Raw genomic sequence first — 110,256 nt, 5'->3', positions numbered from 1 at the left:
CAGACCATCATCACCTTTCTCGGCATCACCAGCCTGGTGATCCCGGCGCTGGTTTTGATCATCGCGCCGATCGCGTTGATGATCGCGATCTCCCACACGCTGAACAAGCTCGCCACCGATTCTGAAATCATCGTGATGAACGCCGCCGGCTTCTCGCCTTTCCGGCTGTTCCGCCCATTTTTCTATGCCACCTGCGTAGTGGCGGCGATGGTTGCCTTCATCGGCTCCTATCTCGCGCCCGACGGCATGCGCCGGATCAAGCAATGGGATGCCGAAATCACTGCCGACGTCCTGACCAATATCCTGCAGCCCGGCCGCTTCGCCCAGCTCGACCAGAACCTGACGATTCGGATCCGCGAGCGCCAGCCGGGCGGCGTACTCGCCGGCATTTTCGTCGACGACCGCCGTGATCCCAAGGAGCGCGTCACCATCATCGCCGACCACGGCACGGTGCTGAAGAACGAGAACGGCTCCTATCTGGTGCTCGAAGACGGCAATCTCGAACGTTTCGAGACGGGAAAGCGCGATCCGGCCTTTGTGGCGTTCGTTCGTTACGCCTTCGACATGTCGAAATTCTCCAATCGCGGCCGCGACGTCGCACTGGGGATTCGCGAACGCTATCTCTGGGAGCTGATCTCGCCCTCGGAGAACGATCCGGTTTTCAAGCAATTATCCGGTCAGTTTCGCGCCGAGCTGCATGATCGTTTCCTGGCGCCGGTCTATCCCTTCGCCTTCGCGGTGCTGACGTTTGCTTTCCTCGGCACGCCGCGCACCACGCGCCAGAGCCGCAATTTTTCGATCGGCGGTTCGATCCTGGCGGTGTTTGGTCTGCGCATGGCGGGATTCGCCTGCTCGGTGATGACGGTGAAGACGCCAAGCATGGCTCTCGTGCAGTATTCAATGCTGTTCGGCGCGATCGGCGTCGGGCTGTGGATGATCATCCGCGGCATCGTGGTGGAGCCGCCGGCTGCACTGATGGAGGCCATCAACAGATCGAACGCACGCCTCGCTCGGCTCTTTGGACGGCCCGCCACCGCATGAGCATGGTAACCAACACGCTCGGACGATACTTCGCCGGCCGTTTCCTCGTCTCGGCGGTGGGCGTGTTCGCGAGCATTTTCGTGCTGCTCGTGCTGGTCGACTACATCGAAATGGTCCGCAAGACCTCCGGGCTGGTATCGGCATCGGCGATCACGGTGGCGCAGACGTCGCTGTACCGGGTGCCGCAATTGCTCGAAAAGCTGATGCCGTTCTGCGTGCTGATCGGCGCGATGACCTGCTATCTCGCGCTGTCGCGGCGGCTGGAGCTGGTGGTGGCGCGTGCGGCCGGCGTATCCGCCTGGCAGTTCATTTCGCCGGCGCTGGCAAGCTCGATCATCCTCGGCACCCTGGCAACGGTTGCCTACAACCCGATGTCGGCGAACCTGCGCGAACTATCCAAACGGATGGAGGCTGAACTGTTCGGCTCGGCGCCCGGCGGCGGCATTCAGGATGCATCCGGCTTCTGGCTCAACCAGGTCAACAGCGACGGCCAGTCGATCATCAATGCGGCCCGCAGCGAGCAGCAGGGCGTCCGGCTGACGGGGCTGACCGTGTTCCGATTCGATACCGATCTCCAATTCAAGGAGCGAATCGAGGCGCGCGAAGCCTACCTCGAAGAGGGCCGCTGGGCCTTCAAATCGGTACGTAGATACTCCCTGGATAAACCTCCGGTTGATCAGGAGAACTATTCCCTCTCGACCACCCTGACACCGGCCCAGGTTCGCAACAGTTTCTCCACCCCAGAAACCGTGTCTTTTTGGCAACTGCCCGGCTATATCCGCTCTTCCGAAAGCTCCGGCTTCGCGACCGCAGGCTACCGTCTGCAGTACCATAAGCTCATCGCACAGCCATTTTTGCTGGCTGCAATGGTGATGTTGGCGGCTTCCGTCAGCCTTCGCTTCTTCCGGATGGGCGGCGTGCAAAAGATGGTTTTAAGTGGCGTGGGCGCAGGGTTTCTGCTCTACGTTCTATCGAAAGTTACTGAGGATTTGAGCAAGGCTGAGTTGATGCATCCCATCGCTGCGGCGTGGTTGCCTGTCTGTGTGGGCGGCCTCACCGGCTTCTTAGCCTTGCTGTACCAGGAGGACGGGTAGTGGCCGTTGTCGCCGCCCGCCAGTTGAGGTCGCCTGCGTTCAGGCGGCGCACCACCGTGCGCCGCTATCGAGCCCGCTTGGCCGCCGTTGGCGTACCTATGTTTGCTCTGCTTGCCGGACTGGTTTTCGGCGGCACGATCGAGTTTGCCCTGACAGCTCCCGCCGCGGCGCAAAGCTTCACCTACAATCCGCGCCCGCCCAAGCCGCCGCCACGCCCTGCCAACAACGACGGCAGGATGCTCGTGCAAGCCGTCGAGGTGGACTACGACTACAACAACCAGCGCGTGTCGGCGGTCGGCAACGTGCAGATGTTCTACAACGGCACCAGCGTGGAGGCCGACAAGGTCATTTACGACCAGAAGACCAAGCGGCTGCATGCAGAAGGCAACATCCGCCTGACGGATGCGGATGGCAAAGTCACCTACGCCAACATCATGGATCTGAGCGACGACTACCGCGACGGTTTCGTCGATTCGCTGCGTGTCGATACGGCTGACGATACGCGCATGGCGGCGACGCGCGCCGACCGTTCTGCCGGCAATTACACGGTGTTCGAAAACGGCGTCTATACCGCCTGCGCGCCGTGCAAGGACAATCCGAAGAAGCCGCCGCTATGGCAGGTCAAGGGTGCACGCATCATCCACGACCAGACCGACAAGATGCTGTACTTCGAGAACGCGCAGCTCGAATTCTTCGGCGTGCCGATGGCGTATCTGCCGTATTTTTCGACGCCCGATCCGACCGTCAAGCGCAAGACGGGCTTCCTGATGCCGGCCTACAGCTCAAACTCGACCTATGGCTACGCCGTCGAGACCCCGTTCTACTGGGCGATCGCGCCGGACTATGACGCGACGTTCAATCCGCGCTTCACGACACGGCAAGGCGTGCTGTTCCAGGGCGAATTCCGCCAGCGGCTGATCAACGGCTCGTACCAGATCCGCGGCTACGGCATCAATCAGCTCGATCCCGGCGCGTTCGCCGGTCAGCCCGGCGATCGCGACTTCCGCGGCGGCATCGACACCAAGGGCCAGTTCGCCCTCAACGACAAATGGGTCTGGGGTTGGGACGGCGTCCTGCTGTCGGACTACTTCTTCTTCTCGGACTACAGGCTGGCCCAATACAGGGATCCGCTGGGCTCGTTCCTGACCCTGCCGACGGAAGCGATTTCGCAGCTCTATCTGACCGGTGTCGGCAATCGCAGCTTCTTCGATGCGCGCACGATCCATTACCTCTCCTTCTCCGGCAACCAGGACAAGGTGCCGGTGATCCATCCGGTCATCGACTATTCCAACGTGATCAACCACCCGATCCTCGGCGGTGAGGTCAGCTACAAGACGAACTTCACCAGCCTGTCGCGCACGACCGCGGCGTTCGACCCGATCACGACGCTGGCCAACACCAACGGCCTGTGCCTCACCGCATCGGCCGATCCGCTGGCCCGGATTCCCTCGCAGTGCCTGCTGCGCGGCATGCCCGGCACCTACACGCGGCTGACGGCCGAAGGGCAGTGGCGGCGCTCGTACACCGATCCGATCGGTCAGATCTGGACGCCTTTTGCAATCCTGCGCGCAGACGCCATCAACGCCTCGATCTCGAACCAGCCGGGCGTTTCGAACTTCCTGCCCGTGGGCGACACGCAGGCGGTCCGGCTGATGCCGACGGTCGGCCTCGAATATCGCTACCCCTTCATCAACGTTCAGCCGTGGGGCACCACCACGATCGAGCCGATTGCGCAGATCATCGCTCGTCCGAACGAGACCTTCGCCGGGCGGCTGCCGAACGAAGACGCGCAGAGCATGGTGTTCGACGCCAGCAACCTGTTCGCGATCGACAAGTTCTCCGGCTACGACCGCGTCGAGGGCGGCGGCCGCGCCAATGTCGGCGTGCAGGCGACCACGCAGTTCGATCGCGGCGGCAGCGTCAATGTGCTGTTCGGCCAATCCTACCAGTTGTTCGGCCTGAATTCGTATGCGGTGCAGGACCCGACCAATACCGGCCTCGAATCCGGCCTGCAGAACACCCGGTCCGACTATGTCGCCCGCGTCAATTACTCGCCGAACCGGACCTATACGTTCAGCGTGCGCTCGCGCATGGATGAAGCGACGATGAACGTCAATCGCTTCGAAGCCGAAGGACGCGCCTCGTTCGACCGCTGGTCGGTCAGCATGATGTACGGCAACTATGCCGCCCAGCCGGAACTCGGGTATCTGACCCGGCGCGAAGGCCTGCTCGGCAGCGCTTCCATCAAGGTGGCGTCGAACTGGGTCGTTTCGGGAGCCGCTCGTTGGGATCTTGAAGCCAACAAGCTGAACCAGTACATCATCGGCGCCGGCTATGTGGACGACTGCTTCGTGCTGGCCGCCAACTACGTCACGTCCTATACCTACTCCGCCGGGACGACGCCGCCGGTGCTCAATCACGCTTTCATGGTGCAGATCGGCCTACGGACCATTGCGAATTCGTCCTCGTCGTCCGGCACCAGCGGCCTTCAGTAGCGTGAGGCCCGACCTTGACGGAGAATACCCAGCACCGCGCGGTACGAATTGGTTGATACGACTGATATGACCATGACGACCATTACGCTCCTTCCTTGCCGATTTTGGTCCCTGATCGCCGGCGGCGCCGTTGCGCTTGCCGTTCTGGCCGGCGGCGCTTCACCGCTGCAAGCGCAGTCCGTAGCGGTGATGGTGAACGGTGAGCCCATCACCACTCTCGATATAGAGCAGCGCACCAAGCTCAACTTCCTGACCACGCGGAAGCAGATGCCGCGCAAGGAGGTGATCGAGGAACTGATCGACGAAAAGGTGAAGATCAAGGAAGCCAAGCGGTTCGGCGTCGACCCTTCGGCGAGCGATATCGACCAGGCCTTTGCCGGGATGAGCCAGCGGATGCGTATCTCGCCCGAACAGTTGACCAAGTCCCTGGAGAGCCAGGGGGTCCGGCCGGAAACGCTGAAGGCCCGCCTCAAGGCCGAGATGGTCTGGGGCAGCCTGGTGCGCGGCCGTTTCAAGGAGAGCCTCCAGGTCGGCGAGAAGGACGTTGCCGACGCCGCCCAGCAAAGCGGCGACGCGACCCAGGCGGATGCGTTCGAATACAGGCTGCAGCCAATCGTGCTGATCGTGCCGCGCGGTTCGGCGCAAAGCGCGATCGACTTGCGGCGCAAGGAGGCAGAGTCCTTGCGCGAGCGCGTGCAGAGCTGCGAGCAGGCCAACTCTTACTTCAAGTCGATGCAGAATGCCGCGATCCGCGGCATCGTCACCAAGACTTCGGCCGACATACCCGGCCCGCTTCGCGAGCTCCTGGACAAGACGCCGATCGGTCGCCTGACCCCGCCCGAAATCACCAAACAAGGCGTGGAGATGGTGGCGTTGTGCGACCGCAAGCCGACCAAGATCGATACGCCGAAGAAGCGGGAAATCCGGGAAAAGATGTACACGCAGAAGTACGAGGCAAAGTCGAAGGCTTACCTGGCCGACATCCGCAAAGCTGCGATGATCGAATATCGTTGATGCATGGCAAAGCCCCTCGCGCTGACATCGGGCGAACCTGCGGGCATCGGCCCCGACATCGCCCTTGAAGCGTGGCGGCGGCGCGGTGAACTGGACCTCCCGCCGTTCTACCTGCTCGGCGACCGCGCCTTCTTCGCCGAGCGGGCGAAGATCCTGGGGTTGTCGGTCGACCTCGCCGACGCCGTGCCCGAGGAAGCGAGCGCGGCATTTGCGAAGGCCCTGCCCGTGGTCGCAACCGGCGACATCGCGACCGCGCGCCCCGGACAGCCAGACCAGACCAGCGCGAGCGCGGCGCTTGCCTCGATTCGCCATGCGGTCGACCATGTCAGGGCCGGACGCGCCGGCGCCGTTGTCACCAACCCGATCGCCAAGAGCGTGCTCTACCGCGCCGGATTCCGCCATCCCGGCCACACCGAGTATCTCGCCGAGCTTGCCGCCGATGGCGGCCGCGTGCCGCAGCCGGTGATGATGCTGTGGTCGCCGGCGCTCGCCGTCGTTCCCGTGACCATCCATCTTTCGCTGCGCGAGGCGCTGGCCCAGCTCTCGGCCGAGCTGATCGTCACGACGGCCCGGATTGCGGTTGCGGATCTGAAAGCCCATTTCGGCCTCGCCCAACCGCGGCTTGCGATATCGGGCCTCAACCCGCATGCCGGCGAAGACGGCTCCCTCGGCAACGAAGACATCGACATCGTAGCACCCGCGGTCGAAATGCTGCGCAAGGAAGGCATCGACGCCAGGGGGCCCCTACCCGCAGACACCATGTTCCACGCCGCGGCGCGCAAGACCTATGACTGCGCGATCTGCATGTATCACGACCAGGCGCTGATCCCGATCAAGACGATTGCGTTCGACGACGCCGTCAACGTCACGCTGGGACTGCCGTTCATCCGGACGTCGCCGGACCACGGCACCGCCTTCGACATTGCCGGCACCGGCAAAGCCAACCCGTCGAGTCTCGCCGCGGCACTGCGGCTCGCCGCGCGCATGGCGGCGACGAAACCTTCATGAGCGCGATCGACGATCTGCCGCCGCTGCGCGAAGTCATCCGCGAACATTCGCTGTCGGCCCGCAAATCGCTCGGCCAGAATTTTCTGCTCGACCTCAACCTCACCGCGCGGATTGCGGGCGCCGCCGGCCCGCTCGAAGGCACAACGATTATCGAGGTCGGCCCCGGCCCCGGCGGCCTGACGCGCGCGCTGCTGGCGCTCGGCGCCAAACGCGTCATCGCGGTCGAGCGCGACGAGCGTGCGCTGGCCCCGCTCGATTACATCGCCAGGCGCTACCCTGGCCGGCTTGAGATCGTGCACGCTGACGCGCAGCGCTTCGATCCCCGCCCGATGCTGGGCGGCGAGCGCGCAAAAATCGTCGCCAACCTGCCCTACAATATCGCAACCGCGCTTCTCGTCGACTGGCTCTCGATCGAGCCATGGCCACCCTGGTACGACATGATGGTGCTGATGTTTCAGCGCGAGGTGGCCGAGCGGATCGTCGCCAAGGAGAACGACGAGGCCTACGGCCGGCTCGCGGTGCTCGCCAACTGGCGCTCGGAGACCAAAATCCTGTTCGACATTTCCCCTGCGGCGTTCGTGCCGCAGCCGAAAGTGACCTCCTCGGTAGTGCGGCTGGTGCCGCGTGAGGCACCCGAGCCGTGTGACCGCCGGGCTCTCGAACAGGTGGCGGCCGCGGCCTTCGGCCAGCGCCGCAAAATGCTGCGGCAGAGCCTGAAATCGCTCTCGGTCGATCCGGCCCGGCTGGCCGAGGCCGCGCATATCGACGCGACCAGGCGCGCCGAAACCATTCCAATCTCCGGCTTTGTTGCCATGGCCCGCGAATTAACCGATATACGAAGCATAAAAGCGTAAACGCCCTGAAGGAACTGCTCGAGGAGATGATGCCATGGCGCTGATGCGTCGCCAGTCCCTGGTCAAGTTCGATGCGCCGTTGTGCGAAACCATCGTCGACACGCCGAAGCCGCAAGGACGCGAAGTTCTCGTCCGCATCGAACGTTGTGGGCTCTGCCATTCCGACCTGCATATCCAGGACGGCTATGCCGATCTCGGCGGCGGCAAAAGGCTCGACACCACGCGCGGCATGACGCTGCCGTTCACGCTCGGGCACGAGATTGCCGGCGTCGTCGATGAAGTCGGTCCCGATGTGCCGAAAGACCTGATCGGAAAGAAACAGGCGGTATTTCCCTGGATCGGCTGCGGCCAGTGCCGCGACTGCGCCAATGGCGACGAAAACCTCTGCGTCAAGCAGCGCTTCCTCGGCGTGTCCATCGACGGCGGTTTTGCCACTCACGTGCTGGTGCCCGACGCCAAATATCTGCTGGATTACGATCCGCTGCCGGTCAATCAGGCGGCGACGCTGATGTGCTCGGGCGTCACCGCCTACGGCGCGCTGAAGCGGCTGGTCGACCGTCCGCGGCAGCGCAACCTTTTGTTGATCGGGCTCGGCGGCGTCGGCATGATGGGGCTTTCATTCGCGCAGGCGATGTTCAAGCAGAACATCACGGTCGCCGACCTATCTCCTGCCGCGCGCGAGACTGCGCTGCAGAACGGCGCAGCGGTTGCCTACGATCCGGCCGAGCCCGAAATCATAAGGCGCATCCTGAAAGAAACCGAGGGCGGCTTCGACGGCGTCGTCGATTTTGCCGGCAATGAGAAATCGATGGCGTTCGCCGTTGCGACGGTCGCACGCGGCGGCAAGATCGTGGTGTCCGGCCTGATGGGCGGCAATTTCAGCCTGCCGATGGTGCAATGGGTCTACAAGCGCATGACCATCGAGGGCTTCATGGTCGGTACCCTCGCCGAGGCCAAGGAATTGATGGCACTCGCACGCGCCGGCAAGATCAAGCCGACGCCGATGAAGGAAGAGCCGATGGCTGACGTCCAGAAATGGATCGACGAGCTGCGCGCCGGCAAGGTGGTGGGACGTATCGTGCTGAAGAACTGAGGGACCAAAGCTGCCGCAACGCCTCCGCCCGGCGTTAAGGTGCTCGCGCCAAAGTCTTATCAAAGAACGTAACGACTTCGCGTGCCACAGCATCGTGCGCGAGCCTGCGATCCACGCCTTTTGGGTCATCGCACAGCGGCAGACCCGCCAAGCGCGTGAGTATCGGGCCTATGAACGAGCGGCACTCGGGCACATAGGCGAAGTGCCCGACCGCGCGCACCACCTCCCGAGCGCCCGGGATCTGCCGGGCTAGATTGGTGGAATTCGACATGGGGTCCAGGATCTCGTCGAATTGCGCCGTATCGACCACAAACGGCACGCTGATCGAGTTGAGCGAGTCGGGCATGAAGCCCTGCCCCGGCCCCGAGCCCATGATGTAGAAGGCCTTGATCCGCGCGTCCTTGAACGATTCTCCCGCGTCCTGTGCCGGGACCCCCGCGATGTCGTCCTTGAGCGTGCCCTGGCAATAGAAGTCCTTGTTCTCGGCTGCCTGACAGAAGGCTCTTTGTTGAGCGGGGTCATACCTGCCACCGGCCAGGCTGACGCCCGTCCAACCGCCGAACGAGTGGCCCACGAAGCCGATACGATCGGCATCGACAAGCGCAGCCCATTTTTGGTTCTTGAAGACCTCGTCCAGGGCAAATGACACATCGCGCGAGCGGTCCCACAAGCGATAGCGGCCTGCGACGGTCTGATCGTCGCCGACCGTTCCCGGGTGCGAGGTGGAGAGGACCACGTAGCCGGCCTTGACCAGTTCAAGCGCGAGCCAGCCCTGCGAGAAGCGCGATCCCCAGTTGCCGTGCGAAATCACAATCAGCGAGCGCTTCTCTGGAGGCGGCTGTGGCTCCGCCTTGCGGGCGATCGGGATTGGACGCAGCGGCACGCGCGGGGAGAACCATTCGATCGTTGCGTCGGGACCGGCCTTGAACCAAAGCTCGGTAATGACCTGGCGGCCGGTTGCCGCGTCCTGCAGTTCGAGCGTCGCGGTTCCGACGATGCTGTCACCTGCAAGCCCAGTCGTTGCGTGAAGAGGCATGCCGAGGAGCAGCCCTGCACAAGCCATCGCGGCGGCCAGCAAAACAGTCTTCATGCCGTTGGACCTTTGTTCGATCGCGGTTTGCGCGGATACTGGCAGCAAAACGCACGCTTGATTAGATCAGCCGGGCTCCTATCATTGCTAACCAAAAGTTTGGGATTGGATTGGCTGATCGTGAAGAGCATCCGCGGTGTGGTCGGTTTCGTGCGGGCCGTCGAGGCAGGAAGCTTCGCCGGCGCGGCCAAGAAGTTGGGCGTTACGCCGGTTGCCGTAAGCAAGAACGTGCAGCGGCTGGAGCGGCAACTTGGCGTGCGTCTGCTGCAGCGATCCACGCGCAAGCTCTCGCTGACACAGGAAGGGCGGGCTTACTACGAGCGCTGCTGCGGCCCGCTGCGCGAATTGGAAAATGCGCAGTCGGTCATCACGGAACGAGGGAAATCTCCGACGGGCACTCTCAAAGTGACGTGCCTGTCGCCGTTCGGGCGAGTCTACGTGTTGCCCCTTATTCCCGACTTTAGTCGCCGCTACCCAAGCATCGAACTGGAGCTGCATCTCGACGATACGGTTACCGATATGATCGCGGGAGGCTACGATGTTGGCATCCGCGCCGGCGAGGCACGCGACGGCACCATGGTGATGCGCGAGGTCGCACCGCTGCACTTTGTCGTGTGCGGAGCACCCTCCTATCTTGCCGAGCGCGGCATTCCACTCTCGGTGCGCGAATTGTCGCGGCACAATTGTCTGCGGCTGCGCGGCCGGGACTCTCAATCTGTGCCCTGGAGACTAGGCCCGGGACACCCCTCTGAAGCGCCGCCCATCAGCGGCAACTTCCTGGCAAACGATATCCCCGCACTGGTCACGGCAGCCATCCACGGTCAGGGCCTGGTGTTCGCTCCGCTACCGTTTGTCCTTCCCTTGTTTCGTGCCGGGACCTTAAGGCCGGTGTTGCCGGAATCCGTGTCACAACCCGCGCGCATCTTCATTCACTATGTCAGCCGCAAACATCTTGCCGCTCGCGTGAAGGCTTTCGTGAATTTCATGCTCGAGCATCTACGCGGTCATCCCGACCTGATATCGGACCCGCAGACCCTGCTCGCGCCGTTCGTCAACCCCAGGGGATCGGCCGGCACGCCGGACAAGCGGATTGTGTAGGCGCCACCTATTGCGACTGATTACGGCAGCTAGCGTGAAGGCTTTCGGATGCCGGAGCCGATCAACGTTAGAAATGTGGCCTATTCCAAAGAGCCACTAAGCCAGCGATCATTTGCGCGATGCCACCGTTATGCCGACTTTGGCTTCGATAATTCCTGAACGGCCCGGTGCGCGACAACGTCCAGTCCGCCCAAGGTGGTGTTTCCCTCCTCTGCACTCTGCATCAGCTTTCGGGCGACGTATTTGCGGCTTTCATGATCGCCGCCGTTGGGAAAACGGCTGCAGGCCTTTTCCAACGCAACTTCCATGTTTGCAATCGTGCGGTCATCCAATTTAGCCACGACGTCACCTCCCCGGGGTGAACAAAGCCAACCGACATCCCTTGCGAGTACAACGATCATTGAATGATAGCACTTTCGGGAAAAAGCGGGAATAGAGGATGGCACCTCGCCGAGAGGCGACGTGCCATATCCTTGCAAACTTCCCGGGACGATCACGGCCATGGTATGCCTAATGCCTACTTTCCGAGCGCCGCCTGCGGTGTGTTCCGAAAGCTGATTGCCATGCGGTTGTAGGCGTTCATAAGGCCGATCGCGATCGTGAGGTCCACGAGTTCGCGCTCCTCGAACAGGGCGCGGGCGGCCTGATATGCTTGATCCGGCACGCCGGTATCGGCGACGCGCGTCACCGTCTCGGCCCATGCAAGCGCGGCGCGCTCGCGCTCGTCGAAGAGATTGCCGGCTTCCGCCCACGCCTGCACCACCGCGAGTTTTTCGATCTTCTCTCCCTTCTTGAGCAGGTCGCGCGTGTGCATGTCGAGGCAATAGGCGCAGTTGTTGATCTGGGAAATTCGCAGGTAAACCAGTTCGACCAGCGCAGGAGGAAGGCCGCTCTGCATGACGTAACCGTAGACGCCGCCCAATGCTTTCACGCCTGCCGGCGCGATCTGGTTGTAGTCGAGACGCTTACTCATTTTCTTGCGCCTTGATGACTGTTCTTGCTCAAACGGAAGTAGTCATTTTCTTTTCTCGGGATGACGACCGGCCGCTCACCTGCGAACCACCGCCTTCAGAGAGTCGACGAATACCCAGAAAGAGGCGGCGAACAGGCCGACATCCTTCAGGAGGAACTGACCCGGCGCGACCGTGATCGCGGGTACCCCGAGCTCCGGCACCACGACGCCTGGCGTCGAGATCATGAAGCTGACGGTGGTGACGAAGAGTCCGGCCGAGAGAACGCCGCCTGCTGCAGAAAAGATCGGGCTTGCCAGTCTGAGGATGATCAGCAGCCCGATGCTGAGTTCGACGAAGCCGAGGAAATTGGAGAAGCCGCGGACCGAAAGCAGAGCATAGAACCAGCTCACGAGCGGGCTGTTCTCCACCAGCGGCACCAGCCCCTGGGCCTCATAATCGGTGAACTTCATCCCGCCGAACCAGGCGTAGATGATCCCGAGCGACAAATAGAGGCCGGCTCGGCTGACCGGCTCAGCGTAGACGAGTAGGCGTTCGGCTTGATCGCGCCATCGGATGATGGAGTCCGGTGCGAGGATCGGCGCCGGGAGCTGGGTGATAATGCGTGACATGGTAATCTCCGTTTTCATGGCGTCAGGGTTTCAATCCGATATCCGGCTGCACGACTTGTCGTGCGTCGGCCGAGCGCTCACGCATCCACGCGCTTGCGCAAATTGTAGCGAGGGGCCGGGATGGCACTCGAAAGCCTGTCCGACATGGCTTGTCGCGCCGTCTCGTGGCGATCCCACTCTGCCTTGTCCGGCAGCGATGGAATGGTCACGGTCTCGCCGAGGTCGAGACCGGCGAGCGCAGCATCGACCAAGTCATCGGCCGACATCACGATCTGCGCTGGAAGCTGATGAACCGGCGTGCCGGCGACATCCCAGAATTCGGTGGCGGTGGCGCCCGGCAGCACCGCCTGCACGCGGATGCCCTTGTCCGCGAGTTCGTGAACGAGCGAGTGGCTGAATGCGAGCACGAACGCTTTGCTGCCGCCATAGACGCCATTGAGCACCTCCGGCGCGATCGCGACGACCGACGAGATGTTGATGATCGTGCCGTTGCCGCGCGCAACAAATCCCGGGACCGCCGCATAGGTCAGCCGCGTCAGTGCGGTGACATTCAGGCGGATCATGTCGTCCATCTTGTCGACGTCGGAAGCGAGCAGCGGGGCTGCCGCGCCGACGCCGGCGTTGTTGACCAGCAAGGAGATACCCGCATTGGCTTTGAGGATATTTTCAACGCGCTGCAGGTCCGCCGGGGATGTGAGATCGGCTTCGACCGTCTCCACCTTCCGGCCGGTCTCGTTGGCGAGCCGGCGCGCCAGCGATGCGAGCCGCTGCTTGTTGCGCGCAACGAGAATGAGGTCGTGGCCGCGCTTCGCCAGGCGATCGGCGTAGATCGCGCCGATGCCGGATGATGCGCCGGTAATAAGAGCAGTGCCTTTGGTCTGGGTCATGTCCATCTCCGTTGGTTGGGGTTCGTTGCTCGCGCTGATGGATAGACCCTTCCGGAATTGATGGGTATCTGGCAAAATCGAGATATATCCTTCCAAAAAATGGAAGCATCCGATGGACCGTCTCGAAGGCATGTCGATTGTGTTGGCGGTCGCGGAGGCCGGGAGTCTGTCGGCTGCGGCGCGCCGGCACAGAATGCCGCTGGCCACCGTGAGCCGAAAAGTATCCGAGCTCGAAGCGCACCTGCGCACCAAGCTGTTCAACCGGTCGAGCCGCGTGCTCGTGCCGACGGAGGCAGGCCGCTCCTACATCGCGGCGGCAAAAAGGATCATCGCCGACGTGGCGGAAGCCGAACGCGCCGCGTCCGGCGAGTACGCGACGCCGCGCGGCGAGCTGAGCGTGTCGGCGCCCTTTGCGTTCGGCCGGCTACATTTGGTGCCGGTGCTGGCCGAATTAGCGACGACATTTCCGGAGGTGGACGTTCGCCTCGACCTGCTGGACCGGCCGGTCAATCTTATGGAGGAGCATGTCGATGTCGCGCTTCGGATCGGAACGCTGGCCGACAGCAGCCTGATCGCCATCCGGATCGGCGAAATCCGCCGCATGCTGTGCGCGAGCCCGGCCTATCTGAAATCGCGCGGGACGCCGAGATCCCTTGACGACCTCTCCAGGCACGACTGCATCAGTTTCGTGCCGTTGCAGTCACCAACCGAATGGACGTTCAAGAAAGACCAGACCGATTACGTCGTGCCGGTGCGGTCGCGGCTGGTGTTGAACCATCTTGAATCGACGTGCGACGCCGCGCGCTGCGGCATGGGCATCGCAACGGTGTTTTCCTATCAAATAGCAGAATCGGTCAAATCCGGAGAGCTCGCGCTGCTGCTGCGGGATTTCGAGCCGCCGCCGATACCCGTCAGCCTCGTCTATCCGCCCAATCGCTTCATGCCGGTCAAGTTGCGCGCCTTCCTGGACTTCGCGCTGCCACGCCTCAAGGCACGCATCGCCGATCTGCCGAAACGCGCCGCGCCGCGAGGGCGAGCTGGGCCTCCACGATCACCGTAACGCCTAAAAGTCCCGGGCTCTAATTTCCCGAAACGACACCAAACGGCGCTGCGCCTCGTCCCACAATACAAGTCGTACACACCGAAAGCTCTGCAGGAGCGTTATGTGCCCGACATCGCGCAGCTCCGGATGGTCACGCAGCACGTGCGGCAGCCGGTAATAGGGAATCCGACTGGAGAGGTGATGCACGTGGTGAATACCGATGTTGGCTGTGAACCAGCGCAGCAGCGCCGGCAGTTCGTAATGCGAGCTGCCGTACAGAGCGGCTTGATGCAGGTTCCAGCTCTCGTCCCGATCCCACGTCGTGTGCTCAAATTGATGCTGCACGTAGAACAGCCAAACGCCGGCCGTGGCGGCCAGCAGCGTAATCGGAAGATGCACGAGCAGGAACGCCTTGATCCCGATAAACCACGTGAGCGCAGCGACGATGACGGCAATTGCGAGATTGGTTGCCATTGTACTGGCCCAAGGCTGCCAACCATTGCGCATGAGGCCGACCGGAATCCTCTGTTGCAAAAGAAACAGATAGGCCGGTCCGAGCCCGAACATGATCAGCGGGTGACGATAAAGACGGTATTTCAGACGGCCCCACCAGGAAAGGGCCCGGTATTCGCGCACGGTCAGCGTATCGACATCGCCAATGCCGCGGCGATCGATGTTGCCGGTGGTGGCATGATGAATCGCATGCGTGCGGCGCCAATAGTCGTAAGGCGTGAGCGTGAGCACGCCAATGGCGCGGCCGACCCAGTCATTCGCCAGGCGGCCCGCAAAAAAGGTGCCATGGCCGCAATCGTGCTGAATCATGAACAGACGTAAGAGAAAGCCAGCGGCAGGAACCGCGATAAGCAATGAAGCCCAGGCATAGCCAAGGGAGAACATGAACCAGGCTGCGGTCCACAGCATGACGAGCGGCAAAGCCGTGATCGCCAACTCGGTCAGGCTCCGCAGCCGAATTGGGGTGCTGTAGTTGCCCAAAATGCGCTTCCAACGCCGTGCGTTGAGGACGTCATCGCTGCCAATGGGAGTCTGAATGAAGCCAAAGTCTTTTTGGCCATTAGACCACTGCACAGTTCTCTGATGCACAGATATCCCCTTCTGACAGTGCACGTAAGATCGAGGCACCGATGGATCGGCACCTACGTCCGTTGATCGATTTTTGGAGAAGGGTCTGAAACGTGCGTGCCTGTCAGCAGCGAGGCAAAGCGGGCCCAGTCGTTCGGCCAAGTGTCGATTGACCCGCATATGGACACAAATTGGGGGAACGTCAAGGACTGCAGCACCGCGTTACCCGTGTCCCATGGGTCCAATCGCGTCAATTTGGTCGTCGGCCGACTACTTCGGGTCTTCCGCCGGAAACGGACACCGTCACGGCCGGTCGGCAGGTCTCAAGAGGGCCAATAAGCGAACATGCAGTAACCGCATCTGCAGGAGTCGGGCCTACAAACGTTCCGCCAAGTGAGGCGAGAGAATGAAAGCAGATAGTCGGCTGGCGGTGTTTTGCCTGGTAGTGCTGTCCATGATCATTGCGGGCATCATGGTCGAGAAGTTTTGGGACTGTCGTCCCAAAGGAGGAGCGGAAGAGGCCTGCTTGCGCACGCCTGCTCCTTACACGCCACCATAGGGCGCCAACTCAGGCAGCGTAATCGTAGCCCTTGCCACTAGGTCTGCTGGAGCGAAGACCGCAATGGGTCGTTCGCGTCGGTTTGACGATCTGCCAGCCGCTTCCGGTCTACCCCTTCAACTGACATTGTCAGAATAGGCGGGCATGTCTCAAAGGTGCCAGAGGCGGCCATTCGGTCAATTGGCTTCCGTGGCCAATCAGCTTAACTTGGCGAGACCCTGCCAGACTTGAATTATTTCACCGGGATCGCTTCACGCGCCTGATCAAAGGACCGTCAAGGGGAAAGCAAGATGGCCGTCGCCGACCTGGTCCTTCCTGTGTTTGCGATTATCGTCACGGGTTGGCTGGCCGGTTGGCTCGGCTACATTTCGCGGTCGTTGGCCGACGGACTTGTGCATTTCGCCTATAACGTCGCGATGCCGGCGCTGCTATTCGTCACCATCGCGCAGGAGCCGGCACGCAATCTTCTCGAATGGCGCTTTCTGCTGGCGTTCGGCGGTGGCTCCGTTCTGTGCTTCGTGGTGGTCTTTCTGACAGTCCGCATCCGGTGGGGACGCGACCGCGCCAGCAGCACTCTCTATGGAATGGCAGCGGCGATGACCAATACTGGTTTCGTAGCGCTGCCAATCCTGCACTCCATCTACGGACAGCCTGCCGTTCTGCCCGTCGCCATCGCAACCTTGTTCGTGGCGGGGGTGATGTTCCCCGCCACGGTTATTCTCCTGGAAAGCGAGGGGCGCGGCGCGCACGCGAGGACGGCAGGTTCGGTAATGCTGGTGAAGCAGATCGTGCTCAATCCGATGGTACTATCGACTCTGATCGGTCTTGCGTGGTCGACCACAGGCCTGCCAATGCCGCCCTTACTCGCGGCCTATATGAACATCTTGGCGGCTGCTCTAACGCCGTGCGCGCTCTTCGCCATTGGACTAAGCCTGTCAGTTGAAGCAATACGCTCGAACGTCAGGGCGTCCGTCGCCCTCGCGATCGTGAAGCTCGTAATCATGCCGCTGATCGTTTACGGGCTTTGTTTGGCGTCGGGCCTCAATCCGCTCTACACGATCGCCGCCGTCATCTGTGCCGCCGTGCCGACCGCCAAGACGGCGTATATCCTGGCAGGCGAGTACAAGGTGGAAGAACCTCTGATCGCGGCCACAGTCTCGATCACAACGCTGCTGTCGGTAGCGACGCTGATGGGCTGGCTCTACGCCCTCGCGGCACAGGCGGGCTAAAAAGCGCCAAGAGGACAAGCGAAATTCGTCCGTTTTTAAGGGAGAGACGGAGTTTGGCTGCCAGAGATCATTTCCGCTTTGGGTCCATTTCCGGACTCGGCGGACGGCCGCGAAATCGCTTCGCGACCGCACCGTGCCGGGCAATCGCATCCACGCTCGTTTTCGAGTTTTTGTGGCGACGGCACGAAGACCTCGAGGTGGTCGCTCTCTTTGCCGGCGCGTCAAAGCCGCGGTCGGGCGAACAAAATCAAGTCGGTTTCGAACGGCTGTCAGGATCCTCGGCCATGTCGCCGGGCGCAGGCTCCAGCGAACTCAACGCTGCATCGACTTTCTCCAAAAGGCGTTCCAGTTCGGCGCGCTCGTTGGGCCCAGGGTTCTCCTCCAGCCTGCCTAGCAGTTGTTCCTTTTGAGTGAGAAGTTTCGCAAGTGAAGTCATGGTGTCCTCGCCCGAATACGGAACCGGAGGAGCCGTAGAACAAATCGATCAACCATTCGGAAACGCGTCAAGTTCCTCCGCTCGCAACGACAAGCGAGAAACCTGCATCGAGTTCGACAATGACGAGGCCTGCCGATACCCCGATGAGCGATCGGCGAATCGAAACCGAGACATTTCACTGCAATGTTCTTGGCGGAACCCAAGATGGGCGCGCTATCAAAATCTCCGCAGAGCGGAACGAATGCCTTCCGAAGCCTTTGGTTTTGATCGACAAGAGGAGGTATCTATGAAGCTATCTGTCTTGGCGATTGCGACACTGCTTACGGTCGGAACCATCGCGTCGGCCAACGCTATAGAGTTCGGCGTCGGTCCCGGAGGCGTCTATGTGGGTCCCGGCTATGATCGCCCCTACTACCGTGATTACAGAGATGACTGCCGGATCGTGATCCGCGAACGCACCAACCGCTTCGGTGAACGCGTCAGGATTCGGGAGCGCATCTGCGACTAAACACGCAATCGACGGTTAGCGACGATCAGATCAGGATCCGGCTGAGACGCTGGACCGATCGGTAGCTCAGGAATTGGTGCGATGTCGCACCTCCCCTGCGACATCGTTCCCGCGCAAGAAGGGCCTCAGCGGCGCTGGGGCCCTTCTTGCGTTTCTTGGATGCTGCCAGCAAGAAGCCCGCATGAGCGCATGCGATATGCGGGCAGGCTGACGGCTAATTTAATCAATGCGCTGTGCGTGGACGCGCTGCCGCGCCCTTGAATTGTCGTAGCGCGCCTGGTCGCGCGTCGCCGGCGTGACGCAGACCTTGTCGTCCGTCGTTGCTTCGCGCCATACATAACCTTGCTTGCAAGTCTCGTATCCGTACTGTCCACGCCCTGCCCGCCGAGCGTCCTGCTGCGCATTGTCGTTCCAGGCCTGCCGGCGGGTTTGGGGCGTGACGCACACGTAGTCGCCCCGAGTAGCCTCCCTCCAAACATAACCTTGAGTGCATTTCGCCTGGGCGTAAGCTTGGGACGCGTAGAGAATGATGCCGAACAGTAGTGCCGAAAGCGAGAAAGAGAGCTGCTTCATCAAACCCTCCATTGACTAGAAATATCGCGGGAAATCTTCTCTGCACTAGTTAAACTTTAGCGTGTATGAACTGGTTCACACTAGAGCGTAACGCTAACGTGACGGCGGGACTCCACTGTCGTTGGTTTACACAAAACCTCGAGCTATGTGCGCTAGTTGGGCCTTAGCAAGTAGCCCGCATGAGCACATGCGATATGCAGCACCGCTGGACGTAAGGGCCCCGGACATCGCTCGCTCATCCGGGCTACGCTGGCTGATACGCTCGATTTCCGCCTGGTCTGACATTCACCGTCTACGAATTGCGGTGCCAGTGCACTTATCTCGATGACAATGCACTTGACGTTGATCTCGACGCGTATTGAGTGCACCGTAATTCTGCACTGTTCGCACATTTGAATCGTCTCTCGCTAGCTGGCCGTCTATGGTGTTGCTTATGTTGCGCCTCGTTTCGATCGCTATCATCCTATCGCTGCTGCCCGTCGTCGCAGCGGCTGCGCCACCTCATAAACGGCCGGCGCCACGCTGGCACGGCTACGGCTTCCTGCCGGGCTATCAACAGCCGCCGAACAACAGCCTTCCAGCTTACACTCGGAAAAATTCAATTTCGCGCATAGCGCGTTCCAACCGGCGCCCTTGGTATATCGATCCTGTCCCTCGTTATTACGAATATGATGGCGACTGGCACTATTTCGGTCGGCCCGGCTTTTACGGCGGTCGCTACAATGGCGGCAGCTTTGGCCCTTGCTGGACGCGCACGCCGATCGGGCCGATCTGGAATTGCGGCTGATAAGCTGGCCGCGACCAAATCACTTCTGATTTTCCGAAATCGTGTCAAGCCCGGGAATCAAAAATATTCCGCTTCTCGCCGCACCCAAATCAGCCGTACAACTTCGCCCGTTCCGGCCCGCTAAGAGGGGCGTATCGCGAACGTCACGGACGTTGGGCATGGAATGCGGTGGACGCAGCAGCGTCAGGCGCGCGCGTGATTGCAGGGCGGGCTTTGCCTCGTGAGCGATTGAACGGCGCGCAGACGACCGGCGCTTAAACGCTTCGGCCAGAACTTCTTCCGGCAGCATACGGGTCGGTTGAAGCGCTTCGGCCCGAGGAAGCTGCGGACGGCAAAACCGCGTGGTCCTGGCACCCGTTGCTGGTGTCAAGCCGATGGAGATTGTCGGGCCCAACCGGGCCTTCGATCAATCGCCAATCCATCGGTGACGGAGGCCAGAGGAATTCGGCTCCGGGGAGATCGCGGCATAAGCGTTAAAACCACTGCGCAGGGAAGGCCGGGTGTTCCGGCGCACCTGCGGTCCACCGTGTGCATTCTTGCGCACGACTGCGGGTGTCATGGGCACCCGGCTTTCCCTGCGCCCTCAATTTCCTGAGGGCATCGTCGATGCATAACTTCGGGCGCTACCCGCGCCGCGAGATCGCAATGTCGTATCCGGTGTCTGTCGCATCCAGCGAAAACAATTATGCGTATCCGAGCACCGGCATCACCCTGCCCCACCCTCGCCCCGCAGCGGCTCCGGTTCATTCGTGCGATCGGATGAATGTTCGGGGACGTTGGACCGCTTCTAAACAATAGTACTTCTGATCAACAGAAGGCCTCCTGTTTTCCACAGCTTTTTCATCGGCTTAGCCCGCCACATGTGAGGCAGCGCGCGAGCCGCAATTATACCCCATCCGCTCCGAAATTGCGGCTCATTGCGACCCAAGTCTCTGACCAGATTGGGCGCATCAAGCGTCGTGTAGCGTTGCGTTGCCGGGGATGTAGATGTCGAAGTGTTCCGTGAAATTCGTCCCGGCTCTCTTTGCTGGTGTTGTGGCGGGAGCGAGCCTCGCCGCCATGACGGATCTCCGGGCCCAGGTGTCGGAAGCGCAAGCGGCTCCAGTGGCGCAAGCCTCCGCAGCCGACAGTTGTCTGTCCGCGCCGAAGGGCGCGACGCCGTCGGGCAGCCATTGGTACTATCGCATCGACCGCGTCACCAAACGTCAATGCTGGTATCTCCGCGAGGAGAACGACAAAGCTGACGACAAATTTGCGCGCGCCGCCCCGCCCGCATCAGCCCCGGCGTCATCGCCGCCAGCCGCTGAACCGGCGCCGGTGCAGGCGCAAGCAAACTCGCGCAAATCGTTCGACGACGCGCGTGCCGAGTGGGTTGCCCAGCAAAACCGCGCAGCGGCAGGTTCGCTAGACAAAGCCGAGCCGCGAACGACTGGCGCAGCTCCCGCGCCCGCCGCTCAGAACGGACCAAGCGCTGCCATGCCGAACGTGCTCGCACCGGCGCCGCTGGCGAGCATGCGATGGAACGACGCTCGGGGCGCTAGCTCCTCGACCAACCCACCCAATCAACAGATCGCTGCCGCCGCCACGCCCGCAGACCAGCCGGTGCAGGCGGAGGAAGTGCAACAGCCCACGGCAGAACAGGCTGCACCCGTCGCGGCAGAACCGGCAAAGCCGACCGCCTCACTGCAGAAGCTGCTTTTGGTGATGGCGGCAGCGCTGGCGCTCGCCGGCCTCACGGTAAGCGCGATCGTCAGGATCGGGCGCATGCGGGCGCGCCGCGCCATGCACCGCAAGCGGCGCGCGATGTGGGATGCCGCGCGGACCAAACGTCCCGCGCCGCCGGTGTTCCACGATGAAGATGCCCGGCTGCGGCGCACCGGCGCCGTGCAGCATACCCGCGTGCCCAAGGAGCGGCCCCGCGTGCCGCAAGAGCGCGCCCGCGTACCCCAGGAACGCCTACGCGTACCGCAAGAACGAGTGCGCGTACCCCAGGAGCGAGTGCGGGCACCGCAGGAACGAGTGGTGCGGGCACCGCAGGAAAGAGCACGCGTCCCTCAGGAGCGAGAGCGCGATCAGCAGGTTACAGAAATGCTGGCCCGGCTCGCTCGCAGCGCGCAGACGTAACCGAAGCCTACGCGGCAGTTATTTTTCCAACTGGCGCTGCAGTTTGCGAACGAACTCGGTCAGGCCAGTGCGGCGCTCACGCTTGAGCCGCTCGGCCTTGAGGATCGACTGCACTTCGGCGAACGCGTCATCGACGTTCTGGTTGACGACGATATAGTCGTATTCCGCCCAGTGACTGAGTTCATGGGTGGCCCGGTTCATGCGCCCGCGAATGACCTCGTCGGAATCCTGCGCCCGCGTGTGCAGCCGTTTCTCGAGGTCGGCTGCCGAGGGCGGCAGGATGAATACACTGACGACGTCGGCGCGGGCCTTTTCCCGCAATTGCTGCGTGCCCTGCCAGTCGATGTCGAACAGCACGTCCTGCCCGGCCGACAAGGCGGCCTCAACCGGCGCGCGCGGCGTGCCATAGCGGTTGTCGAACACGGTCGCCCACTCCAGCAATTCGCCCTGCGCGACCATCGCTTCGAACCTGGGCTTGTCGACGAAAAAATAATCACGGCCATCGACTTCACCCGGCCGCATCGGCCGGGTGGTGGCGGATACCGACATTTTCAAGCCCGGCATCCGGTCGATCAGAAGGCGCGACAGCGTGGTCTTGCCTGCGCCCGAAGGCGAGGAGAGCACGAACATCAGCCCGCGCCGTTCAACTCCGTCGAAACCACCAGCCGTCATCGGTCACTCCAGATTCTGGACCTGCTCGCGGAATTGCTCGACCACGTTTTTCATCTCGAGCCCGGTCTGGGTCAATTCCAGATCGTTCGATTTGGAGCAGCAGGTGTTGACCTCGCGGTTGAATTCCTGGGCGAGGAAATCGAGCCGCCGCCCGACCGGTCCGCCCTTGCCGATCATCTCGCGCGCCTGCGCGACATGCGAGGCGATGCGGTCGAGCTCTTCGCGAATGTCGGCCTTGGTCGCAATCAGGATGGCTTCCTGATTGAGCCGATCAGGATCGAAGCGTTCGGAAGTCTCCAGCAGCGCCGCCACCTGCTCGGCCAGGCGGGCCCTGATCGCCTCCGGCTTGCGGCCGGGCGCGGCCTCGGCCTTTTTCGCCAACCTTTCGATTTCATCCATGCGCTGGATCAGGATTTGCCCGAGCGTCACGCCCTCGCGGCGGCGCATCTCGACGAGATGGCCAAGCGCCTGCTCGAAGGCGGCCGCAGCCGCGTCCTTTGCTGCCTTGTCCTCCGCCTCGTCGCTTTCGGGTTCGACCACCTCGATGACGCCCTTGATGCCGAGCAGTCCGTCGATGCTGGGCGCCACCGCGTCGATCTTGCCGGCGAGCACGCCCGCGACCTTCACGATCGAGGCGAGCACGTCTTCGTTGATGCGCACGGTCGAGACCGCGTTGGCGCGCTTGACGTTGAGATTGGCGTACACCGTACCCCGCGACAGCACCTCGCCGGCGCGTTTCTTGGCAAAGGCCTCCAGTTCGTCCCAGCCGGGCGGCAGGCGCAAGCGCAGGTCAAAGCCCTTGGCGTTGACGGACTTCAGTTCCCATTCGAACGTGTAGGGGCCGCTGGCGCCGTGGCTCCGGGCAAAACCGGTCATGCTCGATAGCGCCATCGCGTAACACTCTCCAAAAGGCAGGGATTTCGAGACTCGAAATGAACGGCGGGACCATAAGCCGATTTCCGCCAAAGTGGAATTGCGTTCCGGCTGCGACCTGGAACGCCTTCGCGACCGGCGGGCGTCAGCGCTGAACTACCGGCGGCGTCGTGGTCGATTGCGCGGCGCCCTGGCGGGCCGGCGCGGTTGCAGGTGCCGGAGGACGGGCGGGCGGCTTTTTGGCCGGCGCTGCCGGCCGCGGCGTCGCCGCGGTTGGATTGGTATCGGCCGGTGCTCCGGCCGCCGTCGGCGGCGGCGCGTCCTCCGATGGTTCGACGGTGTCGTTCTGAATCTGCTTTTCCAGCGACCGCAGCTTGGCGACGTTCTTCTGGTGCTGGTCGTAGGTCTCGGTAAAGGCGTGTCCACCCGTTCCATCAGCCACGAAGAACAGGTCGCGCGTGCGTGCCGGGTTGGCGGCGGCTTCGAGCGAGGCGCGGCCCGGATTGGCGATCGGCCCGGGCGGCAAACCGTCGATCACGTAGGTGTTGTAGGGCGACGGCTGCGTAATCTCGGAGCGCTTGATCGGCCGGCCCAGCGTTCCCTTGCCGCCGACCAGGCCATAGATGATCGTCGGATCCGACTGCAGCTTGATCTTTTGCCGCAGGCGATTGGCGAATACCGCCGCCACGCGGCTGCGCTCGTCGGCCCGGCCGGTTTCCTTCTCGATGATCGAGGCCAGCGTGATGAGCTGATCCAGCGACCTGACCGGAACGTCCGGGTTGCGGCGCTCCCAGATTTCCGTGAGCACCCGCTTCTGGGTCTGCTGCATGCGCTGGATCACCTGCTCGCGCGTGGTGCCGCGCGGAAACTTGTAGGTTTCGGGCAGCAACGTGCCTTCGCGGGGTATTTCCCGCACCGAACCGGCGAAGATGTCGTTGTCGAGGAGTCGCGTCACGATCTGTTCGGAGGTCAGTCCTTCCGGAATAGTGACGGCGTGCTGTACCACCTTGCCTTCGACGATGGTGGCGATGACCTCGCGGAGGCTGGCGCTCTTCTGGAAGGAATATTCGCCGGGCTTGAGGTCGGAGCTCGCCTTCAGCGCAAACACGCCGCCGATGAATACCCAGGGATTGACGTTGATCACGCCTTCGCGCAACAGCGCGTCGGCGATGTCGCGCTTTCCGGCACGCGAGGGAATGTTGACGATCTTGTCTTCCTTCAGCGGGCCGGGCGTTTCCAGGATTTGTCTGCCGTAATAGTACACCCCTCCCACCCCGATCATCAGAATGATCAGGATAGTGAAGATGGCATTGCCGACCACCACGAATGGATTGCGGGCGCGATCCGACCGCTTCGGCGGCGGCGGCACCTGCTCGGGCTCCAACGCAGCGCGCGGGCTTCGTGGTGAAATGGGCGGCCTCTCACTCATCGATGCAACCTGAATCCTGTCGGTTCAATCGCGACTCGGCAATCCCTTGCCTAGCCGATAGCATACGCCCGCATGTAGAAGTCATCGCCGAATACGGCAAAACGGTGGAGTCGTTCCAAACACTTGCTAGTCGGCCACGCGCCGAATGATCACGGAGGCGTTGGTCCCCCCGAAACCGAAGGAATTCGACAGCGCGACGTTAATCTCGCGCTTCCGCGCGGTTTGCGGCACCAGATCGATCGCCGTCTGCACCGACGGATTTTCCAAATTGATGGTGGGTGGAGCAATGTTATCGCGAATCGCAAGGATACTGAAAATGGCCTCGATTGCACCGGCAGCGCCGAGCAGGTGCCCGGTCGACGATTTCGTCGACGACATCGACACCTTGGAGGCGGCGTTGCCGAGCAGCCGCTCCACCGCGCCAAGTTCGATCTCGTCGCCGATCTGCGTCGAAGTTCCGTGGGCGTTGATGTAGTCGATATCCGATACCGTGATGCCGGCACGTCTGATCGCCGCGCTCATGCTGCGGAAGCCGCCATCGCCATCCGGCGACGGCGAGGTGATGTGATAGGCGTCGCCCGACAGGCCATAGCCGATCACTTCGCAATAGATTCGCGCACCGCGCTTTTTCGCGTGCTCATATTCCTCGAGCACCACGACGCCGGCGCCTTCGCCCATCACAAAGCCGTCGCGGTCCTTGTCGTAGGGCCGCGAGGCCTTTTGCGGCGCGTCGTTGAAGCCGGTCGAGAGCGCGCGCGCCGCGCAGAATCCGGCCATCCCCAGCCGGCAGATCGGCGATTCCGTGCCACCCGCGACCATCACGTCGGCATCGCCGAGCGCAATGAGGCGAGCACCATCGCCGATCGCATGCGCGCCGGTCGAACAGGCCGTGACCACGGAATGATTGGGGCCCTTGAGGCCGTGCTCGATCGATACATAACCGGAAGCGAGATTGATCAGCCGCCCCGGAATGAAGAACGGTGAAACCCTGCGTGGCCCGCGTTCCTTTAGCAGGAGCGATGTCTCGGCGATGCCGGACAGGCCGCCGATCCCCGAACCGATCAGGGTGCCGCTGGCGCATTTGTCTTCTTCGGTCGCCGGATGCCAGTTGGCGTCGTCGAGCGCCTGGCGTGCCGCAGCCATCGCAAAGATGATGAAGTCGTCGACCTTGCGCTGCTCCTTCGGCTCCATCCACTGGTCGGGATTGAAAGTACCATTTGAGCCGTCGCCACGCGGAATCACGCAGGCGATCTGGCTGGCGAGATCGGCGACTTCGAACGTGTCGATCTTCTTGGCGCCGCTCTGGCCGTTGAGGATACGCGCCCACGTTGTCTCAACGCCGCAGCCGAGCGGCGTAACCATGCCCAGCCCCGTGACGACAACCCGTCTCATGTCAAAACTCCAGCCCGAAACCGATGGTCCAAAACAAGAAACCGGGGGACCGTTTGATGGCGGCCCGTCCGGCTCTGTCTCTACCCGCCCGGGACGTCAGCTTTTAGCGTTCTTCTCGAGAAACTTCGTCGCGTCGCCAACGGTCAAAATCGTCTCGGCGGCGTCATCGGGGATTTCACAGCCGAACTCTTCTTCAAATGCCATCACAAGCTCGACGGTGTCGAGGCTGTCGGCGCCGAGGTCGTCGATGAAACTTGCGTTGTCGACAACCTTATCGGGTTCAACACCGAGGTGTTCGACCACAATCTTCTTAACCCGCTCGCCAATCTCACTCATCTTTAACCTCGTGCTTGTTCTATTGGACCCGACCCCAAGACGCTACAGAGACGCTACGAGCTATCGTGGTCGTTAAACTTCCTTCGCTATCGCGCATAGTCTTGATTCGGCCCGGTGGTAGCCGACAAAGCCCCGGCGAACGGCAGGCGTCGCCACGCCAATATACAGGGTTTCAAAATCCTGCAATGGCCTTGTTTGCCCATCCGTCGGGGGTTCGGTTACCATACTTCCCAAGCCTTGACTACAAGCCTCACCCGCCCCGGACAACGGCCTTTGGCCGCATAGATCGGGGCAATAACTCGCTCAAATCATGGCCATTCCGCCGTTGACGTGAATCGTCTGGCCGGTGACGTAGGCCGCCTCGTTGGAGGCGAGATAGACGGCTGCCGCCGCGATGTCCTCCGGCGTCCCTAGCCGCGCCGCAGGAACCTTCGCCAGGATGGTCTCGCGCTGCTTGTCGTTGAGCGCGTCGGTCATCGGCGTCTTGATAAATCCCGGCGCGATGCAATTGGCGGTCACGTTGCGCTTAGCGTATTCCGCTCCCAGCGTCTTGATCAGGCCGATGATTCCAGCCTTTGACGCGGTGTAGTTGGCCTGGCCGGGGTTGCCGGTCACGCCGACGATCGAGGTGATCGCAATGATTCGGCCGAAGCGCTTGCGCATCATCAGTTTGGTGGCGGCGCGGGCAAGACGGAAGGTCGCAGTCAGGTTGACGTTGATGACGTCGTCCCAATCCTCGTCACGCAACTGGACGAAAAGATTGTCGCGCGTGATGCCCGCATTGGCGATCAGGATATCGACCTGCCCCATCGCGGCTTCGGCCGCGGGCACCAGCGCCTCGACATCAGCGCTGTCGGAAAGGTTGCACGGCAGCACGTGGACGCGTTCGCCAAGCTTGCCGGCAAACGAATCCAGCACCTCGCGGCGCGTGCCGGAGATCGCCACCGTCGCGCCTTGACCATGCAACGCCTGCGCGATCGCACCGCCGATGCCGCCGGTCGCGCCGGTCACCAGCGCCGTCCTGCCAGTTAAATCGAACATCGATGTCTCCTTCCGGGAGCTTTTAGGTCGACGCCGCCAATGCGTCCTTCGCGGCGGCAATATCGTTGGGTCCCCCGATCGCCACGCCGACGGCGCCGTCGGCGATCCGCTTGACCAGCCCGCTCAGCACCTTGCCGGCACCAATTTCGAAGAACCGCGTGACGCCATGCGCTGCCATATAGGCCACCGACTCGCGCCAGCGCACGGTGCCAGTGACCTGCTCGATCAGGCGGCGGCGAATCTCGTCGGGGTCGGTGATCGGCGCGGCCAGCACGTTCGCCACCAGCGGCGCAGCCGGCGTCTTGATCGTTACACCTGCAAGCGCCTCTGCCATCGCATCGGCGGCGGGCTGCATCAGCTTGCAATGGAATGGCGCGGAGACCGGCAGCAGCATTGCACGCTTGGCGCCTTTGGCTTTGGCGATTTCCACGGCGCGGTCGACGGCCGCCTTGTCGCCGGACACCACCACCTGGCCGCCGCCATTGTCGTTGGCGGCCTGACAGACCTGCCCTTGCGCGGCTTCGTTGGCGACGGCCATCGCCGCCTCATAGTCTAGCCCAAGCAGTGCCGCCATCGCGCCGGCGCCGACCGGTACGGCCTTTTGCATTGCAAGACCACGGGTGCGCAGCAGGCGCGCGGTATCGCTGATGCTGAGGCTGCCGGCAGCCGCCAGCGCGGAATATTCGCCAAGCGAATGGCCGGCGACAAAAGCCGCATCTCGCCCGACGGAAAAACCCGCCTCGGCCTCCAGCACGCGTAGCGTGGCAATCGACACCGCCATCAGGGCCGGCTGGGCGTTCTCAGTGAGCTGGAGGGTTTCGGCCGGGCCGTCCCAGATGATCGCGGTCAGCTTTTCGCCGAGCGCCGAATCAACCTCATCGAACACCGCCCGCGCCGCCGGGAAGGCCTCCGCCAAGGCCTTGCCCATGCCGACCGCCTGGGAACCCTGCCCCGGATATGTAAATGCAGCCGTCATCCGGTGCTCCCTCGTAAGATTGGGGCCGTAAGACACTGACGCGGGCCGGTATGTCAAGCCGCGGTGCGGTATCGCCGGGCCGTTGCCGGGGGTCATCAATGGGCCGGAGCGGATCAGCGTTCTTGCAGCGCCAGCCGGATACCCAGAGCGCAGTACAGGCCGCCGATTGCCTTCCCCTGCCATTTCAGAACCGCAGGATTGCGGCGGAGGAAGGTCCCGAGACCTCCGGCGCCTACTGCAAAAACCGCCGTACTGACGAACCCCAATATAACGAAGATGATCCCCAGAATCGTGAGCTGAAGCATGGCCGAACCATTTTCGGGGCGTACGAACTGGGGGAGAAACGCGAGGAAGAAAAGCGCCGTCTTCGGGTTCAGCACCTCGGCCAAAATCGCTTGCCTGAATGCCTTTCCTGCTGAAGTTGGCAGTGCGCCGGCCGCAATATTTGCTGGCGCCCTTTCGAGGACGGCACGGATGCCGAGGTAAACGAGATAGGCCGCGCCGAGGTACTTGATAATGCTGAACAGCATGGCCGAGGCGGCAATGATCGCCGAGATGCCGACGATCGCCATAAAGGTGTGAATCATGTCGCCGGCCGCGATTCCGGCGCCCGTGGCGATGCCTACCGGGGTGCCTGACGTCGTTGCCCGCGCAACCGTGAGAAGCGTCGCGGGGCCCGGAATGAACACAAAGCCGAGCACAACCGCGACATACGTAATCAATGTGGCCGGATCGATCATTCGTTGGCTCCGCCTGGTCGCCGACGGAAGCTACACCACCGTCAATCACCGCACTAGAAGCCGCCCGCCGCCTGGTCGCCACCAACTTCGGCGCCGGCCCGCGCGCGGCGTGCGCTGCTTACAAGCTTGCCGGGCCGGTCCTCGTGGTCGGGCTTGGCGGTCGCAATCCGCAGCACGGCGGCATAGCTCGGCTGTACCTCCATCCGGTCCGCATATCGGCTTTCAGAAAGGATGCGGTGGACGCGCGGCAGGTTGTAGCAGGGCACGTAGAACAACAGATGATGCTCGAGATGGAAGTTGACGTAATACGGTGCAATGAACAACCGCTCGAGAAAACCCGCGCGCGTGGTGCGGGTGTTGCGCAAGGGATCGCTCGAATCGGGAACGACGGCGTGTTCGGCGATGTTGCGAATGCGGGTGATGACCATCTGCCAGGTGAGCAGCGGCAATAGCCACAATAGCGGATAGGCCCACCATATGCCGGCGGCGGTGAGGCCAGCAAACAACACCGCGTTGGCTGCAAATTGCGGGCCGAGCTTTTCCCAGAAATGCGCGGCGCGCCGCGCAAGCGGCCATTCCTTTGGGCCAAGAGCATTCAACAGTTGCGCCTTGCGCTGCTGATAGCCGGTCTGCCCAGTGATATCGCGGAAGAATTTGCGGCGGTAGCTCACCTTGGTGATCGGGAACGGCGCCGACAAAATCAGATCGGGATCGTCGTCCTGCTGGGTGCGCGCATGATGCTGCAGATGGTAGCGCCGATAGGCGCGGGTCTCGGCGAAGATCGGATAGGCGCAGAACCACTGGCTGAGCGTCAGGTTGATTTTCTCATCTGCCGACAGGCATCCATGCGCCCCGTCATGCATCAGGATCGCAAGCCCGAGCTGGCGCGAGCCAATGATGCCGACCGCGAGCAGAAAGGTCAGCGGATTGGGCCACCACGCTACCAGCGCAATCGATCCCAATATCAGCGCCCACGCATGTGCGATCAGGGCTGCACCCTTCCATGTCACGCGCTGGCGTACGGCGACCAGTTGATCTTCGGTCAGAAAGTCGCGGGCACGCATGCGAAGCGCGGTCATGCTGATGTCTCCCTGTCGGGTTCATCGTTGTCGCCAACCAGGCGCAGCCTGGCGCTGTCGGCCCCGGATGTTGTCGTGGCCTGATCGCCCAGCACGCGCAGCATCTCGCTGCACAATTCCTCGGCCGAACGACCCATGGCGTAGCCCTCCACGATCACGCCGATGGCCAGCGCCCAGAATCGCCGTGAGCTGGCGTCGGGATCGCGCAGGCTTTTCCAGCCGTGACGCTCGATCTGGCCGGCATAGGCGCGCATGCCCTCGCCGTGCAGCCGCTCGATGGTGCGTTCCACCAGCGGCGCGAGATCCTGGCGGCGGCGGGTGAGCGTCAGGGCTTCGGTAAAGAAGGCGACCGAATCCGTCGCCGTGACCGTCTCGACCAGCGTGCGCGTGTAGTCGTGCGGCGTCCGGGCCTGCAGCGCCGCCTCCTCCGCCGCACGCGCCACGTACAGCATGTCGCGGCAGGCAGCTTCGACGAACAGGGCTTCCTTGGTGCGGAAGTAATAGGTGATCTGGCTCGGAAAGGCGTCGGCGGCCGCCGCGATGTCCGAGATCGACGTTCCGGCGAGGCCCCGCTCCTTGAACAGCCGGCTGGCGCCGTCGAGCAGCCGCGAGCGCATCTCCCGCCCGGCCGTGCGAGTGGCGCGGGCGGCGTGCTTGGGATCGCTGGGCGCTTTTGGCGCTGTCCGGACGGACTTTGGGGTCATCGTTTGCCTCCGACCCGTTACTTGTATGATATACAAACAAATGAGTCAACCATCCGTTGGGCTTGACCGCTCCCCTGCTGTGACTCTTTCACGCCTGCTCAAGAAGTCTTGCCAGCACGCTGAAAATCCTTATAAACCGCGCATCCGTGGATCCCGGCCGGGAGCTGAACGGACGGTCTCAGCAATCTCACCTTTGCAGGCGTTATTGATGTGGCAGGGCCAGTCGGCCCGTCGTCCCGTGCTTCCGCCTTCTGAGCTTATCCCCGAGTCCTTTCCGAAGGCCTCGAAGGGCTTGCCGCCGGGGACCGCGCCAACACTAGGAAAGGACATCCATGCCTCTTTACGAGCATGTTTTTCTCGCGCGCCAGGATGCGAGCACCCAGCAGGTCGAAGAGCTGACCACCCAGATGACGGGCATCGTCGAAGGGCTAGGCGGCAAGGTCACCAAGACCGAGAACTGGGGCGTACGCTCCCTCACCTATCGCATGAACAAGAATCGCAAAGCATATTTCGTGCTGATGAACATCGATGCGCCGTCTGCCGCGGTCACCGAGATCGAGCGGCAGGAGCGGATCTCTGAAGACGTCATCCGCTATCTCACCGTCCGCGTCGAAGAGCACGAGGAAGGTCCCTCGGCGATGATGCGCAAGGCCGATCGTGACCGCGAGCGCGACGATCGCGGCGGCGGTTTCCGCGGCGACCGCGAAGGCGGCTTCCGTGGCGATCGTGAAGGCGGCGGCTTCCGCGGCGACCGTGGCCCGCGCCGTCCGCGTGAAGACGAAGCTGCAGCGGTAGAGGAGTAAGAATTATGGCTGAAGCTGGTGCACGCCGTCCGTTTTTCCGTCGCCGCAAGACCTGCCCGTTCACGGGTCCGAATGCGCCGAAGATCGACTACAAGGATTCCAAGCTGTTGATGCGTTACGTCTCCGAGCGCGGCAAGATCGTGCCGAGCCGCATCACCGCCGTCTCCGCCAAGAAGCAGCGTGAACTCGCGCGCGCCATCAAGCGCTCGCGTTTCCTCGGCCTCTTGCCCTACGTCATTCGCTAATACCTTCGACCGGCGGCGTCCGCGCCGCCGGTCGCTGCTCTTCATTTCCAGGCGGTCCGACGGCCGATGGTTGGTCGACGCGACCTCCGACCGCCCGTCAGACTCGTAAATTTTCCTCGTCTTGCAATGCATCCTACGCCGGCTGTTGGCGTCGGGTCTGAATGCCCGCGCTCCGCCAGCCGCGGTGCGGTAGCCGGCAGCACACCTCGTTGACAATCGCTGCGGCGGGCACGTACGCTGCCCGACAGCAGGGCGGATGCCAAATTCCCGCATGCTACGGGTTTCGAAGTTGCCGCCGATCACGTGCGGACACGAGCCCCAATAAGCGGCGCCAACGAGCGCAACCGCCAAAGGGAGTGCAAACGATGTCCGTCCACATCCGTGGTCTGCGGCCAGTCGTACACTTGGCCGCTATTTTCACACTGACCGTGGCTGCAGCAGGCGCTGCACAAGCTCAACAGAAAACCGATGTCATCTTCAGCGCCGGTCCGACCGGCGGCAGTTGGACACCAATGGCGGCTGCAGCGTCTCAGGTCGTGAACAAGCGATATCCCGAGCTGAACGTGCAGGTCGAGCCGGGTGCCGCCCTCGTCAACATGGAGAAGATCCGCAGCGACAAGGCCGATATCGGCTGGTCGATGACGACCGTTATGGCCGACGCGCAAAAGGGCGAAGGTCAGTTTGCCGGCAAGGCGACCGACAAGGCCCTGTTCGTGGCCAATTTCTATCCCAACGTCTGGCAGTTGGTGGTGCCCGCGAACAGCGACATCAAGAGCGTCAAGGACCTGAAGGGCCAGCCGGTGGCGCTGCCGGCACGCGGCAACACCAGCCTGGCGGCCGGCTGGGAGTACCTGCTCAAGGTGAACGGCATGACGCTGAACGACTTGGGCGCGAAGAGCTACGGCCCGGTGTCATCCAATGCGGAGGCCGTGAAGAACCGGCAGGCGATGGCGGCCGGATGGTTCACCGTGGTGCCGGCATCCTTCGTCCTGGACCTTGGCTCGGCGATGCCGCTGCGCGTGCTTCCAGTCAGCGACGAGGAGTTCGCCGCACTGCGCAAGCTCAATTCGGGCTTTGTGCGCTACACCATCAAGGCCGGCACCTACAAGGACCAGGGTGTGACCGACGCTGTTCAAACCTTCCAGTCGCCGACCGTGCTGATTGCATCGTCCAAGACGTCTCCCGAAGTGATCTACAAGATCACCAAGGCCATTGTCGAAGGGCGGGACGAGTTCGGTAACGTCACCAGCGAAATGAAGGGCGTGAAGGCGTCCGACATGGCTGAGAGCCTGGGTATGCCGTATCACCCCGGCGCGGAGAAATACTACCGCGAAGCTGGATTGCTCAAGCAGTAGAGGGCGTGCCGTGCGCAAACTCTCCGGCTACGCGGGCCTGGTCGTCGGAGTGGTTGCGGTCGCAATGTCCGTGTACCACGTTTACGCGCGACTGACGGTATACGCTCCCGATCAGCAGGCCCTGCTCTACATAACGCTGGCCTTCAGCCTGGTGCTGTCGTTCCTGCTGTGGCCTCGCAGCAAGAACGCAACACTGGGGCGCGTGCCGTGGGAGGATCTCGCTTTGGCAGGTTTTTCGCTCGCGTGCATTGGCTACATGTTTGCGAACTACGACTACATTGTGAACCGTTTTCCCACCGCCGAGTCCCTCACCCGAATGGACATGGCGGTTGGAATTACTGCCACCCTGCTGGTTCTGGAGGCGACGCGACGCACAATCGGCGCGTCGCTGCCGATCGTGGCAATCGTCTTCCTGCTCTACGGGTTCGCGGGCCCCTGGCTGTATGGCTGGCTTTACCACAGAGGCCTCAGCCTCGAGCTCACCATCGATCAGACCTATTTCACCACGGAGGGAATTTTCGGGGTGCCAATGACGGTGGCCGCGACCTACGTCATTCTTTTCATCATCTTCGGCACGTTCCTTGAGAAGTCCGGTGCAGGCCAGTTCTTCATGAACTTCGCGAACGCGATCGCCGGTGGCGCGCGCGGTGGCCCCGGCAAGGTTTCGATCGTCTCCTCTAGCCTGTTCGGTACCATCTCCGGCTCCGCGGTCGCCAATGTCATGGTCGACGGCTGGCTGACCATTCCGATGATGAAGAAGACCGGCTTCAAGCCGGAGGCGGCAGCCGCCATCGAGGCGGTGGCCTCCACGGGCGGGCAGATCATGCCGCCGATCATGGGCGCGGCGGCGTTCGTGATGGCCGAATTCCAGGGTGTCAGCTACACGCAGGTGATGATCGCGGCGGCCATACCCGCGCTCTTCTATTATGGGGCGCTGTTCGCTGCGGTCCACTTCAACGCCGTGCGCTCGGGGCTCAAGGGCTTGCCGCGCGAAGAACTGCCCGTCCTGGGTCACATCATGCTGCGCCAGGGGCACCTGTTCCTGCCGGTCATCGTGCTTCTGGCGCTGCTTCTATTCGGCTTCACGCCGACCTATGGCGCGATCATGGCCACTTTAGCGCTGGTCGCCATCTCGTGGCTTCGTCCTTCCACGGCGTTGGGTTGGCGCGCGTGCCTTGAGGGCTTGCGCGACGGGGCGGTGCAAACCGTGCCGGTGGCGATGGCCTGCGCGTCCGCCGGTATCGTGATCGGAATCGTGCTGCAGACCGGGCTGGCGCTGCGGTTCACGGCTTTTCTCATCGACTTCACCTACGGCTCTCTGCTGCCCGCACTGCTCATCACGATGGTCGCCGGCGTCATTCTCGGCATGGGCATGCCGACCACCCCCGCCTACATCATGCAGGCGGCGCTGCTCGTGCCGGCGATCATGAAGCTCGGTGTGGAGCCCATGGCGGCGCACATGTTCGCGTTCTACTTCTCCTGCCTGTCGGCCGTGACGCCGCCGGTGGCGCTCGCCGTGTATGCTGCGGCGTCAATCGGCGGGGCCGGCCTGTGGGCCTCGGGCCTGCAGGCGATGAAGTTCGCTGCCGCCGGCTTCATCGTGCCGTTTTTCTTCATCTACAACCCGGCACTGCTGTTCGAGGGACCGTGGCCTGAAATCCTTCGCGCGGTGCTGACCGGCACGATCGGCGTGATTGCGCTCGCAGCCAGTCTCGAGGGCTACTTCCTGCGCGTCGCCAACTGGTTCGAGCGGGGGCTCTTCTTCGCGGCCGCAATGCTGCTGATCGACCCCAATGCCATCACCGACGTCATCGGCTTGGGCCTGCTCGCCATCGGCCTGTTGGTGCAGAAAGTACGGACGACACGACCAACGATAGCGCCGGAAACCAGCACGTGACCCGCACACAGCTCGCTGCACTGACGCTTATCGCTGCCGCCCTTCTCGTTGGCACCGTGGCTTTCGGTGTTTTACGTATCTACGCCTAAGCGAGGCGGGGCGTCACGTCACGCCCCTATGGCATGGAGCCTGGAACTTGTGCTGGGCCGCTTCGGCCAAACACCCTTGATCGGCTGAGCCTCCTGATCTAAAAGGCCGCCAGTCACGGCCCCCGGTGGGGCCGTGAACGTTTGAGGGCCCAACTGCGTTCGGTATCAAGGTACCGATAGGCCCTCGGATCTCTAACTAGTTGGTAAAGGCGGCATTTTCGCTGACCTCTATCTAACCGCTCGAAAGGGGCGGGACAGCTCATGATCGCGATTATCCTCATTGGTCTTGCGGCCGGCTGCGCGTCGGCGCTGATGTTCGTCTCGGTCGTCTCGGGCGCGCCGGTCTCGTTGCTGCTCTCTTTGCTGGCGCCGCTACCGCTGATGGTGACGGCGCTCAGTTGGGGACCGCTCAGCGCAACCATCGGCGGCATCGCGGCGGCCTCCGCCTTCGGTGCAATTTTCGGTCTGCGCTTCTGCCTCGCCTTTGCGGTTGCCGTGGCGCTGCCGGCCTGGTGGCTTGGTCATCTCGCGTTGCTGGGACGGCCAACGGCCGCTGTCGAAACCGACAACAGCACGAGTCCTACGGCAGAGAATCTCGAATGGTATCCGACCGGACGGATCCTGCTATGGATCGCCGGCTTTGCCATCCTGTCCTCCTTCGCGTCGTGGCTGGTCTTCGGCAAGGATGCCGATGCCATCGCTGCGGCCCTGCGAAGCGGGCTGACGAAAGTTCTTTCTGACCGTGAAGGGTTATCGTCTGGCGACATCGAGCGGTTGGCTGACGCGCTTGTAACGATATTTCGCGGCTTGTCGGCAATGCTCGTCGTAACGACGCTTACGCTCAACCTCTGGCTTGCCGCGAAGATTTCAGCGATGTCGGGCCGGCTGCGCCGCCCCTGGCCAGACTTGAAGAGCACAGCGTTGCCGCCGATGACGCTCGTAGCACTCTGCGCGACATTGGCATTTTGTTTTGCCGGTGGAGAGTTTTCGATAGCAGCGCAGATCATGACAGCCGCGCTCTTCATGGCTTACGCGCTCGTCGGCCTTGCCGCCGTTCATACGCTAACGCTGGCGTTGAAGAGCCGCGCGTTTTTGCTGAGTTGCACCTACGGGATCCTGGTGCTGTTGCCATGGACGCTCGTTCTGATGATCGCCCTCGGCCTTACGGACGCAATTTTCGGATTGCGCCAACGTTATCTGCGCGGAAAGCCTCCGCCTTTGCCCGCAGCCTGAAAATCCGACCATTCACCTAAACTCGAGATCGAACACGAATAAGGAGAACGAAAATGGAAGTCATCTTGCTGGAACGCGTTGCCAAGCTTGGTCAGATGGGCGAAGTCGTCCGCGTCAGGGACGGGTACGCCCGCAACTTTCTGCTCAAGCGCGGCAAGGCCCTGCGCGCCACCGCCGACAACCGCGCCAAGTTCGACGGCATGAAGGCCGAACTCGAGGCCAACAACATCAAGGCCAAGGGCGAAGCGACCAAGGTCGCGGAGAAGATCAACGGCCGCAACGTGATCGTGCTGCGCCAGGCGTCGGAATCCGGGCAGTTGTTCGGATCCGTGAGCGTGCGCGATATCATTGCCTCGTTTGAAGCCGATGGCGTCACCATCAGCCGCAGCCAGGTCATGCTGGACGCGCCGATCAAGACTATCGGCAAGCACGAGATCAACATCGCCGTGCATCCGGAAGTCGAAGTCAGCGTCAGCGTCACCGTCGCGCGCAGCGCCGACGAAGCCGAGCGCATCAACCGCGGCGAGGATATCTCGACCCGTCAGGAAGACCAGGACGCCGCCGCTGAGGCAATCGCCGCCGCCGGCGAGTTCTTCGATCCGGACGCCCAGCATGAGGAAGTCGCGCCGGCGCCGGCTGCGACCGAGAAGTAAGGCGCTTCGCTTCAAACGTTTTGACGACCTTCAAGCCCGGCCCCAATCAGGCCGGGCTTGGGATTCTGGCAGCCGCCTTCTCGTCCAGCATCGCGATCGAGGCCAGCGCGGTTGCGGTATGCTTCTCGACGCCATCGGTTACGCAAAACACATCGGCCGCAACCACGGCGACCTGACGTCCGGGCTTGATCACGCGCGCCCGGCAGATCAATCGCTCACCGATCGCCGGCGACAGCAGATTCAATTTGTATTCCGCCGTCAGCGCCGGTTGCCCGCGCGATGTCGCGGCCGCGATCGTGGTGGCGTTGTCGACGAGAAAGGCCGTGACGCCGCCGTGGAACAGACCATGTTGCTGCAACAGTTCCGGCCGGCGGTCGATCGCAAGCGTACACGTGCCGCGCGTCAGCTCGGATAGTTCCGCACCGATATGGGTCATGAAGCCCTGGCGGCCGACATTGTCGCGAATGCGTGTGGCGATCGGAGCGAAGTCTGGGTCGGCATTCGCATTCATGCAGTTTCTCCGGTTTTCTGGATCGCATCGGGCCCGACCACCGCGCGGATAGCGCAGGCGATCAGGATTTCGGCCTGCTCTCGCGGATCGGTGCGGTCGCGGCCCGACAACCATGCGCGGCAAAAAATCTGCGCCGGTCCGATGATCTGGCTGAAGAAAACCGACGAAGTCATCGGCAGCAATTCGCCGCGCTCAACCAGCGGTGCGCGCCATCGTTCGACGGCTTCCGCAAGCCGGGAATTCTGCGTGCGCTGCGCGCCGCGGATCGCTTCGGTCCATTCGCTGCGGGAAATCTCGAAGAGATAGCGCGCCTCCCGCCGGGAATTGACGACCCAGTCCAGATGTGCGCGGATCAGCCGCGCCACGCCTTCTCGCGCGCCGCAGGATTCATCGACCGCCGCTACGATGGCAGCGTGATAACGGGCGAGGATTTCCAGGAACAGCGTGCCGGCCAGCTCCTTCTTCGATCCGAACAAATGGAAGAAGCTGCCGTTGGACGCTCGTGCGCGAGTTCTGATGGCGGCCACCGTAGCGCCCTCGAAACCGTCGCGGTCGAACACCGCCAACCCTGCCGCCAGCAGATCGTCCCGTGCCGTAGCCACCTGCGCCGCCTCTCGGTCCATTAGATCGCTACTCTAGAGTAATACTCTAGAAACGATCAAGCGCATCACCGGCAGGCATTTGGAAATTGCATCCTATCGCGAGATGGGTGGCGTGGGGGGACCGACAGACCCGGCCGGCGGAATTGCGGGCGCCGCAGTAGCCGTCACCGGCGGAGAGGTCGCAGGTGCCGACGCCTGGGGGCTCGCGGCCGGCTCAGGGGTAGTCGCGGCGGGAGCTGGCGGCGCAGGCGTCACCGGTTCGGGCCGAGGCGCGGTCGGCTCGCTATCGGCGCTCTCCTTGGGAGCACTGACCTTGGGGGTCTCGGACCCGCCCTCGCTGGCCGGTTTTTCCGATTCGCCGGCCGGCTTCGCGGCCTGCGTGGTGGCTGGCTTGTCGGCCTCACCCTTGGCGGAGTCGGTCCTGTCGGTATCAGGCTTGGTGGGATCCGGCCCGCCAGAATCGGTCTTGGCAGGATCAGGCTTGGCAGAATCAGGCTGCTCGGCAGTTCCGGGCTTCGCAGTTTCGGATTTGGCGGCATCCTGAGACGCATCTTCCTTTGCGGGTTTCTGCGGTTCTTCGGCAGCGGGCGCGGGCTTGCCACGCCTGCCTTGCTTCTGCCTGACGCCCGATTTGCTGTCGGTAACGGCCTGCCCATCATCTGCGGGCTTAGAAGCCTCGGGCCCCGTGTGCGGCCGTGCAAGCCGCTTCGCGTCGCGGCCCGGGCGCGCGCGCTCGCCTTGCGACGGCGCGCCATCGGCATCCGGCCGGGAAGGTTCCTGGGCCGGTGCGGCGGACGGCTGCCGGCGACCGAATCGGTCGGGCTGATCCGACCTTCCATCCTGCCTGGCGTCCTTCTGCTTGGGCTGATCCTTAGCTTGATACCGGGGATCTGCAGCCCCATTGGATATCAAGTAAGAAGAAAGCACCGAGGCCATGTTAGAGCCAGTGGTATAATGCTGGCGCAGAAAGCCCGGCAACGATGAAGCCGGCGTGTTCTTCAACAGGCCACGTGGGCTCCTGTGGCAGGCGCTGCAGGTGCTCGAAAATATCTGGGAAGGGCTCTTGCCGGCGTCGAGATTTTCTACGGCCCATGCCACGTCTGCTGTGAGGCAGCCGATCAGGAGCGTCACCGTCGCTAAACTGAGCGCTCGGCTCAACATTCCCTGTATCTCCAACGTGGAATCGCTGCTTGCGACGCACAATGTCGCCGGCGGCGGGGTCACCTTTTAGCCGATTGTGACGCGAATGGAAGCGCGCTTATTGCGCATGTGCATGACTGTGCGTGACTGTGGCATTTGAGAATATCCGCTTTGACACCAGCGCAGTAGCGCCGCGGCATCATCATACTTATGATGTTCCTGGTGCACATGGAACCGTCCTTTCCTAGGTGCATTGGTGTAACGGGCCGGTCGTTCCATTGGTGCTTCGATGGATCGTTTGTTGCGTTATTTCCTTGGTCAATTCATTCGCCGCGGCGCGATGAATTTCACATCCGCGAGCGGGGCGAGATTTACCTGCGGGGACGGAACCGGTCGCCCGGTATCAGTGCGGTTCCTGAGTAAGCGGACGCAACTCCGGATTCTCCTCAATCCCGAACTGGCGCTTGGCGAAGCCTATATGGACGGCTCGTTCGTGGTCGAGGACGGCTCGATCGCCGACACGCTGGAAATCCTCCTTGGCCAGCCCGAAATGCTGCCACGCTGGGCTAAGCTGCAATGGTGGCTGCGCTACTTCAGCAGGCACGCGAGACAGTTCAATTGGCGGGGCCGGGCGAAAAACAATGTGGCCCATCACTATGATCTGGACGGTCGGCTCTATTCCCTCTTCCTCGACGCCGACCGGCAATATAGCTGCGCGTATTTCGAAGCGCCGGACATGACGCTCGACGACGCCCAGCTCGCCAAAAAGCGTCACCTTGCTGCCAAGCTTCTCGTTAGGCCCGGCGACCGCGTGCTCGACATCGGCTCAGGCTGGGGTGGCCTTGGCCTCTACCTGGCCGAAATGACGGGCGCCAATGTTACCGGAATCACGCTGTCGTCGGAACAATTGCAGGCCTCGAATGCCCGCGCCACCGAGAAGAACCTGACGGCGTCGGCAAGATTCCTGCTGAACGATTACCGCGATATTGCCGGCCCGTTCGACCGGATCGTATCCGTAGGCATGTTCGAGCATGTCGGCATCGACTTCTATGAAACCTACTTCCGGCGCTGCGCCGAACTTCTCAGCGACGACGGCATCATCGTGCTGCACTCGATCGGCCGCTCCACGGGACCAGATGTGACGAGCCCATGGATCACGAAATACATCTTCCCGGGCGGTTATATCCCCGCCCTGTCAGAGGTCATCCCCGCGATCGAGAAAGCCGGCCTTCTGGTCTGCGACATCGAAATCCTGCGGCTGCATTATGCGGAAACGCTGAAGGCCTGGCGGGAGCGCTTCATGGCGCGGCGCGAAGAGGCGGTGCGTCTCTATGACGAGCGTTTCGCACGGATGTGGGAATTTTATCTGGCAGCGTCGGAAATGGCGTTCCGGAAGCAGAACCTGATGAATTTCCAGATCCAGCTCACCAGGCGGCAAGGAATCGTGCCGATGACGCGCGATTACATCGCCCGGGAGGAAGCAAGGCTGCGCGGCATCGAAATCGGAAAGCAGCCGCGGCTGCAGTTGGCCGGCGAATAGGCACGCAAAGGCGGCGGAGTCAGTTTCTCAGGCTATAGGCGGAGGCGTAAGGCATGTTGGCCAATGCCGGGCGGGCGAGCTGGGCACGCAACGCGGCAAGCACCTGAGCATCACAGGGTTCGTCATGCCGTTCCGGGCGCGAAATCTCTTCCATGGCGTCGATCAGCATCGACAGCCACAAACGCTGGGCGCTTGCCGATCGCCATCCCTGGAGTTGCTGACCCATCGCCTGTCCCTTTTGGTCGGTGCAACTGGCAACTCGAAAATCGCCGGCCCGTTCCCGATTTGGTAACCAATCCATCCTGAGCGAAGAAAATCACATCCGATGTGATCTACTTCACAGAGCCGCTCGGCGGTCCGTCGTAGATCTCTGCCCATGAGCCGGCAGACCTACCCAGCCCCGTTCGATTCCGACATCAGGATCGACTACGCCTTAATCGCAATCGGCGTAGCTGCCGCCCTGTTCGCGTTCGTCTATCTGATCCTGGTTTGATCAACGCTTAAGATCAGGGCGCAAAACGCCTCCTGCCTTCGGATATGTCGGCCCAAGTCGCGGCAAGGTTCAGATTCCCCTAAGTTCTTGTCTGGCTTTTTCACAAAAGCCACTCCGGTACCGTCGGACGGCGGGCTGCTTTTTGGTCCAAATCCGTCAAGGGGCCAGCTCGGGATTCACACATGGCATTGTGTGAATCGGGCATAAGGCCTACTCGGACTTTCGGATCGCCTGCACGTGGCGCTTTATCGCTGCCCCGCTTCCGCAAGCGATCTGACAAAAACCAAAAACCTAAAGAACATTTACAAACTATGGCTCTGACTGATTCGAACGTCCTCAAGCTCGCCCCGGACGCGGGAACTCCGGCCTACCGGAGCGCGCCGCACAATATCGAGGCGGAACAGAGTTTGCTGGGCGCCATTCTGGTCAACAATGACGCGTTCTACCGGGTTTCCGATTTTCTGGAACCGAAGCACTTCTTCGAGCCGATCCACCAGACCATTTTCGAGACCGCCAGCAGCCTGATCCGGATGGGCAAGGTCGCAACGCCCGTGACGTTGAAGACATTCCTGCCGGCAGATACCGATATCGGCGGCATGACGGTTGGTCAGTACCTCGCGCGTCTCGCGGCCGAGGCCACCACGATCATCAACGCGCAGGACTATGGCCGCACGGTCTACGACATGTCGCTGCGCCGCGACCTGATCCGGATCGGCGAGGACATGGTCAACGTCGCCTTCGATGCGCCCGTGGATTTTGCCCCGCGGGCGCAGATCGAGGACGCCGAGCGCCAGCTCTACGAGCTCGCCGAATCCGGCCGCTATGACGGTGGCTTCCAGCGCTTCTCGCAGGCGCTGAAAGTCGCTCTCGACATGGCTGCCAATGCTTACCAACGCGACGGTAAGCTGTCGGGCATCTCCACTGGCCTACGTGATCTGGACTCGAAGATGGGTGGCCTGCAGCGCTCCGATTTGATCATCCTGGCCGGTCGTCCCGGCATGGGCAAAACCTCGCTTGCGACCAATATTGCTTATAATATTGCTAAAGCATACCAACCGGAAACCAAGGCCGACGGCACCACGACGGCCGTCAATGGCGGCGTTGTGGGCTTCTACTCTTGCGAAATGTCGGCAGAGCAACTCGCTACTCGAATTCTCGCAGAGCAAACCCGCATCGCCTCAAGCATGATCCGCCGCGGCGGCATCAACCAGGAAGAGTTCGACAAAATTCGCGACTATACGATAGAGTTGGAGCATTTACCGCTATACGTTGACGAGACCGGTGGCCTTTCAATTTCGCAATTGACGGCGCGCGCCCGGCGGCTAAAGCGCCAGAGGGGCCTCGACGTCATTGTCGTCGACTACATCCAGCTGCTTCAAGGCTCCGGCAAGCGCGGCAACGACAACCGCGTCCAGGAAGTCACAGAAATCACGACCAGCCTGAAGGCGCTCGCGAAAGAACTCAATGTTCCCGTGATCGCGCTTTCACAACTTTCACGCCAAGTCGAGAATCGCGACGATAAACATCCGCAATTGTCGGACCTGCGTGAGTCCGGTTCGATCGAGCAGGACGCAGACGTCGTGCTGTTCGTGTACCGCGAAGAATATTATCTGCAGAACAAGGAGCCAAAGCTCGGTACACCCGAGCACGAGAAGTGGAAACTCGACATGGAGCTCGCACACGGCAAGGCCGAGGTCATCATCGCCAAGCAGCGCCACGGACCAACGGGTACAGTCCCACTGCAATTTGAAGGGCAATACACTCGATTCAGTGATTTCACCGAAGAGGACAACTTGCCCTACCGCGTGCCGTAATTCTGGCTTTCAACGCAGTTGAACCGCAGCCTTCCGCCGCGTAAAACTGTGGCATGAACGTGGCCCCTGATCCCAAGTCCATCCCGCAAGGCACTCTGCTCTCGCCCGAGGCGAACAAGGCTGCCGCACTCGCGACCGCAACCGGCGTGCTGACGGTCGATCTCGATGCCATTATCGCCAACTGGCGCAAGCTCGAGAAGACGGCCGTGCCGGCCGAATGCGCAGCCGTCGTCAAGGCAGACGGCTATGGCTGCGGCGCCGAACAGGTCGCTCGTGCCCTCGCGAGCGCCGGCTGCAAAACGTTTTTCGTCGCCACCCTCGACGAGGCCCGCGTGGTTCGCGCCGCGGCGCCTGCGGCTTCGATCTACGTGCTTGGCGGCTTCTTCCAGAACACCGGCGACGCCTACGCCAGGTTTGACTGCAAGCCCGTCATCGGCGACCTCAACGAACTCGCCGAATGGGACGTGTTCTGTCGCCGTTCCGGCTGGTCCGGCGGCGCCGCCATTCACATCGACACCGGCATGAACCGGCTCGGCCTCACCGTTACCGAGGCGCAGGGCATCATCCCACGCATCAATGCCGGAGATCACGGCATCACGCTGGTGATGAGCCATCTCGCCTCCGCGGAAATGCTCAACAATCCTGCCAACGCCAGGCAGCTCGCGGCCTTCCGCGAGATCGCGAGCCTGTTCTCCGGCGTCCCGGCCTCGCTGGCAAACTCGTCCGGCATCTTCCTGGGCGCCCAGTTCCAGTTCGATCTGGTGCGGCCGGGTTGCGCCCTCTATGGCATCAACCCGACGCCCGAAGCCGACAACCCGATGCTGCCGGTCGTCGAGCTGAAGGCGCGCGTCGTGCAGATCCGCAACATCGAACGTGGCGATACCGTCGGCTATGGCGGCACCTGGACGGCGCGGCGTCCAACCAGAATAGCGGTCGTTTCCGCGGGCTATGCCGACGGCTATTTCCGCGCGGCCAGCGCCAACGACGGCACCCGAGGTGCCGAGGTGATCGTCGCCGGCAAGCGCTGCCCGATCGCAGGACGGATTTCGATGGACCTGATGGCGGTCGACGTCACCGATCTCGAAAAGAATGCGGTGCGGCGCGGTCATTGGGTGACGCTGATGGGCGAAGGCATCACGGCCGACGAACTTGCCCATCATTTCGGCACCATCGGCTACGAAGTGCTGACCAGCCTCGGCAAGCGCTACGCCCGGGTTTACAAGGGCGGCAGTGCCACTGCAGATCCCCCTGCTCCACCTCCAGCGGAGCCGGTTGCTACTGTCACTTAAGTCTTCGTTCCGAGTGTTTCCTTCGCGCCGTGTCATGTCGTGCCGTCCGCGGCCTTTTCAGGCCTCGTTGATCAAACCCACGAGTCCGGTCCTACTGTTTCTTCCGGCTGGCCAACACTTGCTTGCAGGCATCGCTGAGTTGGTGATGCTGCTTGTTCAGACATGCGACGACACGGCCACCGCCGGGCAGCGTGCCGGCGCAATATTTGTCATAGTCCGCCTTGCAGGCGCCGCGCCCATCGGCGGTTTGAGCAACTGCGGCTCCGGAGCATCCGATGGCGAGCACGAGAATGGCAAAGCGTAATTTCGACATGGAATCTCCAAGTGTTCGCCGAAGCACAGTGATGCCAGCCAGCTCTACATGAAGATCGCGACCTTCAACATTAATAATGTCAACCGCCGCCTGCCCAACCTGCTGCGCTGGCTGCGCGCGGCGAAGCCCGACGTCGTTGCCTTGCAGGAATTGAAATCGACCGACGCCGAGTTCCCGATTCTGGCAATCGAGAAAGCCGGCTACGGCGCGGTGTGGCGCGGACAAAAAACTTGGAATGGCGTTGCCATCCTGGCGCGGAATGCCGAGCCGGTATTGACCCGGACCGCGCTCCCCGGCGATGGGGGTGTCGAGGCCCGCTATATCGAAGCCGCAATTAACGGCATCCTCGTCACCAGCATCTACCTCCCTAACGGCAATCCGCAGCCGGGACCGAAATTCGATTACAAGCTCGATTGGTTCAAGCGACTGCGGTCGCACGCCGGCAGCCTGCTCAAGCAGGACATCCCCGTGGTGCTAGCTGGCGACTACAACGTCGCGCCGACCGAGTTCGATATCTATCCGACAAGGTCCTGGGACAAGGACGCGCTGATCCAGCCGAAGAGCCGCGCCGCGTTCAAGGCGCTGGTGGATCAAGGCTGGACCGATGCGATCCGGACGCTTCATCCATCTCAACCGATGTTCACGTTCTGGGACTACAAGCGCAACCGCTGGCCACGCGATGCCGGATTGCGGCTCGATCATCTGCTGCTGAGCCCGTTAATAGCGCCGCGTCTGCTCAAGGCCGGCGTCGATCGCACGGTTCGCGGCGAGGAAGGCGCCAGCGACCATGCACCGGCGTGGATCTTGTTGAAGTAGCGCCTCGCAAGCCCTGCTGGCCAGATTTCCTGTGCGGCAGGATGGCGACTGTTCAGCCCTTTCGTGTGTGACCCCACGCCGCGTCCCAGTCTTCGCCCGCAGCATCGATGACGCGGCCATCGGCCTCGAAGAACTTGTTGGGCACCTGGAAGATTGCGAGCATCAGTCCGCCTTGTGGACACCACGCGACGTGGCGGCTGCCCTCTTCGCGCCAGATGAACTCGCCGGCCTTGCATTCGATTCCTTGCGCCGGACCTTCCTTGTCGACGAGCGAGCCTTCGAGGACGTAGGTCTGCTCAATGTTGACGTGTTCGTGGTCAGGGAGCACCGCGCCGGGCGCGAACCGCATCAGCGCGGTCATCAAGCCGGTCTTGCGATCGAACAGCAGCGTCTTGGCCTCGCAGCCGGGAAAGCGGGTCTTCTGCCATTCCATGCTATCGGGTCGAACCAGATGGGAATGCGTGTCCGCAGTCTGCGCATTTGCCGGCGTCGCAGCGTCCATGGCGATCCTCCGTTCTGCTTGTTTTGACGCGATCCTAGCAGCTTTGTCCCTCGCCACCAGCCGGCAGGTGTGCGCTGCGGCGTCCCGGCAGTCCCGTCCGGGCGCGGACGATGAATTCCACCACCAACATCACCAAAGATTCTTGCCATCGATCACCGTCACCGGCACGGCGTCGAGGTCGAACTCGTCGAACAGCCGCGAATTGACGCCGACCTTGGGATTGTCGAAGTCGGGCTTGCCGGTGGACCAATCAGGCGATTCCGAGTAGGTGCCGCAGCCGCAACTGGCGCAGAAATGATGTTTGACGGTGCGGCTGCCCCACAAATAGGTCGCGACATTTTCCGGCGGCGAAGTCAGGCGAAATTGCGCCGGGGTGTAATAGGCCCACAACGCACCGCGCTTTGAGCACAACGAGCAGGTGCAACGTGTCACATCAGTCGGCGCTTCGCTCACCTCGAATTGTGTGTTGCCGCAGTGGCAGCTTCCCTTAATTGGCACGAGCAGCTCCTTTCCGATTAGTATTTAAACCTCGTAACCCGAGCCTGATGGCACCATGATGTCGGCATCAGGGAATCTCGAAAGACTGCAGCGTGGGCTTCCTCTTTGTCCTCATTGTCGGCCTGCTCGCCGGCACCATCTCAGGCATTGTCGGCACGGGCTCGTCGATAATGCTGATGCCGGTATTGGTCTATCAATACGGGCCGAAGGAAGCCGTGCCGATCATGGCGGTTGCGGCCGTGATGGCGAACTTCTCGCGCATTCTCGCCTGGTGGCGCGAGGTCGACTGGCGCGCCTGCCTTGCCTATTCGGCCACGGGGATTCCGGCCGCTGCGCTTGGCGCGCGGACCTTGCTCGCCCTGCCCGCGCATGCGGTAGATATCGCGATCGGCCTGTTTCTCATCGCGATGGTGCCGCTACGGCACTGGCTGGCCCGCCACCAGCTTAAAGCGCAGCTCTGGCACCTGGCGGCCGGTGGCGCATTGATCGGCTATCTCACCGGTATCGTGGTTTCGACCGGGCCGCTCAGCGTGCCGCTGTTTCTATTTTACGGACTTACCAAGGGTGCCTTCCTCGCCACCGAGGCCGCAAGCTCGCTCGGGCTCTATCTGAGCAAGTCGGTCACGTTCGAACGCTTCGGCGCGCTGACGCCGGATGTCGCGCTGAAGGGCCTGATTGCAGGCTCTTCCCTCATGTTCGGCGCCTTCATCGCCAAAGGCTTCGTGCTGCGTCTTCAGCCCGACGTCTTTCGGCTGTTGATGGACGGCATCATGCTGGCCGCCGGTCTCACCCTGCTATGGACGGCATTTTCGTAAGCATTCGGCACGGCACCGCCTGAACCATTTCCCATCAGCGGCCGACCAAGTGACGCGTGTCACATCCATTCGGCAAGTAACCACAGATCAGTGCCGGGCATGGAATCGCATCACCCACGTCTGGAGAGACTGAAATGCCCAAGGGAAACATCAGGGGAATCATCGGCGCCATCGTCGCCGTCATTGTCGTCGTCATCATCGCCGCAGGAAGCTGGTACACCGTCGATCAAACCGAGCGCGGCGTGAAGCTGCGCTATGGCGCGGTCATCGGCACCGCGCAGCCGGGCCTTGGCTTCAAGGTCCCGCTGATCGACAGCGTCGAAAAGGTCAGCGTGAAGACCTTCACCTATACCTGGGACAAGATGAATTCGTATTCCTACGACCAGCAGCCGGCCGATCTCAAGATCAGCGTCACCTTGCGAGCCTCACCTGACAAGGTGGCCGATCTCTATGCCAAGTTTGGCGGGCTGGACACCGCGGTCAAACAAGTGGTCAGCCCGGCCGTCAACCAGCAGGTCAAAATCGTGTTCGGCCGCTACACCGCCGTGAAAGCGATCCAAGAGCGCGGGCCGCTGAATTCCGCGATCAAGGACGCCATCACCGCTTCGCTGAAGGATGATCCGATGATCACGATCGAAAGCGTCCAGCTCGAAAACATCGAGTTCAGCGCCAACTATCTGCATTCGATCGAGCAGCGCATGCTGGCCGAGGTCGAGGTGCAGAAGCTGCAACAGAACGCCGAGCGCGAAAAGGTGCAGGCGCAGATCACCGTCACGCAGGCCACCGCCAAGGCCAACGCCGTCCGCGCCGAGGCGCAGGCCGCGGCCGACGCGCTGCGGCTGAACGGCGAAGCCCGCGCCACCAATATCAGGATCACCGGCGAGGCCGAAGCCGCCGCCATCGAAGCCCGCGCCAAGGCGCTCGGCACCAATCCGAATCTGGTGACGCTGGTGCAGGCCGAACGCTGGAACGGCGTGCTGCCGACCACAATGGTGCCGGGCTCGTCGGTGCCGTTCGTTTCGGTGAAATAGCAATCGCAAATTCAGAAGGGCGACGCCGTGCAGAGCACGTATCGCGCGTCGCCGTCTGGATTTCCGAAGCGCAGAAATGCGCTTCCGGCCAGTTTCTTTCTGCTACAATCCCCGTCGGAGCAAAGCGCTCCGCATCCATGTGGCCGTTGGCCTTCAGGCGTGCCAATTTGGTCGGTGATTAGCGTGCTCCTTGCACGATCTGATTCTCGACATGGGAGAATGTGTCTTGAGTGTGATGACGGAAACGGCTGATCTTGCCGATATCGGCGACCAGCGAACCGGACGAACCGAAGCCCGGCAAGACACCCTGAAGTTTGCGGAAGCTGCCCTGGTCGAGAGCAAGCGTGAAGGCCTGCTGCTCGCCGTCCGGGCCCGCTGGGTCGCGCTGGCCGTCACTGCCGTCACACTGCCGATCATCAACCCGAATTGGGACGTGATCTATTACGTCCTGATGCTGGGCTTATTTGCCCTGATCGGCTGGGCCCAGCTCAAAGTCGGCAAGGTCGGACGTTCCCCGCTAGAGGTTTTCCTGATCATTTGCGACCTCGCGCTGCTGACCTTCCTCAGCGTCGTACCCAATCCCTGGAGCACCGAGCACTGGCCAATCGGAATGCAATTCCGGTTCGACAGTTTCATCTATTTCTTCATTTTCCTTGCCACCGCCACCCTCGCCTATTCGTGGCGAACGGTTGTCGCGATGGGTGGATGGACCGCCGCCCTGTGGGCCATTGCCGTCGGTTGGGCCTATCTGCAGCCCGAAACCCATGCCGCGCTGTCGCAGCGCGTCAGGGAAGCTGTTGGCGCCGATGTTCGCTTGTTCGAGATCATCGATCCTTCGTCGATCGGCTTCGGCGCCCGTTTCCAGGAAGTGACGGTGTTCATCATCGTGGCCGCGATCCTGGCGCTAGCGGTGCGCCGTTCGAATGCGCTCCTGATCAGCCATGCCGGGATCGAACGCGAGCGCGCCAATTTGGCGCGCTATTTTTCACCCAACGTCGTCAATGAATTATCCGGCAATGATGAGCCGCTCACGCGGGTTCGCACGCAAGACGTCGCGGTGTTGTTTGCCGATATCGTGGGATTCACCGCCTATTCCGATGGACGAGACCCGAAAAAGGTCATCGATACGCTGCGCCAATTCCATGAGCGAATGGAAAGAGAAGTGTTCCAGCACGGCGGAACGCTCGACAAGTACCTCGGCGATGGCCTGATGGCGACGTTTGGCACGCCATTCGCCAGCGATTCCGACGCGCTGAACGCCTTGCGTTGCGCGAGGGGTATGATCGCCTCGATTGCCGAGTTGAACAGAGAACGGCAGGACCGCAATGAGCCGCCGATCCAGGTCAGTGTCGGATTGCACTATGGTCAGGTCGTGCTGGGAGATATCGGCCTCAATCGGCTTGAATTCGCTGTGATCGGCACCACCGTGAATGCAGCGAGCCGGCAGGAGGCGCTGACCCGAGAATTCGGATGCGCCATCGTCGTCAGCGACGCGCTGGTACGGCAGGCCCGCTCGGAATCGAACAATTCGAGCGCCGACTTCGCGTCGCTTGTCGAGCGGCCCGCGCAGATTATTCGCGGTCTCGAGCAACCAGTCGGCATTTGGACATGCGCGAACGTCACTTCCTGACGCCCTGAAGCACGCGATGGATGCGCGCTCGGCACCCGTCACGCCCCACGGCTTCTTTTCGTGTTATGAGTCCCACCCGCTTCACCGAGTCTGCTATTTCCCGATCATGGCCAAATCCACCCTCTCCTTCGTCTGCCAGAACTGTGGCGCGGCGTATAACCGCTGGCAGGGCAAGTGCGATTCCTGCGGCGAATGGAACACGCTTGCCGAGGAGGACACCACCGGCGCGACCTCGATGCCGGTGTCGGTCCGCTCGCGGCGCAAGGGCCGGACGTTTGCGCTGGAAAGCCTCACCGGCAAGAGCAACGACGCCCCTCGCCTGCCTTCCGGGATGACCGAGCTCGATCGTGTCACCGGCGGCGGCTTTGTCCGCGGCTCTGTGCTGTTGGTCGGCGGCGATCCCGGCATCGGAAAATCGACGCTGCTCACGCAGGCTACCAGCATGCTGGCGCGCGCAGGCCACCGCGCGGTCTATATTTCGGGCGAAGAGGCCGTGGCGCAGGTGCGGCTGCGTGCCGAGCGGCTCGGATTGGCGGACGCGCCGGTGCAACTCGCCGCCGAAACCTCGGTCGAGGACATCGTCTCGACGCTGTCGGAAGGTGCGGTGCCGCGCCTGATCGTGATCGATTCGATCCAGACCATGTGGACTGACACGGTGGAGTCAGCGCCGGGAACGGTGACGCAGGTTCGCGCCTCCGCGCAGGCGCTCATTCGTTTCGCCAAGAAAACCGGTGCTGCGATCATTCTGGTCGGGCACGTCACCAAGGACGGCCAGATCGCGGGCCCCCGCGTGGTCGAGCACATGGTCGACGCGGTACTGTCGTTCGAGGGCGAAGGCTCGCAGCATTTCCGCATTTTGCGCGCGATGAAGAATCGTTTTGGCCCGACCGATGAAATCGGCGTGTTCGAGATGACGGGCCTAGGCCTTCGCGAGGTCTCCAACCCCTCGGAATTGTTCCTCTCGGAGCGCGATCTGGGCAGTCCGGGAACCGCGGTTTTCGCCGGGATCGAAGGCACCCGCCCCGTGCTGGTGGAATTGCAGGCACTGGTGGCGCCGACCACGCTCGGCACACCCCGGCGGGCCGTGGTGGGTTGGGATCCAAGCCGGCTGTCGATGGTGCTGGCGGTGCTCGAGGCCCATTGCGGGGTCAAACTGTCCGGCTACGACGTTTATCTGAACGTGGCGGGGGGCCTGCGAATCCAGGAGCCCGCGGCCGACCTCGCGGCGGCCGCCGCCCTGGTATCGTCGTTGGTGAACGCGCCGTTACCGACGGATGCAGTCTATTTCGGCGAGATTTCGCTCTCGGGCGCGGTCCGGCCGGTGGCGCAGACCTCCGCCCGATTGAAGGAGGCCGCGAAACTGGGCTTTGGCCGCGCTGTTCTACCCGAATCGGCGCGCGGCGAGGTCGGCGGCGATGGCGGGCTTGCGCTGAACAGCATCGGCGGACTAACCAGTCTGGTGGCCGAAATCGCGGCGCGTGGCAGCCCGAGAGGCAACCGCGACACCGGTCGCGAGGGTGCGGCAGAGAAAAATGCCACACCAGCGCGATTCCGTCGTGAAAACAGCTAAAGCGGCGTGACGCGGCCGCCCCTCGCCGCTATACAACGCGCGCGAAAGGCGGACGGGATGGCACGATTTCCGGCCTTGCGGGATACGCCGTCTGCCCCTCACTTGGGTTGACCCTGAGCCGCCGATTCGCTGCCTAAAGGACTTACGAGCGGACCTGACCAGCCGATGCCGATAACGATACTCGATCTCGTCCTGCTCGGAGTGATGCTGATTTCGGGGCTGCTCGCCATGGTGCGCGGCTTCATGCGCGAGATCCTGTCGATCGCGGCCTGGGGCGCGGCGGCGCTGGTGACGCTGTATGCCTTCTCGAAGCTGCTGCCGACCGCCAAGGCCTATTTCAACAATGATACCGTGGCAGCCGTGGCGGTGGTGGCCGGCACCTTTATCGGCACCCTGATCGTGGTCTCCGTGATCACGGTGCGGATTTCGGACATGATCCTGGATTCCCGGATCGGCGCGCTGGATCGCACCCTCGGCTTCCTGTTCGGGCTCGGCCGCGGCCTTTTGATCGTGGTGGTCGCGTTCCTGTTCTTTAGCTGGCTGGTCCCGGACAAACAGCGGCCGGACTGGATCACCAACGCGAAGTCCCGAACTGTGCTGGATGGAACCGGGCAATGGTTAATGTCGCTCTTGCCTGACGACCCCGAGAACACCATTTTAAAGAGATTCAAGAAGAATAAACCGGAAGACGAGCAAACTGACGCCGACCAGGCAGCCCCTGCGTCTGGTGATGGCTACAGCAAACCTGCCCGTGACAGCCTTAAAAAGCTGATCGAGAAACCCGCGGGCCGCTAAGTCTGGCCAAAATAGAGAGGCGATGGACGCGATGCAAAACCCTTCCGATCCCGCCGGGCAACTCGATCTAAATCGTGGCATCGAGTTGCAGGACGATCTCGAAGGCGACACGTTACGCGAGGAGTGCGGCGTGTTCGGCATCTTCGGCCACCCCGAGGCCGCTGCCATCACGGCGCTCGGACTACACGCCCTCCAGCATCGCGGCCAGGAGGCCGCCGGCATTGTCTCCTTCGACGGCAGCCGCTTCCATTCCGAACGCCGCCTTGGCCTCGTCGGCGATACCTTCTCCCGCCGCGAGGTGATTGAGCGCCTGCCCGGCAGCATGGCGGTCGGCCACGTCCGCTATTCCACCACCGGCGCGACCATCCTGCGCAACGTGCAGCCGCTGTTCGCCGAACTCAATGCCGGCGGTTTTGCGGTCGGCCACAACGGCAACCTCACCAACGGGCTGACGCTGCGCCGCGAGCTGGTCAAGGGTGGCGCCATGATGCAGTCGACCACCGATACCGAGGTCATCCTGCATCTGGTCGCGCAGTCCAAGCGCAACCGTTTCATCGATCGTTTCGTCGAGGCGCTGCGTGCGATCGAGGGCGCCTATTCGTTGGTGTCCCTGACCAACAAGAAACTGATCGGCGCGCGCGATCCGCTCGGCATCCGACCGCTGGTGCTCGGCGATCTCGATGGCTGTCCGATCCTGACCTCGGAAACCTGTGCGCTCGATATGATCGGCGCCAAGTATGTTCGCGACGTCGAGCCCGGCGAGATCATCGTGTTCGATGAAAAGGGCGCCAACAGCCACAAGCCGTTTCCGCCGAAGCCGCCGCGGCCCTGCATCTTCGAATACATCTACTTCTCACGGCCGGACTCGATCGTCGGCGGCCGTTCGGTCTATGAGGTCCGAAAGGCCTTCGGCGCCCAGCTCGCCCGCGAAAGCCATGTCGAGGTCGATGTCGTGGTGCCGGTGCCGGATTCCGGCGTGCCGGCGGCGGTCGGCTACAGCCAGTATTCCGGCGTGCCGTTCGAACTCGGCATCATCCGCAACCACTATGTCGGCCGCACCTTCATCCAGCCGACCCAGAGTGTGCGCGAGCTCGGCGTGCGCATGAAGCACTCGGCCAATCGCGCTGCGATCGAAGGCAAGCGGATCATCCTGATCGACGATTCACTGGTGCGCGGCACCACGTCGAAGAAGATCGTGCGCATGATGCGCGACGCCGGTGCGCGCGAGGTCCACTTCCGCCTCGCCTCGCCGCCGATCCTCTATCCCGACTATTACGGCATCGACCTGCCGGACCGCGGCGGACTTCTTGCGGCCACCCATACTCTGGAAGAGATGCGCGACATCATCGGCGCGGATTCGCTGGCGTTCCTGTCGATCGACGGCCTGTACCGCGCGATGGGCGAACCGGGGCGCGATCCCGCCAATCCGAAATTCTCGGATCACTGCTTCACCGGTGCCTATCCGACGCACCTTACCGACCAGACCCAGGTCGAGCCGCAGCCGCGCCAGCTCTCGCTCTTGGCAGAGGCGAGCTGACAATACCCAACGGTGTCGTCCCTGCGAAAGCAGGGACCCATAACCACAGGCCTTCGTTTTTCCGGATGCCATCAGTTATTGACACCTCCTCACCTCATGAGCGCCGCGGCGTATGGGTCCCTGCTTTCGCAGGGACGACGATGATCGAGCTAGTTCAATGAGCAAACTCCTCGCCTCCCGCATTGCGCTCGTCACCGGCGCCTCACGCGGCATCGGCTATGCCACGGCGCTCGCGCTGGCAAAGGCCGGCGCACACATCATAGCCGTGGCGCGCACACAAGGCGGCCTTGAGGAACTCGATGACGAGATCCGCAAAGACGGCGGCAGCGCCACGCTGGTGCCGCTCAACCTCACCGATTTCGACGGCATCGCGCGGCTCGGCGCGGCGCTGCATGAACGCCACGGCAAGCTCGACATTCTCGTCGGCAATGCCGGGGTTGCCGGCCCCTCCTCGCCGCTCGGGCATATCGAGCTGAAGCCCTGGAACGACGTGTTCGCAGTAAACGTCACCGCTAACTTCCAGCTCATCCGCTGCATGGATCCGCTGCTCAAGGTCTCGGACGCCGGCCGCGCCGTCTTCATCACTTCGGGAGCTGCCAGCAAGGCGAACGCCTATCAGGGACCCTACGCGGCCTCGAAGGCGGCGCTGGACACGCTGGTACGCTCCTGGGCCAACGAGACCGTGAGCACGAAACTGCGCGTCAACCTGTTCAGCCCCGGCCCGATCCGCACCCGCATGCGCGCCAGCGTCTTTCCCGGCGAAGACCCGATGACGCTGGATACGCCGGAACAGGCCGCGGAATTCATCGTGCCGATGTGTGCGCCGGAATGGACCGAGACCGGCAAGCTCTATGACTACAAGACCCGCACACTGATGAGTTTTCATCCGCCGGCTTGAGCATCTTACGAGCTCGCTCATTGTAAGCGCAGCGACTTTTCCGCCGAAGCATTAGCGAATGCGGCGGCGGGTTGCTCTATGTCTGCGATCGCATGAACGGCCGCATCCAGGTGTTCAGAAAAGAAAGATGGAACCTTCGTTAAGGGAAGGGTTTTACGAAAAGAATACCCGCGGCCAACTGTGGGTGGGACATCTCGATCTGGCCGGAGCTGACGTCGGGCGCGGAACGATAAGTGCATTGCCCGCGGTTACGAGAAGGACTATCGCAAAGCGGCAGGTTCCGAAAAGAGAGCCGGCGAACAACATTTCTGGAGGAAAACCATGACGATTAGAATTGTGCGGCGCTTCGCCGCTTCCGTGGCGTTTGCCGCATTCGCCCTCGCGACGCCAGCACTGGCCCAGGACAAAAACGTCAAGATCGGTGTGTTGAACGACATGTCCAGCCTCTATGCCGACATCGGCGGACCAAACTCGGTAGTCGCGGTCAAGATGGCAGTCGAGGATTCCGGTCTCAAGGCCCAGGGCTGGAATATCGAGGTGTTGAGCGGCGACCACCAGAACAAGCCCGACATCGGCGTGAACATCGCGCGTCAGTGGATCGACGCCGACAAGGTGGACGCGATCGCGGATACGCCGAACTCCGGCGTTGCGCTCGCTGTGAGCAATCTGGTGAAGGAAAAGAACTCGGTGCTGCTCAACTCTGGCGCTGCCACCGCCGACCTCACCGGCAAGGCCTGCAACCCCAATACCATCTCCTTCACCTACGATACTTACATGCTCGCTAACGGCACCGGCAAGGCGTTGACCAAGGCCGGCGGCGACACCTGGTTCTTCCTAACCGCCGACTACGCCTTCGGCCATGCGCTGGAGCGTGACACCGGCAATGTCGTCACCCAGACCGGCGGCAAGGTTTTGGGCGCGGTCAGGCATCCGCTCAACACCTCGGATTTCTCCTCCTTCCTGCTGCAGGCGCAGTCCTCGAAGGCCAAGGTCATCGGGCTTGCCAATGCCGGCGGCGACACCACCAACTCGATCAAGCAGGCGGCGGAATTCGGCATCGTCCAGAGCGGCCAGAAGCTCGCCGCGCTGCTGCTCTTCATCAACGACGTGCATGCGCTCGGCCTGAAGACGGCGCAGGGCCTGACTTTCACCGAGTCCTTCTACTGGGATCTCAACGACAGGACCCGCGAATGGTCGAAGCGCTTCCAGAAGCTCTCGCCCAAGGGCTCGATGCCCTCGATGACCGTCGCCGGCCTTTATGCGGAGATCCTGCATTACCTGAAGGCGATGGAAGCGCTCGGCAGCAATCCGCATGACGGCGCCAAGGTCGTCGCCAAGATGAAGGAATTGCCGACCGACGATCCGCTGTTCGGCAAGGGCCCGCTGCGTGCCGACGGCCGCCGTCTCATTCCGGCCTATCTGTTCGAAGTGAAGAAGCCGGAAGAGTCGAAGGGACCGTGGGATTACTACAAGCAGATCGCCACGATCTCGGCGGAAGACGCCGCCAAGCCGCTCGAAGCCAGCGAGTGTCCGCTGGTGAAGAAGTGACGGCCGAAGGCCGTTGGTGCGCTAGCACCATATCCGGGATCTCGAGATTCCGGGCCTGGTGCTAACGCACCATCCCGGAATGACGAAGCACAACGAGCGGCGGGTTACGCCTTCGGCTCCCCTACTTCTTCAACGTCCACCACGCAATCAACAGCGCGAGCCCCAACAACGCTGCCGCCAGCAGGAACGGCGCGCCCGGCAATTTCACCGGCGCCTGGTCGCCGATGAAATAGGCAAAGGTCAGCGTGAACAGGAACGGTCCCGCCATCTGGGCGATGCTGTTGACGCTGTTGGTCGCGCCCTGCAGTTGGCCCTGCTGATCCGGTGCAACGAGCTGCGTCGTCAGGGCCTGGATCGCCGCGCCTGCCACGCCCCACAGCGCCATCACCGGAATGCCGGTCCAGAACAACGGCCCGGTGGGGGCCGCGCCATAGATGAAGAATCCCAGCCCGCCGCAAGCGAGCCCGAGCAACAGCGCACGGCGCTCGCCGAGACGCGTGACGATCGGCCCCACGCCTAAGCCCTGCACCACCATGGCGCAGACGCCCACCAATGCCAGCGTGAGCCCCACCGTTGTCGTGTCCCAGCCATACCGATAGGTGGCGTAGAGCACGAAGGTGGAAGGCAGCACCACATGCGCGACCTGGCCAAAGAAATTCGCCAGCGACAGGCCAGCGAGAATCCGGTTCGAGCGCAACAGATGTAATGCGCCGAGCGGACTGGCGCTCTTCCAGTGGAACGGCGCGCGCCGGTCCCGCGGCAGCGACTCGGGGAGGATCAGCCAGCCATATAGCGCGTTCGCAAAGCTCAGGGCCGCCGCGACCCAGAACGGCAGACGCGGATCCATGCCACCGAGCAGGCCGCCGATGGCGGGGCCGAGAATGAATCCGGCGCCGAAGGCCGCGCCAATCTTGCCAAACACCGCGGCACGCCGTTCCGGCGGCGTCACATCGGCGATGTAGGCAAAAGCCGTGGAAATGCTGGCCGAGGTGATGCCTGAGATCACCCGGCCGATGAACAGCCAGGTCAGCGACGGCGCCAGCGCCATCAACACGTAATCCAGCGCCAGTCCGAAATTCGATAGCAACACCACCGGCCGGCGGCCGAAGCGGTCCGAGAGCGCGCCAAGGATCGGCGAGAACAGGAACTGCATCAGCGCCCACGCGGTGCCGAACAGGCCGAATATCCGCGCCGCCGTCGCGGTGTCGTTGTCGACAAAACTCTCCACGATCTTGGGCAGGATCGGCAGGATCAGGCCGAGCGCAAGCATGTCGAGCAGGATGGTGACGAAGATAAAGGCCGCCGCGCCGCTGCGTACCGGCGGCCTATCGTCGGCAGCAGCGGTGGACGCCTGTTCGCTCATGACGGCCGCTTGCGCTTGTGCGCGAACGGATTGGCCTTTTCGCGCAGCGTGATGCGGATCGGCGTGCCCGGCAGGTCGAAAGCCTCGCGCAGGCTGTTAGTGAGATAGCGCAAGTAAGATTGCGGCACGGCGTCCGCGCGCGAGCAGAACAGCACGAAGCTCGGCGGGCGTCCCTTGGTCTGCGTGATATAGTTCAGCTTCAGCCGGCGGCCCGACACTGCGGGCGGCGGGTTGGCATCGACTGCCTGCTCGAACCAGCGATTGAGCGCGGCCGTGGGCACGCGCTTGTTCCAGACTGCGTAGGCATCCTGGATTGCGGTCATCAGCCGATCGATGCCCTCACCCAGCAAGCCGGACACGGCGACGATGGGGGCACCTTTCACCTGCGGCAACCAGTGATCGGCATCGCTGCGCAGCGCCGAAATCAGATGCGGCTTGCGCTCCATCAAATCCCATTTGTTGACCGCCAGCACGATCGCCCGCCCCTCGCGCTCGATCAGATCGGCGATGCGCAAATCCTGTTCCTCGAACCGGTTCTGCGCATCCATCATCATCACGACGACTTCGGCGAAGCGCACCGCGCGCAGCGCGTCGGCCACCGACAGCTTCTCCAGCTTCTCCTCGATCCGCGAGCGCCGCCTTAAGCCCGCGGTATCGAACACGCGAAATTCGCGCCCCTGCCAGGTGATCTCCACCGAAATGGAATCGCGCGTGGTGCCCGCCTCGGCGCTGGTCAACAGCCGCTCCTCGCCGAGCAGATGATTGATCAGCGTTGACTTGCCGGCATTGGGACGGCCGACGATGGCGACGCGGATCGGACGCTGGGCGAGATCCTCGTCCGATACGATATCGTCGTCGTCGAACTCTTCCCGCTCTTCAGCCGGCTCCGGCATCAGGGCGGCGAGCGCGTCGTAGAGATCGCTCATGCCCTCGCCATGCTCGGCCGAAATCTGCACGGGATCGCCGAGCCCCAGCGCGTAGGATTCCATCGCGCCCATTTCGCCGTGCTTGCCCTCGCTCTTGTTGGCGACCAGCACCACCGGCTTGCTGGCGCGGCGCGCGAAATCGGCAAAGGCGCGATCGTTCGGCGTCAGGCCGGCACGGGCGTCGATCACGAACATCAGCGCATCGGCCAGCCCGATCGCGGCTTCGGTCTGCTCCTGCATTCGTGCCGTGAGCGAGCCCTTGGCGCCCTCGTCGAGGCCTGCGGTATCGATCACAGTGAATTCGAGATCGCCGAGACGTGCGCGTCCCTCGCGGCGGTCGCGGGTGACGCCGGGCTCGTCGTCCACCAGCGCGAGCTTCTGCCCGACCAGCCGGTTGAACAGCGTCGACTTGCCGACGTTGGGCCGGCCGATTATGGCGATCGTAAAGGACATAAATGACCCAAACGCCCTTTTTTGAAGGGCGTGTCAATCGAACGAAAACAAACAAGTCAGCGCGAGAAACTGCCGCTCGGCATCGGAGCCGGGAAAGCCGATTGTTGCGAGGATTGCGTGGGCGCGGCCGCTTGATCGGGCGGTGGAGCCGTGGTGCGCTTGCGCACGATCTTGGCTGGCTTGGGCGCCGGCGGCGCAGCGGCGGTGCTGCCCTCTTCCTCGGGCGCGGCGTCGGGATCCGCAGCGGCGGGTGCGGCAGCCTGCTTGCCCTTGGATTTCGCGCCACGCTTCGACTTGGGCTCTTCGGGCGGAGGGGCTGCAGCCGCTACCGCGTTAGGATCATCAACTTGTTGGTTGGCACCCCTGTAGAGATCCCTCGGCACGCCCTGCTCAAGGCCCGGCACACCGTCGGGGAACACCGGCTTGCGCTCACCGGGCAGCTTTTTCTTGGTGTCGAGGAAGTCGAGCAGATCGGACGGATCGAAATTGCCCATGCTGCCACAGCCTGCCAGCGCGCCTGAAAGTGCGATAAGGACGGCGGTTGCGATCAAACGTTGCGGGCGGCGCATAGTGGGTTTCCCAACTCGTTTTGCTGGCGTCAGCTCTTGGCGACCGGCGGCAGCAAGGCCTGAAGCGCTTCGGCACGCGAGCGCAGGCTCGGCGGCGTTTCTCCGTCATTGGCGATCATATCCAGCCATTGCCGTGTCGCTGCGGCATCATTGGCACGCCAGGCCGATAGCGCCAGCAATTCGCGCGCAGTATGGCGGAAGGTCGCGCCCGGCGCGGCAGCGGCTTCGAGGCGTTCTTTCATGTTGGGATAGCTGGTGCTTTCCAACAGTAACTGGGCTGCGCGAACCCGCGCGAGGTCCTGCTCGGCGACACCGACGCTGCGGTCAGCGGCGATCTCGTCGAACATCTTTGCCGCCGCCTGCGGATCGCGGTTGGCAACCTCCGCGGCCAGGCGCAACCGTGCCAACACGCGGTAGCCGAACGGCGCCTTCGCAACGAGATCGGCGAATGCCGCTTCGGCCTCGGCGTGCTTGTTGGCTTCCGAAAGCTCGACCGCCTTGTCGAACGCTGCCCCTGCCTCGGCCGCCTTCTTGGACTCCAGATACTGGTAGCCACGCCAGCCGCCCACGGCCGCGATGATCAAAATCAGGCCGGCGATGATCAGAAGCGAATACCGGTCCCACAGCCTTTTAAGCTGCTCGCGACGGACCTCCTCGTCTACTTCATCAAATAATTCAGACACTTAAAGATATCCCATCCCAGGGGAACCGCAACGTCGGCGGCAGCATCGCGCGCCCGATCCCGCATGGCCGGGGCGTAGCCTATCGATATGGCGGTGGCAAGGCAAAGCGAGGCGGATCAAAGTGTTAACAGCGGCTCCCAACCCCCTCCGAAATCGGCTGGCAATGTTGACATCGCGGTTCAAAGTTTGGCGTAATCCCGGCCGCTTCCATTGTCGATCCGTACTTTTTCAGGTGTTTCATGCCTCGCCACACGCTGGTTTCGATGCTGCTTGCCCTCGGCCTGGTGCCCCTGGCGGCCGCAGCGTCACTGGCCGACGACTTCAAGCCGAAGGCGCCCGAGACGGCATTCTCGGGCAAGCTGCGCCCCGACATTTTGGGTATCTCGACCGAATCGAACGCCGAATCCGCCCACGCCATTTTTGATTCGCTGTTCAAAGGCCGGACCGACACCACGACCGACATCCAACAGCAGAAGTTCGGTGGTGCCAGCTACGTCGCCGCCTTGAATTTCACCCTCCCCGACGGTTCGAAACAGAACGGCGAGATGCTCTCGACCAGCTTCTCCTCGCCCGCGAGTGCCAACCGCGCCTATTTCGTTGCCCGCAATCTGACCTTCGCACCGGACCAGCAGCCGTCGAAGGCGGACATGATCAAGGAGATCATGGGCAAATACGGCGTGCCGACCATCGTCGGCGACCAGCATCTGTACTACATCTACCGCAAGGGCTCGATCATGTCGGTCGGCGGCAAGTACAAGGAAGCGACTGCGCTCGAGGCCATCGGTAAGCCGCTCGACCCAAGGGCCGCCGTCAAGCTCAACGGCGATACCGTGCGCGGCAGTTGCGTGGCGGTCGTCAAGCGCGCCCAGACCAAAGCCAAGGAACCGGGCGCCATGCTGACCGAGGCCAAGGGCGCGAATTGCGATGGCGTGTTGAGTGTGCAGCTCGTTCCGGGCACACAGGCCGACCGCGTCGGTATCGCCCAATTCACCCTACTGGACGTCAAGCAGCTCGTCAGCGCCGCCGCGATCGACAGTGCCGCGCTCGCCGCCGGGGCAAGCGAGAGCGCAATGCCGAGAGGCAGCGCGCCGAAGCTCTAAGCCGCCGTGAAAGCCTCGCGGAGCTGCCGCTTCATCACCTTGCCGTTGGCGTTGCGCGGCAACGGGTCCATCCGCAGATCCATGGTTTCCGGCACCTTGTAATCCGACAGCCGTTCGGCGCACCAGGCGCGCAGCACCTCGCCGCTGACTTGATTCCGGGTCACGACGACGGCGTGCACGCGCTCGCCCAGCACCGGGCACGGCTTGGCGATGATCGCGCTCTCGACCACGTCGGGATGACCGGCCAAAACCGACTCGACCTCGGCGGAATAGATCTTGAGCCCGCCGCGGTTGATCATGTCCTTCTGACGATCGAACACGCGCACGAAATTCTCTTCGTCGATCGAGCCGAGATCGCCGGAATGCCAGAAGCCGGCCGTAAAACTCTCCGCCGTCGCCTTCGGATTGTTCCAGTAGCCCTTGATGACGGACCCGCCGTGAATCCAGATTTCGCCGATCTCGCCGCGCGGCAGTTCGCGGCCCTCGGCATCCATCACGACGATCTGCGCGCCGGGACAGGGCAAGCCGACACTATCGATGTGGCTGGCGGTCAATTCGCCCGGCATCATTGTCGAGGGCGACGTGGTCTCGGTCGCGCCGTAGCAATTCATCAGCTTCAGGCCGGGAATCTTGGCATCGAGCTTCTCAATGGTGGCGATCGGCATCGGCGCGCCGCCAAAGCCGCCGATCCGCCAGCTCGACAGATCGTAGCTGTCGAAATCCGGCTGCAGCAGGCAGAGATTGTACATCGCCGGCACCATCACGGTGTAGGTGACCCGCTCACGCGCGGCCAACTTCAAATATTCCGCCGCCTTGAACTCCGCCATGATGATCAGCGCGCCTGCGCAACGGACCATGGTCATGAGGTTGGCGACCACGCCGGTGACATGACCGAGCGGCACCGCGGCGATCGAGCGATCCGCGGCAGTGAGCTTCATGCATGATACGAACACCATGGCCGAATGAATGATGGTGCAATGGGCGAGCATCGCGCCCTTTGGCCGCCCCGTGGTGCCCGACGTATAGAGGATCATGGCAGTATCCTCTTCACCGATCTCGATTGGTGCGGCGAGCGGCGCGTTGTCAGCGAGTTCTGAAAAGCGCGAAAGTCGCGGGTCGCCGTCGACAACAATCCGGCGCATCACATCGGGAATGTCGCCGGCATCGGGCACACGATCGGCCAAGGCCGCCTCGTGGATCAGGAGCTTTGCGCCGCAATCGGTGAGCACATAGGCGATCTCGGGCTTTTGCTGGCGGATCGAAAGCAGCACCGTCACCAGCCCGGCATGGGCCGCACCCAGCATCGTCAGCACGAATTGGATTCTGTTGCCGAGCAGTAGCGCGACGCGGTCGCCGCGCTGCAGGCCGAGTTTTTGAAATCCTGCTGCGATTTGCGCCGATTGCTGCGCGACCTCGCGCCATGTCATTCGCGTGGCCCCGCAGACCAGCGCCTCGCCGTCCGGGTTGGTCGCAACCGCTTCGGCCACCATCGCCGGAATGCTCTTGGGCCGTTCACAAAAGACCGGAACGATTCGGTCGCCAAAGCGCGGCTCGAGCCGCATCGCCGGGATAGAGTGCTGCGACCAGTCCATGGATGGCGCGCCCCGTCAGCTCTTCTTCATCTCGTAGACGTGCTCGGGTCCCGGGAAAGCGCGCGAGCGCACGTCGTTGGCGTAGCCCTGGATCGCCGCTTCGATCGCGGGGCCGAGATCGCCATAGCGGCGCACGAATTTCGGCGTTCGCGGCGACAGGCCCAGCATATCCTCGAGCACCAGTACTTGGCCGTCGCAGGCCGCACTCGCGCCGATGCCGATGGTCGGAATGGCAATGGTCTGCGTGATCTTGCGCGCCAGCGGCTCGGCGACCGCTTCGACCACGACCGAAAACGCACCGGCATCCGAGATCGCCTGGGCGTCTTTCAGGATCGGATCCCAACTACCCTCGTCGCGGCCCTGCGCGCGAAACGAGCCGAGCGTGTTGATCGATTGCGGCGTCAGTCCGATGTGGCCCATGACCGGCACGCCGCGCTCGGACAGGAACGCGACGGTTTCCGCCATGCGCACGCCGCCTTCGAGCTTCACCGCGCCGCAATGGGTCTCCTTCAATATCCGCACCGCGGAATGAAACGCCTGCTCCTTCGAGGCCTCATAGGAGCCGAACGGCATGTCGACCACGACGAGGGCATGCTTCGAGCCGCGCATCACCGCATGGCCCTGCAGGATCATCATGTCGAGCGTCACCGGCACCGTGGTCTCGAAACCGTGCATGACGTTGCCGAGAGAATCGCCGACCAGGATGACGTCGCAGTGGCGATCGACCAGCGTGGCAGTGTGCGCATGGTAGGACGTCAGCATCACGATCGGCTCGCCGTTCTTGCGCGCACGGATATCCGGCGCCGTTTTGCGCTTGATGGCAGATTGCACGGACATGTTAGGCTCCAACCACGGGAACGCCGATCACGACCGGATGGAACGCGAAGGCGAGCGCCAGATAGGCGACGAGACCGACCGCGATCGCGATCAAATCGTTGCCGGGACCACCGACGGGAATCGGCGGGGCGCCGGCGTCGGAACGATATTTCAGCGAAATGCGATCATACACCGCCCATGCGAGAAACGAGCCGAACAGGATGATCGAGCCGAGATCGCCATTGGCGAGCAGATGCGCCGCCGCCCACAGCTTGATGCCCGTCAGCATCGGATGTTTGAGCGTCGTATAGATCCGGCCGCGGATGTAGGACGCGACAACCATGATGACCGCGGGCAGCATCAGCGCCGTGGTGATGTGCTTGAGCGCCACTGGCGGGTTCCAGAGGTTGATCCAGCCCGTTTGGCGATAAAGCGCAAAACCCCAGATGATCAGCGCCAGACCAGCGAACGAAGCCAACGCATAGCCGATCTTGTAGCCGCTCTCGCCCGTCGCGGAGATCACCTGCGCGCGCAGCTTGCGCTGCGTGGTGAGCGTGTGGACGCCGAAGAACAGGATCAGGCCCAGGATCAACACCAGCAGTCCCATGACGTGCCTCCCGTTGCGCGGCTGGTTTTCCGGATTATCCGCGTATCATTTTAAGGGCTTGGTGCGCAATGCGCCACGCGGCCGTTACGGCTTCTCCGCCTGCTTGCCTAGATCGCGGTTGTCGACGTAGCGGATCGCGATCGGCCGCCCGGCAAGCGCGCCGCCAAGCCCGGACGTGAACTTGAGCGGGGTGCAGCCTGCAAGCGACGCGTTGATCGCTTTCAAATAGGTAGCGCGGGTGTCGGCTGGGACGCCTGCCGTGGCATAGGTCACGCGGGGCGTAGCGATGATCTCGCCCGAGCGCTTGAAGCTGAACCGAACCGACATCTGCATGCCCTGGCGCGCGATGTCGGAAGGTGGCGGCGACCAACAGGAGCGCAACGCCGCAAAGAGGTCGCCGATCGTATCGAGATCATGATCGGGCCTCCGGTATTTCGCGGCCTGATCCTGTGGCGGCGCGCTTTCGATCGTGAGTTGCAGATTCTGTCCGTACGGATAATCGATCTCGGGAATACAGGGACCTTCGTTGAACACGCTGCAAAATGACGGCGTGCACGGCTGGCCGTCGAGCACGCTGCAGGGCGCGTGCGAAAATGGCGTGGCGTCGATCTGGCGCCTCGACTGGGCGTCGGCGGCGCTCAACCCGACGAATGTGGTGATCAGGCAGACGATGATGCACCGGAACATGCGGCCCTAAGTCCTAAAAGGCGACACACCTAAGCTGATGCGCGCTTCGCGCCGTATCAAGTCGGACGGTGTTCACATCCCTGCGTTCATGGCGGACAGTTCCGCAATCAGGGCCTTCTCGCTGGGCTGGTCGAGGACGCCGGCCGCATAGAGCGAGATGCCGCCATAGAGCGTAATGTAGACCTTCATCACCGCGCGGCGACGCTCGGCCGGGCTCTCGATATGCTGGCAGAATATCCGCATGGCCTGGGCGATGACCTTATGAACCGCGGCCTGCAGCGGCGGATTGTGCTTCATGGTGGCGTGCGGGCGGCTGGTCATCAGGGCGTATAGCGCGCGGTTGGCGAGCGCGAAGCGGACATACTTCGAGGTATAGTCCTGTGGCGTCTCTGCCTTGACGAGGATGGTGGCGAGCCTCGTGTAGGCCTCGGCCGCGACCGCGTCGAGCAGCGCTTCGCGGTCGGCGAAATGGTTGTACAGCGAGCGATGCGCGACGCCGACGGCCTCCGCGACCTCGCGCAGGCTCAATTGCTCATGGCCGGCCGTTGCCACCAGACGGGTGGCGGCCTTCAGCGCTTCGGATTTCAAATTGCCGTGGCGATAGGTCGCCCGGCGCGGCTTTGCGGTCATGTCCCCTTCATACAAAGACGTGAGATGCAACGCCACTGCCGGGCGGCCAAAGCTTTCCGTCAGGCAGATGCCCGTTTGGCAACACGGTCCTCGCCATACTGCGGCGTAATGTCCTCGTCGATCATGGCGCGGATCATCTTGATCACCGCCCCGCGCCCCCGCGCCTTGGTGGCGGCATGGGCGGCCATGTCGAGCGTGGCAAGCGCCTGTGCAGTCTCCTCGGCGCTGCGCTCCAGCGCATCTGCCGGAACGATGCGGTCAAAGAAGCCAGCGGTGACGGCCTCCGTTGGGCCGAGCATTTCCGCGGTCATTACCGCCCTGCTGAAATAGGCCGGCGTCAGCCGCTGCCGCGCGATCTCGATCGCAAAACGCGGCACGGTGAGCCCGATCGCGACCTCGTTCATGCCGATCCGGTAGTCGCCCTCGCCGGCAATGCGGTGGTCGCTGGACATGATGAGGAAAGCCCCCATCGGGTAGGCGTTGCCCTGGCAGGCCGCCACCACCGGCGTCGGGAACGAAAGGATGCGCAAGGCCAGTTCCGCGCCCGCTTTCACTATCAGATATTGGTCCTGGGCGCTGCCCTTGGCGAAGACGTTGAGGTCGAATCCCCCTGAAAAATGCTTGCCGCGGGCCTTCAGGATCACCACCGTCTTGTCCTTTTCCGCCTGATCGAAGGCCACATGCAGGGCGTTGAGCATGGCAAGCGACATCACATTGGCCTTGCCATCGTCGATCACGATGGTGCCGACCGGGCCGGAACGGGAATAGGTTGCGAGATCAGTCATGGGCGGTCTCCCTTTTTTGTTTCAAAAGCATCCGATGGATACTTTTACGGAAGCGCGGGGTGACGCAAGAGATTTATTCGGGCTTGGAATGCATGCAGGTATCCACCGGATGCATAAGCTAGGTGAGCAACCAGCCTCACCCCAACTTGTCATCGTCCGGCTCGACCGGACGATCCAGTATTCCAGAGACGGTAGATAGACGGAGAGGCCGCGGCGTACTGGGTCCCCCGCTTTCGCGGAGGACGACAGCGTAGGCTGGCGCAAAAACGAGCCCCGCCTACGCCTTCTTCACGTCCTTGACGTTGGAGAAGGTGATTCCTTCGGCGCGCTCCCTGGTATAGCCCAGGTAAAACTCGTTCTTGGCCATGAACACGGGATCGCCGTCGACGTCGTCGGCGATGCCCGAACCGTTAGCCGCGATGAAGGCCTCTAACTTCTTGCGGTCGTCGGACGAGACCCAGCGGGCGAGCTGGAATTCCGAAACCTCGAATTCCACCGGCAGCGAATATTCCGCATCGAGGCGCGCCTTCAGCACGTCGAGCTGCAGCGGACCGACAACGCCGACCAGCGCCGGTGCGCCGTCGCGGGGCCGGAACACCTGCACCACGCCCTCTTCCGACATCTGCTGCAGCGCCTCTTTCAGCTTCTTGGCTTTCATCGCATCCGTCAGCCGCACGCGGCGGACGATTTCCGGCGCAAAACTCGGGACGCCGACGAAGGTGATGTCCTCACCTTCGGTCAGCGTATCGCCGATCCGCAAGGTACCGTGGTTCGGAATGCCGACGACGTCGCCGGCAAACGCCTCATCGGCCACCGAGCGATCCTGCGCGAAGAAGAACTGTGGCGACGACAGCGACATGTTTTTGCCGGTCCGCACCAGCTTCGCTTTCATGCCGCGGCTGAGCTTGCCGGAGCACAGCCGAGCGAACGCGATGCGGTCGCGGTGGTTCGGATCCATATTGGCCTGGATCTTGAACACGAAGGCGCTCATGCGCGGCTCGGCTGCTTCGACCTTGCGCAAATTGCTGTCCTGCGCCCGCGGCGCCGGCGCGAACTTGCCAAGACCTTCCAGCAAGTCGCCGACACCGAAATTGCGCAGCGCGCTGCCGAAATAGACCGGCGTCAGATGGCCCTCGCGAAACGCGTCCAACTCGAACGGCTTGCAGGCTTCCGACACCAGCGCGAGTTCGTCCTTGATCTCGGCAACGTCGAGATTGGGGTTGCGGCCGGCAAGATCGGCGATATCGATCTGCTCGGTCGCGCCGGTCTTGGCGCCGCCGCCTTCGAGCAGGCGCACGCCGCCGTTGACGACGTCGTAAGTGCCGAGGAAGTCGCGGCCGCGACCGACCGGCCAGGTCATCGGCGTGGTGTCGAGCGCCAGCGTCTTTTCGATCTCGTCCAGCAGTTCGAACGTGTCGCGGCTCTCGCGGTCCATCTTGTTGATGAAGGTGATGATCGGAATGTCGCGCAGCCGGCACACCTCGAACAGCTTTCGCGTCCGCGCCTCGATGCCCTTGGCGGCGTCGATCACCATGACGGCGGAATCGACCGCGGTCAGCGTCCGGTAGGTGTCTTCCGAGAAGTCTTCGTGGCCGGGCGTGTCCAAGAGGTTGAAGACGAGGTCCTGGAATTCGAACGTCATCACCGAGGTCACGACCGAGATGCCGCGCTCGCGCTCGATCTTCATCCAGTCGGAACGGGTATTGCGCCGCTCGCCCTTGGCCTTGACCTGCCCTGCCAGATTGATGGCGCCGCCGAACAGCAGGAGCTTCTCGGTCAGCGTGGTCTTGCCGGCGTCCGGATGGGAGATGATCGCAAATGTGCGCCGCCGCGCTACTTCATCTGAGAGCGGCGAGCGGGACGGCGATTCGGCTGTAACGGCAATGTCGGACATGAGGCTCGAGCGTTTGGCAGGGAAAACCGGGCTAATCAAGTCTCATTTGGTGGTTGCGGACGCTGCTGGCCAGTCCCATATCGGCTGCGGAAGGACGACCTTCCGATTTCACAGCTCATCCGCGGGGACGACCCTGCCTGGTTCGGAGGGTTGTCATGGCCTGGATCGTGTTGTTCGTCGCCGGTCTCATGGAAGTGGGTTGGGCGATCGGCCTCAAATATACCGAGGGATTTACACGGCTCGTTCCATCCGTCCTGACGCTCGCCTGCATGATAGGCAGCATCATCCTGCTGGGTCTTGCCGTGAAAGCGCTGCCGATCGGAACCGCCTACGCGGTATGGACCGGTATCGGCGCGGTTGGAACAGCAATCCTGGGCATCGCGCTGTTCGGCGAGCCTGCGACCGCCGCCCGTCTTGCTTGCATCGGACTGATCGTGGCCGGCATCGTCGGGCTTAAACTCGTCACCGGATCAGCGTAGCAACAGCACCGCCCAATAGGTCAGCGCCGCGATGAACCCTGAAGCCGGAATGGTGATCACCCAGGCGTAGACGATCGAGCTCGCCACGTTCCAGCGCACCGCCGAGACCCGCCGCGCGGCGCCGACCCCGACTATGGAGCCGGCAATTGTGTGGGTCGTGGATACGGGAACCCCGAGATAGGTCGCCATGAACAGGGTCGCAGCTCCACCGGTTTCGGCGCAAAAGCCCTGCATCGGCGTCAATTTGGTGATCCGCAACCCCATGGTGCGAACGATCCGCCAGCCCCCCATCAACGTGCCGAGCCCCATCGCCGCCTGGCAGGAAATCACGACCCAGAACGGGATAGCAAAATCCGCTCCGAGGTGGCCTTGCGAATACAAAAGCACCGCGATGATGCCCATGGTCTTTTGCGCGTCGTTGCCGCCATGGCCGAGCGAATAGAGCGATGCCGAGACGAATTGCAGGATGCGGAAGGCGCGATCGACCGCAAACGGCGTCGAGCGCACCGACAGCCAGGACACGATCGCGACCAGAACCAGCGCGAGCAGAAACCCGACCAGCGGCGACAGCACTATCGCCAGCAGCGTCTTCGACAGGCCGCTCCAGACCGCCGCGGAAATTCCAGCCTTGGCCATGCCCGCGCCAACCAGTCCTCCGATCAACGCGTGCGAACTCGAAGATGGAATGCCGAGCCCCCAGGTGATCAGGTTCCAGACTATCGCGCCGATTAGCGCAGCGAAGATCACGGCGGCATCGACGACGTCGGGTTCGATGATTCCCTTGCCGATCGTGTTGGCGACGTGCAGCCCAAAGAAGAGGAAGGCGATAAAATTGAAGAAGGCCGCCCAGAACACCGCGTAATGCGGGCGCAGCACTCGGGTCGATACGATCGTGGCGATCGAATTGGCGGCGTCATGCAGGCCGTTGAGGAAATCGAACAACAGCGCGACGCCAATTAAGAAGACCAGAACTGGAAAAGCCAGGGTGGCGTCCACTGAATTGGCCCTGCCCTATACCTGTTCGATCACGATCGAGTTGATCTCGTTGGCGACGTCGTCGAAGCGGTCCGACACTTTTTCGAGATGCTTGTAGATCTCGGCGCCGACCACGAAATCCATCGAATTGCCGTTGCGGTGCTTGAGAAACAGCTCCTTCAACCCGATGTCGTGGAGATCGTCGATACGACCCTCCAGTTTTCCGATTTCCTCAGTAATGGCGGTCAGCATCGCGACGTTGTTGCCGATCGACTGCATCAGCGGAAGCGCGCGGCTGACCAGATTGGCGCACTCGACCAACAGCGTGGCTATTTCGCGCATCGGAGGTTCGAACGTTCGGACCTCGAACAGCACCACCGCCTTCGCGGTCTGCTGCATCTGGTCAATCGCGTCGTCCATCGACGTGATCAGATTCTTGATGTCGCCGCGGTCGAACGGGGTAATGAAGGTGCGGCGGACCGCGGTCAGCACCTCACGGGTGATGCCGTCGGCGTCGTGTTCGAACTGATTGACTCGCTGGCAGAATACCGGCGTCTCCTCGCCGCCGCGCATCATGTCCTGCAACGCTAGCGCGCCCTGCACGACCGTCTGGGCGTGGCGGGCAAATAAATCAAAAAATCGCTCCTCCTTGGGCAAAAAGGCACGAAACCAGCGCAGCATGGGTATTTTTCCGTCGTTCAGAAACAGCCGCGGAGCGATCTGTCACAAAACTGTCATAGACCATTCGAGGGAAAAGCGCGCGACGTCGGGTCCCGGGAACCGGGTCATCCACCGCTTTGTGGAGCCTAAAAACTGCGCCAAAAACCGCCGTTTTAGAGGGATCGACGGAAATAATGCGCGATCTCGCCGATGATGCCCCGGCGGAACGTCAACACGCAGGCCACGAAGATGACGCCCTGGATCACCGTCACCCATTGGCCGAAGCCGGCAAGATATTGCTGCATGGCGATGATAACGAAGGCCCCGACGACCGGACCGAACACCGTGCCGAGGCCGCCGACCAGCGTCATTAGCACGATTTCACCCGACATCGTCCAGTGCACGTCGGTGAGCGAAGCGTTCTGCGCCACGAACACCTTCAGCGAGCCGGCAAAGCCCGCAATCGTTCCGGAGAGGATGAAAGCGAGCAGCTTATATTGGTCAGTCTTGTAGCCCAGCGAGATCGCACGCGGCTCATTTTCGCGAATGGCTTTCAAGACTTCGCCGAATGGCGAGTTGATGGTGCGGTAGATCAGGAGGAAGCCGCCGAGAAACCCGGCGAGCACCACGTAGTAAAGCACCGTGGGCTTGGAGAGATTGAATATTCCAAACAGGTAGCCCTGCGGAATGCCCTGGATGCCGTCTTCACCATGGGTGAACGGCGCCTGCAGATAGATGAAATAGAGAAGCTGCGACAGCGCCAGTGTGATCATCGCAAAGTAGATACCCTGCCGTCGAATGGAGATGAAGCCGGTGACGACGGAGAGCGCGGCAGCGCCGGCGGTGCCGATCACAATGCCGAGCTCGGGCGTAACGCCCCAGACCTTGAGCGCATGCGCCGAGCAGTAGCCCGCGGTTCCCAGGAACATCGCATGGCCGAACGACAGCAGGCCGCCATAGCCGATCAAGAGGTTGAACGCGCAGGCGAGCAGTGCGAAGCACAGCGCCTGCATCACGAAGAACGGGTAGATGCCCGTCAGCGGCACAACACCCAGCAGCACCGCCATCGCCGCGAACATAAGCATCTCGTCGCGCATCGCACGCGGCGTTACCGGCAGTGTATCGTCAGTCAATGCGCTCATGTCAGGCTGCCCGTCCCGTCAGTCCCGCCGGCTTCAACAGCAACACCAGCACCATCAGGACGAACACCACGGTGTTGGAAGCTTCGGGATAAAAATACTTGGTCAGTCCCTCGATCACGCCGAGCGCAAATCCGGTGATGATTGATCCCATGATCGATCCCATGCCGCCGATCACCACCACTGCGAACACGACGATGATCAGGTCGGCGCCCATCAACGGCCGCACCTGGTTGATCGGAGCCGACAACACGCCGGCCAGCGCCGCGAGGCCAACGCCAAGCCCATACGTCAGCGTGATCATCCTGGGCACATTGATGCCGAACGCGCGCACCAGGGTCGGATTTTCAGTCGCCGCTCGCAGATTGGCGCCGAGCCGGGTCTTCTCAATCAGGAACCACGTAGCAAGGCAGACCACCAGCGAGAAGACAACCACCCAGCCGCGGTAAATCGGCAGGAACATGAATCCGAGATTCATGCCGCCCTGCAGTTCACTGGGAATCGCATAGGGCAGCCCCGACGAACCGAAATAATTCTGAAAGATGCCCTGGATAATCAGCGCCAATCCGAATGTCAGCAGCAACCCATAGAGATGATCGAGCCCGGCGAGCCATTGCAGCATGGTCCGTTCCAGGATCATGCCGAAGATGCCGACCGCGATGGGCGCGATGATCAGCGCCGGCCAATAGCCGATGCCGGCGATGTTCAACAAAAAATACGCGCAGAACGCGCCCATCATGTAGAGCGCACCGTGAGCGAAATTGATGATGTTGAGCATGCCGAAGATCACCGCCAGCCCAAGACTGAGCAGCGCGTAGAACGACCCGTTGATCAATCCCACCAAAAGCTGGGCGTAAAGAGCTTGCATCGGCTTCGCACTCGATCTCGTTGTGACGCAAATCGCGTTGTGACGCGAGAAGGCGCCCGCCGGCACGGGTGCCGGCGGGCCTCATTGTTACTTCTTTACCAGCGGGCAGACGCTTTCCGAAAGCGGCCGGAATGCCTGGTCTGCGGGGGTCGTTCCGACCAGCTTGTAATAGTCCCACGGTCCCTTGGATTCGGACGGCTTCTTGACCTCGAACAGGTAGGCCGGATGAAGCTTGCGTCCGTCGGGACGGATTGTGCCCTTGCCAAACAGCGGATCGTCGGTCGGCGCTTCCTTCATTTTCGCCACCACCTTGACGCCGTCATGCGGATTGCCGCCCATGGCATCGATCGTCTTGAAATAGTGGATCAGGCCCGAATACACGCCGGCCTGCACCATCGACGGCATCGCCTTGTTCTTCATGCGCTCGGAGAAGCGCTTGGAAAACGCGCGGGTGCCATCGTTCAGATCCCAGTAGAAAGTTTCCGTGAAGTTCAGACCCTGAGCCACTTTGAGGCCGAGGGAGTGGACGTCATTGATGAAGAGCAACAGCCCGGCCAGCTTTTGGCCGCCCGCCACGATGCCGAATTCCGACGCCTGCTTGATCGTATTGGTGGTATCGCCGCCGGCGTTAGCCATGCCAATAATCTTCGCCTTCGAAGCCTGCGCCTGCAGCAGGAACGAGGAGAAATCCGACGAATTCAGGGGATGCCTGACGGTGCCGATTACCTTGCCGCCCGACTTCACGACGACCGCGGCGGTGTCGCGTTCCAGCGCGTGGCCGAAAGCGTAGTCCGCGGTCAGGAAGTACCAGGTGTCGCCACCGGCCTTCACCAGCGCCTGCCCCGTGCTGTTGGCGAGCATGTAGGTGTCGTAGACCCAGTGAATCGTGTTCGGCGAGCACTGTGCATTGGTGAGGTCCGACGTCGCTGCGCCGGTATTGATCATGATGGCGTTCTTCTCCTTCACCAGATTGTTGACCGCCAGCGCCACGCCGGAGTTCAGCACATCCACGAAGATATCGACCTTCTCGACGTCGATCCATTGACGCGCGATGGTGGTGCCGATGTCGGGCTTGTTCTGATGGTCGGCGGAGACGATGTCGATCTTCCAACCCTTGGCCGCGAGGCCCGAGTCCTCCACTGCCATCTGGGCGGCGACCGTGGAGCCGGCGCCGCCGAGGTCGGAGTAAAGTCCGGAATTGTCGGTGAGCACGCCGATCTTGACGGTCTTGTCCTGCGCCACGGCGCCGCCTGCGGCAAGTGCCAGAGCGGTGCCGAGGAAGAGCGCTGAAATCCGATGTTTCATAGTATCTCCATTATTCCAGAGTGCAGCAAAGTACCGATTAAACGCCGAGATAGGTGTGGAGCTTGTCCATATTGGCCGACAACTCCGAATTCGCAAAACCGTCGATGACCTTACCGTGCTCGACGATGTAGTAGCGGTCGGCCACCGTGGAGGCGAAGCGGAAATTCTGTTCGACGAGCAGGATGGTAAAGCCTTCCGACTTCAGCCGCGCGATGGTGTGACCGATCTGCTGGATGATGACGGGCGCCAAACCTTCGGTCGGCTCGTCCAGCATCAGAAACCGCGCGCCGGTGCGCAGGATTCTTGCGATCGCGAGCATTTGCTGCTCGCCGCCCGAGAGCTTGGTGCCCTGGCTGTTGAGGCGCTCCTTCAGGTTCGGAAACAAGTCGAAGATCTGGTCGAGCGATAACCCGCCACTGCGCACGATCGGCGGCAGCAGCAGGTTTTCGCGCACGTCGAGGCTTGCGAAAATGCCCCGCTCCTCGGGACAGAATGCGATGCCGAGGCGCGCGATCCTGTCGGACGAGGCACGCGTGATGTCCTGACCGTTAAAACGGATCGAACCAGTACGCTTGCCGATAATTCCCATCACCGACTTCAGCGTCGTGGTCTTGCCGGCGCCGTTGCGGCCGAGCAGCGTGACCACCTCGCCCGCCTTCACATTGAAGTTGACGCCGTGAAGGATATGCGATTCGCCGTACCAGGCCTGCAGGTCGGAAACGGAAAGAATCTCCGCGCCCGCCGGTTTGGCGGTGGCTTCGGCCATTTTCAACTCAGGCATGACCGGCCCCCAGATAGGCTTCCTTGACGCGCTCGTCCCTGGACAATTCGGCGTAATTGCCTTGCGCCAGCACCTGACCGCGCGTCAGCACCGTGATGATGTCGGACAGGTTGGCGACCACGGAGAGATTATGTTCGACCATCAGGATGGTGTGCCTCGCCGAGATACGCTTGATCAGGGCTGCGATCTTGTCGATGTCTTCATGACCCATGCCCGCCATCGGCTCGTCGAGCAGCATCATTTCCGGGTCGAGCGCCAGCGTCGTCGCAATCTCCAGCGCGCGCTTGCGTCCATAGGGCATCTCGACCGCCGGTGTATTGGCGAACTCGCTCAAGCCCACGTCGTTCAGCAAGTCGAGGGCGCGGCCGTTAAATCGGTCGAGCACGCGCTTGGAGCGCCAGAAATCGAACGAGCTTCCGTGCTGGCGCTGTAGCGCGACACGAACGTTTTCCAGCGCCGTCAGGTGCGGAAACACCGCCGAAATCTGGAACGAACGCACCAGCCCGAGGCGGGCCACATCAGCCGGCGCCATCGCGGTGATGTCCTGCCCCTTGTACAGGATCTGCCCTGCAGACGGCCTCAGAAACTTGGTCAACAAGTTGAAGCACGTCGTCTTGCCGGCTCCATTCGGCCCGATCAACGCATGAATGCTGCCGCGCCGTACCTTGAGGGCGACATCGCGAACGGCGAAGAAACCCGCGAATTCCTTGGTCAATCCGTGGGTTTCGAGAATGAACTCATCAGCCAAACAAATTTCCCCCTCAACCGTCTCCGCGAGTTCGCCCGCGCGCGGCCAATTTTTCCCTGTTCGGGCAGGTTCTCCTGGACGTCCTGGAAACCGTCCCGAGCCCGCCGCCTCCGGCCGGAATATGCCGTCAACGCGATGGATTACGCAAGGCGGAATGCTGCCACGCCCGACCGCGCGCTTGCGGTTCCGGATGCGCCATAAGTCGAATGGTGCGGCCGGCGCGGCTCGGCCCGGCCACCAGCCACGCTCAACCGTACCCTCGCGCCGGCAAACCATCGTTAACGGTGTTTCGCTGCAATCGGGCGCGCTTTCACACAATATTTCCCCTCGGAGCGCATCATCTCGCGATTTAGATCGCGTAGGAATTGCCGCCTTGAAATTTGAAAGCGCCGGGCCGTCGGTCGTCAAATCTATCAAGCAGCGCGACCTGCTGAACACCTGGCTGCGGCTATACGCCCGCGACCAATCGATACCGCGCACGGCGGAATACCAGCCGGCGCGGATCGAGGACGAACTTCCCGACCTGGTCCTCTACACCGTCGATACCAGCACCCAGCCGCCGCGCCTGACCATCCAGAGCGACGGCACGCGGATGTCGACGGCTTATGGGAATACCGGCATGGGCCCCTATCTCGACGAGTATCTCGGCGCAAGGCTCGCTCCGATCGTGATGCCCGTCTGCTATGAATGCATCGCGCGCCGTCTTCCTGCCTATACCATCGCCAATATCGACGACATCTACGGGCGAATCGTCGCCTATGAGCGGCTGTTGCTGCCGTTCTCGGATGACGGCAGCGTCACCCATATCATCGCTTCGCTGAAAACCATCAGCGAGGACGGCGGCTTTGAGATCAAGAATCTGATGCGCGGAAACGACCAGCTGCCGGTGCCGAAGCTTCGCACCATCATCGATCGCGATCTCTTCCATCGCGCGCCCGGCCGCATTCCATCCCGCGATGAACTCGAATTCGATTAGGCCTTCCGCCCGCGCGGCTTCGACGCGACCTCGCTCGCATAGATATCCGGCTTGAACCCGACCAGCAATTTGCCACCGAGATCGAGCACCGGCCGCTTGATCATCGAGGGCTGCGCCAGCATCAGCGCCAACGCCTTGCGCTCGTTGAGGCCTTCCTTGTCGTCGTCGGGCAGCTTCTTGAACGTCGTGCCAGCGCGGTTGAGCAGCGTTTCCCAGCCAACATCGTCGGACCATTGCTTGAGCTTGTCCTTGCCGATTCCGGCAAGCTTGTAGTCATGAAGATCATAGGCCACGCCGTGATCGTCGAGCCAGGCGCGCGCCTTCTTCATCGTATCGCAGTTCTTGATGCCGTAGATGGTGATGGGCATTGTCGTTGCATTCCGAAATGTCGTTATTGGTCCTGCCGGACCGGATTAAGGTTAAGCAGATCGGCGAATCTATCATAGATTGATACATCATTCCGTGCCCGGACCAGCCGATGGAATTCACCGTATTGTTTCTGGCCATAGTCATCGTGATGCTGATCGCCTGGCGCGGTCGGCGTCCGCTGGCGCTCGGCCTGTTCGGGGCCCTGCTGATCGCGTGCATCGCCACCTATCTGCATCACGCGACCGATACGCTGAAATTGTCGTTCTGAGAGACGCATGACCCAGGCGCGTGCCATTACGTTGAATGCACTCAGCCTCTACGCGGTGGCGCTGGTGCTGGCGGCAGCCTATGCGGCGCAGTTCATTCTTCATGAGCTGCCTTGCCCGCTCTGCCTGCTGCAGCGCATTCTGTTCGCGGCTCTCGCCGTTGGCCCGATTCTAAATATCCGCTTCGGCCCCCGTCCCAGCCATTATGCGATCTCGCTGTTGGCGGCGGTGGCAGGCGCTGTCGCGTCGACCCGGCAGGTGCTGCTGCATATCCTGCCCGGCGACGCAGGCTATGGTTCCGCGTTGCTCGGCTATCACTATTATACCTGGGCGCTGATCGGCTTCATTGCGGCCATCGTCCTGCTTGCGGCGATCCTGCTGTTCGACCGCCAGTTCGAGGAAGACCACGCCGTGCTGCCGGCCACCGGCGGCGCCTTCGCGCAAACCGCGGTATGGCTTGTGATCGCGCTCACGGCGGCCAATGTGGTGACCACGCTGCTCGAATGCGGCTTCGGCGCCTGCGCCGATAACCCGGTGGTGTACGAACTGCTCAAGCACGCCTCTTAAGGCCGCTTGGGTATGTCCAGCCCGCGCTGCACCGCCGGCCGGGCGAGCCCGCCTTGCAGCCATGCCGGCACCTGTTTCAGCGTATCGAACGCGACGAGATCGCGCGCACCGTAGAAGCCGATCAGGTTGCGCACCCAGCTGAGCATGGAAATGTCGGCGATGGTATACTCATCGTCCATGATCCATTGCCGTCCGGCGAGATGCGTCTCCACTACCTCAAGGAGGCGTCTCGACGTCGGCGACGTAACGCTCGAGCGGCCGCTTGTCCTCATATTCCTTGCCGGCGAACTTATGGAAGAATCCGACTTGGCCGAACATCGGCCCGATCCCGCCCATCTGGAAGTGCAGCCACTGGATAGCCTGGTATCGCCGCGCCGGATCGGCCGGCAGAAGCTTGCCGGTCTTCTCGGCGAGATAATGCAGGATCGCGCCGGACTCGAAAAGCGGCAGCGGTCTGCCGCCGGGGCCATCCGGATCGAGGATGGCCGGTATCTTGCCGTTCGGATTCAGCGACAGGAATTCCGGGGTCTTCTGGTCGTCCTTGTTGAAGTCGACCAGATGCACCTCGTAGGGCAAGCCAATCTCTTCGAGCATGATAGAAACCTTCACACCGTTTGGAGTCGGCAGCGAATAGAGCTGAAGGCGGTCGGGATGTTTGGCGGGCCAGCGCTTGGTGATCGGGAAGGTGGAAAGGTCGGACATCAAAACTCGTTTTGCATGGTTGTTGTTGCGTGGCTAATGTACGGCCGATGCCGCACATAACAAGGGTTCGCGCCGTTCATGACCGATCAACCGTCTCCGGCGAAGCTCGGCCTGACTGATGAGGAGCTTGCGGCTCGCCCGACCCTGTTCGCGGCCGATGCGCTGAAGGATCAGGTCGCCGTCGTAACGGGCGGCGCCGGCGGCATCGGGCGGGCGATCGCCTGGCTGTTTGCGCGGCTGGGCGCGCATGTCGCCGTGGTCGGGCGCGACCGCGGCAAGCTCGACGCGCTCGTCACCCATTTGACGGGCCGAGGCCTCAAGGCATCCGCGCATGTCGCCGACATCAGGGAGCCCGACGCGGTCAGCGCCCTGTTCGACACGATCTGGGCCGCGCACGGCCGCCTCGACTGCCTCATCAACAGCGCCGGCGGGCAATTTCCCCCAGCCGCGATCGATTTTTCGGTGAAGGGCTGGAATGCCGTCATCAACACCAATCTGAACGGCACCTGGTACATGATGCAGGCCGCCGCGCAACGCTGGCGCGACCACAAACATCCCGGCAGCATCGTCAACATCGTGGTCGTGACGACGCATGGCCTCTACGGCATCGCGCACACGGTTGCTGCACGGAGCGGCGTCATCGGGCTGTCGCGCGCCGTCGCAGTCGAATGGGCGCCGCTGAACATCCGGGTCAATTGCGTGGCGCCCGGCGCGATCGAAACCGAAGGCTGGAACGTGTATTCGCCGGAGGCTCGCGCCGCCTACCCGCGCTCGAACCCGATGATGCGCACAGGCTCGCCCTGGGACGTCGCCGAAGCCACTGTCTTTCTCGCTGGTCCTTCGGCCAAATTCGTCACCGGCGAAACGCTGACCGTGGACGGCGGCGGTCAGCTCTGGGGCGAAACCTGGACCACCGGCAAGCCGGCGTATTTCGGCGGCGATGACAAGTGACACGCTGAAAGCCGGATTCTTATGACGCGCTATCGCCTCGCCATCTTCGACTTTGACGGCACGCTTGCCGATACGGTCGACTGGTTTCGTGCCTCCTTTCAGGACGTGATCGCGCGTTTCAATCTCAAGCCGGTCACCCCGGAGGAACTGGAAGGAATGCGCGGGCTGTCCGCGCGGGAAATCATGGCCCGGCTAGGCGTGTCCACGTGGCAGCTTCCGGCCATTGTGAACGACATGCGAAAGCGCAAGCTTGCGGCAGCGAGCGAGACATCACTCTTTGCCGGCATCCCGGAGATGCTCGCCGACCTTCAGCGCCTTGGCGTCAAGACCGCGATCGTCAGCTCCGACAGCGAAGCATCCGTCCGGCTGGTGCTCGGTCCCGCCACCGCACTGATCAGCCGCTTTGACTGTGGCGCCGCAGTGTTCGGAAAGCACCGGAAGTTTCGACGGGTCGCGCGACGGCTGGAGGCAAGGCCGGCGGAAACGATCTGCATCGGTGACGAGATCCGCGACATCGAAGCCGCGAAGGCGGCCAGCATGGATTCGGGCGCGGTGGCGTGGGGCTATGCCCTGCCAACCGCGCTGCAAGCGGCCGGGCCGACGCATTTCTTCAACTCGATCGAGGAGATGGTGCAGCGGCTTGCGGCGACGAAATAACGCCCCTCGGAGCTTCCGCTGTTTTTCGCTGCCGGTGGCCATCATCCACACAGGAACCATCGCGCGAGGTGCCGATGGCCCCTCTGGCTGTGCACGAGCACGAACTCCGTCACAGTCCAGACAACCGGTTCGATCGGATGCTCATCCACGCTGCGCGCGTCATATAGCAACGTTACATGCGGCGTGAAATTCGTATTGGCGAGCCGCCTTAGTCCTCTGCGCGCCATCGCGGCACCAAGCATTTGCCGAAATGACCGCAACCGGCACAATCCCTTCTCGCCAATCAGGACAAACGGACGACTGCCCGGCCGCCCGCGGAAACTTGCCGTGCGATCGAACAAGACTTCGAACGGTTCGGTCCGCAATTCCGTGGCCGCCTCGCAGGCGGCGCAAAGCTGACGTTCCGGCAACCCATCCAGCGAAAATAGCGAAACGTGCAGCCGGTCTGGCGCGATGAGCTTGCCGTTGAAGCAATGGGCGCGCCTGAGCACGCCTGCCAGCCGGTGAATTCCCGCTGCTGTGCCCGCGTCGGGAAGAGCCGCGAGGAATACTCGGCCACTACTAGAGCTTGCAAAGTCGTCCATGGTAACGCAGAACAAATCATGGACATAAGATTGTGGCAAGGCGCCAACACAACTCTTCGGCAGGTTCCCGCAGCCTTACAACACACACCCGTAATGCGCCGACGACACCAGCCGGATGTATTTGTCGTGCACCGATCCCGGTCGCACCGCGGCCAACGAAGCCGGCTCGCGCCAGTCTGCCATGCGGCGGGCGATCTCGTCCGCTGACACTTCGAGATTCACGGTGCGGGAGCCTGGGTCGATGACAATGGTGTCACCGTGGCGCACCGCAGCGATCGGGCCGCCCCGCGCGGCTTCCGGCGAGACGTGGCCGATCAGGATGCCGTGCGAGACGCCGGAAAAGCGGCCGTCGGTGATCAGCGCGACATCCTCACCGAGGCCCTGTCCCTGCAACTGAATGGTCAGCATTACCATTTCCGGCATACCGGGCCCGCCCACCGGGCCGACATTGCGCACGACAATGACGTTGCCCGGCACGATCTCGCCGGCGCGGATCGCGGCCATCGTATCGGCCTCGGACTCGAACACGCGCGCGGTGCCCCGAAATTTCCCCTTCTCTAGGGTCTTGCCCGATAATTTGAGCAGGCAGCTCTCCGGTGCGAGATTGCCCTTCAAGATGCTGATGTGATTGTTCGCCGGCGCGATCGGTTTCGACACCGGAGAAACGATCTCCTGCGGCAGCATCTGCTCCAGCGTCGGAACATCGGCGAGATTTTCTGCCAGCGTCTTGCCGGTCACCGTCATGACGTCGCCATGCAAAAGGCCCGCGCGATGCAGCTCCTTCATGACGACTGGAACGCCGCCGATCGCATGCAGGCTGCCCATCGCGAACGGGCCGTGCGGCTGCAAATTGGCAAGCAGCGGGACGCGCTCGCCGACTTGCTGGATGCGCTCGATCGTGATCGGCACCTGGGCCTCACGCGCGACCGCGAGCAGATGCAGGTACATGTTGGTCGAGCCGCCCATCGCATAGACGGTCGTGATCGCATTTTCGAAAGCGCGCTCAGTCATGATGTCGCGTGGCCGGATGCCGGCTTGCATCAGCCGGTACAGGGCATCGACCGAGGCGCGGGCCTGCGCGCGGACATCGGCGTGAATATCGCTGCCGGCGTTGTAGTCGGCGGAATGCGAGGCGCCGCGCGGCAGCATCATGCCGATCGATTCCGCGATCGTGCTCATGGTATTGGCGGTAAACATCGCGCCACAAGTGCCGCTGCCCGGCATCACGTTGCGCTCGACTTCCAGCAGTTCCTCGCCGGAAAGGCGGCCGGACTCGTTGGCGGCACGCGCCTCGGCGTAATCCATGATTGTCAGATTGTTACCTTTGCTCGCCCATGCGCCGAACGAAACGCGGCCCGGCGTGCTGGTGCCGGGATAGAGCACGAGGCCGAAAGCATTGGTGCGCGCCAGCGGCATCAGCGCGGCAGCGCCGGTCTTGTCGCAGCCGGAAATCACGATCATCGCATCGCCGTGGTGAGCGTAGTGACCGATCTCGAAACAGTCGGCAACGACATCGCGCGATGCGAGGCTGTAGCCCGCCGTCGGCGTGCCCTGGGTCAACGCATCCGACACTGCCGGCGCGCCGACGACCAGCCCCTGCCCGCCGCGCTCGGCAAGAATTTCCACCAGGAGATCGGTGATGGCGCGAACGCGGTTGTTGCAGCGATGGGCGTTGGTCCAGGCGCTGGCGATGGTCACCACCGCGCTGGCCTCCGCGGCGCGGTCTGGATCGAATCCGGCGGCGCGCAGTTCTACGCGCGATCGCTTCCAATAAGTGCTGCTGTCTTGCGTTGTCATCGGGCGCTCCAGGTCTTCTTCTGATTGACTGCACGGAGTCGGCGTCTAGCCTGATCAACACTGAAACGAATTTAGCCCGTCTTACCGTCGTCAAAACTGACGATCACAGCGGCGTTGGCGATGATGATGGAGTCGCTTCCGCTCTCGGCAGGAATTTCCAGCCCGCCCTTTACCGCCGTCACATTCACCGTCCCGTAAGGCAATTCCTTTGCAACGGCTGCAGTATCGACCCCGCTCGGGTCTGGAACCGCGACGGTAACCTCCACGAACATATCGTTGGCGGTCTTTCCCAGTATCCGGAAGAAGCCGAGGCTGGAGTGGCGGATAGCGTCCGAGACGGCGCGCTTGGCGGCCTTGGTCGCATCGCGTCCGTGAACGTCGACGCCCATGCCCATTTCGGTAATACAGCGAACGCGTGCCATCGAATTCCTGCTTTCGTTTGAACGAGACAGGGAGAGACATATCAGTCGCCGGCGATTCACGCGAGCGACCGACGAGCAAAGGCTTCGATCTGACTTCAGCGCGCCGGCCCCGGCATGACAGTGGCGGCTGGAACCTGACGGTAGCCTTGAACGTTGCCCGCCGGGTAAATCCAGTTCGAGGACGAGCCATGCCAGAAGACCCCGAAATCCTGTTCTGGCGACGCACCGACGTAATTGGTCTCGAGCGTTTGACGCTCAGCCTTTCCGCTGATGCCGTGTTGGCGGAATCAACCGTGATCTGCATGGAGGACGGCGGCTTTCAGCTGGACCACCGCTGGACGTTGACCCCAGATTGGCGGGCCCAGTCGCTGGATGTCGCGCGATGGGGACCGACCGGGCTCAGCCGCCTCAACCTTGAACGAACGGACGACGGCTGGCGCGTTGATGGCCAACGGCGTGCCGACCTCGATGGTGCAGAGGAGCCGGATCTCTCCGTGACTCCATTTTGCAATACATTCCCGATCCTCCGGACGCCTGCCGGCGCGGGGGAAAGCCGCACGCTCGACACCTGCTTCGTTGACGCAGCCACTATGACCGTGCAGCGTTCCCGTCAACGATATGACCGCATCGGACCGAACCAGATACGCTACGTGGACCTCGGGGTCTCGGCAGGCTTTGAGGCCGATATCGAGGTGGACAATCGGGGCCTCGTACTTCGATACCAGCACCTTTTCGAACGGGTGACGCCCGTCTGACGAAAGCGTCAGCCTACCGAAAAACACCACGTCCTGCCGAGCTGAACAATCGGCGAAGCGCCATCAGGAGCCCGAGCAGGCCTCCATTTTGCGCGCTGCGTCCCGGCCAGTCCGCTCAAGAACCTCCTTCGGATCGCCTGGCTGGACGAGGTGGATACGCGTGCCGCTCTCGCCGGCGCCCAGACCGGGTTTCAAAACCTGCTGACCGTCATAGTGCCCGCCATTCTGGGTGCGGTAGGCGATCGGCCGGTCACTGAAGAGTCCCATGATGCGATGCCGATAGGCCTCCGCGACGGCGGGCCACTCGGCCTCGGTCAGCCGGTCACTCTGATAGACGACGAAGGGCGGCATGATCTCCATGCCCGGATAGAAGAGCATGCCATGCTGAATCGGCCACAGCAGATCGTCGAGCCGTCCATTCACGCCGCGCTCGCTATAATGCGGCGCACGGCCGCCGATGGTGACGGACAGCATCGCGCGACGCCCGCCTAACTTACCTTCGCCGTAGCGGTCGCCCCATCTTTCGCCGCCATGGGCGCCGACGCCATATGCAAATCCATAGGCGAAGACGCGGTCGACCCAGCCCTTCAAGATGGCCGGCATGCCGAACCACCACATCGGAAAACTCAGGAGAACGGCGTCAGCCCACAGCAGCTTCTGCTGTTCGGCCTCTACGTCGGGAGTTTGAGTACCGGTGGCAAACGCATAGCGAGACTCCGCGGCATAGCGCAGACGGTCCGCTTGCGCCTGCTCGAGGAAATCCCCACGATTGGCAACTGCCGTCCAGTTGGCCGCATAGAGATCTGAAACTTGCGCCGCGTGGCCCTGCGTGGTGAGAGTTTCGACCGCCAGATCCTTCAGGGCGCTGGTGAGTGACTTCGGTTCCGGATGCGCGTGAACAATAAGAACGTTACTCAAAGATGTTTCTCCTGTTGAGGCTTGGGAGCGCGCGTAGCGCGATGCGCCTCAACATGGTGGGCAAAATCACAAAGGCGAACGGTTGAACCCTGGAAACGACATATGTTCAGCAATGCTGAACTCAAGCGCGCTCGACCTCCTTCATCATCATCCAGGCCATGTCCGTCAACGCTTGCGGCGGCAAGCGCGTCGCTGGTCCGCTGAGCCCGATGCTCGCACGAACCTCACCACCCTCGCGCCAGGGAATAGCGACGCAATGGAGGCCCGGCTGGTAATTCTCGAGATCGAGCGCGAAGCCCCGCGTGGCGACCGTTTTGATCTCGGACAGAATATGCGGACCGAGCGCGTCGGCACGGCTGGCGAGGACGCGCTTACCAAGCCCGGGCATGAAGGCGAGGAATACGAGCCCGACCGCCGATCCTTCCAGCGGCTCGCGTACGCCGATGGGACATGCGCCTGCCTTCAATGCGTGGGAGGATTCTATCGCATCGAGATAATAGGCTTCATCTCCGCTCGGCACAGCCAGATAGACCATCTCGCCCGTGCGCTTTGCCACCGATTCGAGCACTGGGCGCAGTCGGCCGCGAAGCGCGCCATCGTCTCCGGCAATTCGCGCCAGATTGAGAATGCGGCCGCCGAGATGATAGCGTGAATCCCCGACGCGGCGGTGCACGTAACCAAGCTCGTCCAACGTCTTAAGAAGATTGTGCGCGGTCGTCTTGCCGAGCTTCGCCCGCTCGGCAATGTGCTGCAGCCGTGCGGCACCGCCTTCCTCTGCGATAATCTCGAGGATCGCGGCCGCGCGCTCGATGGATTGAATTAGCCTGACTTCCGACATCACGCGTTCGCTAGTGACAGATACTGTCCGCTAACATCGGCGTGGTGCACCCGGACGACAAGTCCATCTATGTTGATTATTTGCGCTCCAGGGCAGCAGCTCAACGCGGCTGCATCTTGGCGAATTCGTGGCCGCCGAATCGAGATCGCCGTCAATGCAATGTTAGAGGTCGCAGGAATTTCGCACACCTGATGACGTCGCGCTGCCCGGCTGCATCGGCGCGAAATCAGCTTCAGCCAGGGCGCCGAATGGAAGGCGCTCATCAGCAAGTACATCGGTACCATGCCGCCCACCGGCGACGCGTTTGCAGCCGAGCAAAGCGGATCCAGCGGGCCACCGCCAACCACGGCGGTAAGCAGCGCCATGGTTGCGAAGGTCGGCGCGGCCGCAAGGGATAGCCATCTGACTATGCCGGCCGCGGCGCCTTCGTCATCACAGCTCGCCGCGCAGGGCGCGTTGCTGTGAGAGACCTCGCTCATCCCTTCGTGCCTGCGCTCTGCTTGCGGAACGCGGCCTCTCCGGCGTCCGACACCTCGACCCACCTCTTGTCGGGCGCTGCGCCTTCGACGTAGCTGTCGTGCCAATTCCACCATTTGTAGGTCGGAGTCTGGGGATATCCTTCGGGCGAGTCCTCCCAGACCTCCTGGCGGCCGAGCGGCGTGATGTCGAGGTAATTCCAGGTGCCTCCCATTTGCTCGTCGCCGCGGTTGTTGATTAAGTAGGTGCGGTAGATCTTGTTGCCGTCGCGGAAGAACACGTTGGTGCCGTGCCATTCGCCGACATCGAAGTCGGCATCGAAGCTGTCGGTGATGGTGTACCAGGGGATCAACTCCCATCCCATTCGCTTCTTCAGGCGCGCGATGTCCGGCTGCGGCGCGCGCGAGGCAAACACGAGCGTGGTATCGCGGGCGTTGAGATGGGCGACGTGGGCGACCTGGTCGGCCACCATCGAACAGCCGCGGCAGGCATGGTCGGGCCAGCCGAACACGCCGGGCTCGAAGAAGGCGCGGTAGAGGATCAACTGATGACGGCCCTCGAACAAGTCGAGCAAGCTCGCCGGACCGTTGGGCCCCTCGAACCTGTACTCCTTCTCCACGGCCAGCCACGGCATGCGCCGGCGTTCGGCGGCAAGCGCGTCACGGGCGCGGGTCGTGGCCTTTTCCTTCACGAGCAATTGCTGGCGGGCCGCTTCCCATTCCTGTGCCGAAACGGTGTGAATCTGCATGGCTAACCTCCTGTTTGTTGGGACGTTCGTTACTTGAGCTTCGACTTGCAGCGTCAGGCCGGCAGACGCGCGTCGTATTCCTTCATGAGGCCGCTCCAGCCATCCCAGAACGGCGCCGGCTCCTCTCCGCTCGCACGGGCGACCAGAACATCGAGATGCATGTGCCAACCGGCCATGTGCTTGAGCAGCGTGGCGCGATCGGGGAAGCGCCGATGGATGACCGTGAGCAGCACGCCCTTGCCTTTGGGCTCCAGTTCGAACGTGACGTCACCGGTACTGTTCCAGGTGATCGACAATTTTCGGGGCGGATCAAATTCGGTAATCCGGCTCTGCATGCGATGCTCGCCACCGAAGCCGGCCGGGCGCTCGCCCGGCGGGTTCGTCAATTCGTCGTTGCGCCAGACGAGTTCGAAGGGCGCGCCGACCTTCGTGTCCATGTCGCCTGCCGCCATCCATTTGCGGCGCAACTCGCTGTCGGTGAGATAGGCCCAGATACGCTCGATCGGGCCGGGCAGCAGCCGCTGGATCTTCAGCGTCGTGGGCTCGGGCAGGCTGCCGTACGCGTCGGGCTTTGTCGTTGAATTCATCGCTCTACTCCGTCACCGATTTTGATTTGGATTTTGATTTGGATTTTGCTTGCGCCCGATCCTCTTCGCGCAGCAGAGCTTCCAGCCTGTCGAGCTTTGCGGTCCAGAAACGTTCGTAACGCTTCAGCCATGCATCGGCTTCCGCGAGCCGCGCCGCCTCGAGGCGGCAGAGATGGGAGCGACCGCGGATCGTGCGTTTGACGAGACCGGCGTTCTCCAGCACCCGCACGTGTTTCGAGGCGCCGGCGAAGCTCATGTGAAACGGCGTCGCCAGCTCCCCGATTGTCAGTTCCCGTTCCGCCAGACGACCAAGCATCGCCCGCCGCGTTGGATCGGCGAGGGCGTGAAAAACGGCGTCGAGATGGGCACTACGTTCAACCATGTGGTTTAACATAGTCGTACGACACTAATTGTCAACCAATCGGTTTAACGTTTTCGTGATGATGGGATTGGACCTAGCCGTCCGGCACGGTGTAAACGGCGCAGGGCGACGCAATGCCGCGCAGCTCATGCGTTCCCAGCGGGACCAGTTTTGTGGTGGTTTCGGCGGCGAGTGCGCCTGATATCAGCACCGTTCGGCCGAGCGGCCGACAAAGCCCTTCCAGCCGGCTCACCAGATTGACCGCGGGACCTATCGCCGTGAAATCCAGCCGGTCGGCCGCACCGACGTTGCCCCACAGAATTTCTCCGAGATGCAATGCCACGCCGAACAAAAGCGGCTGCAGCCCCTGCTCTCGCCGTGCGTCGCCGAGATGCGCCATTCCGGCCTGCGCGGAAGCGACGGCCCGGAGCGCTGCGTCGCAGGCATCGCGGGGAGATGGACCGGTGACCGGAAAGATCGCCAGCACGCCGTCGCCGATGAATTTCAACACCTCGCCGCCGAAGGCATGGACCGCGCCGGCAATGCAATCGAACCAGGCGCCGAGCGCGGCGATCACCGCCGCGGGAGGCTCGGCCTCGGACAGAGCCGTGAAGCCGCGTAGATCGGCAAACAGAAGCGCGGCCCGGATGTTCTCGCCGACCTCGCGCCGCAGCGGCCCCGTCAGCACGCGCGCGGCGCTCCGCTTGCCGAGATAAGCTTCGAGCGCAGCGGTCATGGTCGCGCGCGCCGAAAGCGCGGCGAGCGGCGCTGCAGCGAAGCGGGCGGCATCGCGCAGGCGATCAGACTCCGCTTGCGTGAACGGCCGCGGTCCGATCCAGCCAAGCATCGGCCCGTTCGATCCCGGGCTCACATTATGTTCATGCACCGCTCCGCCCGCGAGCCCGGCCAACCAGTTCCGGCCGGCGTCGCCGGACAAATTCCCCGCCGCTCCGAATCCCGCCGGAGCGAACCCCACGGCCTCGATCACCGCCCCATTCTCCGCGCGCCATAGCCAGGTCCGGCGGGCGACGATCGGATGCGGCACGGCGAGCGTCAGCGCGCCGCCGGCGAGCGGCACGCCGTCCTCGATCAGGCGCGTGCCGAGTTCAGCCAGGAACCGGTCGGCGCCCGGCGAAGCGCTGGCTGCATCAACCAGCCATGTCAGCGTCGGATTCAGTTGCATGGATCGATCATGCGGCAGCGACGTTGCATTGTCACCCACGGCGCTTACCTTAGGCACTCGCTGGTTGCATCAGCGCGTCCTGCCAACGACCCACCCGCGAGGTTTTCGATGACTGAATCGTTTGTGCTCCAGCGCGAGACCCACATCGCCGCCCCCCGTGCCAGCGTGTTCGCCTTCCTGACGGACCCTGAGAAGATCGTGCAATGGATGGGCAGCGAGGCCGTGACGGAGATGCATCCGGGCGGCATGTACCTCCTGAAAGGCGTCGGTAGCGCCACGGCGCGCGGCGCATTCCGCGAGGTCGTGCCGGTTCACCGTCTCGCCTACAGCTTTGGCTGGGAAGGCAATGAGGAGGTGCCGCCGGGATCAGGCCTGATCGAGATCGATCTGATCGAACGGGACGGCGGCACGCTGTTGCGCATGACCCATAGCGGCCTGCCCACCGAGGCAACCCGCGACGCCCATTCCAAGGGTTGGGCGCATTATCTCGACAGGCTGACCAAGGTGGCCGCCGGCCAGGACCCTGGACCGGACCGCGGACCGAGTGGCACACGCAACGCGTAAGGATCGCGTCGGTCAAGGCGTGCATCGCTGGACGATCAGTCCTGTTTCTTCAACACCGTCACGTGAAGACGGCGCCGGATTTCCATCCCCTGCCGCCGGTAGAGCGCGATGGCCGAGTGATTGTTGGTGAAGACGTGCAAGAACGGAATTTCGCCGCGCGATACAATCTTGCGCGAGATGGCCGATAGCAGCATCTGTCCATAGCCGCGGCCGCGATGGGATGGATGCACGCAGACGGCGGTGATCTCGGTGTATTGAGCCGGCTTCATCCGCTCGCCGGCCATCGCGACAAGCTGGCCGTCGACGCGGATGCCGAGAAAGGTGCCGAGCTCATGGGTCCGCGCGCTGAACGGGCCCGGCTTGGTGAGCTCGGCGAGTTCGATCATCGCGGGAACGTCGTGGGCGCCGAGCGTGACGATATCGACGCCATTGGCTGGTGTTTCAACCGGCGTTCCAATCATCTGTTCACCAGTGTCCGCCAGCGCAATTCTGAATGCGGCAGGCGGCCTCACGGGATCCGGCGTGAACAGCACGGCGATGTCCTGCGGCGACATCAGCCTGGCGAGCGCAGCAAAGCTTTCAGGCGACATGTCCGCCATCGCTGCGAAGGGCGTGATCTCGGTCGGATAGCGCAGCGCGCGGGCATCGCCTTCGGCCAATGCCTGCTGCGTGGTCGTGAGCGCAATCCAGATCGGATAATCGAGCGGGTGGCTGGAGCTGTCGTGAACGGACATCAGACTACCTTCGTTCTCACTCGATGGCACGACAACTTTAGCGGTAATCACTGACGTCGGCCACCTTGCCACCCTCCCTCACCTCGGCGATGTAGCGCCAGATGTCCGGGCGCGAGCCGTCAATATCCGTAAAGCCATAGTGGCGAGCGAGCTCGCCGGAGCTGACGGATTTCTGATTCCATTTGTTGCGATTGGGATCGGCGGCGAGCGCAGCCACGGCGCGGCCGACATAGCGCGGCGATTCCGACAGCGCGAAATCGGGCGGCGCCTGGTGCCTGCCGCCTCCCCGCTCTGCCAGCGCCTCGCGCCAGGTCGTTTCGGTGACGCCGAAATTCTCCAGCATCATCTCGGAGCGCAGCCATCCAGGCGTGATCGCAACCGCCGTGGCCCCGTGCGGTGCGAGTTCGTGGCCTTGCGAGTAGGCGAGACGGTTCACGCTCTGCTTGACGAGGTCGTAGAACACCGAGATCCGGTAATGCTGCGCATTGTAGTCGGCGGTGCCGTCGGTGACTTCGACGAGCAGGCCGCCGGCCTGCGCGACCAGCAGCGGCAGCAGATGATGCGATGTCACCAGATGCGTCTCGATGCCGAGCCGCAGAATCCGCAATCCCTTTTGCAGGTCGAGCTTCCAGATCGGCGTATTCCATTCGGCGGGCTCGCCCTTCAGCCGTTCGGCGCCCCAGATGTCGTTCACCAGCACGTCGATGTGGCCATGCTCGGCGCGGATACGCTCGGCCAGCGCCGCGACCTGCAAAGGTTCGAGATGATCAACAGCGATGGCGACGCCTTTGCCGCCGAGGCTGGTCACGAGCTCGGCCGTCTCCTCGATCGTCTCCGGCCGGTCATAATCGGATCGCGTTGGAGCATCGGCGCGAGCGCTGCTGCGCCCCGTGCAGATCACCGTTGCGCCCGCCTCTCCCAGCGCGGCGGCAATGCCACGGCCGGCGCCGCGCGTCGCGCCCGCCACCACGGCGACACGTCCGGCAAGCGCGCCTTCATGTGAGACCATGCTCATCTTCCCTCACCTTCACGCGCCGCTGCAGTCCGATTGCATCGAAGCGCCTGCGCGCATCATTCCGCTTTCTCTGCCGTCGCCTTGATCAGATTGTCGCGGAGCGTGACGACGTTTTCCTGCAGCCGCGCGAACTCGTCGGGCTTCAGTCCGGTAGAGGCCACGAGATTCATGTGCATGCCCTTCTCGCGCAGCCGGCGGCCAGCCTCGGTCAGGCTGATGCGCACCTGCCGCTCGTCCGCGGGATCACGCTGGCGGCGCAGATAGCCCATCTGCTCCAGCTTTTTCAGGATCGGCGTCAGCGTGTTGGACTCCAGGAACATCTTCTCGCCAAGCTCACTCACGGTCTGGCCGTCCTGCTCCCACAACGCCACAATCGCGATCCATTGCGGGTAGGTCAGGCCAAGTTCATCGAGGCCCTTTTTGTAGGCCCGCCCGAAGGCAAGGTTGGCCGAATAGACCGCAAAACACAGGAAATCGCCAAGCCGCCGCTCGCCTGCGGCCGGCCTCGGTTTCTGGTTGGCCTTTGAATTATCTCTCGAATTGTCCCTGGAGCCGTTCCGCGGCCCGTCGTTCAGTTTCATGGAGGTCGTCCTTTCCGACACGAATATGTGAAGTCTCGCACCCATATATATCGCATCCGATTAAATCGGAAGGGTTGACACTCCGTCTCCAACGCGCTTTATATCGCATACGATCTTATCGCACGCTATGTAACCGCGGTGGCGCGGAGACATTCCCGCCACCACAACATCAAGGAGAGAACCATGTCAGACCTCAAGGAACGCACCAGCACCACTTCCAAGGCCGCTTCGGCGGTCGACCTGAAGCTCGAAGTCATCGTCATCCCGGTTTCCGACGTTGAACGCGCCAAGCAGTTTTATGCAAAGCTCGGCTGGCGGCTCGACGCCGATTTCGCCGGCCCTGACGATTACCGCGTGATCCAGTTTACGCCGCCCGGCTCCAACGCCTCCGTCATCTTCGGCAAGAACGTCACCCCTGCCGCGCCCGGCTCCGCGCAGGGCCTGTACCTGATCGTTTCGGATATCGAGGCGGCCCGCAACGAGTTGCTCGGCCGCGGTGTTGCGATCAGTGAAGCCTTTCACGCCGGCGGCAACGTGCATGTCGGCTCGGACGAGCCCTATCTGTTCGGGCGGGTCCGGCTGAGCGGCCCGGATCCGGAACGCGGCAGCTATCGCTCCTATGCCTCGTTCAGCGATCCCGACGGCAATGGCTGGCTGCTGCAGGAAGTCACCGCGCGATTGCCGGGGCGCGTCGACGCCAACGCGACGGCCTTCAATTCGTCGGCTGATCTCGCGAGCGCACTGCGCCGTGCGGCGGCTGCCCATGGCGAATACGAGAAGCGCAACGGCGGCCAGCACGATGAGAACTGGCCGGACTGGTACGCCGAATACATCGTCCGCGAGCAGAGCGGCCAGCAGCAGGCGGCATGAGCAGGCTTCGCGATCATTGCATGCAAGTTCGATGAAATTTCCAAACCAAGGAGATCAACATGACCAGGATGAATAAGATGCAACTCATGGCGATGGCGGCGATCGTTGCCGGAGCCATTCTGGCGCCGCTTGGCGCACAGGCGCAGCAGAGCGGAGTTACCCGAACCGACCTGCAGCGGCACGATCTCAGTGCACAGGGGCGCGAGGCCATTCAGGTCCGCGTCGACCTCGCCCCCGGCGTGGCGTTCGGCAAGCACACGCATCCCGGCGAAGAGATCATCTATGTCCTCGAGGGCCAGCTCGAGTATCAGGTCGGGGACAAACCGCCGGTCACACTCAAAGCCGGCGACGTCCTGTTCATTCCAGCCGGCACACCCCATTCGGCCAGGAATCCCGGCAACGTCACTGGCAGCGAGCTAGCCACCTACATCGTCGAAAAAGGCAAGCCGCTGCTCACATTGCTGAAGTGACCGCAGCAGCCTACAGCGACGAGGAGAGCCCGACATGATCGAGATTGCGCTGGCATTTGCGGCTGGCCTCCTGACGGCGGCGGCTCCCTGCATCCTGCCACTGCTTCCGGTCTTGCTGGGCACCTCCATCGGCCGGGAGGACCGGTGGCGGCCGCTCTTTCTCGCGGCCGGATTCATCATCGCCTTCTCCGGTTTCGCGATCCTGTTCGGCTCTTTCTCGACCGTGCTTGGCTTATCGCACGACACGCTGCGGACCGTCTCTGTCATCCTGCTCGGCAGCTTCGGCGTATTGCTGTTGTGGCCGCAGCCATACGAGCGGCTCATGACGAGGTTTCACGGCCTGCTCTCGTTCGCCGACAACATCGTCGCGCGCGCCGGATCAGGGAATGCAGGGGGTCTCGTTGTTGGACTGGCGCTCGGCGTGCTCTGGACGCCGTGCGCCGGGCCGGTGCTCGGCTCCATTCTCACGCTGATCGCAACATCTGAAAACCTGCCACGCGCTGCGCTGCTGCTTGTCGTCTACGCTGTCGGAGCCGGCATTCCGATCCTCCTGATTGCCTACGGCGGACAATACGCGACCACGCAAGTGCGTAGGCTTGCGCCCTACACTGTCGCCTTGCAGCGAACATTTGGTGCGGCGGTGCTCCTCGTCGCGCTGGCCTTCTACACGCAATACGACAGCATCGTCGCTGTCTGGTTTTCGGTGCTCTATCCGACTCTTCAACTGGGATTATGACAATGCGCAAGCTTCTCAGCCTGATCGTCCTCGTTTTCGTTGCCGTTCTTGCCATTGCGCAGTTTGGCCCTTCCGCCCTGCTCAGCAACGAAACCATTCGGCAGAACTCTCGGCCCGCGCCGGAGTTTTCCGGGATTTCCGCCTGGCTGAATTCGCCACCGCTGACGGTGGAGAGCCTTCGCGGCAAGGTCGTGCTGGTTCAGTTCTGGACCTACTCCTGCATCAACTGCCTTCGCACGTTGCCCTACGTCACCAAGTGGCATGAGCAGTACAAAGACAAAGGCCTTGTCGTGGTCGGCGTGCACACGCCTGAATTCGCCTTCGAGAAGGAACGCGCGAATGTCGAGACCGCCGTCAAGCGCCTGGGCATTCATTATCCTGTGGCGCAAGACAATCAGTATCGCACTTGGCGCGCCTTCGGAAATCAGTACTGGCCAGCCGCGTATCTGATCGACAGGTCCGGAACGATTGTCGCGACGCAGTTCGGCGAGGGCGGCTATCAGCAAATGGAAAACGCCATCGCGCGTCTTGTCGGCGAAGCCATGCCCACCGCGCAAACAACGGATCCGGATTTGAGCGCTGTCGCAACGCCCGAGTTGTATCTCGGTTCTGAGAAGAACGATGGCGCCATCGTCGGGTCGCAAGAAGCGGCGCGCGGCGAACGGGCCTACACGCTGCCGGACAACGTGCCGCCGAACCGGTTCGCCCTCTCCGGCTTCTGGAACGTGACGGGCGATCGCGCCACCTCGTCGGCAGACGGTGACGAAATCCTGCTTCGCTTCAACGCGCCCAAGGTCAATCTTGTAGCCGGCAGCCTGTCGCCGCAGACATTGTCCGTGACTGTCGACGGAACGCCCCAGCCGCCAGTCACCATCGACGGAAGCAGGCTTTATCCCCTCTACAGCGGCGCCGGCGGCGAGCACGTGTTGCGCCTGAAAGCGCCCAAGGCTGGCCTGAGCGCGTACACCTTTACGTTCGGCTGAACGCAACCGCGGCGCGATGCCGCGACTTCTGATTCAGCTGTCAAACAGCGTAGGCGTATGGGGGCTGCAGCCTGTGGCGACGTGGCAACCCGTGACTTGACCTGCCGGTGTTCATGCAATATCAATTGTTACATGAAGCGAGACAGTAGACTATCAGGCGTTCTTCACGTGCTGCTGCACATGGCCGAGCGAAAGGAACCGGTGACTTCCGAAGCGCTCGCACGGGCCATGGACACCAATCCCGTTGTGATCCGGCGGATCATGTCCGGACTGCGCGATCAGGGCTATGTGCGATCGGAGAAGGGCCATGGCGGCGGATGGACTCTCGCGCGCGATCTCGCGACGATATCGCTGCGGGATGTCTATCAGGCGCTCGGCCAACCCTCGCTGTTCGCCTTGGGAAACAGAACGGAAGCACCGGGCTGTCTTGTCGAGCAGGCCGTGAATGCTGCGCTCGACCGGGCGTTTGACGAGGCGGAGGCGCTGTTGCTGTCGCGCCTGAGTGCCGTGACGCTTGCAATGTTGAGCGCCGATTTTCAGAAGCGCCTGGGCGCCCGGCGCAACCGTCATCGTCTGGAGATCGCTCATGCATCATGACGCGGCGGCCAACGCCTTGTTGGCCCATTTCTCCGATCCCGACGCGGTCGCGCGCTATGCGGATGGACCGCCGCGCTTCGTGCCCGGCTTTGCGGACCTTCACCGCATGACACGTATCCTGCTGACGGAGCAGGCTGCGCCAGACGCGCGGGTGCTAGTGCTCGGCGCGGGTGGCGGCCTGGAGTTGAAGGCATTGGCGGAGGCAGAGCCGCGCTGGAGGTTCGTTGGCGTTGATCCCGCCTCGGAGATGCTGAAGCTGGCGGAGCAGACGCTGGGGTCCTTCAATGCGCGCGTGCAGTTGCAGCAGGGCTATATCGACGATGCGCCCGATGGACCGTTCGATGCCGCCACCTGTCTGCTCACGCTGCATTTCCTCGATGTCGACGAACGGCGGCGGACGGCCAGGGAAATCCACCGCCGTCTCAGATCCGGAGCGCCGTTTGTGGCCGCCCATTCCAGTTTTCCGCAGCAGTACAGCGAGCGGACGCGATGGCTATCGCGCTATGCCGCCTATGCGATCGCCTCCGGCGCCGATCCGAACCAGGCCAACACGGCGCGTGCGGCGGTCGAGGCGCGCTTGCCCGTGCTCAGTCCAGAGCAGGATGCGCAAATTCTGCATGAGGCCGGGTTCCGGGACGTGGAGTTGTTCTACGCCGCCTTTACCTGGCGCGGCTGGATTGCGTATGCGTGAAGCGTGCTAGTCAGGCATCCTGATTCAGCAACAAATCATGACCATCCGTCCGATTGTCAGATATCCCGACCCTCGCCTTGCCGTCCCGGCGCAGCCGGTGACCGTGTTCGACGACGCGCTGCGCGACCTGGCCAGAGACCTGCTCGAGACGATGCATGCCGCGCCCGGCATCGGCATCACCGCGCCGCATGTCAGTGTCTTCCTGCGGGTCGTGGTGCTCGACCTCGACCCCATCAATGGCGCGCGCACCTATATCAATCCCGAGATCATCTGGGCCTCGCCTGAAATGATCATGCATCAGGAAGGCAGCGTCTCGATGCCCGGAGTTAACGACGAAATTCGGCGTCATGCGCGCGTTCGGATCAGCTATTACGACGTCGACGGCAATGCACACACCGAGGAATCCGAGGGGCTGCGCGCCGTCTGCCACCAGCATGAGATCGATCAGCTCAATGGCTTATTCTGGATCCAGCGACTATCCCGCCTGAAGCGTGAGCGGTTGATCAAGCGTTTCGAGAAGCTCGCGCGCGGCTGAAGATAGATTGGGCGGAATACGCTCTGCTATTCCGCCCCGCCTCTAGGCTGGCACCGGCGCAGCGCGTGCCACCGGCATCGGCCGGAACATCAGTATGATCAGGAACGCGCCAATCCCCATGATCCACGAGCCGATATAGAGCCAGGCGTAGCTGGCAAACGTGTCGTAGATCAAACCGCCGGCCAAGGGTCCCGTCGCCATGCCGAGGCTGCCGGCCATCGCGGTGCTGCCGATCACGGTGCCCATCATCCGCAGCGGAAAGTTTTCGCGCACGAGAACGGCATAAAGCGGCATGGTGCCGGCATAGAGGAAGCCGAATAGCGCGGCAACCGCATAGAACGCGGCGAGATCGCGCACGAAGACATAACCAAGTGCGCCGAACGCCTGCGCCAGCAAGCCAAAGACGAGCACGCGCTTGGCGCCAAAACGATCGCCAAGCAGGCCGAAGGCGATGCGGCCGCCCATCCCCGCCAGGCCCTCGATGCTGTAGATGGTGACGGCGGCGATCATCGGGATGCCGCAACTGATGGCGTAGCTCACGGTATGGATGATCGGGCCCGAATGCGTGGCGCAGCAGAAAAAATTCGTCAGCAGCAGAACGATGAATTGCGGCGAGCGCAACGCCTGCGCCAGCGTCATATCCGGTTCCGCCGACGCGCTCGATGGCGCGGACGCCCCGCTCTCTAGCGCCGGCGCGCGGCGCACCAGCAACGAAACTGGGATCATGATCGCGGCGACGACGAGCGCCACGATCTGCATCGAGGTGCGCCAGTCATGGTTCGAGACCAGCCAGGCGGCGAGCGGCGACATCGTCATCGGCGCCATGCCCATGCCGGCGGAGACCAGCGATACCGCAAGGCTGCGATGGGTATCGAACCAGCCGGTTACGCAAGCCATCATCGGCGCGAAGATCGCAGCCGTGGCGCCGCCGACCATAAGCCCGAAGACGAATTGAAACACGACCAGCGAGGTCGCAAGGCTCGCCAGCCCCAGGCTCGCCGCGAGCACGACTGAACCGGTCAGCACCACCGGCAGCGGCCCCAGCCGGTCGGACAAGTTGCCCCAGATCATGCTGGTGAAGGCCATCGCGAGAAAGCCGATCGTCATCGCGCTGGATACGCCGGTCACGGACCAGCCGGTATCCCGCGCGATCGGCTGCAAGAACACCGGCAGCGAAAACATGCCCCCGATCGCGACACAGCCAAGCAAGCCCCCGGCTGCAACAATCACCCAGCGATAGTTAGAATTGGTCATTCCTGATCTCCTGACAGCCTCTTCGGCTGGAAGACGAACGGAACGGGCCGGAGCCGACAGGCCGAGGGCCGCCGCGGCTCACTTTTTTGCGAGCGAGATGGATTCGTTCTGCGGATGCGTCTGGGGCTTCCATATCTTACCGCTTACGGAGCTACGCCCAAACTCAAACCGCCCGGAGAAAGCGCCGTGCGAGCTACGAGCAACCGCCTAATCGTTATTGGGGCGCCGACAAGTGCCGGGGCATATGCCCCTGGGCAGGAGAAAGCACCCGAAGCATTTCGGCGCCATGGATTGATTCCCGCCCTGGCGCGGGTCGGATGGCAAGTTCGTGATATGGGCGACATTCCCTATTTTCGTTGGCGACCGGACCCTGGCAATCCGAAGTCGACGAACCTAGGAGCTGTGCGTGAAGCCGCGGGAGCCGTCGCCCAGCACGTCGCGCGCGCCATGGCGGAAGGCGAGGCGGCACTCGTCCTTGGCGGCGACTGCACCATCGAACTAGGGGTCGTCGCCGGCACGCTGATCGACAATGCTTCGGTTGGATTGATCTATATCGATGGTGACGCAGATCTCAACGTGCCGGAAACCGCCGAAGGTTCCCTTGATTGGACCGGCATCGCCCACATGCTTGACCTGCCCGGCGCGCTTCCTGAACTGAGCGGTCTCGCATCGAGACGGCCAATGCTGCGTCCCTCCGAGGTGCTGCTGTTCGGCGCTCATGAGATCACAGCGCCCGAGTCAAAAACGATCGCCAGCAATAACATTAGACACATTGCTCTGACGGAGATCAAAGCAGACCCGGCGTCTGCAGCCGAACAAGCAAGGGCATGGGGACGCCGGTTTGATCGTCTTCTCGTTCATATCGACATTGATGTGCTTGCGTTCACGTCGTTTCCGATAGCCGAGAACGTCCGCTACGGCGCGCGCGGCACCGGTCTCGAATTGGAGGAACTTGGTAAGATACTTGATATCCTCCTGGCCGCACCGAACTGGCGCGCGCTCACCATCGCCGAATTGAATCCAGATCACGCACCTGATGAGGCCGCCGCATTTGGCAGCCTCATTGCTATGCTGACGCGGGCCCTCGCGCCCGTTGCAGCCGCCGATAGATAGGAACGGCGCGATCTGAGTATGTGCCGGGCCGCCGCGTGTATCCGTGACCTAAGCTTCTCAGCGGTGAGCATCTCGCAACGTCAACCCACCATTGCTGGTCGGGAAGAAATTGCCGTGGAAACCAAACGGAATTTGGTGGGGGCATTCCGCCCGAGCGATCTCGGTCATGCGAGACGCATCGAGAACGAGGAGAAACGAGCTGTCGTTCCGCCCGTTCAGAACGACCGAAAGCAATACACCCTCAGCTTCGTTGCCGGCGTCCGGGGCAGCGACGAACACCGGCTCTCCCGGGTAGCATGCAGGCTCCGCCCACACAGCGCACTCGCCCGTCTCCACGTCGATCCGGACAAGGCTGTCGAGGAAATTCCCCGGCTGTCGATTTCCCGTGCCCCAGACCACACGGTAGGACTCTCCGGCGACCCTGCCATAGTCGACTCGTGGCAGTTCGATGGCGGTGGTGGTGATCTGATGCTTCTGCGCGGCGCAATTTGCGGTGCCGAGCGGAACGACATAACGCGAGAGGGAGCCCACCGCGTCGACCGGCTTGCCGGCGCGCAGACGCGAAAGGTAGAGCTGATCGATGATGCCGGGGTCAGGGTAAGTGACGAGGTCGAGCACGAGCTCGCCGCTTCGCTCATAGGCGTTGACATGATGAAAGGCGAAGACCGCTTCGGCTTCCGCCGTGGCGATCCGTCGGCCACTGTCCTTCTCGACGACCTGGAAGCGCAGCCCGCGCTCCGGTTGCCACTGATAGTTCCTGATGAAAGGTTCGCCGCTGAGCAGCAACCGCAAAGGGCTGACTACCAGCGGAAACTCCGCCAGGACGAGATAGCGCCTGGTCATCGCGAAACTATGCATGTAGGCGGGCCGATCCACCGGTAAATCAGCGATCGTGGTTTCAGCGCCGTCCTCATCCGCCACGCGAAACAGCCGGTACCGACTTCGCCGGCCGAATTCCACCACATAGCTGAACTGGCAGCGACGGGTTGCGTCGTGGTGAGGATGAGCAATCGAGAGCTGGCCGCCGAGCTGCTTGCCGTATTCGTAATGCCCCAGCGTTTCGAGAGTTTCGGAATCGAACCGTACCGGCAGGGTCGTTTCCGTGAGCGCTACCAACGATCCACCAAGAGCGTTGACGCTGACATTGCAATTGTCGGTCGGCTTGTCGAAAAATCTGGAGAGCACTCTGCCGAACAGCGTCCGACAGGGGTCGCTCGCGAACTCGCCGCGGCTCAAGCGGCCGGATCGCCGCTGTTCCCGATAGTTCGCCGAACGGATGAACCGGTTTGCATAGGAGACCTTGCCGTCCACGAAAGCAAACCGGTGCAGCATGGCAAGGCCGTCGAACCAGTGGTTCACGGTTTGCTTACCGAGGTCGAATTTGGCCGGCGCCGTGCGGAGCAACGCGCCCGACAGCCATCTCGGTACGGTGCCGATGACGGGAAGGCTCTCGACCGCAACCTCGCGGTCGAGATCAGCAAAGCCTTTGGCAAACATGGCGGTCATGGCGTTATCCAGATCTACCGGCTAACGCACAGGCGCGCGATTTGGTCCCGCTCGGGCCGTCCTGAGACTAGAGGATGAGGGATCGGTGGGCGGCCACGCCGGCCATGCTTCCGTCTGATACGGCGAGCGCGATCGATCCGGCAGCGCGCGCAACATCGCCGCAGGCAAATACGCCGGGAACTGAAGTTTGCTGCTGCTCGTCAACCGCTATGAATTTTCCGAGCGGCCCGTCCTTCAAGTCGCAGCCAAGCTGTTCGGCAAGCGGGCCTCCCATGGTCCGGGTGGCAGTGAAGATGCCGGCGAATTCAATCGTGTGGCCATTTGCGAGTTCAACAGTTGGGCGCTCTCCGAATATCCGCTGAACGCGACTCTCTTCAGCCGAGACGCCGCGCCTGGCCAAGGCTGACAGTTGCGTTTCGTCCGGGACAAAACTGTTGTTGATCAGCAGGGTGGTTGGCCCCCAGTCGGGCAGCATCATGGCATGATGCATGGAGATCGCACTAGTGGCTAAGATGCCGATCGGGCCTCGTTCGAGTTCGTAACCATGACAATAAGGGCAGTGGAAAATCGAACTGCCCCAGCGGTCGGCGAGTCCCGGGATATCAGGCAGGACATCGACGACACCACCGGCGAGAATCAGCCGCTTGCCATGGAAGGTGTCGCCGTGCGTCTCGACGTAAAATCCTGCCTCCGTGCGTCGCGCCTTTGACGCCGATCCCTTCAGCATTGCGACGGTGACATAGCGCGCCAACTGGCTTGTTGCCTCAGCGATGATCTCACCCGGCGCAACGCCATCCCTCCCGAGAAAGCCATGAGAGGCCGATGCAAAGCGGTTGCGTCGCTCACCCGCATCAATGACGAGTACGGTCCGCCGCGCCCGTCCCAGTTGAAGCGCCGCCGAGAGGCCGGCAAAACTGCCGCCGACAACAATGACATCGAAGTTCATCGTGATCTCCCATCCTAATCGTAACTATTACTAGTACGATATTGCGGGCGCATCAACGAATTTGTCACTGTCTCGGTTGCGGAACGGATGGAAGCGATCTAAACTACGATGACGTCGAGCGAGGTTCCGCGTGAGCAAGGACACAAGGCTCGCCCGCGTTGCGCATGTCCTGGTTCACATGAGCTTCAACGAGGGCACAGCAACATCTGAGACGATCGCGGCGATGCTCGATACCAATCCGGTCGTCGTCCGCCGCATCATGGGGGCGCTGCGCAAAGGTGGCTATGTGTCCTCGGAGCGAGGGCCGAACGGCGGATGGCGGCTGGAACGGCCGCTCCGTGAGATCACGTTTTTGAACATCTACAGGGCATTCGATCCGGGCTCGCCCTTCACCATCGCAACCAGCGATGATCATCCGAAATGCGTCGTCGAGCGTGCGGCCAACCGCGCTTTGTCGCTTGCACTGTCCGAAGCCACGGCCCGTTTTGAGCAGTCTCTTGCGAAAATCACGCTCGACCAACTACTGCCGCGAAAGAGTTAGGGCTGCGGCGATTCCATAAGGCAACCGCCGCTACTGGCGGCGAAAGATCATCCCGCCGTGATGGAGGGTATCCTTGTCGACGAACCTGCCGTCAGCGGTAAAACCGGTGTCATCCCAATAATCGATGTGATCGCCCTTGATCTCGTAGCGTCCTTGATAGGCGCTCTTGCGCGTGCCGCGGGCTTCGTCGTAGCGGCCGTTCGGAAGAAGCTCATGCCGAATGTGGCCGCTATCGGTCACCCACATGCCAACATAGGGATGCTGTATCATTGCTTTCTCCATGGACTGCTGTTCGGATTTGCTGGCTGGTGCGGCCTCGCCGGAAGCGACAGCCACCGATAGTCCGAGGATACAAAGGGATCCCACGATCAGCGCACGACAGGTCATCTCGTTTTCTTCCAAATGATCGGCTGACGTGTCTTACTGCTGAGGCACGGGAATACGCCGCAGGATATCTTCGTATGGAGCGAGGTCGAGATAGGCCGTCACATCAGTTGCCTTTCCGTCGTGCATGCGGAAGATCCAGGCATAGCTGTTGCTGTAGCTCCTGCCGTCGCGGGCGACCCCGCTCCCTTCCCAGTGAGCGATCACATGATCGCCATCGGCAAAGATCCGCACGGCTGTTGGGCGGACGGGCCTGGACAATCTCGCCGCGAATGGGCGGACAGCTCGCTCCAGAAAGGCCTCACGTCCCTTGAACTCCCCGGCGCCTGGACTCGATCCTTTGATCCTCCAGATGACATTCTCGGCGAGCACGTCGTTGAAGAAGGACGTTCCGCCCGCCGCCCAGCGATGAAAGGCTTCGGTGACCACTCGCTTGTTATCATCTTCCGCCGTGCTCGTCTGACCACAGGGGGCAGCCGTGGTCAGGCTGGAAGCGGTGAACATTGCGGCGCACAGGCGCCATGCAAGTGCGCGAGTTGCCAGGACTCTCATGAATTTCTCCTCTGCTGCTGCAATTCCTTCTCTCAATTCCGCAGGGCGACGGACGCGCCGCCGAAGATGAGCTGCTGAACCATGGGACGGCCCACGAAGCGGATGGGAAAGATCGGGTCGGGCGCACTCGCCTGATTGAGCCGATCGAGATGTTCAGGCGACAGTACGACTCCGAGGGCACCGAGATTGTCCTCTGCCTGGGCAACTGTGCGCGCACCCATGACAGGCGACGTGACGGCAGGGTTCGCAAGCGTCCAGGCGATCACCACCTGCGACGCGCTCGCGCCGACTTCCTCGGCCACAGCACGGACCACATCGGCGATTTCGATGGACCGCTCATTGAGGTGGCCGGACGACGCAATGACGCCCTTGCGCGTCGGCGAGATGCTTGTGTCGCGCGAGTCCGCAATATCCGAACGCGCGTACTTGCCGGTCAACACGCCACCGCCGAGCGGCGACCAGGGCAACACGCCCATGCCGAGCGCTTCTGCCATCGGAATGAGTTCATGCTCGACCGTGCGCTCGACCAGGCTGTATTCGATCTGCAGCGCCACGAAAGGTGACCAGCCGCGGAGATCGGCGATCGTCTGCATCTGGGAGACACGCCAGGCCGGCGTATTGCAGATGCCGATGTAGTGGATCTTGCCTGATCGCACCAGATCGTCGAGCCCGCGCATCACCTCATCGCACTGCGTAGTCATGTCCCAGCCGTGCAGGTAGAACAGGTCAATGCGGTCGGTGTTGAGTTGCCGCAGGCTCTGCTCCACCGAGCGCAGCATATTGAGCCGGTGGTTGCCTCCCGAGTTCGGGTTGCCTGGTTCGCGCGCCATGGTGAATTTGGTCGCGAGCACAATACGGTCGCGCTTGTTCTTGATGAACTCGCCGACGATGCGCTCGGAGGCACCGTCGGTGTAGTTCACGGCGGTATCGACGAAGTTGCCACCGCGATCGGCGTAAAGATCGAAGATCCGACGCGCCTCGCCCGCATCGGCGCCCCAGCCCCAGTCCGGACCAAAGGTCATCGTACCGAGCGCGATTGGGGATACCCGCAATCCGGACCGTCCGAGCAGACGGTAATGATCCAGAGACGTCATCGTCGGTGCCTCTCCAACTTCTGTCGAGACGCACATACGGCGAGGCCATCGGTGAAACAATTTGCTCGATCATGACCGGCTTGGTAAGGCTGGCTAACCAATGACGACAGACCTGAACCTCGTTTCGGTTTTCCTGGCGGTCGCTGAAGCGAAAAGCTTTCGCGGTGCTGCCGAACGGCTGGGCGTGACGCGTTCGGCGGTGAGCCAGGCGATCCGGCGAATGGAAGACCGGATGGGCGTGGCGCTCGTGCAGCGGACAACGCGCAGCGTCAGCCTCACCGAGGCCGGCGTGCGACTGCACCAGCGCGTCGCGCCAGCCATTGCCGAAGTCGAGCTCGCCCTCGACACCGCGCGGGATCGCGACGCCAAGCCGACAGGACAGCTAAGGCTCGCGGTATCCTCGATCGCCGAGCGCTTCATCTGCGGGCCTCTGCTTGCGGGTTTTACGCAAGCCTATCCAGCCGTGCAGATCGACATCACCGTCACCGACGAGGAGTTTGATATCGTCGCCGAGGGTTATGATGCCGGCGTTCGTCTTGGCGAGGTGATCGAGCAGGACATGATCGCGGTGCCGGTTTCGGGCGACCAGCGCCAGATGGTCGTCGCTGCACCGTCGTATCTGGCCCGCTTTGGCGCGCCCACACACCCGACCGAGCTTGCGCAGCACTGTTGCATCGGCTGGCGTCCGGCGCCCGACGTGGCGCCCTATCGCTGGGAGTTCGAAGAAGACGGCCGCGAGTTCGACGTCGCCGTCAATCCCAGGATCACGACGAATGACATGTGGGTCATGGTACGGACCGCTTGCGCCGGTGGCGGCCTGACGTTCGGCATGGAGGAGACGTTCAGGCCCTACATTGAGCGCGGCGAGCTGGTGCCGCTGCTGGAGCAGTATTGCCCGCCCTTTCAGGGCTTCTTTCTCTATTTCGCGGACCGACGAAATCTGCCGCCAAAACTGCGCGCGCTGATTGACCACGTACGATATCGGCCTTGACTATGTCTCATCTGAGGCATACTTTTGTCTCATCTGATTTTGAGGTTCCCGTGAGCCATCTAGCCGCGATCCTGGCCGGTCTGCTCGGCGTCAGGCCGAAGAACACAGAGACGACGCTTACCCTCGCCCGTTCCGTGGAGAAGGGCCTACCGGTATCGGCGTTGGATAAATTCGCCGGCCGCGTATCCCCGCAGGACGTTCGTCACTTCACCTATCGTGTGGTGCCGAAGCCGACGCTGGAGCGGCGCCGAAAGGAAAAGCAGCATCTCACGACCGAAGAGAGCGACCGGCTCGCGCGTGTCGCAAAAGTGTTCGCCTTCGGCCTCGAAGTGTTTCGCGACGAGGCCAAGGTGCGCGACTTTCTCAACCGGCCGCACCCGATGCTTGAAGACAAGACCCCGCTCGACCTGGCCTTGGCAACCGGCCCCGGGGCGGACGCCGTCGTCAACCTGCTGGGACGTACAGCCTATAGCGGCGGCGTCTAGGCGTGCCGAAGAGCGATCGTGTCCTGACATGCTATCGCATCGGGGACCCGGACGGCGCCTACCCCGTGTACGATGCCGAGGGATCGCGCCTCTACCCGGGCCGGTGGAATACGCGTACCAGCCCGATGATCTACGCATCCGAGCACTATTCCACGGCCATGCTCGAGAAGCTGGTGCATGCCAATCTGGTGATGCCCGCCAACCAGCACTTCATCGAGATCACGATACCAAACGGCGTGTCGTATGAAGTTTTCCAAGCTGCGGCGCATCCCGGGTGGGATTCACGCAACGAAACCATATGCAAGAGCTTCGGCCAGAAATGGTGCGAGGAGAAGCGTTCGGCGCTCCTGATCGTCCCCTCAATCCCGGCGCGGCTGGAGCGCAACTTTCTGATCAACCCGGCTCATCCCGATGCCAGGAACATCACGCACATCCTGCCCGAGCCGGTGTGGTGGGATGAGCGGCTTTATGGGCGGTAGCTAGTCCGATCGGCCAATACCCTGCGCGTTCCACCCTGCTTGCTGTCGGTTTCGTCGATGGAACGATACAACCTGCGCCCCAGTTAACCAGCTCCACGTCGCAGAGCGATGAAGCTGTTCCAGCCTGGGAGATCGCCATGGCCATCCACTTCAATCATACGATACTTTCGACCCACGATAGCAAGGCATCGGCAACCTTCCTGGCCGAGATGCTCGGTCTCCCAGCCCCACGGAAGTGGGGGCCGTTTTATATGGTCACCACCGAAAACGGCGCCAATCTCGACTACATGGATGTCGACGGCGACGTTACTCCGCAGCACTATGCATTTCTGACTAGCGAAAGCGAGTTTGATGAGATCCTCGGCCGCGTCCGGGAACGGCAGCTTCCCTACTGGGCCGACCCTGGACAAACGCAGCCAGGCAAGATCAACCACCACGACGGCGGGCGTGGCGTCTACTTCAAGGAGAAGAACGGGCATCTTCTTGAAATTATTACCCGCGAGTACGGCAGCGGCGGCTGGAATCCCTGACGGCGCCGCTGGGTACACTCTGATTGCGCGCCCGCTTAAAACACCGGCATCGCCGCCACGCATTGCTTGCGCCAGCGCTCGGTGAAGCCGAATGAGCAGATCAGGCAGCTATCACCCCGCCGCCGCCCGTTCGATCTCCGCGATATCGATCTTCTTCATCGTCATCATTTTGTCCATCGCGCGCCTGGCGGCATCGCGATCGGATCCGTTGAAAATCTCGAGCAACCGCTTGGGCGCGATCTGCCAGGAAAAACCCCAACGGTCCTTGCACCAACCGCAAGGTCTTTCCTGGCCCCCATTGGTGATGATGGCATTCCAATAGCGGTCGGTATCCTGCTGACTATCGGTCTGGACCATGAAGCTCACCGCCTCGTTCGGCGTGTAGTTGGGTCCGCCGTTCAGCGCTAGGAAGCGCCGGCCGAGCACGGTGAACTCGACCGTCAGTTCGTCGCCCTGCCCTACGCCCGGCTTGGCCGATGCATAGCCTGCGCCGACACGGCTATCGGGAAAGGTCGCGGCGTAAAACTCCGCCGCCTCTCGCGCTCTGCCCTGATCGAACCACAGGCATGTTACGAGCTCGGCCATCGCAATCTCCTTCAACTTACGCCGTCGACCGGCTTCGAGGGTAGCGCCCGGGCATGCACGCCACCGGCAAAGCGAGCCTCCCCGCATTAAGCTTACGCCTTAACCAATAATTAATTATGGCTTTGCGGGCACGAAAGGCTCAGCTTAGCGTTTTGGCAATGCTGCTCAGTAACCTACGATGGGTGAGTGCCATGACCTATAGAACGACGTTCATTGCGTCTCTCAGTGCAGTCGCGCTTGTCCTTGCCGCGGGCGAGACATTTGCCGATCCGGGCGTGGCGCGCGGCGCAGGCGTTGCGCCGTCGCGTCCGGCTTTCCCGGCATTCCCCAAATCGGGGCACCATCACCATCATCACCGGGGAGTAAGCGGTTTCTGGCCGACCGGCGGCGTTGTCTATGGTCTGTCGGATGAGGTCGACCGACCGGTCGTCGTGGAGACTCCGCCACTCAAAACATCGGACGATATCCGCTTCACGTGCGTGTACGATATTCCCTGGGATTACGTCCATCGATGTCCGCAGTTCACCACGCCGCGGCAGTAGTTTTGTCGCACGCGCGCAAGTGAGATCGCGCTTGCAGGACAGACAAATCAGTTTGCAGAGGTAGGGTGGGCAAAGGCGCGCTTCGCGCCGTGCCCACCATCTATCATTACGTACGCTTTTCTAATCCACCCGACATCAGAGGTCCGCTCGGGGGCACGTGCGCGCCCCGGCACCAACGTTAGCGTCAACCCGCTCCGGCATACCGGTCAGATGACCTGGCCGCCGGAGACTTCGATCCGCTGGGCGTTGATCCAGCGATTGTCCTCGTGGAGCAGGCCCGCGATCATCGGACCGATGTCATCGGGTTGGCCGACACGGCCGAGGGCGGTCATGCCCGCGAAGGTCTTGTTGAGATCCGGCGTATCGCGGACGGCGCCGCCGAGGAAGTCGGTCTCGATCGCGCCCGGTGCCACCGTGTTGACCGCGATGCCGCGACTGCCCAGCTCCTTCGCCATGTAAACGCTGAGCACCTCGACCGCACCCTTGGCCGCCGCATAGGCGGAGAAGCAGGGGAAGGAGACGCGGGTCAGACCGGTGGAAAGATTCACGATGCGGCCGCCATCGGCGATCAGCGGCAGCAGCGCCTGGGTGACGAAGAACACGCCTTTGAAGTGAACGTTGACCAGCTTGTCGAACTGCGCCCTCGGTCGTCTCGGTGATCGATGCCATATCGCCATGGCCGGCATTGTTCAAGAGGTGATCGAATGTGTCGCGCTGCCAGGTCTTCCGAAGCATCGTCCGCAGCCGATCGGCGAACGAGGCGAAAGTAGAGACATCGCTGACGTCGAGCTGCAGGGCGATCGCCTTGCGGCCGATCCCCGCGATCTCGGCGACAACGGCTTCGGCGTCCTGCTGCCGGCTTTGATAGGTGATGATGACGTCGCTGCCCTTGCGGGCGATGTTGAGCGCCGTGTTCCGGCCGAGCCCGCGGCTTGCACCGGTAATGAGGGCGATCTTGGTCATGGTCATGCTCCTGTTGCGTGAGTGACCACGCCGATATGGCGGACGCGAACCCGCCTCAGTTGCATGAACCTCGGCGATCTTTGCCTAATCCTCCAGATCGAATTTACGCATCTACCCGAGCGCGATAGGATCGCCGCATGACCGACACTCTCCTCAAGGCTGTTTGCCGCTATGCGGAGGCCAATGCCGATCCAGCCGGGGTTGCCCGCATTCCCATTCCCGGGCTGACGGCCATTCGCGCGACTGCACCCAGCGGCCTCGACTACGCGATCTCCCGACCGCTCGCCTGCTTCGTGCTGCAGGGAACCAAGCACGTGACGATGGGCAGTCGGGCCTTCACGTTCCGCGCTGGTGACTCTTTGTTGATCACGGCTGACGTGCCAACGCTAAGCCAAGTCAAGCGAGCGAGCATCGCCTCGCCCTACTGCTCGCTCGTGTTGGACCTGGACCCGGCGGTGATCGCAGACCTCGCCGTGGAGATGAAAGCGGTGCCGGTCGCCGACGGCGCGCCCGTGCGCGGGGAGCCGACCGATGCCGAGGTCACCGACGCGGCCCTTCGGCTGATGCGCCTGATTGAGCGCCCGGCGTCCGTGCCGGTGCTGCGCGCACAGTTGGTGCGTGAGATGCATTACTGGCTTCTGGCCGGACGGCACGGAGAGGCGATCCGGCGTCTTGGCTGGCCGGACGGTCGCATTGGGCGAGTGGCGCGCGCGGTCGCAATGCTTCGGGCCAAGTTCGCGCAGCCATTACGGGTCGAGCAACTGGCGGCCGTTTCCGGGATGAGCCCGTCGTCCTTCCATCAGCATTTCCGGGCCGTGACGTCGCTTTCGCCGCTGCAGTTCCAGAAACAATTGCGCCTGATCGAGGCGCGATGCCTGATGTTATCCGAAGGGATGGGCGCGAGCAGCGCGGCCTTTGCGGTCGGCTACGAGAGCGTGTCGCAGTTCACCCGGGAATACGGCCGCCTGTTCGGCTTGCCGCCGGGCCGGGAGACCAAGGCAGCGAGAGGGAATGCCCAGGCGGCTTGATTCGCCCTGCGCGCCGTTCGCCAGTTCGGCACGATGAGAACACCAAGCGGCTATCGATAATTACTTCCTTGCCACAACGAACGGCCGCGCGTCCTTGCCACGTGAGGCATGGCGGGCGCGCTCGATGATTTCAAATCCCGCCGCCGAAATCTCGTGCTCCAAATCCTCCGCTGACAGGTACGCCACATAGGGCGCCTTGCCAACAAGCTGCATCAAGGGCAGCGCGATGCGCAGCAGCGGATTCATCTCCTTCAGACAGGGCGTCTTGGAAATGAAGAGCCCGCCGGGCCGCAGCAGCCGATGGACGCTTCGGAGCGCCGCTTCGCGCTCCGCCACCAGATGCAGAACGTTGAAGCCGAAAGCGATATCGAAGGTCCCGTCCGGCCACGGCGCCGCCTCGGGCCGCATCACTTCGAACGTGGCGTTGCTGCAGCCTTCGGCCTTCGCCTTCTCGCGCGCGATCGCGATCATTTCGCCCGACAAGTCGGTCGCCACAATGCGCCCGACCGATGGCGCAAGTCTTAGCGCGGTCGTTCCCGTTCCGCATCCGAACTCGAATGCCGTCTCATCCCCCTTGAGGTAATGTCGCGTCCGCTCGAGCGTGCGCTCATAGCCCGCCATATCGGCGATCGGATCAGTGGCATATTTGCGAGCACCGCGATCCCAGAATTGCGCGTCATTTGCAACACGAAACATGGCGTCCCTCCTGCGCGGCGGCTTCTAGCATATGTGCAGGAAATGGAAATGCTAATGCGGCGCAGGTTGACGGGGTGGGTTCGCGAAAGCGTAACCCGCCGTTCACGCGTTCGTCACGAT

119 protein-coding genes and 2 pseudogenes (1 of these 121 running past the window's edge) are annotated in these 110,256 nt (G+C 62.5%); 55 read left to right on the top strand and 66 right to left on the bottom strand.

Annotated features, from left to right (window positions below; translation table 11 throughout):
• From lptF to KJQ96_RS07925, 7 genes are all read left to right on the top strand, one after another.
• Positions 1-1,041 carry the 3' portion of an LPS export ABC transporter permease LptF gene (gene lptF, locus KJQ96_RS07955; RefSeq protein WP_213286242.1) on the top strand. It extends 129 nt beyond the left edge of the window, so only the last 1,041 of its 1,170 coding nucleotides appear in the window; its start codon lies beyond the left edge, outside the window; its stop codon occupies positions 1,039-1,041.
• Entirely contained in the window at positions 1,038-2,135 is a 1,098-nt protein-coding gene (gene lptG, locus KJQ96_RS07950; protein WP_213286240.1) for an LPS export ABC transporter permease LptG, read from the top strand. Before lptF ends, lptG begins: the two co-directional genes overlap by 4 nt.
• Before the next feature lie 98 nt (positions 2,136-2,233).
• Positions 2,234-4,630: an LPS-assembly protein LptD gene (locus KJQ96_RS07945; protein ID WP_213286241.1), complete on the top strand. Its 2,397-nt coding sequence runs from the start codon at positions 2,234-2,236 to the stop codon at positions 4,628-4,630.
• Between the two features lie 72 nt (positions 4,631-4,702).
• Positions 4,703-5,644, top strand: coding sequence for a SurA N-terminal domain-containing protein (locus KJQ96_RS07940; protein WP_213286118.1), 942 nt, complete (start codon positions 4,703-4,705; stop codon positions 5,642-5,644).
• Between the two features lie 3 nt (positions 5,645-5,647).
• Complete coding sequence (gene pdxA, locus KJQ96_RS07935; RefSeq protein ID WP_213286117.1) at positions 5,648-6,652, top strand: 4-hydroxythreonine-4-phosphate dehydrogenase PdxA; 1,005 nt, start codon at positions 5,648-5,650, stop codon at positions 6,650-6,652.
• Positions 6,649-7,506, top strand: coding sequence for a 16S rRNA (adenine(1518)-N(6)/adenine(1519)-N(6))-dimethyltransferase RsmA (gene rsmA, locus KJQ96_RS07930; RefSeq protein WP_213286116.1), 858 nt, complete (start codon positions 6,649-6,651; stop codon positions 7,504-7,506). Before pdxA ends, rsmA begins: the two co-directional genes overlap by 4 nt.
• 34 nt (positions 7,507-7,540) lie before the next feature.
• Entirely contained in the window at positions 7,541-8,599 is a 1,059-nt protein-coding gene (locus KJQ96_RS07925) for an alcohol dehydrogenase (RefSeq protein WP_213286115.1), read from the top strand.
• 34 nt (positions 8,600-8,633) lie between these two features.
• Here KJQ96_RS07925 and KJQ96_RS07920 read toward each other — a convergent pair whose 3' ends face one another.
• Positions 8,634-9,689, bottom strand: a complete 1,056-nt coding sequence (locus tag KJQ96_RS07920) for a hypothetical protein (protein WP_213286114.1) — start codon at positions 9,687-9,689, stop codon at positions 8,634-8,636.
• A gap of 105 nt (positions 9,690-9,794) precedes the next feature.
• Between KJQ96_RS07920 and KJQ96_RS07915 the strand changes: the two genes are divergently transcribed.
• Positions 9,795-10,787, top strand: a complete 993-nt coding sequence (locus tag KJQ96_RS07915) for a LysR family transcriptional regulator (protein WP_213286113.1) — start codon at positions 9,795-9,797, stop codon at positions 10,785-10,787.
• Between the two features lie 128 nt (positions 10,788-10,915).
• Here KJQ96_RS07915 and KJQ96_RS07910 read toward each other — a convergent pair whose 3' ends face one another.
• From KJQ96_RS07910 to KJQ96_RS07895, 4 genes are all read right to left on the bottom strand, one after another.
• Positions 10,916-11,128, bottom strand: a complete 213-nt coding sequence (locus KJQ96_RS07910; protein ID WP_245319827.1) for a hypothetical protein — start codon at positions 11,126-11,128, stop codon at positions 10,916-10,918.
• Between the two features lie 176 nt (positions 11,129-11,304).
• Positions 11,305-11,760 carry a carboxymuconolactone decarboxylase family protein gene (locus KJQ96_RS07905; RefSeq protein ID WP_213286112.1) on the bottom strand — a complete coding sequence of 152 codons (456 nt, stop codon included), beginning with the start codon at positions 11,758-11,760 and terminating at the stop codon, positions 11,305-11,307.
• Positions 11,761-11,835: 75 nt separating this feature from the next.
• The gene (locus KJQ96_RS07900) at positions 11,836-12,369 is read right to left on the bottom strand and encodes a YkgB family protein (RefSeq protein WP_213286110.1); all 534 of its coding nucleotides are present in this window, start codon (positions 12,367-12,369) and stop codon (positions 11,836-11,838) included.
• A gap of 77 nt (positions 12,370-12,446) precedes the next feature.
• Positions 12,447-13,256, bottom strand: a complete 810-nt coding sequence (locus KJQ96_RS07895) for an SDR family oxidoreductase (RefSeq protein ID WP_213286109.1) — start codon at positions 13,254-13,256, stop codon at positions 12,447-12,449.
• A gap of 112 nt (positions 13,257-13,368) precedes the next feature.
• Between KJQ96_RS07895 and KJQ96_RS07890 the strand changes: the two genes are divergently transcribed.
• Positions 13,369-14,316, top strand: coding sequence for a LysR family transcriptional regulator (locus KJQ96_RS07890; RefSeq protein WP_213286108.1), 948 nt, complete (start codon positions 13,369-13,371; stop codon positions 14,314-14,316).
• Positions 14,317-14,319: 3 nt separating this feature from the next.
• On the opposite strand, the gene KJQ96_RS07885 is transcribed toward KJQ96_RS07890, so the two are convergent.
• Entirely contained in the window at positions 14,320-15,348 is a 1,029-nt protein-coding gene (locus KJQ96_RS07885) for a fatty acid desaturase (protein WP_213286239.1), read from the bottom strand.
• A gap of 879 nt (positions 15,349-16,227) precedes the next feature.
• Between KJQ96_RS07885 and KJQ96_RS07880 the strand changes: the two genes are divergently transcribed.
• Positions 16,228-17,166, top strand: coding sequence for an AEC family transporter (locus KJQ96_RS07880; protein WP_213286107.1), 939 nt, complete (start codon positions 16,228-16,230; stop codon positions 17,164-17,166).
• Between the two features lie 247 nt (positions 17,167-17,413).
• On the opposite strand, the gene KJQ96_RS07875 is transcribed toward KJQ96_RS07880, so the two are convergent.
• Positions 17,414-17,602, bottom strand: a complete 189-nt coding sequence (locus KJQ96_RS07875; protein ID WP_213286106.1) for a hypothetical protein — start codon at positions 17,600-17,602, stop codon at positions 17,414-17,416.
• Positions 17,603-17,888: 286 nt separating this feature from the next.
• On the opposite strand from KJQ96_RS07875, the gene KJQ96_RS07870 reads away from it, so the two are divergent.
• Complete coding sequence (locus KJQ96_RS07870) at positions 17,889-18,110, top strand: hypothetical protein (RefSeq protein WP_213286105.1); 222 nt, start codon at positions 17,889-17,891, stop codon at positions 18,108-18,110.
• A 219-nt stretch (positions 18,111-18,329) separates the two neighbouring features.
• Here the strand turns inward: KJQ96_RS07870 and KJQ96_RS07865 are convergent, their stop codons facing one another.
• A complete protein-coding gene (locus tag KJQ96_RS07865) occupies positions 18,330-18,683 on the bottom strand; it encodes a hypothetical protein (RefSeq protein ID WP_213286104.1) in 354 nt (117 codons plus the stop codon).
• Between the two features lie 433 nt (positions 18,684-19,116).
• On the opposite strand from KJQ96_RS07865, the gene KJQ96_RS07860 reads away from it, so the two are divergent.
• Positions 19,117-19,470, top strand: a complete 354-nt coding sequence (locus KJQ96_RS07860) for a hypothetical protein (protein WP_213286102.1) — start codon at positions 19,117-19,119, stop codon at positions 19,468-19,470.
• Positions 19,471-20,529: 1,059 nt separating this feature from the next.
• On the top strand, positions 20,530-21,594 hold the full coding sequence (locus KJQ96_RS07855) for a hypothetical protein (RefSeq protein WP_213286101.1): 1,065 nt from the start codon (positions 20,530-20,532) through the stop codon (positions 21,592-21,594).
• 18 nt (positions 21,595-21,612) lie between these two features.
• On the opposite strand, the gene gmk is transcribed toward KJQ96_RS07855, so the two are convergent.
• The 10 genes from gmk to KJQ96_RS07805 all read right to left on the bottom strand — a co-directional run bounded on the left by gmk (position 21,613) and on the right by KJQ96_RS07805 (position 30,836).
• Positions 21,613-22,266 (bottom strand): guanylate kinase, encoded by a 654-nt coding sequence (gene gmk / locus KJQ96_RS07850; RefSeq protein WP_213286100.1) that lies wholly within the window; start codon positions 22,264-22,266, stop codon positions 21,613-21,615.
• A gap of 3 nt (positions 22,267-22,269) precedes the next feature.
• Entirely contained in the window at positions 22,270-23,157 is an 888-nt protein-coding gene (locus tag KJQ96_RS07845; RefSeq protein ID WP_213250032.1) for a YicC/YloC family endoribonuclease, read from the bottom strand.
• 127 nt (positions 23,158-23,284) lie between these two features.
• Positions 23,285-24,568 carry an endolytic transglycosylase MltG gene (gene mltG / locus KJQ96_RS07840; protein ID WP_213286098.1) on the bottom strand — a complete coding sequence of 428 codons (1,284 nt, stop codon included), beginning with the start codon at positions 24,566-24,568 and terminating at the stop codon, positions 23,285-23,287.
• A 126-nt stretch (positions 24,569-24,694) separates the two neighbouring features.
• Positions 24,695-25,960, bottom strand: coding sequence for a beta-ketoacyl-ACP synthase II (gene fabF / locus KJQ96_RS07835; protein ID WP_213286097.1), 1,266 nt, complete (start codon positions 25,958-25,960; stop codon positions 24,695-24,697).
• Positions 25,961-26,056: 96 nt separating this feature from the next.
• Positions 26,057-26,296 (bottom strand): acyl carrier protein, encoded by a 240-nt coding sequence (locus KJQ96_RS07830; RefSeq protein ID WP_008969609.1) that lies wholly within the window; start codon positions 26,294-26,296, stop codon positions 26,057-26,059.
• Positions 26,297-26,599: 303 nt separating this feature from the next.
• A complete protein-coding gene (gene fabG, locus KJQ96_RS07825; RefSeq protein ID WP_213286096.1) occupies positions 26,600-27,337 on the bottom strand; it encodes a 3-oxoacyl-[acyl-carrier-protein] reductase in 738 nt (245 codons plus the stop codon).
• A 22-nt stretch (positions 27,338-27,359) separates the two neighbouring features.
• Positions 27,360-28,313 carry an ACP S-malonyltransferase gene (gene fabD, locus KJQ96_RS07820; protein ID WP_213286095.1) on the bottom strand — a complete coding sequence of 318 codons (954 nt, stop codon included), beginning with the start codon at positions 28,311-28,313 and terminating at the stop codon, positions 27,360-27,362.
• Positions 28,314-28,426: 113 nt separating this feature from the next.
• Positions 28,427-29,053, bottom strand: coding sequence for a LysE family translocator (locus KJQ96_RS07815; protein WP_213286094.1), 627 nt, complete (start codon positions 29,051-29,053; stop codon positions 28,427-28,429).
• 53 nt (positions 29,054-29,106) lie between these two features.
• The gene (locus tag KJQ96_RS07810; RefSeq protein ID WP_213286093.1) at positions 29,107-30,132 is read right to left on the bottom strand and encodes a fatty acid desaturase family protein; all 1,026 of its coding nucleotides are present in this window, start codon (positions 30,130-30,132) and stop codon (positions 29,107-29,109) included.
• Positions 30,129-30,836: a TetR/AcrR family transcriptional regulator C-terminal domain-containing protein gene (locus tag KJQ96_RS07805; RefSeq protein WP_213286092.1), complete on the bottom strand. Its 708-nt coding sequence runs from the start codon at positions 30,834-30,836 to the stop codon at positions 30,129-30,131. Before KJQ96_RS07805 ends, KJQ96_RS07810 begins: the two co-directional genes overlap by 4 nt.
• A 332-nt stretch (positions 30,837-31,168) precedes the next feature.
• Here KJQ96_RS07805 and rpsF point away from each other — a divergent pair, with 332 nt between their 5' ends.
• The 6 genes from rpsF to rplI all read left to right on the top strand — a co-directional run bounded on the left by rpsF (position 31,169) and on the right by rplI (position 37,111).
• A complete protein-coding gene (rpsF, locus tag KJQ96_RS07800) occupies positions 31,169-31,639 on the top strand; it encodes a 30S ribosomal protein S6 (protein ID WP_213286091.1) in 471 nt (156 codons plus the stop codon).
• 5 nt (positions 31,640-31,644) lie between these two features.
• A complete protein-coding gene (rpsR, locus tag KJQ96_RS07795; protein ID WP_002711478.1) occupies positions 31,645-31,884 on the top strand; it encodes a 30S ribosomal protein S18 in 240 nt (79 codons plus the stop codon).
• Positions 31,885-32,249: 365 nt separating this feature from the next.
• Positions 32,250-33,239 carry a TAXI family TRAP transporter solute-binding subunit gene (locus tag KJQ96_RS07790; protein WP_213286090.1) on the top strand — a complete coding sequence of 330 codons (990 nt, stop codon included), beginning with the start codon at positions 32,250-32,252 and terminating at the stop codon, positions 33,237-33,239.
• 10 nt (positions 33,240-33,249) lie between these two features.
• Positions 33,250-35,136 (top strand): TRAP transporter permease, encoded by a 1,887-nt coding sequence (locus KJQ96_RS07785; RefSeq protein WP_213286089.1) that lies wholly within the window; start codon positions 33,250-33,252, stop codon positions 35,134-35,136.
• Positions 35,137-35,486: 350 nt separating this feature from the next.
• Entirely contained in the window at positions 35,487-36,458 is a 972-nt protein-coding gene (locus tag KJQ96_RS07780) for a hypothetical protein (protein WP_213286088.1), read from the top strand.
• Between the two features lie 53 nt (positions 36,459-36,511).
• A complete protein-coding gene (gene rplI, locus KJQ96_RS07775; protein WP_213286087.1) occupies positions 36,512-37,111 on the top strand; it encodes a 50S ribosomal protein L9 in 600 nt (199 codons plus the stop codon).
• A gap of 46 nt (positions 37,112-37,157) precedes the next feature.
• On the opposite strand, the gene KJQ96_RS07770 is transcribed toward rplI, so the two are convergent.
• The 3 genes from KJQ96_RS07770 to KJQ96_RS07760 form a co-directional block, all read right to left on the bottom strand.
• Complete coding sequence (locus tag KJQ96_RS07770) at positions 37,158-37,622, bottom strand: PaaI family thioesterase (RefSeq protein ID WP_213286086.1); 465 nt, start codon at positions 37,620-37,622, stop codon at positions 37,158-37,160.
• Positions 37,619-38,224: a TetR/AcrR family transcriptional regulator gene (locus KJQ96_RS07765; protein WP_309142380.1), complete on the bottom strand. Its 606-nt coding sequence runs from the start codon at positions 38,222-38,224 to the stop codon at positions 37,619-37,621. Before KJQ96_RS07765 ends, KJQ96_RS07770 begins: the two co-directional genes overlap by 4 nt.
• A gap of 93 nt (positions 38,225-38,317) precedes the next feature.
• Positions 38,318-39,385, bottom strand: a complete 1,068-nt coding sequence (locus tag KJQ96_RS07760) for a hypothetical protein (protein WP_213286084.1) — start codon at positions 39,383-39,385, stop codon at positions 38,318-38,320.
• Between the two features lie 268 nt (positions 39,386-39,653).
• Here KJQ96_RS07760 and KJQ96_RS07755 point away from each other — a divergent pair, with 268 nt between their 5' ends.
• Complete coding sequence (locus tag KJQ96_RS07755) at positions 39,654-40,904, top strand: cyclopropane-fatty-acyl-phospholipid synthase family protein (protein ID WP_213286083.1); 1,251 nt, start codon at positions 39,654-39,656, stop codon at positions 40,902-40,904.
• A gap of 19 nt (positions 40,905-40,923) precedes the next feature.
• Here the strand turns inward: KJQ96_RS07755 and KJQ96_RS07750 are convergent, their stop codons facing one another.
• Complete coding sequence (locus KJQ96_RS07750) at positions 40,924-41,130, bottom strand: transcriptional regulator (RefSeq protein ID WP_213286082.1); 207 nt, start codon at positions 41,128-41,130, stop codon at positions 40,924-40,926.
• A gap of 578 nt (positions 41,131-41,708) precedes the next feature.
• On the opposite strand from KJQ96_RS07750, the gene KJQ96_RS07745 reads away from it, so the two are divergent.
• Together KJQ96_RS07745 and alr are read left to right on the top strand one after the other, a co-directional pair.
• Complete coding sequence (locus tag KJQ96_RS07745) at positions 41,709-43,211, top strand: replicative DNA helicase (RefSeq protein WP_213286238.1); 1,503 nt, start codon at positions 41,709-41,711, stop codon at positions 43,209-43,211.
• A gap of 53 nt (positions 43,212-43,264) precedes the next feature.
• Positions 43,265-44,500, top strand: a complete 1,236-nt coding sequence (gene alr, locus KJQ96_RS07740) for an alanine racemase (protein ID WP_213286081.1) — start codon at positions 43,265-43,267, stop codon at positions 44,498-44,500.
• Positions 44,501-44,591: 91 nt separating this feature from the next.
• Here the strand turns inward: alr and KJQ96_RS07735 are convergent, their stop codons facing one another.
• Entirely contained in the window at positions 44,592-44,813 is a 222-nt protein-coding gene (locus tag KJQ96_RS07735; RefSeq protein WP_213286080.1) for a cysteine rich repeat-containing protein, read from the bottom strand.
• 48 nt (positions 44,814-44,861) lie between these two features.
• On the opposite strand from KJQ96_RS07735, the gene KJQ96_RS07730 reads away from it, so the two are divergent.
• Positions 44,862-45,629 carry an exodeoxyribonuclease III gene (locus tag KJQ96_RS07730; RefSeq protein WP_213286079.1) on the top strand — a complete coding sequence of 256 codons (768 nt, stop codon included), beginning with the start codon at positions 44,862-44,864 and terminating at the stop codon, positions 45,627-45,629.
• 52 nt (positions 45,630-45,681) lie between these two features.
• On the opposite strand, the gene KJQ96_RS07725 is transcribed toward KJQ96_RS07730, so the two are convergent.
• Together KJQ96_RS07725 and KJQ96_RS07720 are read right to left on the bottom strand one after the other, a co-directional pair.
• Complete coding sequence (locus KJQ96_RS07725; protein ID WP_028346515.1) at positions 45,682-46,131, bottom strand: cupin domain-containing protein; 450 nt, start codon at positions 46,129-46,131, stop codon at positions 45,682-45,684.
• A gap of 129 nt (positions 46,132-46,260) precedes the next feature.
• Positions 46,261-46,629 (bottom strand): GFA family protein, encoded by a 369-nt coding sequence (locus KJQ96_RS07720; protein WP_213286078.1) that lies wholly within the window; start codon positions 46,627-46,629, stop codon positions 46,261-46,263.
• Positions 46,630-46,721: 92 nt separating this feature from the next.
• Here KJQ96_RS07720 and KJQ96_RS07715 point away from each other — a divergent pair, with 92 nt between their 5' ends.
• From KJQ96_RS07715 to KJQ96_RS07680, 8 genes are all read left to right on the top strand, one after another.
• Entirely contained in the window at positions 46,722-47,444 is a 723-nt protein-coding gene (locus KJQ96_RS07715) for a sulfite exporter TauE/SafE family protein (protein ID WP_213286077.1), read from the top strand.
• Positions 47,445-47,578: 134 nt separating this feature from the next.
• Positions 47,579-48,475 carry a prohibitin family protein gene (locus KJQ96_RS07710; RefSeq protein WP_213286076.1) on the top strand — a complete coding sequence of 299 codons (897 nt, stop codon included), beginning with the start codon at positions 47,579-47,581 and terminating at the stop codon, positions 48,473-48,475.
• 235 nt (positions 48,476-48,710) lie between these two features.
• Positions 48,711-50,105, top strand: a complete 1,395-nt coding sequence (locus KJQ96_RS07705) for an adenylate/guanylate cyclase domain-containing protein (protein WP_249733862.1) — start codon at positions 48,711-48,713, stop codon at positions 50,103-50,105.
• Positions 50,106-50,211: 106 nt separating this feature from the next.
• Positions 50,212-51,675 carry a DNA repair protein RadA gene (radA, locus tag KJQ96_RS07700; protein WP_057846389.1) on the top strand — a complete coding sequence of 488 codons (1,464 nt, stop codon included), beginning with the start codon at positions 50,212-50,214 and terminating at the stop codon, positions 51,673-51,675.
• A 165-nt stretch (positions 51,676-51,840) separates the two neighbouring features.
• Positions 51,841-52,470, top strand: a complete 630-nt coding sequence (locus KJQ96_RS07695) for a CvpA family protein (protein ID WP_213286074.1) — start codon at positions 51,841-51,843, stop codon at positions 52,468-52,470.
• Between the two features lie 31 nt (positions 52,471-52,501).
• Positions 52,502-54,007: an amidophosphoribosyltransferase gene (gene purF / locus KJQ96_RS07690; RefSeq protein WP_213286237.1), complete on the top strand. Its 1,506-nt coding sequence runs from the start codon at positions 52,502-52,504 to the stop codon at positions 54,005-54,007.
• A 157-nt stretch (positions 54,008-54,164) separates the two neighbouring features.
• Complete coding sequence (locus KJQ96_RS07685; protein ID WP_213286073.1) at positions 54,165-54,905, top strand: SDR family NAD(P)-dependent oxidoreductase; 741 nt, start codon at positions 54,165-54,167, stop codon at positions 54,903-54,905.
• 321 nt (positions 54,906-55,226) lie between these two features.
• Complete coding sequence (locus KJQ96_RS07680; RefSeq protein ID WP_213286072.1) at positions 55,227-56,453, top strand: ABC transporter substrate-binding protein; 1,227 nt, start codon at positions 55,227-55,229, stop codon at positions 56,451-56,453.
• Positions 56,454-56,574: 121 nt separating this feature from the next.
• Here KJQ96_RS07680 and KJQ96_RS07675 read toward each other — a convergent pair whose 3' ends face one another.
• From KJQ96_RS07675 to KJQ96_RS07660, 4 genes are read right to left on the bottom strand one after another with little or no spacing between them, the layout of a single operon-like run.
• Entirely contained in the window at positions 56,575-57,816 is a 1,242-nt protein-coding gene (locus KJQ96_RS07675; RefSeq protein WP_213286071.1) for a TCR/Tet family MFS transporter, read from the bottom strand.
• On the bottom strand, positions 57,813-59,195 hold the full coding sequence (gene der, locus KJQ96_RS07670; RefSeq protein WP_213286070.1) for a ribosome biogenesis GTPase Der: 1,383 nt from the start codon (positions 59,193-59,195) through the stop codon (positions 57,813-57,815). Before der ends, KJQ96_RS07675 begins: the two co-directional genes overlap by 4 nt.
• A 56-nt stretch (positions 59,196-59,251) precedes the next feature.
• On the bottom strand, positions 59,252-59,764 hold the full coding sequence (locus tag KJQ96_RS07665) for a hypothetical protein (protein WP_213286069.1): 513 nt from the start codon (positions 59,762-59,764) through the stop codon (positions 59,252-59,254).
• Positions 59,765-59,793: 29 nt separating this feature from the next.
• Entirely contained in the window at positions 59,794-60,447 is a 654-nt protein-coding gene (locus tag KJQ96_RS07660; protein WP_213286068.1) for a tetratricopeptide repeat protein, read from the bottom strand.
• Between the two features lie 239 nt (positions 60,448-60,686).
• Between KJQ96_RS07660 and KJQ96_RS07655 the strand changes: the two genes are divergently transcribed.
• Positions 60,687-61,547, top strand: coding sequence for a hypothetical protein (locus tag KJQ96_RS07655; RefSeq protein WP_213286067.1), 861 nt, complete (start codon positions 60,687-60,689; stop codon positions 61,545-61,547).
• Here KJQ96_RS07655 and KJQ96_RS07650 read toward each other — a convergent pair.
• The 7 genes from KJQ96_RS07650 to KJQ96_RS07620 form a co-directional block, all read right to left on the bottom strand.
• The gene (locus KJQ96_RS07650; protein ID WP_213286066.1) at positions 61,544-63,139 is read right to left on the bottom strand and encodes a class I adenylate-forming enzyme family protein; all 1,596 of its coding nucleotides are present in this window, start codon (positions 63,137-63,139) and stop codon (positions 61,544-61,546) included. The genes KJQ96_RS07655 and KJQ96_RS07650 overlap by 4 nt on opposite strands.
• Before the next feature lie 15 nt (positions 63,140-63,154).
• Entirely contained in the window at positions 63,155-63,976 is an 822-nt protein-coding gene (gene panB / locus KJQ96_RS07645) for a 3-methyl-2-oxobutanoate hydroxymethyltransferase (RefSeq protein ID WP_213286065.1), read from the bottom strand.
• Between the two features lies 1 nt (position 63,977).
• Positions 63,978-64,562 (bottom strand): NnrU family protein, encoded by a 585-nt coding sequence (locus tag KJQ96_RS07640; RefSeq protein ID WP_213286064.1) that lies wholly within the window; start codon positions 64,560-64,562, stop codon positions 63,978-63,980.
• 84 nt (positions 64,563-64,646) lie between these two features.
• Complete coding sequence (locus KJQ96_RS07635) at positions 64,647-65,249, bottom strand: hypothetical protein (RefSeq protein ID WP_213286063.1); 603 nt, start codon at positions 65,247-65,249, stop codon at positions 64,647-64,649.
• 72 nt (positions 65,250-65,321) lie between these two features.
• Positions 65,322-65,879 (bottom strand): TetR/AcrR family transcriptional regulator, encoded by a 558-nt coding sequence (locus tag KJQ96_RS07630; RefSeq protein ID WP_213286062.1) that lies wholly within the window; start codon positions 65,877-65,879, stop codon positions 65,322-65,324.
• A gap of 59 nt (positions 65,880-65,938) precedes the next feature.
• Complete coding sequence (locus KJQ96_RS07625; RefSeq protein WP_213286061.1) at positions 65,939-66,664, bottom strand: crotonase/enoyl-CoA hydratase family protein; 726 nt, start codon at positions 66,662-66,664, stop codon at positions 65,939-65,941.
• Between the two features lie 277 nt (positions 66,665-66,941).
• Entirely contained in the window at positions 66,942-68,558 is a 1,617-nt protein-coding gene (locus KJQ96_RS07620; RefSeq protein WP_213286060.1) for a peptide chain release factor 3, read from the bottom strand.
• A 155-nt stretch (positions 68,559-68,713) separates the two neighbouring features.
• On the opposite strand from KJQ96_RS07620, the gene sugE reads away from it, so the two are divergent.
• Positions 68,714-69,037 carry a quaternary ammonium compound efflux SMR transporter SugE gene (gene sugE / locus KJQ96_RS07615; RefSeq protein WP_213286059.1) on the top strand — a complete coding sequence of 108 codons (324 nt, stop codon included), beginning with the start codon at positions 68,714-68,716 and terminating at the stop codon, positions 69,035-69,037.
• On the opposite strand, the gene KJQ96_RS07610 is transcribed toward sugE, so the two are convergent.
• The 7 genes from KJQ96_RS07610 to KJQ96_RS07580 form a co-directional block, all read right to left on the bottom strand.
• A complete protein-coding gene (locus KJQ96_RS07610; protein ID WP_213286058.1) occupies positions 69,029-70,033 on the bottom strand; it encodes an inorganic phosphate transporter in 1,005 nt (334 codons plus the stop codon). The genes sugE and KJQ96_RS07610 overlap by 9 nt on opposite strands.
• A gap of 15 nt (positions 70,034-70,048) precedes the next feature.
• The gene (locus KJQ96_RS07605; protein WP_213286057.1) at positions 70,049-70,693 is read right to left on the bottom strand and encodes a DUF47 domain-containing protein; all 645 of its coding nucleotides are present in this window, start codon (positions 70,691-70,693) and stop codon (positions 70,049-70,051) included.
• 152 nt (positions 70,694-70,845) lie between these two features.
• On the bottom strand, positions 70,846-71,814 hold the full coding sequence (locus tag KJQ96_RS07600; RefSeq protein WP_057846370.1) for a branched-chain amino acid ABC transporter permease: 969 nt from the start codon (positions 71,812-71,814) through the stop codon (positions 70,846-70,848).
• A gap of 1 nt (position 71,815) precedes the next feature.
• Complete coding sequence (locus tag KJQ96_RS07595) at positions 71,816-72,679, bottom strand: branched-chain amino acid ABC transporter permease (protein WP_213249951.1); 864 nt, start codon at positions 72,677-72,679, stop codon at positions 71,816-71,818.
• A gap of 87 nt (positions 72,680-72,766) precedes the next feature.
• Positions 72,767-73,984 carry an ABC transporter substrate-binding protein gene (locus KJQ96_RS07590; RefSeq protein WP_213286056.1) on the bottom strand — a complete coding sequence of 406 codons (1,218 nt, stop codon included), beginning with the start codon at positions 73,982-73,984 and terminating at the stop codon, positions 72,767-72,769.
• A 37-nt stretch (positions 73,985-74,021) separates the two neighbouring features.
• Positions 74,022-74,765: an ABC transporter ATP-binding protein gene (locus KJQ96_RS07585; RefSeq protein ID WP_213286055.1), complete on the bottom strand. Its 744-nt coding sequence runs from the start codon at positions 74,763-74,765 to the stop codon at positions 74,022-74,024.
• Positions 74,758-75,513, bottom strand: a complete 756-nt coding sequence (locus tag KJQ96_RS07580; protein WP_213286054.1) for an ABC transporter ATP-binding protein — start codon at positions 75,511-75,513, stop codon at positions 74,758-74,760. Before KJQ96_RS07580 ends, KJQ96_RS07585 begins: the two co-directional genes overlap by 8 nt.
• A 373-nt stretch (positions 75,514-75,886) precedes the next feature.
• On the opposite strand from KJQ96_RS07580, the gene KJQ96_RS07575 reads away from it, so the two are divergent.
• Positions 75,887-76,489 carry a PAS domain-containing protein gene (locus KJQ96_RS07575; protein WP_249733834.1) on the top strand — a complete coding sequence of 201 codons (603 nt, stop codon included), beginning with the start codon at positions 75,887-75,889 and terminating at the stop codon, positions 76,487-76,489.
• Here the strand turns inward: KJQ96_RS07575 and KJQ96_RS07570 are convergent.
• Entirely contained in the window at positions 76,486-76,857 is a 372-nt protein-coding gene (locus KJQ96_RS07570; RefSeq protein ID WP_213286053.1) for an ArsC family reductase, read from the bottom strand. The two genes, KJQ96_RS07575 and KJQ96_RS07570, sit on opposite strands and share 4 nt — an antisense overlap.
• Positions 76,858-76,967: 110 nt before the next feature.
• Here KJQ96_RS07570 and KJQ96_RS07565 point away from each other — a divergent pair, with 110 nt between their 5' ends.
• Together KJQ96_RS07565 and KJQ96_RS07560 are read left to right on the top strand one after the other, a co-directional pair.
• Positions 76,968-77,126, top strand: a complete 159-nt coding sequence (locus KJQ96_RS07565; protein ID WP_213286052.1) for a DUF5993 family protein — start codon at positions 76,968-76,970, stop codon at positions 77,124-77,126.
• Between the two features lie 7 nt (positions 77,127-77,133).
• Positions 77,134-77,691, top strand: coding sequence for a disulfide bond formation protein B (locus KJQ96_RS07560; RefSeq protein WP_213286051.1), 558 nt, complete (start codon positions 77,134-77,136; stop codon positions 77,689-77,691).
• Here the strand turns inward: KJQ96_RS07560 and KJQ96_RS07555 are convergent.
• Positions 77,688-78,393: pseudogene (locus KJQ96_RS07555) on the bottom strand (glutathione S-transferase family protein). The gene KJQ96_RS07560 and the pseudogene KJQ96_RS07555 sit on opposite strands and share 4 nt — an antisense overlap.
• Before the next feature lie 78 nt (positions 78,394-78,471).
• On the opposite strand from KJQ96_RS07555, the gene KJQ96_RS07550 reads away from it, so the two are divergent.
• Both KJQ96_RS07550 and KJQ96_RS07545 read left to right on the top strand, forming a co-directional pair.
• Positions 78,472-79,344, top strand: coding sequence for an SDR family oxidoreductase (locus tag KJQ96_RS07550; RefSeq protein WP_213286050.1), 873 nt, complete (start codon positions 78,472-78,474; stop codon positions 79,342-79,344).
• A 21-nt stretch (positions 79,345-79,365) separates the two neighbouring features.
• Positions 79,366-80,001, top strand: coding sequence for an HAD-IA family hydrolase (locus tag KJQ96_RS07545; RefSeq protein ID WP_213286049.1), 636 nt, complete (start codon positions 79,366-79,368; stop codon positions 79,999-80,001).
• Positions 80,002-80,042: 41 nt separating this feature from the next.
• Here KJQ96_RS07545 and KJQ96_RS07540 read toward each other — a convergent pair whose 3' ends face one another.
• The 3 genes from KJQ96_RS07540 to KJQ96_RS07530 form a co-directional block, all read right to left on the bottom strand.
• Positions 80,043-80,585 carry a 2'-5' RNA ligase family protein gene (locus tag KJQ96_RS07540; RefSeq protein WP_213286048.1) on the bottom strand — a complete coding sequence of 181 codons (543 nt, stop codon included), beginning with the start codon at positions 80,583-80,585 and terminating at the stop codon, positions 80,043-80,045.
• Between the two features lie 75 nt (positions 80,586-80,660).
• Positions 80,661-82,382, bottom strand: a complete 1,722-nt coding sequence (locus tag KJQ96_RS07535) for a dihydroxy-acid dehydratase (RefSeq protein WP_213286047.1) — start codon at positions 82,380-82,382, stop codon at positions 80,661-80,663.
• A gap of 71 nt (positions 82,383-82,453) precedes the next feature.
• A complete protein-coding gene (locus KJQ96_RS07530) occupies positions 82,454-82,804 on the bottom strand; it encodes a Lin0512 family protein (RefSeq protein WP_213286046.1) in 351 nt (116 codons plus the stop codon).
• Positions 82,805-82,992: 188 nt separating this feature from the next.
• Here KJQ96_RS07530 and KJQ96_RS07525 point away from each other — a divergent pair, with 188 nt between their 5' ends.
• Positions 82,993-83,559, top strand: coding sequence for a putative glycolipid-binding domain-containing protein (locus tag KJQ96_RS07525; RefSeq protein WP_213286045.1), 567 nt, complete (start codon positions 82,993-82,995; stop codon positions 83,557-83,559).
• A 63-nt stretch (positions 83,560-83,622) separates the two neighbouring features.
• Here KJQ96_RS07525 and KJQ96_RS07520 read toward each other — a convergent pair whose 3' ends face one another.
• The 6 genes from KJQ96_RS07520 to KJQ96_RS07495 all read right to left on the bottom strand — a co-directional run bounded on the left by KJQ96_RS07520 (position 83,623) and on the right by KJQ96_RS07495 (position 88,671).
• Positions 83,623-84,477: an NAD(P)H-dependent oxidoreductase gene (locus KJQ96_RS07520; RefSeq protein WP_249733832.1), complete on the bottom strand. Its 855-nt coding sequence runs from the start codon at positions 84,475-84,477 to the stop codon at positions 83,623-83,625.
• A gap of 121 nt (positions 84,478-84,598) precedes the next feature.
• Entirely contained in the window at positions 84,599-85,315 is a 717-nt protein-coding gene (locus KJQ96_RS07515; protein ID WP_213286044.1) for an IclR family transcriptional regulator, read from the bottom strand.
• Positions 85,316-85,790: 475 nt separating this feature from the next.
• Entirely contained in the window at positions 85,791-86,540 is a 750-nt protein-coding gene (locus tag KJQ96_RS07510; RefSeq protein WP_213286043.1) for a DUF899 family protein, read from the bottom strand.
• Positions 86,541-86,593: 53 nt separating this feature from the next.
• Positions 86,594-87,127, bottom strand: coding sequence for an SRPBCC family protein (locus KJQ96_RS07505; RefSeq protein WP_213286042.1), 534 nt, complete (start codon positions 87,125-87,127; stop codon positions 86,594-86,596).
• Positions 87,128-87,131: 4 nt separating this feature from the next.
• The gene (locus KJQ96_RS07500; RefSeq protein WP_213286041.1) at positions 87,132-87,509 is read right to left on the bottom strand and encodes a helix-turn-helix transcriptional regulator; all 378 of its coding nucleotides are present in this window, start codon (positions 87,507-87,509) and stop codon (positions 87,132-87,134) included.
• Between the two features lie 73 nt (positions 87,510-87,582).
• Complete coding sequence (locus KJQ96_RS07495) at positions 87,583-88,671, bottom strand: adenylate/guanylate cyclase domain-containing protein (protein ID WP_213286040.1); 1,089 nt, start codon at positions 88,669-88,671, stop codon at positions 87,583-87,585.
• Between the two features lie 108 nt (positions 88,672-88,779).
• Between KJQ96_RS07495 and KJQ96_RS07490 the strand changes: the two genes are divergently transcribed.
• On the top strand, positions 88,780-89,235 hold the full coding sequence (locus KJQ96_RS07490) for an SRPBCC family protein (protein WP_213286039.1): 456 nt from the start codon (positions 88,780-88,782) through the stop codon (positions 89,233-89,235).
• A gap of 35 nt (positions 89,236-89,270) precedes the next feature.
• Here KJQ96_RS07490 and KJQ96_RS07485 read toward each other — a convergent pair whose 3' ends face one another.
• The 3 genes from KJQ96_RS07485 to KJQ96_RS07475 all read right to left on the bottom strand — a co-directional run bounded on the left by KJQ96_RS07485 (position 89,271) and on the right by KJQ96_RS07475 (position 91,565).
• On the bottom strand, positions 89,271-89,969 hold the full coding sequence (locus KJQ96_RS07485; RefSeq protein WP_213286038.1) for a GNAT family N-acetyltransferase: 699 nt from the start codon (positions 89,967-89,969) through the stop codon (positions 89,271-89,273).
• Positions 89,970-90,006: 37 nt separating this feature from the next.
• Positions 90,007-90,978: an SDR family oxidoreductase gene (locus tag KJQ96_RS07480; protein ID WP_213286037.1), complete on the bottom strand. Its 972-nt coding sequence runs from the start codon at positions 90,976-90,978 to the stop codon at positions 90,007-90,009.
• Between the two features lie 62 nt (positions 90,979-91,040).
• The gene (locus KJQ96_RS07475; protein WP_249733831.1) at positions 91,041-91,565 is read right to left on the bottom strand and encodes a MarR family winged helix-turn-helix transcriptional regulator; all 525 of its coding nucleotides are present in this window, start codon (positions 91,563-91,565) and stop codon (positions 91,041-91,043) included.
• 183 nt (positions 91,566-91,748) lie between these two features.
• On the opposite strand from KJQ96_RS07475, the gene KJQ96_RS07470 reads away from it, so the two are divergent.
• The 7 genes from KJQ96_RS07470 to KJQ96_RS07440 all read left to right on the top strand — a co-directional run bounded on the left by KJQ96_RS07470 (position 91,749) and on the right by KJQ96_RS07440 (position 96,447).
• Positions 91,749-92,435: a VOC family protein gene (locus KJQ96_RS07470; protein ID WP_213286035.1), complete on the top strand. Its 687-nt coding sequence runs from the start codon at positions 91,749-91,751 to the stop codon at positions 92,433-92,435.
• Between the two features lie 68 nt (positions 92,436-92,503).
• Positions 92,504-92,905 carry a cupin domain-containing protein gene (locus KJQ96_RS07465; RefSeq protein WP_213286234.1) on the top strand — a complete coding sequence of 134 codons (402 nt, stop codon included), beginning with the start codon at positions 92,504-92,506 and terminating at the stop codon, positions 92,903-92,905.
• A gap of 34 nt (positions 92,906-92,939) precedes the next feature.
• Complete coding sequence (locus KJQ96_RS07460; protein WP_213286034.1) at positions 92,940-93,641, top strand: cytochrome c biogenesis CcdA family protein; 702 nt, start codon at positions 92,940-92,942, stop codon at positions 93,639-93,641.
• Positions 93,642-93,643: 2 nt separating this feature from the next.
• On the top strand, positions 93,644-94,624 hold the full coding sequence (locus KJQ96_RS07455; protein WP_213286033.1) for a thioredoxin family protein: 981 nt from the start codon (positions 93,644-93,646) through the stop codon (positions 94,622-94,624).
• A gap of 132 nt (positions 94,625-94,756) precedes the next feature.
• A complete protein-coding gene (locus tag KJQ96_RS07450) occupies positions 94,757-95,221 on the top strand; it encodes an Rrf2 family transcriptional regulator (RefSeq protein ID WP_213286032.1) in 465 nt (154 codons plus the stop codon).
• Positions 95,211-95,912: a class I SAM-dependent methyltransferase gene (locus KJQ96_RS07445; RefSeq protein WP_213286031.1), complete on the top strand. Its 702-nt coding sequence runs from the start codon at positions 95,211-95,213 to the stop codon at positions 95,910-95,912. Before KJQ96_RS07450 ends, KJQ96_RS07445 begins: the two co-directional genes overlap by 11 nt.
• A 37-nt stretch (positions 95,913-95,949) precedes the next feature.
• The gene (locus KJQ96_RS07440; RefSeq protein ID WP_213286030.1) at positions 95,950-96,447 is read left to right on the top strand and encodes a peptide deformylase; all 498 of its coding nucleotides are present in this window, start codon (positions 95,950-95,952) and stop codon (positions 96,445-96,447) included.
• Between the two features lie 42 nt (positions 96,448-96,489).
• Here the strand turns inward: KJQ96_RS07440 and KJQ96_RS07435 are convergent, their stop codons facing one another.
• Positions 96,490-97,701 (bottom strand): MFS transporter, encoded by a 1,212-nt coding sequence (locus KJQ96_RS07435; protein WP_213286029.1) that lies wholly within the window; start codon positions 97,699-97,701, stop codon positions 96,490-96,492.
• 114 nt (positions 97,702-97,815) lie between these two features.
• Here KJQ96_RS07435 and KJQ96_RS07430 point away from each other — a divergent pair, with 114 nt between their 5' ends.
• Positions 97,816-98,814, top strand: coding sequence for an arginase family protein (locus KJQ96_RS07430; RefSeq protein WP_249733830.1), 999 nt, complete (start codon positions 97,816-97,818; stop codon positions 98,812-98,814).
• 57 nt (positions 98,815-98,871) lie between these two features.
• Here KJQ96_RS07430 and KJQ96_RS07425 read toward each other — a convergent pair whose 3' ends face one another.
• Both KJQ96_RS07425 and KJQ96_RS07420 read right to left on the bottom strand, forming a co-directional pair.
• A complete protein-coding gene (locus KJQ96_RS07425; RefSeq protein WP_213286027.1) occupies positions 98,872-100,320 on the bottom strand; it encodes a carotenoid oxygenase family protein in 1,449 nt (482 codons plus the stop codon).
• Positions 100,321-100,387: 67 nt separating this feature from the next.
• The gene (locus KJQ96_RS07420) at positions 100,388-101,266 is read right to left on the bottom strand and encodes an NAD(P)/FAD-dependent oxidoreductase (protein ID WP_213286026.1); all 879 of its coding nucleotides are present in this window, start codon (positions 101,264-101,266) and stop codon (positions 100,388-100,390) included.
• Positions 101,267-101,396: 130 nt separating this feature from the next.
• Between KJQ96_RS07420 and KJQ96_RS07415 the strand changes: the two genes are divergently transcribed.
• Positions 101,397-101,807: an Rrf2 family transcriptional regulator gene (locus KJQ96_RS07415; RefSeq protein WP_213286025.1), complete on the top strand. Its 411-nt coding sequence runs from the start codon at positions 101,397-101,399 to the stop codon at positions 101,805-101,807.
• Positions 101,808-101,837: 30 nt separating this feature from the next.
• Here KJQ96_RS07415 and KJQ96_RS07410 read toward each other — a convergent pair whose 3' ends face one another.
• Genes KJQ96_RS07410 through KJQ96_RS07400 form a run of 3 tightly spaced genes read right to left on the bottom strand, consistent with a single transcriptional unit; the run spans position 101,838 to position 103,837 of the window.
• Positions 101,838-102,194: an Atu4866 domain-containing protein gene (locus KJQ96_RS07410; protein ID WP_213286233.1), complete on the bottom strand. Its 357-nt coding sequence runs from the start codon at positions 102,192-102,194 to the stop codon at positions 101,838-101,840.
• A 33-nt stretch (positions 102,195-102,227) separates the two neighbouring features.
• The gene (locus KJQ96_RS07405; RefSeq protein ID WP_213286024.1) at positions 102,228-102,743 is read right to left on the bottom strand and encodes a nuclear transport factor 2 family protein; all 516 of its coding nucleotides are present in this window, start codon (positions 102,741-102,743) and stop codon (positions 102,228-102,230) included.
• Positions 102,744-102,775: 32 nt separating this feature from the next.
• Positions 102,776-103,837 carry an aldo/keto reductase gene (locus KJQ96_RS07400; protein WP_213286023.1) on the bottom strand — a complete coding sequence of 354 codons (1,062 nt, stop codon included), beginning with the start codon at positions 103,835-103,837 and terminating at the stop codon, positions 102,776-102,778.
• A 100-nt stretch (positions 103,838-103,937) separates the two neighbouring features.
• Between KJQ96_RS07400 and KJQ96_RS07395 the strand changes: the two genes are divergently transcribed.
• From KJQ96_RS07395 to KJQ96_RS07380, 4 genes are all read left to right on the top strand, one after another.
• A complete protein-coding gene (locus KJQ96_RS07395; protein WP_213286022.1) occupies positions 103,938-104,828 on the top strand; it encodes a LysR family transcriptional regulator in 891 nt (296 codons plus the stop codon).
• Positions 104,829-104,878: 50 nt separating this feature from the next.
• A complete protein-coding gene (locus KJQ96_RS07390) occupies positions 104,879-105,313 on the top strand; it encodes an antitoxin Xre/MbcA/ParS toxin-binding domain-containing protein (protein ID WP_213286021.1) in 435 nt (144 codons plus the stop codon).
• A gap of 2 nt (positions 105,314-105,315) precedes the next feature.
• Complete coding sequence (locus KJQ96_RS07385; protein ID WP_213286020.1) at positions 105,316-105,792, top strand: RES family NAD+ phosphorylase; 477 nt, start codon at positions 105,316-105,318, stop codon at positions 105,790-105,792.
• Positions 105,793-105,929: 137 nt separating this feature from the next.
• The gene (locus tag KJQ96_RS07380; RefSeq protein WP_213286019.1) at positions 105,930-106,322 is read left to right on the top strand and encodes a VOC family protein; all 393 of its coding nucleotides are present in this window, start codon (positions 105,930-105,932) and stop codon (positions 106,320-106,322) included.
• A gap of 111 nt (positions 106,323-106,433) precedes the next feature.
• Here the strand turns inward: KJQ96_RS07380 and KJQ96_RS07375 are convergent, their stop codons facing one another.
• Complete coding sequence (locus KJQ96_RS07375) at positions 106,434-106,907, bottom strand: VOC family protein (protein ID WP_213286018.1); 474 nt, start codon at positions 106,905-106,907, stop codon at positions 106,434-106,436.
• Between the two features lie 191 nt (positions 106,908-107,098).
• On the opposite strand from KJQ96_RS07375, the gene KJQ96_RS07370 reads away from it, so the two are divergent.
• Positions 107,099-107,449, top strand: a complete 351-nt coding sequence (locus KJQ96_RS07370; protein ID WP_213286017.1) for a hypothetical protein — start codon at positions 107,099-107,101, stop codon at positions 107,447-107,449.
• Between the two features lie 206 nt (positions 107,450-107,655).
• Here KJQ96_RS07370 and KJQ96_RS07365 read toward each other — a convergent pair.
• Positions 107,656-108,412: pseudogene (locus KJQ96_RS07365) on the bottom strand (SDR family oxidoreductase).
• Between the two features lie 137 nt (positions 108,413-108,549).
• Here KJQ96_RS07365 and KJQ96_RS07360 point away from each other — a divergent pair.
• On the top strand, positions 108,550-109,440 hold the full coding sequence (locus KJQ96_RS07360) for an AraC family transcriptional regulator (RefSeq protein WP_213286016.1): 891 nt from the start codon (positions 108,550-108,552) through the stop codon (positions 109,438-109,440).
• A gap of 60 nt (positions 109,441-109,500) precedes the next feature.
• On the opposite strand, the gene KJQ96_RS07355 is transcribed toward KJQ96_RS07360, so the two are convergent.
• Positions 109,501-110,136, bottom strand: coding sequence for a class I SAM-dependent methyltransferase (locus KJQ96_RS07355; RefSeq protein WP_213286015.1), 636 nt, complete (start codon positions 110,134-110,136; stop codon positions 109,501-109,503).
• Positions 110,137-110,256: the final 120 nt, after the last annotated feature.

Origin of the sequence: Bradyrhizobium sp. sGM-13, from assembly GCF_018398875.1 — a bacterium.
GTDB lineage: Bacteria > Pseudomonadota > Alphaproteobacteria > Rhizobiales > Xanthobacteraceae > Bradyrhizobium.
This window is presented reverse-complemented; position numbering and strand designations above follow the sequence as displayed.

Bases quoted from the DNA above. Each gene is read 5' to 3' on its own strand.
- KJQ96_RS07650 (WP_213286066.1), bottom strand. From the start codon at position 63,139: ATGGACTGGTCGCAGCACTCTATCCCGGCGATGCGGCTCGAGCCGCGC.
- KJQ96_RS07380 (WP_213286019.1), top strand. From the start codon at position 105,930: ATGGCCATCCACTTCAATCATACGATACTTTCGACCCACGATAGCAAG.
- KJQ96_RS07625 (WP_213286061.1), bottom strand. From the start codon at position 66,664: ATGACTGATCTCGCAACCTATTCCCGTTCCGGCCCGGTCGGCACCATC.
- KJQ96_RS07750 (WP_213286082.1), bottom strand. From the start codon at position 41,130: ATGGGTCAGCAACTCCAGGGATGGCGATCGGCAAGCGCCCAGCGTTTG.
- KJQ96_RS07470 (WP_213286035.1), top strand. From the start codon at position 91,749: ATGTCAGACCTCAAGGAACGCACCAGCACCACTTCCAAGGCCGCTTCG.
- KJQ96_RS07570 (WP_213286053.1), bottom strand. From the start codon at position 76,857: ATGCCCATCACCATCTACGGCATCAAGAACTGCGATACGATGAAGAAG.
- KJQ96_RS07560 (WP_213286051.1), top strand. From the start codon at position 77,134: ATGACCCAGGCGCGTGCCATTACGTTGAATGCACTCAGCCTCTACGCG.
- KJQ96_RS07605 (WP_213286057.1), bottom strand. From the start codon at position 70,693: ATGCTGCGCTGGTTTCGTGCCTTTTTGCCCAAGGAGGAGCGATTTTTT.
- KJQ96_RS07860 (WP_213286102.1), top strand. From the start codon at position 19,117: ATGTTGCGCCTCGTTTCGATCGCTATCATCCTATCGCTGCTGCCCGTC.
- rsmA (WP_213286116.1), top strand. From the start codon at position 6,649: ATGAGCGCGATCGACGATCTGCCGCCGCTGCGCGAAGTCATCCGCGAA.
- KJQ96_RS07845 (WP_213250032.1), bottom strand. From the start codon at position 23,157: ATGGCGCTATCGAGCATGACCGGTTTTGCCCGGAGCCACGGCGCCAGC.
- KJQ96_RS07410 (WP_213286233.1), bottom strand. From the start codon at position 102,194: ATGACCTGTCGTGCGCTGATCGTGGGATCCCTTTGTATCCTCGGACTA.
- KJQ96_RS07620 (WP_213286060.1), bottom strand. From the start codon at position 68,558: ATGTCCGACATTGCCGTTACAGCCGAATCGCCGTCCCGCTCGCCGCTC.
- KJQ96_RS07680 (WP_213286072.1), top strand. From the start codon at position 55,227: ATGACGATTAGAATTGTGCGGCGCTTCGCCGCTTCCGTGGCGTTTGCC.
- KJQ96_RS07535 (WP_213286047.1), bottom strand. From the start codon at position 82,382: ATGACAACGCAAGACAGCAGCACTTATTGGAAGCGATCGCGCGTAGAA.
- KJQ96_RS07900 (WP_213286110.1), bottom strand. From the start codon at position 12,369: ATGTCACGCATTATCACCCAGCTCCCGGCGCCGATCCTCGCACCGGAC.
- KJQ96_RS07895 (WP_213286109.1), bottom strand. From the start codon at position 13,256: ATGACCCAGACCAAAGGCACTGCTCTTATTACCGGCGCATCATCCGGC.
- KJQ96_RS07590 (WP_213286056.1), bottom strand. From the start codon at position 73,984: ATGAAACATCGGATTTCAGCGCTCTTCCTCGGCACCGCTCTGGCACTT.
- KJQ96_RS07710 (WP_213286076.1), top strand. From the start codon at position 47,579: ATGCCCAAGGGAAACATCAGGGGAATCATCGGCGCCATCGTCGCCGTC.
- KJQ96_RS07430 (WP_249733830.1), top strand. From the start codon at position 97,816: ATGCGTCTGGGGCTTCCATATCTTACCGCTTACGGAGCTACGCCCAAA.
- KJQ96_RS07475 (WP_249733831.1), bottom strand. From the start codon at position 91,565: ATGAAACTGAACGACGGGCCGCGGAACGGCTCCAGGGACAATTCGAGA.
- KJQ96_RS07405 (WP_213286024.1), bottom strand. From the start codon at position 102,743: ATGAGAGTCCTGGCAACTCGCGCACTTGCATGGCGCCTGTGCGCCGCA.
- KJQ96_RS07890 (WP_213286108.1), top strand. From the start codon at position 13,369: ATGGACCGTCTCGAAGGCATGTCGATTGTGTTGGCGGTCGCGGAGGCC.
- KJQ96_RS07925 (WP_213286115.1), top strand. From the start codon at position 7,541: ATGGCGCTGATGCGTCGCCAGTCCCTGGTCAAGTTCGATGCGCCGTTG.
- KJQ96_RS07725 (WP_028346515.1), bottom strand. From the start codon at position 46,131: ATGGACGCTGCGACGCCGGCAAATGCGCAGACTGCGGACACGCATTCC.
- KJQ96_RS07630 (WP_213286062.1), bottom strand. From the start codon at position 65,879: ATGACCGCAAAGCCGCGCCGGGCGACCTATCGCCACGGCAATTTGAAA.
- alr (WP_213286081.1), top strand. From the start codon at position 43,265: ATGAACGTGGCCCCTGATCCCAAGTCCATCCCGCAAGGCACTCTGCTC.
- lptG (WP_213286240.1), top strand. From the start codon at position 1,038: ATGAGCATGGTAACCAACACGCTCGGACGATACTTCGCCGGCCGTTTC.
- KJQ96_RS07655 (WP_213286067.1), top strand. From the start codon at position 60,687: ATGCCTCGCCACACGCTGGTTTCGATGCTGCTTGCCCTCGGCCTGGTG.
- KJQ96_RS07755 (WP_213286083.1), top strand. From the start codon at position 39,654: ATGGATCGTTTGTTGCGTTATTTCCTTGGTCAATTCATTCGCCGCGGC.
- der (WP_213286070.1), bottom strand. From the start codon at position 59,195: ATGTCCTTTACGATCGCCATAATCGGCCGGCCCAACGTCGGCAAGTCG.
- KJQ96_RS07920 (WP_213286114.1), bottom strand. From the start codon at position 9,689: ATGAAGACTGTTTTGCTGGCCGCCGCGATGGCTTGTGCAGGGCTGCTC.
- rpsR (WP_002711478.1), top strand. From the start codon at position 31,645: ATGGCTGAAGCTGGTGCACGCCGTCCGTTTTTCCGTCGCCGCAAGACC.
- mltG (WP_213286098.1), bottom strand. From the start codon at position 24,568: ATGAGTGAGAGGCCGCCCATTTCACCACGAAGCCCGCGCGCTGCGTTG.
- KJQ96_RS07435 (WP_213286029.1), bottom strand. From the start codon at position 97,701: ATGACCAATTCTAACTATCGCTGGGTGATTGTTGCAGCCGGGGGCTTG.
- KJQ96_RS07450 (WP_213286032.1), top strand. From the start codon at position 94,757: ATGAAGCGAGACAGTAGACTATCAGGCGTTCTTCACGTGCTGCTGCAC.
- KJQ96_RS07810 (WP_213286093.1), bottom strand. From the start codon at position 30,132: ATGACCGCGCTTCGCATGCGTGCCCGCGACTTTCTGACCGAAGATCAA.
- fabG (WP_213286096.1), bottom strand. From the start codon at position 27,337: ATGTTCGATTTAACTGGCAGGACGGCGCTGGTGACCGGCGCGACCGGC.
- KJQ96_RS07500 (WP_213286041.1), bottom strand. From the start codon at position 87,509: ATGGTTGAACGTAGTGCCCATCTCGACGCCGTTTTTCACGCCCTCGCC.
- KJQ96_RS07375 (WP_213286018.1), bottom strand. From the start codon at position 106,907: ATGGCCGAGCTCGTAACATGCCTGTGGTTCGATCAGGGCAGAGCGCGA.
- KJQ96_RS07370 (WP_213286017.1), top strand. From the start codon at position 107,099: ATGACCTATAGAACGACGTTCATTGCGTCTCTCAGTGCAGTCGCGCTT.
- KJQ96_RS07695 (WP_213286074.1), top strand. From the start codon at position 51,841: ATGCCGATAACGATACTCGATCTCGTCCTGCTCGGAGTGATGCTGATT.
- KJQ96_RS07490 (WP_213286039.1), top strand. From the start codon at position 88,780: ATGACTGAATCGTTTGTGCTCCAGCGCGAGACCCACATCGCCGCCCCC.
- KJQ96_RS07880 (WP_213286107.1), top strand. From the start codon at position 16,228: ATGGCCGTCGCCGACCTGGTCCTTCCTGTGTTTGCGATTATCGTCACG.
- KJQ96_RS07445 (WP_213286031.1), top strand. From the start codon at position 95,211: ATGCATCATGACGCGGCGGCCAACGCCTTGTTGGCCCATTTCTCCGAT.
- KJQ96_RS07495 (WP_213286040.1), bottom strand. From the start codon at position 88,671: ATGCAACTGAATCCGACGCTGACATGGCTGGTTGATGCAGCCAGCGCT.
- KJQ96_RS07355 (WP_213286015.1), bottom strand. From the start codon at position 110,136: ATGTTTCGTGTTGCAAATGACGCGCAATTCTGGGATCGCGGTGCTCGC.
- KJQ96_RS07550 (WP_213286050.1), top strand. From the start codon at position 78,472: ATGACCGATCAACCGTCTCCGGCGAAGCTCGGCCTGACTGATGAGGAG.
- panB (WP_213286065.1), bottom strand. From the start codon at position 63,976: ATGTCCGTGCAATCTGCCATCAAGCGCAAAACGGCGCCGGATATCCGT.
- KJQ96_RS07530 (WP_213286046.1), bottom strand. From the start codon at position 82,804: ATGGCACGCGTTCGCTGTATTACCGAAATGGGCATGGGCGTCGACGTT.
- KJQ96_RS07600 (WP_057846370.1), bottom strand. From the start codon at position 71,814: ATGAGCGCATTGACTGACGATACACTGCCGGTAACGCCGCGTGCGATG.
- radA (WP_057846389.1), top strand. From the start codon at position 50,212: ATGGCCAAATCCACCCTCTCCTTCGTCTGCCAGAACTGTGGCGCGGCG.
- KJQ96_RS07945 (WP_213286241.1), top strand. From the start codon at position 2,234: ATGTTTGCTCTGCTTGCCGGACTGGTTTTCGGCGGCACGATCGAGTTT.
- KJQ96_RS07480 (WP_213286037.1), bottom strand. From the start codon at position 90,978: ATGGTCTCACATGAAGGCGCGCTTGCCGGACGTGTCGCCGTGGTGGCG.
- KJQ96_RS07635 (WP_213286063.1), bottom strand. From the start codon at position 65,249: ATGTTCCGGTGCATCATCGTCTGCCTGATCACCACATTCGTCGGGTTG.
- KJQ96_RS07545 (WP_213286049.1), top strand. From the start codon at position 79,366: ATGACGCGCTATCGCCTCGCCATCTTCGACTTTGACGGCACGCTTGCC.
- rplI (WP_213286087.1), top strand. From the start codon at position 36,512: ATGGAAGTCATCTTGCTGGAACGCGTTGCCAAGCTTGGTCAGATGGGC.
- KJQ96_RS07760 (WP_213286084.1), bottom strand. From the start codon at position 39,385: ATGTTGAGCCGAGCGCTCAGTTTAGCGACGGTGACGCTCCTGATCGGC.
- KJQ96_RS07525 (WP_213286045.1), top strand. From the start codon at position 82,993: ATGCCAGAAGACCCCGAAATCCTGTTCTGGCGACGCACCGACGTAATT.
- KJQ96_RS07565 (WP_213286052.1), top strand. From the start codon at position 76,968: ATGGAATTCACCGTATTGTTTCTGGCCATAGTCATCGTGATGCTGATC.
- KJQ96_RS07510 (WP_213286043.1), bottom strand. From the start codon at position 86,540: ATGCAGATTCACACCGTTTCGGCACAGGAATGGGAAGCGGCCCGCCAG.
- KJQ96_RS07540 (WP_213286048.1), bottom strand. From the start codon at position 80,585: ATGGACGACTTTGCAAGCTCTAGTAGTGGCCGAGTATTCCTCGCGGCT.
- KJQ96_RS07360 (WP_213286016.1), top strand. From the start codon at position 108,550: ATGACCGACACTCTCCTCAAGGCTGTTTGCCGCTATGCGGAGGCCAAT.
- KJQ96_RS07665 (WP_213286069.1), bottom strand. From the start codon at position 59,764: ATGCGCCGCCCGCAACGTTTGATCGCAACCGCCGTCCTTATCGCACTT.
- gmk (WP_213286100.1), bottom strand. From the start codon at position 22,266: ATGACGGCTGGTGGTTTCGACGGAGTTGAACGGCGCGGGCTGATGTTC.
- KJQ96_RS07855 (WP_213286101.1), top strand. From the start codon at position 20,530: ATGACGGATCTCCGGGCCCAGGTGTCGGAAGCGCAAGCGGCTCCAGTG.
- KJQ96_RS07585 (WP_213286055.1), bottom strand. From the start codon at position 74,765: ATGCCTGAGTTGAAAATGGCCGAAGCCACCGCCAAACCGGCGGGCGCG.
- sugE (WP_213286059.1), top strand. From the start codon at position 68,714: ATGGCCTGGATCGTGTTGTTCGTCGCCGGTCTCATGGAAGTGGGTTGG.
- fabF (WP_213286097.1), bottom strand. From the start codon at position 25,960: ATGAGACGGGTTGTCGTCACGGGGCTGGGCATGGTTACGCCGCTCGGC.
- KJQ96_RS07675 (WP_213286071.1), bottom strand. From the start codon at position 57,816: ATGAGCGAACAGGCGTCCACCGCTGCTGCCGACGATAGGCCGCCGGTA.
- KJQ96_RS07425 (WP_213286027.1), bottom strand. From the start codon at position 100,320: ATGACCGCCATGTTTGCCAAAGGCTTTGCTGATCTCGACCGCGAGGTT.
- KJQ96_RS07940 (WP_213286118.1), top strand. From the start codon at position 4,703: ATGACGACCATTACGCTCCTTCCTTGCCGATTTTGGTCCCTGATCGCC.
- KJQ96_RS07730 (WP_213286079.1), top strand. From the start codon at position 44,862: ATGAAGATCGCGACCTTCAACATTAATAATGTCAACCGCCGCCTGCCC.
- KJQ96_RS07595 (WP_213249951.1), bottom strand. From the start codon at position 72,679: ATGCAAGCTCTTTACGCCCAGCTTTTGGTGGGATTGATCAACGGGTCG.
- KJQ96_RS07745 (WP_213286238.1), top strand. From the start codon at position 41,709: ATGGCTCTGACTGATTCGAACGTCCTCAAGCTCGCCCCGGACGCGGGA.
- KJQ96_RS07420 (WP_213286026.1), bottom strand. From the start codon at position 101,266: ATGAACTTCGATGTCATTGTTGTCGGCGGCAGTTTTGCCGGCCTCTCG.
- KJQ96_RS07400 (WP_213286023.1), bottom strand. From the start codon at position 103,837: ATGACGTCTCTGGATCATTACCGTCTGCTCGGACGGTCCGGATTGCGG.
- KJQ96_RS07705 (WP_249733862.1), top strand. From the start codon at position 48,711: ATGACGGAAACGGCTGATCTTGCCGATATCGGCGACCAGCGAACCGGA.
- KJQ96_RS07515 (WP_213286044.1), bottom strand. From the start codon at position 85,315: ATGTCGGAAGTCAGGCTAATTCAATCCATCGAGCGCGCGGCCGCGATC.
- KJQ96_RS07685 (WP_213286073.1), top strand. From the start codon at position 54,165: ATGAGCAAACTCCTCGCCTCCCGCATTGCGCTCGTCACCGGCGCCTCA.
- KJQ96_RS07460 (WP_213286034.1), top strand. From the start codon at position 92,940: ATGATCGAGATTGCGCTGGCATTTGCGGCTGGCCTCCTGACGGCGGCG.
- KJQ96_RS07875 (WP_213286106.1), bottom strand. From the start codon at position 17,602: ATGACTTCACTTGCGAAACTTCTCACTCAAAAGGAACAACTGCTAGGC.
- fabD (WP_213286095.1), bottom strand. From the start codon at position 28,313: ATGACGGCTGCATTTACATATCCGGGGCAGGGTTCCCAGGCGGTCGGC.
- KJQ96_RS07805 (WP_213286092.1), bottom strand. From the start codon at position 30,836: ATGACCCCAAAGTCCGTCCGGACAGCGCCAAAAGCGCCCAGCGATCCC.
- purF (WP_213286237.1), top strand. From the start codon at position 52,502: ATGCAAAACCCTTCCGATCCCGCCGGGCAACTCGATCTAAATCGTGGC.
- KJQ96_RS07465 (WP_213286234.1), top strand. From the start codon at position 92,504: ATGAATAAGATGCAACTCATGGCGATGGCGGCGATCGTTGCCGGAGCC.
- KJQ96_RS07865 (WP_213286104.1), bottom strand. From the start codon at position 18,683: ATGAAGCAGCTCTCTTTCTCGCTTTCGGCACTACTGTTCGGCATCATT.
- KJQ96_RS07455 (WP_213286033.1), top strand. From the start codon at position 93,644: ATGCGCAAGCTTCTCAGCCTGATCGTCCTCGTTTTCGTTGCCGTTCTT.
- KJQ96_RS07815 (WP_213286094.1), bottom strand. From the start codon at position 29,053: ATGATCGATCCGGCCACATTGATTACGTATGTCGCGGTTGTGCTCGGC.
- KJQ96_RS07440 (WP_213286030.1), top strand. From the start codon at position 95,950: ATGACCATCCGTCCGATTGTCAGATATCCCGACCCTCGCCTTGCCGTC.
- KJQ96_RS07735 (WP_213286080.1), bottom strand. From the start codon at position 44,813: ATGTCGAAATTACGCTTTGCCATTCTCGTGCTCGCCATCGGATGCTCC.
- KJQ96_RS07780 (WP_213286088.1), top strand. From the start codon at position 35,487: ATGATCGCGATTATCCTCATTGGTCTTGCGGCCGGCTGCGCGTCGGCG.
- KJQ96_RS07770 (WP_213286086.1), bottom strand. From the start codon at position 37,622: ATGAATGCGAATGCCGACCCAGACTTCGCTCCGATCGCCACACGCATT.
- KJQ96_RS07870 (WP_213286105.1), top strand. From the start codon at position 17,889: ATGAAGCTATCTGTCTTGGCGATTGCGACACTGCTTACGGTCGGAACC.
- KJQ96_RS07830 (WP_008969609.1), bottom strand. From the start codon at position 26,296: ATGAGTGAGATTGGCGAGCGGGTTAAGAAGATTGTGGTCGAACACCTC.
- KJQ96_RS07395 (WP_213286022.1), top strand. From the start codon at position 103,938: ATGACGACAGACCTGAACCTCGTTTCGGTTTTCCTGGCGGTCGCTGAA.
- KJQ96_RS07485 (WP_213286038.1), bottom strand. From the start codon at position 89,969: ATGTCCGTTCACGACAGCTCCAGCCACCCGCTCGATTATCCGATCTGG.
- KJQ96_RS07905 (WP_213286112.1), bottom strand. From the start codon at position 11,760: ATGAGTAAGCGTCTCGACTACAACCAGATCGCGCCGGCAGGCGTGAAA.
- KJQ96_RS07505 (WP_213286042.1), bottom strand. From the start codon at position 87,127: ATGAATTCAACGACAAAGCCCGACGCGTACGGCAGCCTGCCCGAGCCC.
- KJQ96_RS07640 (WP_213286064.1), bottom strand. From the start codon at position 64,562: ATGGGACTGCTGGTGTTGATCCTGGGCCTGATCCTGTTCTTCGGCGTC.
- KJQ96_RS07790 (WP_213286090.1), top strand. From the start codon at position 32,250: ATGTCCGTCCACATCCGTGGTCTGCGGCCAGTCGTACACTTGGCCGCT.
- rpsF (WP_213286091.1), top strand. From the start codon at position 31,169: ATGCCTCTTTACGAGCATGTTTTTCTCGCGCGCCAGGATGCGAGCACC.
- pdxA (WP_213286117.1), top strand. From the start codon at position 5,648: ATGGCAAAGCCCCTCGCGCTGACATCGGGCGAACCTGCGGGCATCGGC.